Here is a 115,343-nt window from a genome sequence, read left to right as displayed (position 1 = left end):
GTCGTCCCCGCTCAGTCGGCGCCTCCGCGCGCGGAGCTCGCGCGAGGCGGCGAACGCCGCCCCGGCCGGCCCTGTCTCACCGAGCTGCGGCTGTCCGCGTACACCGTTCACCGACGGGCCGGGTTGCCGCTCGGGCCGCTGACCCTGTTCGCCGGACCCAGTGGGAGCGGCAAGACCAGCGCGCTCAGGGCGTACGAGGCACTCGCCCGGCTCGGTGGCGGCGCGAGCCTCGCCGAGGTGTTCCCCAATCCCGTCGCGTGCGTCCCCGACCGGGCCCGGCCCGACGCGCAGCGCCGCCGCGGCTTCCGCATCGGCTGTACGGCCGACGGACCCGAGGGACCGGTCCGGCTCGACATCGCCGTCCAGGCCGAGCCCGAACTGCGCGTAGTGGGGGAGCGGTTGACCTCCGGCAACCTCGTCCTGCTGGAGACCGCCCTGCGCGACCCCTCCCGCCGTGCCGTACAGGCCGCCTGGCACACGGCCGGAACGGCGCCGGTCACCCGCGCCCCGCTCCCCGACGACCAACTCGGCACCGCCCTGCTGCCGTTGCGCGTCGCGGGCAAGACGGACGGACAGCGGCGCGTCCTCGCCGCCGCCGAGCAGATGGTCGTCGCCCTGCGCTCCGTCTTCGGCTGCGACCCACGCCCCGGCCGTATGCGCCTGCCCGTCCCGACCGGCTCCGGACGACTGCTCGGCGGCTGCGACAACCTCGCCGACGTCCTGTGGCGCACTCGCGCGGAATGCGGCCGACGGCACGCCCAACTCGTCGCCACGGTGCGCGCCGGCTGCGCGGGACCCGTCGCCGACGTCCTCGCCGAACCCCTGCTCACCGGCACGGTCCGGGCACTGCTCGACCGCGGCGACGGCAGCCGTACGGAGCTGGGGCGGCTCGGCGACGGCGAGTTGAGGTACCTCGCCCTCGCGCTGGTGCTGCTCACCGGACCCGGCGTACTGGAGGTCGACCCGGCCGGCGAGGTGCCCCCGGCGATGCAGACGCTCACCGTGCTCGCCGACAACCTCGACCGCGCCCTGGACCCACGGCAGCGGTCCGAACTGCTGCGGCTGGCCGTGCGGATGTGCGAGCGCGGGCACATCCGGCTCGTCGGCGCGGTGAGCGACGCCTCGTGGGCCGCCGGGGTGGACGGCGTCACGGTGGTACACCTGGAGCCGTGACAGAACCCCTTGACGTGGCGAAACTGCAGCGCCGGCTGGCCGAGTTCGCTGCGGCCCGCGACTGGCAGCCGTACCACACCCCCAAGAACCTCGTCGCCGCGCTCAGCGTGGAGGCCTCCGAACTGGTCGAGATCTTCCAGTGGTTGACACCCGAGCAGTCGGCGCGGGTCATGGACGACCCCGACACCGCGCACCGCGTCAAGGACGAGGTCGCCGACGTGCTCGCGTATCTGCTCCAGCTGTGCGAGGTGCTCGGCATCGATCCGCTGGCGGCACTGGACGCGAAGATCGACCGGAACGAGCGAAGGTTTCCGGCGCCATAAGGAGCGGTTCAGTCCTCTTTCACTCTCCGTGATGAAAAGTCGGTCCGAAACCGATTCGTTGTCCACAGATTTCCGTCTACCTCTGGTTTTTCGTTCCGAGTGAGCTCACTCTGGGTAGTGAACAAGGGAGTTCGGGCGGACGTGCCCGCGGGTACGTCGGGACAGACGGGGGCAGCCGATGGACGCGGTGCGGCTGATCGTGACGAGCAGACGTGCCCTGGCCGGGGGCGGCGAGGCGCCTGAGGTCATGGCGGAGGTGTGGCAGGCGCAGGCCCTGGCCCAGGCCATAGGGAGCCGCCTCGCGGTCGCCGGACCCCCCGAACTCCGGGGCGAGGCGCTCGGGTTGACCGAACTCGCGGGTCGTGGCTGCGGCGTCCTGGACCGTCCCGACATCGCCGTGGCGGAGTTGCGGGCCGCACAGCTCACCGAACTCGGCGACGCCCGCCAGGCCCTGCTCTACCTCGGCGGCCTCCTCGGCGAGGTGGGCATAGCCCTGGTCGGCCTCGCCTGCGCGGCGGACGACGAGACGACGTACTGGCAGTGCATGGAGGCGATCGACGCGGCGGACGAGTCCCGGGACCGGGTGCTGCAGATGCTGCGCAGGCTGGCGGACCGGGGGGAGGGATTGACTGAACGGGAGGCGGGGTGAGTTTTTCGGCTGCGGGTGCGTCGTGGCTGGTCGCGCCCCGCGGCGGAGCCGCTGATGTCCCAGCCCCGCGCCCCTGAGGAGTTGCAGCTAGGCATGCCTGGACTGAACTCACTCAGGGGCGCGGGGAACTGCGCGACCAGCCCCCACCGGCCCGCAGCCGAAACTGTCCTCAGCCGACTTCCTGCTCAGCAGCACCCCGTTCCCCGAAGATCCGCATCCAATGCCGAAAGATCCGCGTTAAGCGCCGCCATCAACTCCTCCATCTGCTGCAGCAACCCCTTCGGCTGCCCAGCCCCCACAGACAGCGGCACGGTTTCCTCGGACATGACGGCCTCCTTGACGCACCGGCGACGACAAGCCGGCTCCGCCCGAGCCAACGATCACCAAAGGGCCCGGTCACTGGCGCGGTCACCCCTCGCGCACACCGTTGACGGATTTTCACCCGCCCGGGGACGAGTGGGGCCACGGGGACCGATGGGACCACGGTGAACCCCTGCGTGCAGGATGGAGCCATGGATCTCCGCATCTTCACCGAGCCCCAGCAGGGCGCAAGCTACGACACCCTCCTCACCGTCGCGAAGGCCACCGAAGACCTCGGGTTTGACGCATTTTTCCGTTCCGACCATTACTTGAAGATGGGTGACGGCGACGGCCTCCCCGGCCCCACCGACGCCTGGATCACCCTCGCCGGCCTGGCCCGGGAGACCAAGCGCATACGCCTCGGCACCCTGATGACCGCCGCCACCTTCCGGCTGCCCGGCGTGCTCGCCATCCAGGTCGCGCAGGTCGACCAGATGTCAGGCGGCCGCGTCGAACTCGGCCTGGGCGCGGGCTGGTTCGAGGAGGAGCACACGGCGTACGGCATCCCGTTCCCGAAGGAGAAGTTCCCGCGCCTGGAGGAGCAGCTGGAGATCGTCACCGGGCTGTGGGCCACCGAGCCCGGTGACACCTTCGACTTCCACGGTGAGCACTACGACCTCACGAAGTCGCCCGCGCTGCCCAAGCCCGCCCAGAACAAGATTCCCGTGCTGATCGGCGGCCACGGCAAGACCCGCACCCCGCGCCTCGCCGCCCGCTACGCCGACGAGTTCAACATGCCGTTCGCCTCGCCCGAGGACAGCGAGACCCAGTTCGGCCGGGTCCGCGCCGCCGCCCAGGAGGCGGGCCGCGAGGCCGACGCGATCACCTTCTCCAACGCCCTCGTCGTCTGCGTCGGCAAGGACGACCAGGAGGTCGCCCGTCGCGCCGCCGCGATCGGCCGCGAGGTCGAGGAGCTCAAGACCAACGGCCTGGCCGGCACCCCCGCCGAGGTCGTCGACAAGATCGGCCGCTACGCCGCTGTAGGTTCGCGCCGGGTCTACCTCCAGGTCCTCGACCTCGACGACCTGGACCACCTGGAGCTGATCTCGGCGCAGGTGCAGTCGCAGCTGTCGTAAATCGTAGGCGCTGGTCGGAACCCCTGTGCGAAGCTGAGGGTGTCGTCCTGCCGGGCCCCCGGGATCACTTCCTGGGGGCCTTCGCACGTCGGCAACGCCAGTCCCTTCCACCGGCCTGAGAGGCCCTGCCCATGTTCCTGACCATCACCACCACCGGCACTCCAGAGCGCCCCGCCACCGACCTCGGCTTCCTGCTGCACAAGCATCCCGAGAAGGCGCAGGCGTTCTCCACCTCGTACGGCAGGGCGCACGTCCTGTATCCCGAGGCGGACGATCAGCGGTGCACGGCGGCGCTGCTGCTGGAGCTCGACTCGGTGGCGATGGTCCGGCGCGGCAAGGGCAAGGGCCGCGGCGGCGCCCCGGACGCGGCGCTCGCGCAGTACGTCAACGACCGTCCCTACGCGGCTTCTTCGCTGCTCGCGGTGGCGCTGAGCGCGGTCTTCTCCAGCGCGATGCGCGGGGTGTGCAACGCGAAGCCCGAACTCCCGCAGCAGGCAAGGCCGTTGCATGTCGAGGTGCCCGCGCTCCCGGCCCGTGGGGGCCCGGATCTCGTACGGAGTCTCTTCGAGCCGCTCGGCTGGACCGTGACCGCCGAACCGGTCGCGCTGGACGCCGAGTTCCCGGAGTGGGGCGACTCCCGCTACGTCCGCCTCGAACTGGAGTCCACGCAGCTCACGGTGGCCGAGGCGTTGCGCCACCTCTACGTCCTCCTCCCCGTCCTGGACGACGCCAAGCACTACTGGGTGGCGCCCGACGAGGTCGACAAGCTGCTCAGGGCCGGCGAGGGCTGGCTGTCCGCCCATCCCGAGCAGAAGCTGATCACCAGCCGTTACCTGTCCCGCCGTTGGTCGCTGACGCGCGAGGCGATGGAACGCCTGGAGCTGGTGCGGCTCGCCGAGGCCGACGACAGCGAGGTCGAGGACATCGACAACGCCGTCGAGGCGGAGACCGAGACCGAGGAGAAGCCGACCCCGCTCGCCGTCCAGCGCCGGGAGGCGATCCTGGAGGCGCTGCGTGCCGCCGGTGCCGCCCGCGTCCTCGATCTCGGGTGCGGTCAGGGCCAGTTGGTGCAGGCGTTGCTCAAGGACCCGCGGTTCACCGAGATCGTCGGCGTCGACGTGTCGGTGCGGGCACTCACCATCGCGTCCCGGCGGCTGAAGCTGGACCGCATGGGGGAGCGGATGGCCTCGCGCGTCCAGCTCTTCCAGGGCTCGCTCGCCTACACCGACAAGCGGCTCAAGGGGTACGACGCCGCCGTGCTCAGCGAGGTGATCGAGCACCTCGACCTGCCGAGGCTGCCCGCCCTGGAATACGCGGTGTTCGGCGCGGCCCGCCCGCGCACGGTTCTCGTGACGACCCCGAACGTCGAGTACAACGTGCGCTGGGAGAGCCTCCCGGCCGGACACGTCCGGCACGGCGACCACCGCTTCGAGTGGACGCGGGAGGAGTTCCGGGCGTGGGCCGTGGCGGTGGCCGAACGGCACGGGTACGACGTGGAGTTCGTGCCCGTCGGACCGGATGACCCGGAGGTGGGACCACCCACTCAGATGGCCGTGTTCAGCATGAAGACCGAGAAGACCGAGAAGGAGGCGAAGGCCGCATGAGCGAGACACAGAACAAGGGACGGGTGCTCCCCGTCACCGACCTCTCCCTCGTCGTCCTGGTCGGTGCCTCCGGGTCGGGCAAATCCACCTTCGCCCGCCGCCACTTCAAGCCGACCGAGGTCATCTCCTCCGACTTCTGCCGCGGCCTGGTCTCCGACGACGAGAACGACCAGGGCGCGACGAAGGACGCCTTCGACGTCCTGCACTACATCGCGGGCAAGCGCCTGGCCGCCGGCCGCCGCACGGTCGTCGACGCGACCAGCGTGCAGTCGGACTCCCGGCGGCAGCTGATCGACCTGGCCAAGAAGTACGACGTCCTGCCGATCGCCATCGTGCTGGACGTGCCCGAGGAGGTGTGCGCCCAGCGCAACGCGGGCCGCACCGACCGGGCCGACATGCCGATCCGCGTCATCAAACGGCACATCCGCGAACTGCGGCGCTCGATCCGCCACCTGGAGCGCGAGGGCTTCCGCAAGGTGCACGTCCTGCGCGGAGTGACGGAGATAGAACACGCCACCGTCGTCATCGAGAAGCGCTTCAACGACCTGACCCACCTCACCGGCCCCTTCGACATCGTCGGCGACATCCACGGCTGTGCCTCCGAACTGGAGTCCCTGCTGGGCAAGTTGGGCTACACCGACGGCGTCCACCCCGAGGGCCGTACCGCGGTCTTCGTCGGCGACCTCGTCGACCGCGGCCCGGACAGCCCGGGCGTACTGCGCCGGGTGATGTCCATGGTCAAGTCGGGCAACGCGCTGTGCGTGCCGGGCAACCACGAGAACAAGTACGGCCGTTACCTCAAGGGCCGCAAGGTCCAGCACACGCACGGCCTGGCCGAGACCATCGAGCAGATGGAGGCCGTGTCGGACGAGTTCCGGGCCGAGGTACGGGAGTTCATCGACGGTCTCGTCAGCCACTACGTCCTCGACGGCGGCCGCCTGGTCGTCTGCCACGCCGGTCTGCCGGAGAAGTACCACGGCCGCACCTCGGGCCGGGTCCGCTCGCACGCGCTGTACGGCGACACCACCGGTGAGACCGACGAGTTCGGGCTGCCGGTCCGCTACCCGTGGGCGGAGGACTACCGGGGCCGGGCGGCCGTCGTCTACGGCCACACGCCCGTCCCGGAGGCCACCTGGCTCAACAACACCATCTGCCTGGACACCGGTGCCGTCTTCGGCGGCAAGCTCACGGCGCTGCGCTGGCCGGAGCGTGAGCTGGTCCACGTACCGGCGGAGCAGGTCTGGTACGAGCCGGCCAGGCCGCTGAAGTCGGAAGTGCCCGGCGGGCACGACGGCCGGCCGCTCGATCTGGCCGACGTGCACGGCCGCAGGGCGGTCGAGACCCGGCACCAGGGCAGGGTGGCGGTCCGCGAGGAGAACGCGGCGGCGGCCCTGGAGGTCATGAGCCGCTTCGCGGTGGACCCGAGGCTGCTGCCGTACCTTCCGCCGACCATGGCTCCTACGGCGACGAGTCACATCGAGGGCTACTTGGAGCACCCGGCGGAGGCGTTCGCGCAGTACGCCGGGGACGGAGTCGAGCGGGTCGTGTGCGAGGAGAAGCACATGGGCTCGCGGGCGGTGGCCCTGGTGTGCCGGGACGCGGAGGCGGCCCGCAAGCGCTTCGGCGTGGACGGCCCGACAGGCTCCCTCTACACCCGTACCGGCCGCCCGTTCTTCGACGACGAGTCGGTGACGGAGACGATCCTGGACCGGCTGCGGACGGCGATCGGCGAGGCGGGCCTGTGGTCCGAACTCGACACCGACTGGCTGCTGTTGGACGCAGAGCTGATGCCGTGGTCGCTCAAGGCCGCAGGTCTGCTGAGGTCGCAGTACGCGGCCGTCGGCGCCGCGTCCGGCGCGGTGTTCCCGGGTGCGCTGGCCGCGCTCCAGGGTGCCGCGGACCGGGGTGTGGACGTCTCCGAACTGCTCGCCCGTCAGCGCGAACGAGCGGACGCGGCAGGGGCGTTCACCGAGGCGTACCGGCGCTACTGCTGGACCACCGAGGGCCTGGACGGCGTCCGCCTGGCACCGTTCCAGATCCTCGCGGTCCAGGGCCGCAGCCTCGCCGGGCTTCCGCACGACGAGCAACTGGCCCTGCTGGACCGGCTGGTGGAGCACGACGGCACCGGGCTGCTCCAGACCACCCGACGTCTCTACGTCGACACCGGCGACCCGGAGTCCGTCCGGGCGGGTGTCGACTGGTGGCTGGAGATGACCGGCCGCGGTGGCGAGGGCATGGTCGTCAAGCCGCTCGGCGCGCTGGTCCGCAGCTCGGAGGGGCGTCTGGTGCAGCCCGGCATCAAGTGCCGGGGCCGGGAGTACCTGCGGATCATCTACGGCCCGGAGTACACCCGCCCGGAGAACCTCACCCGGCTGCGCAAGAGGTTCCTGAACCACAAGCGCTCCCTCGCGATCCGCGAGTACGCCCTCGGCCTGGAGGCCCTGGACCGGCTGGCGGAGGGCGAGCCGCTGTGGCGGGTGCACGAGGCGGTGTTCGGGGTGCTGGCGCTGGAGTCGGAGCCGGTGGACCCGCGGTTGTGAGCCGGTCGGCTCACGGACACGACGGGTGGGCGACAAACGGGGCGCCCACCCGTCATGTGTGACCGCTGAGACGGCCTGGATAGCCGTGAGGTGACGTGCTACGTTCGCTGGTCAGTCAGGTGTACCGGCTCGTGGGGGAAGGTCGGTGGAGACAGCGGCGGGATCGAGCGAGTCCGGACGCGCGCCGGGAGGAGAGCGGCTGCTTCGCTTGACGGAAGCGCTGTGCGAGCTGCCCTGTCTGGCGGACCCGAGCGAGCGCGGCCTCTTCGCCGAGGTGCTCTCGGACCTGATGGACATCCACATCGACCTGCGGATGGTCAAGCAGCGCCAGGACGTCATCGCGATGGTGCGAGCGGTGTCCAGAGCACCCGCGGGTGAGCGCGTGTTGGTCGACGTCGTGGGGATCTTCGAAGGGGGCCGGGCCGCGGCCGAGTTCGCGGAACTGCTCGCCCCGGACGACCTCACAGGGCCGCTGTTAGGTCCCCTGACCCAACATGATGTGAATTACGCGCGCTCCCTTCTGGACGCCGTCGAGGGGGAGTTGTCCGGAGCCCGGTTGCGGGACCGGCTCGCCACGGAACTCCACCACGACCCTCCCGCCGGGCTGGCGCCCGGCCAGCTCTTCGGCTATCTCGTGGAGTTGAACGTTCAGCCGGACGGATTGCCGCCCGCCGTACTCCTCATGGACCATGCCGCCGAGCTGATCCAGACCCGGAGCCGACAGCGAGCCGTGGCCGAGTGGGCCGAGAGCTGGGTGGAACGGGCTGGACTGCGCCCCGAATTCGAGCTGCGTCGCGCCGATCGGGCTCGGGCCACTGCCGACCCGACCATCCCCAGATGCCTGGTGGTGGCCGTCGAACCGGCCGAAGACGGCTCCGGCGAGATCGTCGTCCGTCCCTGGCTGAACACTGTGCCCGGATACTGGCACCCTCGGCCCGCCGACCCCGAGACGACCAGCCTCGATGGGCTCGCCGCAGTGGTCGAGCGCGCCTTGCGGCAGGTGCTCCGGCGCTCCGCCGCGTTCCGTGAACCGTTGTCCGAGCTCGGACCTGCGACCCCGTACATCGAGTTCGTTCTGCCGTACGACCTGCTCAACCACGATGTCGCGGGACTGACCGTCCGTTCCGGCGACGGAGAGCCGCTGCCTCTGAGTCTGAAGTACGGGGTGCATCTGCGCAGTCTGGAACGGATGCGTACCGACGACGTCCTGGTCCGGGCGCAGTGGCACGAGCGGTGGGCCGCCCTGCAGAAGCACGGGATCACGGTCCATGGCTGGCGGGCGTCCACGGCGCGCGGGGCAGGGGAGTGGCAGACCGTCCTCGCCGGCGAACCCGGACACACGGCGCTGGTGCTGGACGCCCCCGACGGTGGCACGGCCGCGGCGGCGTTCAGGGCGGCCGTCGCGGAGGGGTTCGGGCTCGCGGTCTGGGACCGCAGAGGTGAGTTCAAGGAGGAACGGAGGGAAGTGGTGACGGGCATCTTCGCCGGCGTACGGCGTCACCCGGCCCACCTGCCCCATGCCATCCACGAGCTGAGACGTGCCGCCGAACTCGATGCCGCCGCATCCGAGTTGTTGGGCAGGCACATCGCCTTCTTCTGGGACGACCCCACCCGCCCCGTCGACATCCAGCCGCGCGCCGACTACGACCTGGAGCACGGACCACGGGCCGGACGCCCTGATGAGGCGGGCACCATCGACAGTGAGGAGACCCCGGTATGACCGCGCCGGAAACAGCGGACGGGCACAACGCGCCCCTCTTCCGCGCCACTGGGGCCGCCCCGCAGGGGCCACCGCCCGAACTGCCGCCCGTACCGCCGTGGCGCAGGTTTCGCGGCAGCCCGCCACAACCCGAGCCGCCGGACGACGACGAGGCGGCGCTGCGCCGCCTGGGGATCGCCGACGCCGTGCCGCAGCTCGACCAGGAGAGCTGCGACATCGTCAACGCCGCCCTGATGCTGCGCCGACCCCTGCTCGTCACGGGTTCCCCGGGCATGGGCAAGTCCACACTCGCCTACCTGATCGCCCGTGAACTCGGCCTCGGCCGGGTACTGGAGTGGAACATCGTCAGCAGGACGGTCCTGCGCGACGGCCTGTACACGCACGATGCTCTCGGTCGCGCCCAGGCCATCGCCGCCTGGCGCGCCGATCCTGCGGCGCCGATCCGTGCCGACCAGGAACTTGCTGCGGAAAGGCAACCGCCCCCGGCCCTGGGGGACTTCATCACGCTGGGCGCCCTGGGCACCGCGCTGTTGCCCCACGCCCGCCCACGCGTCCTGCTTATCGACGAACTCGACAAGAGCGACATCGATCTGCCCAACGACCTTCTGCACGTACTGGAGAACGGCAGTTACGAGATCCCCGAGCTGGTGCGTGACGCGATGGACAGCGCGCGTGTGCACACCAGTGATCCGGAGGGGGCCGCGCGGGTGCTGAGAGGACGGGTGGAGTGCCGGGAGTTCCCAGTGGTGGTGATCACCAGCAACGGGGAGCGGGAGTTCCCCGCGGCGTTCCGCCGGCGGTGCCTCCCCCTGGAGATGCCCACCCCCACCCGGGAGCAGCTGCTCGCCATGGTGAAGAGTCACCTGGGTGTCCTTCCGGCGGATGCGGCGGACCAGGTCGACCGGTTCGTCGAGCGGGTCAATGACGGTGGTACCCACTCCCTCGACCAGCTCCTGAACGCCGTACAGCTGACGAGTTCGGGCACCTTCCGGGCCGACGCCGGCGGGCTCAAGCTGCTGGAGCTGCTGCTGCGTGACCTGTCGAAGGGCCGCTGATGGACGGGGCGCCCCGGGAGCGTGCACCGTCCCGCCCCGACCGGATGGAGCAGTTCCCCCACTGGCGGGAACTTGCCGACGCCGTCTGGCTGAGTGCCCACTGGCCCACCGCCGGGCGCTCCAAGACCGAGACCGACCGGCCGCCGGAGGGCGACGAGGAGCGGTCGGCGGAGGCGCCGACGGTCCCGCCCCTCTCCCCGCCCGACGAGCCGCCGGAGCCGAACGGCGGCGACACCACCGGCCGGGGGTGGTCCTCGTTCGTCCCCGACCCGGACGGCCCGCGCCGCGTCCGGTTGGGGCTGCCCGTGCTGCCCCGGGTGCACACCGGCATCCGCGGACCGGACGGCCGTACGGCGGCGCTGGCCCGCGCCCTGCACCGGCTCGCCCGCCGGGTGCCCTCCCGGGACGCGGTGCGGCTGGACGAGGAGGCCACGGCGGAGCGCGGTGTCTACGACGGGTTGTGGATGCCGTGGTTCCGTCCGGCGGAGGCCACGGCGTTCGACCTGGTCCTCCTGGTGGACGACGCTCCCACCATGGCGATCTGGGGAGGGGCGGTGGCCGCTCTGTCCACCGCCGCCGAACAGAGCGGCGCCTTCCGGGCCGTACGCACCGTCAGGGTCACCGTGCCGGCCGTCGGTGAGCCGACACTGCGCTGGAGCGCGGCCCGCGCCGCGGCGGGCCCGGGGGAGATCCTGGGCGGGAGAGGAGACCGCGTCTTCATGGTCGTCACCGACGGTCTGGGGCATGGCTGGGCCGCTCCCCCCGCCGACCACCTGCTCGACCGCCTCGGACGGGCCGGTCCCACTGCCGTCGTGCATCTGCTCCGGCCCCATCTGCGCCACCGCTCCTCGCTGTACCCCCACGCCGTGATGCTGGAGGCCGGGGGCTTCGGCGCGGACAACCGCCGACTGGGTCTCGCGCCACCGGCACCCGGACCCGATCCGATGCGCCCCCTGCCCGAGGTGCGGGACGGCGTGCCGGTCCCGGTACTGTCCCTGAAACCGGGCTCGCTGGCGGCCTGGGCCGATCTGGTCGTCTCCGAGCCCGGCGTGCACCGCGCGGTGCACGCCGTGGTGGCCGGCACGCTGCGGCACGGAACCCCCGCTCCGGGTCTGCACGCTCCGCGCCGTGCGCGCACCGCGGTACAGCTCTTCTCCACCCTGGCCACTCGCGCGGCCCGCCGTCTGGCAACCCAACTCGCCGCAGTACCCCTCGACTTCGAGCTCATTGAGCAGCTCCGGCTGCGCACCATGCCGGAGACCGGTCCCGAAGAGCTGGCCGAGATTCTGATGGGTGGCCTGATCGACTGGGGCGGCCCCGACACCGAGCCCCCCGAGTTCGCCGAAGGGGTGCGCGAAACGCTGCTCGCCTCGACCACAAGAACCCAACTGGCCCGCACCATCGGCATTCTGGGTGAGCTGCCCGCGGCTGGACAGCGGGGCGTCGCCCTGCGCGCCGCCCTGCGCGATCCGCTCGGTGCCGCCCTGCCGGACGAGGGCGCACCGGGATGGCGGCAGTCCGAACTCGCCGTCATGCGGGCGCTTTCGGGGCCGTACGCCGAACGTGCGCGGCTGATCGAAGAGGGCGAAGGTGATGCCGGGGGTCTCCTCGCCGATGCCCGGCGGACACCTGCCGTGTCGCTCGACCCGGCGGCACACGAGCCGACGCCCGCGGACACGATGGCCACGGGTCCTGCGGCGGTGGAGGAACCGGCGGAGCCACGGCCTGTGCCGACGAGGATTCCGTCGGGCACCCCGGCCCTGCTGGTGAACGTGCCTTTGCGGAACACCGCGTTCGTCGGTCGCCGGTATCAGCTCCGCGCCATGGAGGAGCAGTTGGGCGCTCAGGAGAAGGTGGCCGTCCTGCCGCACGCGCTGCTCGGCCTCGGTGGCGTCGGCAAGTCACAGCTGGCGTTGGAGTACGTGTACACCCATCAGCACGAGTACCAGGTGATCTGCTGGATCTCCGCCGAGCGGGAGGCCCTCATTCTTTCTGTGCTCAGTTCCCTGGCGTCCCAGCTGGGTCTGGCCCCGCCTGGAGACGGCAACGCTGTCTGGTCCGCCAACCGGGCCGTCCCCGCAGTGCTCGAGGCGTTGCGCACCGGAGTGCCGTACGGCAGCTGGCTGCTGGTCTTCGACAACGCCGAGGACGTCGACCTGGTGCGGAGCTACTTCCCGACCAGCGGACCGGGCAAGGTCATCGTCACCTCCCGCAACCGCGCCTGGGAGCGGGTCGGACACCCACTGTCAGTGAACGTGTTCGAGCGGGAGGAGTCCGTGGCACTGCTTCAGCGACGCTCGCCCGATCTTGCGACTGCGGATGCCGACCGACTGGCCGAGGCCCTGGGCGATCTGCCGCTCGCCGTCGAGCAGGCCGGTTCCTGGCGAGCCGTCACCGGTATGCAGGTCGACGAATACCTCGATCTGCTCCACCGGCGCAGTCCGGATGTCCTGGAACTCGACCCGGGTCCCGACTACCCGGTGTCCGTGGCCGCCGCCTGGGACATCTCACTTGACCGGATCCGGGCGAACAACCCCGGCGCCCGGCAACTCCTCGACATCTGCGCGTGCATGGCGCCCGAACCCATACCGCTCGCCATGCTGCGGAGCATCCGCGGCCTGAACATCACGCCCGAGATCGACCCGTTGCTGCGCGAGTCGATCAGACTGGCTCGCGCGATCCGCGATCTCTCCCAGTTCTCCCTGGTCAGACTGGACCCGCGGACGGACACGCTGCAGATGCACCGGCTGTTGCAGACCGTGCTCCTCACCAAACTGGCACCCGCGGAGCGGAAGCAGACGCAGGATGCCGCCCACCAACTGCTGGCGGCCGCCAAACCGGGCCAGCCGGGCGACTCTTCGCAGTGGCGCGGCTACCAGGCCCTGCTCCCCCACGTCCTGAGCTCCGAGGCGCCGATCAGCACCGACTCCTATGTGCGTGAACTGGTCCACGACACCGTGCTGTTCCTCTACTACTGGGGCGATCGCGAAGGCGCCGCAGACCTGGCGCGGTGGACCTACGGCGCCTGGCTCGCGACCTCCGGAGAGGAGGACATGCATGTCGTCCGCATGGCGAAGACCTTCGCGTTCGCACTGCGGCAGATCGGTCAGATTCCCGAGTCCATCCCGCTGACCGAGCGGGCGTTGGAGGTCTCCCGTCGGATCGACGTCGAGGAGGACCTCGTCGACTCCCTGTGCGAGATGGCCGACGCGCGCCGCTACCAAGGGCGGTTCCAGGAAGCCCGGGATCTGGGCGCGGAGGCCACCGGGCTGGCCCGGTCCCTGTTCGGCACCGAGGACCCCATCACACTACGGGCCGTCCACAGCTGGGGAGTCGATCTGCGGCTGTGCGGGCAGTACGCAGAGGCCCTGCCACTGGACAGAGAGAACGCCCGACTGCGCGAGATGCTGTACGGGTCCGCCAGTTTCTTCACCCTCAACAGCCTCAACGCTCTCGCCATCGACATGCGGGAGAGCGGCGACTACCCCGGTGCCCGGGCGTTCCAGGAGGACCTCTACCACCAGGCACGGCGGGAGTTCGGCGAGGAGCACCCCCTCACCCTGCGGATCGCCCTCACCCTCGCGGTCTGCCGACGCAGGGACGGGGAACTCACCCAGGCCGCCACGCTCTCCGAGGAAACCCTGCGGGGCTTTCTGATCCGCTACGGTTCCGAGCACCCCGACTCGCTCGCGGCGGCGCTCGACGTGGCCGTCGACAGGCGGCTGGCCGGGGATCTCGCGTCCGCGCGCGAACTGGGCGAGACGACCGCGCGGCGCTGGGCGGCACGTCTGGGCGACGACCACCTCTGCACCCTGGTGGCGAGGGCCAACCAGGCCGCCACGATGCGTGCGATGGGTGTCCTCGACGCGGCGGAGGAACTGGACGACGACGTCGCACGCCGCCTGGCCGGGACGGTCGGGCTCCGCCACGTCACGGTGCTCACCGTCGCCATGGGCCGGGCCAACACGGCATACGCGAGACTGGACTTCGAGCAGGCCCGGGCGATCGACGAGGCCACCTTGCCGACCCTGACCGAGGTCGCGGGAGAGCGGCACCCGCTGAGCCTGTCCTGCGCCGCCAACCTGTCCCTCGACCTGCGGGGCCTGGGGCTGGGCGCGGAGGCGAACGAACTGCAACGCACCGCGGTCGAGGCACTCCACCAGGTGGTCCGGCACGACCATCCCTGGATTCTGAGCGCCCGGCAACGTCAGCGCATCGAATGCGACATGGCCTACATTCCGCTGTAGTCCTCCGCAACCCACCCACATTGGCCGACGTCCGGTGATTCGGACCCACCTGAAACGCGGGGCACGCATGTCGACGGTTGTCTTCCTGCACGGCACAGGAGTACGTGAACCGGGCTTCTCGGCGCTCGTGGACCGGGTGACGGCCGGACTGACCGCGCTGCGTGACGGTCAGCGCATCGTGCCCTTCTACTGGGGAGGCACTCACGGGGCGAAGCTCGCCGCAGGCGGGGCGAGTCTGCCGCCGTCCCAGGGAACGGCCCGTGGTCCGGCCGGACCGGAGGCCGACGGCGCGGACACCGCAGCCTGGGCCGTCCTCTACGACGACCCCTACGCCGAGTTGGCCCTCGCCGCGGTTGGCACGGAATCCGCCGTCGAGCGGCCGCCCGGCTCGGTACCGCCCCAGCAGCGGATGCGGCACCGGCTGGCCGCCCTCGCCGCCCAAGGTGACGCGCCTGCGGCCGAGTTGGGTCCCGGTCTGGCCGGTGCGGCCACGGAACTGGCCGCCCACCCGCTGCTCGGCCCCGCCTCCGAAGCTCTCGGCGCGGAGGACCTCGCGGCTCTCGCCGCGCGCAGCCTCACCGCCAGTGTCATCGGCGGCCTCCTCGACTCCGATGCCCCGGTCGCACCGTCCGGCGACCTGCGCGACGCGGTCACCGAACGGCTCGGCGAGGCCCTCGGCGCACCGCCCCGGGGCACCGAGCGCGGCCTGGGCACCCTGCTGCTGCGGGCGGCCGGCTCAGCCGCCTCCCGGGCCGCCGTACGCCGTCGCCGCCCCCTGACCGAAGCCGCCCACCCCGTCGCCGGGGACGTCCTGCGCTATCTCAGCCGGGGTGAGCCGCTCCGCGCCGACCTGCGCACCCTGCTCGCGGGCTGCGAGCCACCCGTAACCCTCATCGGGCACAGCCTGGGCGGCATCATCGCCCTGGACACCCTCGTGACCACGCCGCTGCCGCAGGTACGGCTCCTGGTGACAGTGGGATCCCAGGGACCCTTCCTCTACGAATCGGGTTCCCTGCCCTCCCTCCTGCACCCCGAGCCACTGCCGGCACACGTGCCCCACTGGCTGAACCTCTACGACCGCCGCGACCTGCTGAGCTACCTGGGAGCCCCGTTCTTCCCCGGCCGGGTCGACGACCGGTGCGTCGACAACCGTCAACCGTTCCCCGCCGCCCACAGCGCCTACTGGACCAACCCGGACGTGTACCGATGCATCGCGAAACACCTGCCATGACCGGCCCGGACCGCCCCGCGCCCCGCCTGGACCCCACCTCCGTCCACGCCCTGATCGTGGGCATCGAGAGCTACGAAGCGGGCACTTCCTGGGATCTGCCCGGGCCCGCCCGGGACGCCGTCGCCTTCCACCGGTTGCTCACGTCCGCCGGGGTGCCGGAGACACAGCTGAGCCTCCATCTGGCGCCATTGCCGCCTTTCGTACCGGGCGTCGACCATCGGTCGGCCGACCAGGCCACGCTCCGTCGTGTTTTGGTGCGCGAGTTGCCGGCGGCCCAGGGCGACCTCCTGTGGGTGTGGTGGGGCGGGCACGGAGTCCTCGACCGGGCCGGGCACATGCGCCTGTTCTGTGCGGACGCCACCACGGCTGACAAGGTGTCGATCGACCTGGAGTCCGCCCTCACCCGCTACACCAGCGACGCCGTACCCGCGTTCGCCGAGCAGCTGTGGATCGTGGACGCATGCGAGACCTTCGAGGAGGAGCTCGCCTTCCGCGACCCACTGCCCGCCGACACCCTGCCTTCCGGCCGGCGCACCCTCGTCCACCGGCAGACACTGCTGCGCGCCGCGGGCGCCGGCCGGCAGGCCGTCAACGATCCGGTACGGGCCACCGGCCTCTTCTCGGACGTACTTCTCGCTCTCCTCGCAGACCGTGCGTCCGTCCTGCCCGCGCATCCCGATCCGGAAGAGCTGTTCTCTGGCGTACGGGAACGGATCGGGGCCCTGCGGGCCTCGGGCCGTACCTTTCAGCACCCCGAGATACAGCTCCGGATTCCCGGCCGCACCGAAGTCCTGCCCGCGGCCCGCCCCCTCGACGCGGAACGCCCGGCCTCCCCGCTGGGACGGGCTGTGGAGGCCCTGCTCGCCTACCCGTTGATGAACGATCCTGTGGAACGGCAGACCGTGATCGCCGCGTTGAGCCCCGAGACCGCCGCGATGCTGCCGCGACACCCCAGGCCCCGCACCGATGCCAGCGGCGTTCTGACCGCGCTGGTCCGGCGCTCCCCGGAAGCACTGTGGGAGCTGTACGACGCGGTGCTCTCCGTGGACGGCGATCCCGGACGACGTACCGAACTGGCTGCCGCACTGCGTGAATTGGCACGCTCACATAACGCGAGGAAAGGGACGGGACATCATGTGCGATGATCGGGCGGTCGTCGGGCCACAGTGCCGGACCGGTTCCGGTGCCCTGGGTACCGTCGAGAAGAAGGGGGAGGCATCTTGCACCGGACTCCCGAGCCGGATGTCCCGAGCTGGGAATCAGACCTGACGGACCTCACCGACATGCCTCTCGCCGCCCTCGAGTCCCTGTCACCGCTCGGCCGCACCGACCGGCTCCTGGAAGAGGTGCTGCGTCCCCGCACCAGCATGAGAGGCGGCGGCGAACCGGGGCCTGCCAGGGCCGAGTAGCGACGTCATCCTGCCCGCGCAGGGCCCGTCGTACCGCCCATCCGTCCGGATCCACCCCGGAGGCCTCCCGGATATGAGCCCCGCACAACATCGCTCCCCACTCCGTATGCCCAACCGGTATTTCGCCGAGCTGGCCGGCGGGGGTGGCTCGCCCGAGGCGCTCGCCCTTCTGGAACGCGGCGAGCGGGCACGCAGACTGCTCCTCTTGCGCACCCTCCTGGCCAAGCTGGCCGCCCTGCCCACACCGCTCTCTCCGCCTGCGGAGGCGTGGCGGACTCTCCGGGACACAGCCGCGGAAGCTCCCGACCCGGTCGAGCGGCTGCTCCTGGCCCCGCAGACCGGCAGCTGGCTCGCGCACACGCTGCGCCGACTGCACGACAGCGCGGGCGGCCCGCCCCTGTGGACGGAGACCGGCCACCTGTGCACACTCGCAGTCACGGCGGCCCTCAGGGCAGGGACCCGCGCAGACCTCCTCGTCCCCCTCACGGACGGCGCACTGCACCTCCCGGGGCTGGGCACGGCATGGCTGAGCGGAGCCGGGCCGGGGCCGACGGTCGGCAGGGCGCAGGCGGAGCGGGGCGAACTCACCCTGACATCCAGCACTGTTGACACAGCCACGCTCACCTGCCGCCCCACACTCGTCCCGGCCGCCGAGGAACTCGCTCCGGCGGTGGGCGCATCGCACTGGATCCCTCTGCGCGCACTCGTGTACACCGGCCCTTCGGGCACGGCCATCATTCCGCTCGACGATCTTGACCCGTACCGCGACCTCGACGAACCCGTGCCCGCCGCACGACTCGACGCCGACGAAGCCGCGGCGTGGCAGGAGATGTTCGAGGAGGCCGCCGCCTTCCTCTCCCGACCGGAACCGGGGCCAGGGCGACTTGACCCGGGCATGGTCCGCACCGTCGTCCCATGGGGACGGACCAGCGTCAACCCACCGCCGCCGTCCGACGTACGTGTGTCGGCGACCAGCGGTGACTCCTTCGGCGCCATGGTCATCGCCCGCCCCGGCTCCTCGCTCGCGCTCGCCGAGACGCTCGTCCACGAGTTCCAGCACAGCAAGCTGGCCGCTCTCCTGCACCTGTTCCCGCTGCTCGACGACGACCGGGCGGAGCGGTACTACGCGCCCTGGCGTGCTGACCCGCGCCACCTCACCGGCCTGCTGCACGGCGCGTATGCGTTCACGGGTGTCGCCGGCTTCTGGCGGGACCGGCTGGCTGAGGCCCGGGACAACCGGCCGGCCGAGGAGGCCGGTTACCACTTCGCGCTACGACGCCTGCAGAGCCGGCTCGTCGTCCGCACCCTCCTGACCAGCGGTCGGCTCACCGTGCAGGGCCGTGCGCTGGTGACCGGCCTCGCCCGCACCCTGGACGGCTGGCTACGTGAGCCCGTCCCGCAGGCCGCGCTTCGCCGGGCCCGTACGGCAGCCGCCCTGCACCGTACCGAATGGCGGTTGCGCAACGTCCTCCCGCGTTCTGGTTCGGAGCCGCCGAGGTTCCGGCCCGACCGAACCTCGTGGCCGGACCTGCGCACTCATGCCTTCGCCACCGGCCCGGCCGTCCCACGCACCGCCGACGAGTACCTGGCAGCTGGGCACCCGGCCGCCGCCCTGGCCCGGTACGGCGACGCCCTGGTCGGCGACCCGGCCGAACCGCACCGGCTCGCCGGATGGATCGTCGCCCGCGCCGCACTTGAGCCCGGTCGCGCCGCCCGCCGGATGCTGGCCCGTCCGGAACTGCTGCAGCCGTCGCCAAGCGACTGCTGAGGTTCACCCCACCAACCGCAACCGCTCGCCGCACACCCCCACCTCCACCGTCTGCCCCCACGTCAGCTCCAGCGCGTCGCCCTCCATCCCGTCCCCGAAGGCGATCAGCCGTTCGGACTCGACGGTGAGGCGGAGGCGGGTGGGGGCGGGGAGTTCGCCGGCGGTCAGGGAGGTGCCGGTGGCCGGGGAGGGCCAGGCCTCGCGGACGAACCAGAGCAGGCGGGTCTCCGTCGGGGCCGGCAGCCGTAGGGCACCGCCCCGCTCCTGCCACACCGAGCGGAGCCAGCCCGTGGCCCCGGTCCCCGTCCCCACCAGCACCCCGGAGGAAGCCTGGGCCTCGACGACACCCCCGTCGCCCTCCAGGCCCAGGCGGTATCGGGCGGTCTGATGACCGGCGGCGCCCAGGTAGATCTCGTTCAGCGCGACGAGCCGCTGGGTGTCGTCCGCGACGGCCTCGACCATCGTCAGCTCGTCGACGCTCGCACCGGCCACCGCCAGCAACTCCGCCGCGTCCCGCGGGCGGTGGCGTACCAACACGCCCGGGTTGCGGCCGGGTTCGGTGTCGATGCCCAACACCGGTTGCCCGGAAAGGTACTTGGCGGTGTTCGCCACCAGTCCGTCCTGTCCGACCACGACCACGACGTCCTCGGGCGCGAACAGGAAACGGTCCAGGTCGGCCCGCTCCACCCGCGCCTGACGCCAGGTCAGCGGAATCGCGGCGGTGACCTCGGCGAGCGCCCGCCGGGTGCGGTGGTGGCGTTCGGCGACCTCCTCGATGTCCCGGCCCCGGGAGGCGAGGAAGAAGGCGGCCTGGCCGTGGGTGCCGTGGTGGGCCACCAACTCCTCGTACTCCGTGGTGCGATGGACCAGGACGGCCCGTGGCGCGAGGCTCACTCCGGCTCCCGTGCGCCCAGCCTGGCCAGCAGCCCCGTCAGGACGTCCGGCGAGATCGTCACGCTGTCGATGTTCGGGATGTTCTCCGCGAGCCGGGTCCCGGTGAGGGCGTGCAGGGTGGCGACGTCGACATCCGCGTGCACCCGCAACCAGGCGGCCTGTGCCTGTGCCTTGGCGTCACCCACCGCGCGCACCCCGTCGGCCTCCGCGTGGGCGAGCCGTACCGAACGGGTCGCCTCCGCCTCCGCCCGTACCGCGTCCGCGGCCGCGTGCTCCTCCGCCTCGCGGCGGGTGTTGGTTCCGCGCTGTTCCACCAACTGCTCCTCGCGGCGGGCGAGTTCGATCTGGCTGGCCAGTTCGTTCTCGGCGATGGTCCGCTCGCGTTCGACGGCGACGGCCCGCCGTTCGTAGGTCGCCCGGTCGGCCTCCTGCTGGATCTGTTCGCGGGCCGGGGTGCGCAGCGCCCGCTCCACCTCGGGCTCGGGACGCAGGGCCATCACCCGTACGGCGACCACCTCGATGCCGGTGGCCGGGAGCCGTGGCTCCGCGTCCAGGCCCGCCGCGATCCGTTCCCGCACCGCGGTCACGCCGTCCACCAGGGCGGAGGACAAGGGCGTGCGGGCCAGTACGTCGAGCGCGTGCTGCTGGGCCGTCTCGGTGAGCAGGGTGCCCAGTTGCTCCAGGGGAGCGCCCCGCCACACCCCGGTGTCCGGGTCGATCGAGAAGTCCAGGCGGGCGGCGGCGAGGGCCGGGTCGCCGATCCGGTAGGTGACCGTCGCCTGGACCGCCACGTCCTGGAAGTCGGACGTACGGGCATGGAACGTCATGGCCAACTCACGGTCGTCGACCGGCACTTCGGAGAGCGCTGTGGTCAGTGCGCGGTACCAGAAGCTGAGTCCGGGGCCGTCGTGCAGCAGTGTGCCGCCGCGGTGGTGCCGGATGTGCGCCGTGGGTGCGCCGCGCAGATGGCGCCAGCCGAGGCGCCGGGTGATGTCGGCCATCGAGCCCCCTCTTTTCGTCCGTACGACGATAACCGCGCATGCCGTTTATCGTCAAGGGGACGAGAACAAGAAACTCCGCCGAACCGAGGGGTCAACACACCTTGCGTTGGTCAGGATGGAGGCATGGGATTCCATGTCGACTCCGAGGCCGGGCGGCTGCGCCGCGTCATCCTGCACCGGCCGGATCTCGAGCTCAAAAGGCTCACCCCCAGCAACAAGGACGCACTGCTCTTCGACGACGTGCTGTGGGTGCGCCGGGCGCGCGCCGAGCACGACGGGTTCGCCGACGTGCTGCGCGACCGCGGTGTCGCCGTCCACCTCTTCGGCGACCTGCTCACCGAGGCCCTGGAGATCCCGGCGGCCCGGTCCCTCGTCCTCGACCGCGTCTTCGACGAGAAGGAGTACGGCCCGCTGGCCACGGACCACCTCCGGGCCTCCTTCGAGACGCTGCCCGCCGGAGAGCTGGCCGAGGCCCTCGTCGGCGGCATGACCAAGCGGGAGTTCCTCGACACGCACGCGGAGCCGACCTCCGTGCGCTTCCACGTCATGGACCTCGACGACTTCCTCCTCGCCCCGCTGCCCAACCACCTCTTCACCCGCGACACCTCGGCCTGGATCTACGACGGCGTCTCCGTCAACGCCATGAAGTGGCCGGCCCGGCAGCGTGAGACGGTGCACTTCGAGGCGATCTACCGCCACCACCCGCTCTTCCGTGACGAAACGTTCCACATCTGGTCCGAGGGGCAGGCCGACTACCCCTCCACCATCGAGGGCGGGGACGTCCTCGTCATCGGCAACGGCGCCGTCCTCATCGGCATGAGCGAGCGGACCACGCCCCAGGCGGTCGAGATGCTCGCGCACAAGCTCTTCGCCGAGGGCTCCGCGCAGACGATCGTGGCCCTGGACATGCCGAAGCGGCGCGCCTTCATGCACCTCGACACCGTGATGACGATGGTCGACGGCGACACCTTCACCCAGTACGCCGGACTCGGCATGCTCCGCTCGTACACCATCGAGCCGGGCGTCGGCGACAAGGAACTCAAGGTCACCGACCACCCGTCGGAGCACATGCACCGCGCGATCGCCGCCGCCCTCGGCCTCGACGCGATCCGGGTCCTGACCGCCACCCAGGACGTGCATGCGGCCGAGCGCGAGCAGTGGGACGACGGCTGCAACGTCCTCGCGGTCGAACCGGGAGTCGTCGTCGCCTACGAGCGCAACGCCACCACCAACACCCACCTGCGTAAACAGGGCATCGAGGTCATCGAGATCCCGGGCAGCGAGCTGGGACGGGGGAGGGGCGGACCGCGCTGTATGAGCTGTCCGGTGGAGAGGGAGGCTGTATAGAAATGCTGAATATCGTATAGACTTCCAGAGTCCTGTTCTCGTCCCTCTGGAGCGCCCCCATGGCGACAGTCCCCACCGCCCTCGCCGGGCGCCACTTCCTCAAGGAGCTCGACTTCACGGCGGAGGAGTTCCTCGGCCTGGTCGAGCTGGCCGCCGAGCTGAAGGCTGCGAAGAAGGCCGGGACCGAGACGCGCCGGCTGAGCGGGAAGAACATCGCGCTGATCTTCGAGAAGACCTCGACGCGCACCCGCTGCGCGTTCGAGGTCGCCGCGGCGGACCAGGGTGCCTCCACGACGTACCTGGACCCGTCCGGCTCGCAGATCGGACACAAGGAGTCCGTACGGGACACCGCGCGTGTGCTCGGTCGTATGTACGACGGGATCGAGTACCGCGGGGACAGCCAGCAGAAGGTCGAGGAGCTGGCCGCGTACGCCGGTGTCCCGGTCTACAACGGACTCACGGACGACTGGCACCCCACCCAGATGCTCGCCGACGTGCTGACGATGACCGAGCACACCACGAAGCCGGTCCCGGAGATCGCCTTCGCCTACCTCGGCGACGCGCGGTTCAACATGGGCAATTCCTATCTGATCACCGGTGCGCTGCTCGGCATGGACGTGCGGATCGTCGCCCCGAAGACCTACTGGCCCGCGCAGGACGTCGTCGAGCGGGCGCATGCGCTCGCCGTGGACAGCGGGGCGCGCATCACCCTCACCGAGTCACTGGAGGAGGGCGTCCTGGGGGCGGACTTCGTCGCCACCGATGTCTGGGTCTCCATGGGGGAGCCCAAGGAGGTCTGGGACGAGCGGATCGCCGCGCTCGCGCCGTACGCGGTGACCATGGACGTACTGCGGGCCACGGGTAATCCCGAGGTCGGGTTCCTGCACTGTCTGCCGGCCTTCCACGACCTCGGGACGAAGGTGGGTCAGGAGATCTTCGAGACCCACGGGCTGGAGTCCCTGGAGGTCACGGACGAGGTGTTCGAGTCGGTGCACTCGGTCGTGTTCGACGAGGCCGAGAACCGGCTGCACACCATCAAGGCGGTGCTGGTGGCGACCCTCGCCTCATAGGGACGGGTGCCACTGCGGCGGTACCACCGGCAGGCGGAACCACACCGCCTTGCCCGTCTCCGTGGGCCGGTGCCCGCACGACGAGCTGAGGGCGCGGATCAGCAGCAGGCCCCTGCCGTGTTCCTGCCACGGGTCCGGGTCCCTGGTGTCCGGCTGGGTCAGATGGCCCGGGGGCGCCGGGTCCGGATCGTGCACCTCTACCTGGCAGCCCGTGGGGAGCAGCTCGACCACGAGCTCTATGGGGGTGTCACCGGCCGTGTGCTCCACGGCGTTCGCCACCAGCTCGGCCGTCAGCAGCTCCGCGGTGTCGCTGTCCGCCCCGTGCTCCAGCTCGGCCAGCGCGGTGCGGACCAGAGCGCGTGCCACGGGCACGGCCGCGGCGGAATGCGGCAGCGCGATGCGCCAGGAGGCGGAGGCTGAGGGGCGATCTTGCAAGGCGGTTCCGTTCATGAGCAGGCTGTCCTGCTTTCAACCGTATGAATGGTACGGCGCCGTCGGCAGAGGCGTCCGGCGGGAGCCGTACGGGACCTTCGGCCCCGTTGGCAGGCGGCTTACCCGTAGCAACGGCTTGCCTCGCGCGGCTGATCCCGCCGTTGCCGGTCTGTCGACGAGCCGTGACGGATGTGACGGGGCCAGGTCGGATTCACAGGGTCGTATCGCGCACTCGTGACGACAGTCAAACTTGGGTGATAGCTTCGAGGTAGAGCACAGCTCCCCCCGGTCCTCGAACCTCGCACTTCGCCCGAGCACGAGGAGGCCGCACGATCATGAGCCCGTTCACCGGCTCCGCCGCCCGCACCTCCGACTGGCAGCACCTGCGCGTCGACCTCACCGACGGCGTCGCCACCGTCACCCTCGCCCGGCCCGAGAAGCTCAACGCACTCACCTTCGGCGCCTACGCCGACCTGCGCGATCTGCTCGCCGAGCTGTCGCGGGAACGTTCCGTCCGCGCCCTGGTCCTGGCCGGCGAGGGCCGCGGCTTCTGCTCCGGCGGCGACGTCGACGAGATCATCGGCGCGACCCTCGCCATGGACACCGCCCAGCTCCTCGACTTCAACCGGATGACGGGCCAGGTGGTGCGTGCCGTACGGGAGTGTCCGTTCCCCGTGATCGCGGCCGTGCACGGGGTGGCGGCCGGGGCCGGGGCGGTGCTGGCCCTGGCCGCCGACTTCCGGGTGGCCGACCCCTCGGCCCGGTTCGCGTTCCTCTTCACCAGGGTCGGCCTGTCGGGCGGAGACATGGGCGCGGCCTATCTGCTGCCGAGGGTGGTGGGACTGGGGCACGCGACCCGCCTCCTGATGCTGGGCGAGCCGGTACGGGCACCGGAGGCCGAACGGATCGGCCTGATCAGCGAGTTGACGGACGAGGGCGGAGCCGACGGAGCTGCTCTCGCTCTCGCCCGCCGCCTGGCCGAGGGCCCGGCATTGGCGTACGCCCAGACAAAGGCGTTGCTTACGGCGGAGCTGGACATGCCGCTGGCGGCGGCTGTGGAACTGGACGCCTCGACCCAGGCCCTGCTGATGAACGGCGACGATTACGCAGAGTTCCATGCGGCGTTCAAGGAGAAGCGACCGCCGAAATGGCAGGGGCGGTGAGGATGTCCGCCCCAGGGGCGCGGGGAACTGCGCGACCAGCCACAACGAACCCGCAGCCGCCCCACAAGACCAGCCGCCCCCTACGAGTCGCGATCATCGGCGGCGGCCCCGGCGGCCTCTACGCCGCCGCCCTGCTCAAACGCCTCGACCCCCGCAGAGAAGTCACCGTCTGGGAACGCAATGCCCCCGACGACACCTTCGGCTTCGGCGTGGTCCTCTCCGACGAGACCCTCGGCGGCATAGAACACGCGGACCCCAAGGTCTACGAGGCCCTACAGCACCACTTCACCCGCTGGGACGACATAGACATCGTCCACCGAGGCATCCGCCACACCTCCGGAGGCCACGGTTTCGCGGCCCTGGGCAGGAAACGACTCCTGGAGATCCTCCACGACCGCTGCCGAGAGCTCGGCGTACACCTCCGTTTCCGCACCACGGCCCCACCCGACCTCGCCCGCACCCACGACCTGGTCGTCGCCGCCGACGGAGTCAACAGCACCACCCGTCAGGCGCACCAAGATGTGTTCCGGCCCCATGTGGCCACCCACCACTGCCGTTACATCTGGCTCGCCGCCGACTTCCCCTTCGACGCCTTCCGGTTCGAGATCGCCGAGACCGAACACGGCGTCATGCAGCTCCACGGCTACCCCTATGCCCCCGACGCCTCCACCGTGATCATCGAGATGCGCGAGGAGGTCTGGAGAGCTGCCGGGTTCGACGACGTCACCCCGCAGGAGTCGACGGAGAGCTGCGCCAAGATCTTCGCGGAGGCGCTGCAAGGCCGCCCCCTGCGCTCCAACAAGTCCGCCTGGACCACCTTCCGCACGGTGGTCAACGACCACTGGTCGCACGGCAACACCGTGCTGCTCGGCGACGCCGCCCACACCGCCCACTTCTCCATCGGCTCCGGCACCAAGCTCGCCGTCGAGGACGCCCTCGCCCTGGCGGCCTGCCTGGAGGAAAAGCCGGACCTGCGCACGGCGTTGGCGGCCTACGAGGCGGAGCGCAAACCGGTCGTCGCCTCCACGCAGCGCGCCGCCCGCGCCAGCCTGGAGTGGTTCGAGAACCTTGGCCTGTACCTCGATCAGCCGCCCCGCCAGTTCGCCTTCAACCTGCTCACCCGCAGCCGCCGCGTCACCCACGACAACCTGCGCCTGCGCGACGCCCGTTTCACCGGCGCCGTGGAGCGTGAGTTCGGCTGCGAGCCCGGTACGCCCCCGATGTTCACCCCGTTCCGGCTGCGCGGCCTGACCCTGCGCAACCGGGTCGTGGTGTCGCCGATGGACATGTACTCCGCGACCGACGGCCTCCCGGGCGACTTCCACCTGGTGCACCTGGGTGCCCGGGCGCTCGGCGGCGCCGGCTTGGTGATGACCGAGATGGTGTGCGTCTCACCCGAGGGCCGCATCACGCCCGGGTGCACCGGCCTCTACAACGGCAGACAGGCCGCGGCCTGGAAACGGATCACCGACTTCGTGCACACGCGGTCACCGGGCACCGCGATCGGCGTGCAGCTCGGCCACAGCGGGCGCAAGGGCTCGACCAAGCTGATGTGGGAGGGCATCGACGAACCGCTGCCGGACGGCAACTGGCCGGTCGTTGCCCCGTCCTCGATCCCGTACAAGCCCTTCAACCAGACCCCGCGCGAACTCGGCCGCGCCCAACTCACCGACATCCGGGAACAGTTCACGGCGGCCGCCTGGCGTGCCGCCCGCGCCGGCTTCGACCTTCTCGAACTGCACTGCGCCCACGGCTATCTGCTCTCCGGCTTCCTGTCCCCGCTGACCAACCGGCGCACGGACCGCTACGGCGGCTCGCTCACCGAGCGGCTCCGCTTCCCGCTCGAAGTCTTCGACGCCGTGAGGGGGGTGTGGCCGCAGGAACGGCCCATGACCGTCCGTATCTCCGCCACCGACTGGGCCGAGGGCGGGAACACGGCCGAGGACGCCGTCGCCATCGCCCGCGCCTTCGCCGCGCACGGCGCCGACGCGATCGACGTGTCGACCGGGCAGGTCGTGGCCGAGGAGCACCCGGAGTACGGGCGGTCGTACCAGACGCCGTACGCCGACCGGATCCGGCACGAGACCGGCGTCCCGGTGATCGCGGTGGGTGCGATCTCCTCGTGGGACGACGTCAACTCGCTGCTCCTGGCCGGTCGTACGGACCTGTGCGCACTGGCCCGCCCGCATCTCTACGACCCGCACTGGACCCTGCACGCGGCCGCCGAGCAGGGCTACGGGGGTCCCGGCGTCGTCTGGCCCGACCCCTACCGCGCGGGCAGCCGCCGCCCGCAGACCGGACGTACGGACGCCCCCAAGCCCCGGCTCACCTTGGGGACTTGAGAGCGGCCCCCCGGGATCACAGACCGACGAACGCGGCTCCCGCGTCCCGCAGCCGCTCGTGCAGCCCTCGGAACACCGCCGCCGCCCGCTCGCCCGGCCAGTTCTCCGGGAGCAGCGGGGCGGGCAGGCCGGGGTCGGCGTAGGGGAGGTGGCGCCAGGAGTCGAGGGCCAGCAGATAGTCGCGGTAGGCCTCCTCCGGTGGGGTGTCGACCCGGTCCTGCCAGGCGTGCAGCACGCGCGCGTGGCGGTCCAGGAACGCCTCGTGCTCCTTGGCGATCGCGGCCAGGTCCCACCAGCGGGCGACCGCCTCGACGGTCGCCGCGAAGCCGAGGTGCTCACCGCGGAAGAAGTCGACGTACGGGTCGAGCCGCAGCCGCTGGAGCGTGTGCCGGGCCTCCTCGTACAGCCGCGCGGGGGCGATCCACACCCCGGGAGCCGCCGTGCCGAAGCCGAGTCCGGCCAGCCGGGAGCGCAGTACGTGCCGCTTCTGCCGTTCCGACTCGGGTACCGAGAACACCGCGAGCACCCAGCCCTCGTCCTCGGGCGGCCGCACGGCGTAGATGCGTCGGTCGCCGTCGTCGAGCAGCTGACGGGCGTCCGGCGACAGCGCGTACCCGGCCGCGCCCTGGGGCGTACGGGCCGGAAGGAGCAGTCCGCGCCGCTTGAGCCGGGACACCGACGAGCGTACGGAGGGGGCGTCCACCCCGACCGCGGCCAGAAGCCGGATCAGCTCGGCGACGGGCACGGGGCCGGGTACGAAACGGCCGTAGGCGCCGTAGAGCGTGACGATGAGAGACCGTGGTGCATGCTGGTCGGACACGTTGATCATCTTAGGTCTTGTGGATCACTGCTGGTCACATCGGTGCGCAGCCTGAACCGCTGGAGTTTGCCGGTCGCCGTGCGCGGGAGCGCGTCCATGAAGACGATCTCGCGCGGGCATTTGTAGGGCGCCAGTTCGGACCTGACGAAGGCGCGCAGGGTGTCGGCGTCCCGCTCGGCGCCCTCCTTGAGGACGGCGTAGGCCACGACCACCTGTCCGCGCTCCTCGTCGGCCCGGCCCACCACGGCCGCCTCGACCACGTCCGGGTGGCGCAGGAGCGCGTCCTCGACCTCGGGGCCCGCGATGTTGTAACCGGCCGAGATGATCATGTCGTCGGCACGGGCCACATAGCGGAAGTAGCCGTCGTTCTCGCGGATGTACGTGTCGCCGGTGATGTTCCAGCCCGCCCGCACGTACTCGCGCTGCCGCGGATCGGCGAGGTAGCGGCAGCCGACGGGCCCGCGCACGGCGAGCAGCCCGGGTTCGCCGTCGGGCACCGGCTCTCCGTCGGCGTCCTGCACGCGCGCGTGCCAGCCGGGAACGGGCACCCCGGTGGTCCCGGGCCTGATGTCCTCGTCCGCCGCGGAGATGAAGATGTGCAGCAGCTCGGTGGCGCCGATGCCGTTGACGATCCGCAGCCCGGTCCGCTCCTGCCAGGCGTGCCAGGTGGCCGCGGGCAGGTTCTCGCCGGCGGAGACGCACCGGCGCAGGGACGAGACGTCGTGCGTGTCGAGTCCGTCGAGCATCGCGCGGTAGGCGGTGGGAGCGGTGAACAGGACGGAGACGCGATGCTCGGCGATCGCCGGCAGCAGCTGCCGGGGATGGGCCTGTTCTAGGAGGAGGGAGCTGGCGCCCGCGCGCATCGGGAAGATCACCAGGCCCCCGAGTCCGAAGGTGAAACCGAGCGGGGGACTCCCGGCGAACACATCGTCCACGTGTGGTCGGAGCACATGCTTCGAGAAGGTGTCGGCTGTCGCGAGCACATCCCGGTGGAAGTGCATACAGCCCTTGGGGCGCCCGGTGGTCCCCGAGGTGAAAGCGATCAGCGCCACGTCGTCGGCCGCGGTGTCGACGGCGGTGTACGGCGTCCCGGGCGCCTGCCGGTTCAGGAGGTCGTCCGGGGTGTCGCCGCCGTACGTCGTGATCCTCAGGCCCGGTATCTCGGCCTTGGCGAGGTCGTCGACGGCCCGTATGTCGCACAGGGCGTGCTCGATGCGCGCGATCTCGCACATCGTGGCCAGCTCGTGCGGCCGCTGCTGGGCCAGCACGGTGACGGCGACCGCGCCCGCCTTCAGCATCGCCAGCCAGCAGGCCGCGAGCCAGGGGGTGGTCGGGCCGCGCAGCAGGACACGGTTGCCGGGGACGACCCCGAGTTCGCCGCTGAGGAGATGGGCGAGCCGGTCGACGCGGGCGCGGAGGGTGCCGTACGTCCAGGTGTCCCCGGCGGGGGTGTGGAACGCCGGGCGGTCGTCGGGCGGGCCCGTCAGCAGCTCGACGGCACAGTTCAGCCGATCGGGGTAACGGAGCTCCGGAAGGTCGAAGCGGAGCTCCGGCCACTGGTCGGGGGGTGGGAGGTGGTCGCGCGCGAAGGTGTCGACGTGGGCCGAGACGTTCATGGCGGGTCGCCCCCTGCCTTGTGGGCCGCCTTGTGGGCGTCGATGGTGGGCTCGCACAAGGAGCGTATCGTGTTGGTGACGACAGTCAACGGCACGCGATACTGTCGTAGGGCCCTGTCGTAGGACCCCGTCGAGAGAGGGGACCGGCGATGCCCGCATTCTCGCTCGATCCATCACAGACCGCCCGTTGTGCGGAGCTGCGCACCCTCGCCGCCGAACGGCTGCGCCCGCTCGCGGAGAAGGGCGAGCCGGGCCGGGTGAATCGTCCCCTGGTAGCCGAGCTCGGCCAACTGGGCCTGCTGGGGCGGCTGTTCACCTCCGGCGCCCTCGATCTCTGTCTGATGCGGGAGTCCCTCGCCTACGCCTGCACGGAGGCGGAGACGGCTCTGGCCCTGCAAGGTCTGGGCGCCCACCCCGTCCACGCCCACGGCACCCCGGCCCAGCGTGAGCGCTGGCTGCCGGCGGTGAGCGAGGGCAGCGCGGTGGCCGCGTTCGCGCTGAGCGAGCCGGGAGCGGGGTCGGACGCGGCGGCGCTCGCCCTGGCCGCGGCACCCGACGGCCCCTCCCGCTGGCGGCTCACCGGTGCGAAGTGCTGGATCTCCAACGCTCCCGAGGCCGACTTCTGCACCGTCTTCGCCCGGACCACCCCCGGGGCCGGAGCCCGTGGCGTGACCGCGTTCCTCGTGCCCGCCGACCGTGCCGGACTCACCGGCAGTGCCCTCGACATGCTCTCCCCGCACCCCATCGGCGCCCTCGCCTTCGACGCCGTACCGGTGAGCGCCGACGACGTCCTCGGCGAGGTGGACCGCGGCTTCCGGGTGGCCATGGGCACCCTCAACCTCTTCCGGCCCAGCGTCGGCGCCTTCGCCGTCGGCATGGCGCAGGCCGCGCTGGACGCGACCCTGGCCCACACGGCTCAACGGGACGCCTTCGGCGGCAAGTTGCGGGACCTGCAGTCCGTCGCCCACACGGTCGCCGAGATGGCCCTGCGCACCGACGCGGCCCGTCTCATGGTGTACGCGGCGGCGACGGCGTACGACGAAGGCGCCCCGGACGTGCCGAAGCGGGCGGCGATGGCCAAGCTGCTCGCGACCGAGACCGCGCAGTACGTCGTCGACACAGCGGTCCAACTCCACGGCGCACGCGCCCTGGAGCGCGGCCATCTGCTGGAGCACCTGTACCGGGAGGTGCGCGCCCCCCGCATCTACGAAGGGGCGAGCGAGGTCCAACGGGGCATCATCGCCAAGGAGTTGTACGCGGACCTGGAGGTCTCTTGAGCGCCGAGCGCATCAACCCGCCCGAACTGTCCCCGCCCACCGGCTTCTCGCATGCGGTCGTCGCCACCGGGTCCCGGGTGGTCTTCCTGGCGGGGCAGACGGCCCTCGACGCCGACGGCAAGGTGGTGGGGGAGACGCTCCCCGAGCAGTTCGAGCGGGCGCTCACGAATCTGCTGACCGCCCTGAGAGCGGCCGGTGGCACGCCGGCGGACCTCGCCCGGGTCACGGTCTACGCCACCGACATCGCCGCCTACCGCGCCCATGTGGGTGAACTGGGCGGTATCTGGCGGGAGTTGGCGGGCCGTGACTACCCGGCCATGGCGGTCGTCGAGGTCGTACGACTGTGGGACGACCAGGCGGCGGTGGAGCTCGACGGCTTCGCGGTGCTGCCCTAGCGTCGGGGCATTCCTGGAAGCGCGGGTTCGGCTCGCGCCGACAGCGAGGTCAGGCGGCGACGGCCAGCTGTCCGGCCGGCACGCGGTGGGGTGCGACGATCCGGCCGTCGGGCAGCAGCTCGCCGGTGTCGTCGAAGACGATCGCGCCGTTGCAGAGCAGGTTCCAGCCCTGCTCGGGATGGGCGGCGACGACGTGCGGGGCGATGCTGTCGGACGAAGGGCACGAAGCCTGGTGAGAACACATGGCGCACCTCCACATTCGTAGGACCGTCCCTATGGGGTCCGCATCCGTATGGGTAGACCATGCCCCCGCCGCGAACTCATCGGAACGGCCCGACGTGAAGCGTGACAACACGCGGACAACTCTCGGACGGTTCCACGACGCTCGATGCGGACTCGCCACCGAAGGAGTGACGATCACGGCGGCCGGCGCGCGTACCCGGTAGCAGTGGAGGCCCCTGTTCACCTCGCCCCGGGAGGCCCCCATGCCCGTACGTCCCGCCCTCGCCGCCGCTGCCGGTGCCGTGCTGTTCCTGCTCGCCGTCCCCGCCTCGCCCGCGGGCGCCGACCCGTACGAGTCCGTCACCGTCGACCCCCTCGGCCGGATCGCCGAGGACGGCACCGTGACGCTCTCCGGCACCTACCGCTGCACCGGCGGCACCGGCCCGGTGTTCGTGAGCTCCTCCGTGGGCCAGAGCTCCCCGTCGGTCCGCCACGGCATCGGCGGCACCCGCGCGGTGTGCGACGGCGTCGAGCACGTCTGGGAGAACACGGGCAAGACCACGCCGGGGGCCCTCGAACCGGGCGCGGCCCGGGTCGAGGCCACCCTCATGGAACTCAGCCTCCAGGGCGGCCTGCCGCTGCCCCGCTTCCACGCGACCGGGCAGCAGGACATCACGCTGACGCAGGCCTGACCGCGCGAGCTGTGCCACAAGTCGAAGCTCACCGCACCAGTCTGATCTCCGGAGGCCACACCACGCCCTCGGCCAACAGCAGGGCGGGGCCCAGGTGTTGAGGGCACACGACCTGCGGCGGCCGGGCGTGGCAGGCGATCTCGAAGCGGGCGCGGGCCCCGCACTCCTCGCCGTCACGCGGCCCGGAGTGCCGGCTCGCGCAGCGCAGCGCGGGCGGGGTGTCCGCGGCCGTCACCGGACGCCCGCCGTCGCCGTGGAGGTCTGTTCAGGGGTGGCCAGGGCCATGGTGTCCTCCTTCGGTCCGGCAGCCGCCGGGCGGGGGACCGGGCAGCCGCGCCCCGCCCTCCACGCTAGGAACGGGCAGGGCGGGTGGCCCGTCCGGTAGGCCATCCGAGTGAAGGCGGACCGGCTTCCCGTGCCACGGGGGATGGTCAGACCGGGTACGCGTGCGTCTGCGCCGCCTTTACCGCCGCCCAGACCTCCGCCCCCGGATGCAGATCGAGTTCGGCCGCCGCGACCGTGGTGAGATCGGCGGCGAGGGGGAGCTCGCCGGTGAGGTCGGCGCGGATCTGGTCGCCGTGCGTCTCCAGGCCCGCCACCTCGCAGCGCCAGTGGTTGCGGGCGCTGGAGCCGGCGGGCGGTACGCGGTAGAGGGTCACCGCGCTTGGCGGGAAGGCCACGAACACGGGTCCCGAGAGGTCTTCCGTGGTGGTGAGGGCGGGCCCCGCGTCGAGCCGGACGGTGTGGCCGTCGGCCTCGCCCCGGTAGAGGTTCAGGCCGACCAGCTGGGCGATGTAGTCCGTGCGCGGGTGACGGGCGATGTGGGAGGGGGCGCCCTCCTGGACGACCTCGCCGTGTTCGACGACCACGAGACGGTCGGCGAGGACCATGGCGTCCAGCGGATCATGCGTGACGAGTACGGCGACGGCCTCGAACTCGGCCAGGTGTCGCCGGAGCTGGGCCCTCACCTCCAGACGGGTACGGGCGTCGAGGGCGGCGAGGGGCTCGTCGAGGAGCAGCAGCCGGGGGAGGGTGGCCAACGCACGGGCCAGGGCCACGCGTTGGGCCTGGCCTCCCGACAACTTGCGGGGCCTGGCGCCCGCGTGGGCCGCGAGACCCATCCGGTCGAGCCACTCGGCGGCCTGCGTACGGGCCTCCGCCTTGGACGCGCCCTGGCAGCGCGGGCCGAAGGCGACGTTGTCGAGGGCGGTGAGATGCGGGAAGAGCAGATAGTCCTGGAACACCACGCCGACGGGACGGGACTCCGGCGGCGTACGCTCCAACGCCGCGCCGTCCAGCCGTAGATGACCGCCGGTGAGCGGGGTCAGACCGGCGAGGGCGCGCAGGGCGGTGGTCTTGCCGGCCCCGTTCGGACCGAGCAGCGCGACGACCTCGCCGGGGGCGACGGAGAGCGACACGTCGAGCCGGAAGGAGCCGCGCTCGACGACGAGGTGGGCGTCGAGGCCGCACGGGGTGGGGGCGGGGCCGTCGGGGGTGGTCGCGGGGCCGTGGGGGGTGGTTGCGGGGCCGTGGGGGGTGGTCGCAGGGCTGCCCGGGGTGGTTGCGGGACCGTTCGGCGGGGTGGCGGAGTGGGTCGGCGTAGTGCTGGGGTCGTTCGGCAGGGTGCCCGGGTTCCTCGACGTGGTACCGGGGTCGCGCGGAGCGGCGTCGGAGCGGGCATCGGGGGTGGCGTCATGGGTGCCGGGCATCGCACCCTCCTCGGTGTCGCTCATCCCGCCGTCATCCAACGATCGCGCAGTCCCGCCAGCACCGCCACGGACACCGCCAGCAGCACCAGGCTGAGGGCGATAGCCGCCTCCGGATCACTCTGGAGGGCCAGATACACGGCGAGCGGCATGGTCTGGGTGCGTCCCGGGAAGTTGCCGGCGAAAGTGATCGTCGCGCCGAACTCGCCGAGCGCCCGCGCCCAGGCCAGCACCGCCCCCGCCGCGATACCCGGCGCGATCAGCGGCAGCGTGACCCGGCGGAACGCGGTGAAGCGGGAGGCGCCCAGCGTGGTCGCGGCCTCCTCGTAGCGCGGGTCGGCGGCCCGCAGGGTGCCCTCCACGCTGATGACGAGGAACGGCATCGCGACGAACGCCTCGGCTACCACGACCCCGGCGGTGGTGAAGGGGAGCGTGATCCCGAACCAGGCGTCCAGCCACTGCCCCACGACCCCGTTACGGCCCAGCGCCATCAGCAGCGCGACACCGCCGACGACCGGCGGCAGCACGAGGGGGAGGGTGACCAGGGCGCGGACCAGACCGCGGCCCGGGAACTCGACACGGGCCAGCAGCCAGGCCAGCGGTACACCGACGACCAGGCTCACCGCGGTCGCGGCCGTGGCGCAGACCAGGGACAGCTGGAGCGCCTGCCAGACGTCGGTGCTGGTCAGCTGCTCGGGCATGCTCCGCCAGGGGGCCCGTACAAGCAGGGCGACCAGCGGCACGATCAGGAACGCCAGACCGAGCAGCGCGGGCACGAGGAGCGGCAGGGGCACACCGCGGGCGACTCCGGCGGTCCGGACACGCCGACGCAGCGGCCCGCCCCGGAGGGGCTCGGTCGCGGCGGCGGACGGGTCGGTACGGCTCACGGCTTGAGGAACCCGGCCTCGGTCAGCACCTTCTGGCCCTCGGCGGACCGCACGAGCGCGATGAACGCCTTGGCGGTGGCGGTGTTCTTCGACTCGTTGAGCAGGGTGATCGGGTAGTCGTTGACGGCGTCGGCGGACTCGGGGAACTCCACGCCCTCCACCTTGTCACCCGCCGCGCGCACATCGGTCTTGTAGACGACGGCCGCGTCGGCCTCCTTCAGCTCGACCTTCGTCAGCGCGGCCTTGACGTCCTGCTCGTAGGAGACCGGCGTGAGCTTCAGCTTGCTCGCGTCCAGGGCCTTCTGTGCGGCGGCGCCACAGGGCACCTCCTTGTCGCACAGCACGACCTTCAGGTCCGAGTCGGTCAGATCCCTGAGCGACGCGACCTTGTCCGGGTTGCCGGGCAGGGTGGCGATCTCCAGTTGGTTGCGCACGAAGGTGGCGGGCGTGCCGGAGGCGTCCCCCGCGTCCGTGACGATCTTCATCGTCTTGGGGCTGGCGGAGGCGAACACGTCCGCCGGGGCGCCGCCGGTGATGCTCGCGGCCAGCGAGTCGCTGCCGCCGAAGCTGAAGGTGACCTTCGTGCCCGGGTGGGCCTGTTCGAACTCCTTGCCGAGCGCGGTGAAGCTCTCCTGGAGCGAGGCCGCGGCGAACACGGTCACCGTGCCGGAGAGCTCGCCCGAGGCGGACGCGGGGGAGTCCGACTTGGTGGACGAGTCGGATGAGCCGGACGAGCCGGACGAGCCGGACGAGCCGGACGACGAGCAGCCGCTCAGGGCCAGCAGTGCTGCGGCGCCCGCCCCGGCCACCTGCAGGGTCCGGCGGTTCCTGAGCGCGGTACGGGTCATCACGGGTCCACTTTCTCGGCGGGATGCATACGCCGATGATACTGACGCAGATGCGAGGCAAAAGCCTCCTGTCGTATCGCATGAGCCGCAACTGTGATCCATGGGGTTGGCATGTGCGTTAGTACGGGACGTTGATCCGGGTGGGAGAGAAATCCGTTGCCGGGGATGATCCAGGTCAATATGTTCGGGCCCATGGCAGATGACGAACCCACGCGCGCGGCACAGCTGTTGGACGCTCAGGCGAAGGCCGTCCGGCTCTTCGCGGAGATCGACAAGCGCGGGCTGATCGCGCCGGGTGAGGGCGAGCGGGCGGTGAGCGACCGGGTCCGGGACCTGGCGAACGAACTGTTCGGCACGACCCGGCACTGGCACAAGCGGATCGTGCGCTCGGGGCCGAACACGCTCATGCCGTACCGGGAGAACCCGCCGGACCGTGTGATCGCCGCGGACGACATCGTCTTCGCCGACTTCGGGCCGATCTTCGAGGAGTACGAGGCCGACTTCGGCCGTACCTTCGTCCTGGGCGACGACCCGGTCAAGCACCGGCTCCGCGACGACCTGCCGAGGATCTTCGCGGCCGGGCGGAGGTTCTTCGAGGCCGACCCGGACATCACCGGCGCGCGGCTGTACGCCGAGGTCGAGCGGCTGGCCGCCGAGTCCGGCTGGAAGCTGGGCGGTTGGCACGCAGGGCACCTCGTCGGGGAGTTCCCGCACGAGTGGATCGACGGCGCCGACGTCGAGTCGTACATCGCGCCCGCCAACGACACCCCGCTGCGCCGCACCGACAAGGCGGGGCTCCGGTGCCACTGGATCCTGGAGATCCATCTCATCGACGCGGAGCGGGAGTTCGGCGGCTTCTACGAGGAGCTGCTCACCCTCTGACCCCGTTCAGGTGCGGTCGATGTGCACGTTCGTCGACTTCACCCGCGCGGTGGCCTCCACCCCGACCTCCAGGCCGAGCTCCTCCACGGCCTCCCGGGTCAGCAGCGACACCAGCCGGTGCGGGCCCGCCTGGATCTCCACCTGGGCGGCGACGTCGCCGAGCTTCACGGCGGTGACGATGCCGGGGAAGGCGTTGCGGACGGAGGTGTGGGACACGCCTTCCTCACCGTCGCCCTTGGCCAGCTCCACGGAGAACGCGGCCAGGTCCTTCCCGTCGATGAGGCGCCGCCCGCCCTCGTCCCGGTGCGTGGGCACCCGCCCGGCGTCCGCCCACCGCCGCGCGGTGTCGGGGCTCACGCCGAGCAGCCGTGCCGCCTGGCCGATCGTGTAGGACTGCATACGCGCCAAGATAGGCGATCGGCGCCGTCGGAACGTTTCCGGCCGTGGGTCGTCCTGCGGCGACGGCCGTGGTCGTACGACGATGCAGGTCCTGGTCGCTCACAGCAGCGGCGAGTCCTCGACAACCGGTCGACAGGCAAGGCCACGCACCGCTGTGATGACCGCGCACCGCTGTGATGGCCGCGACCGCCCGTCGCACGGACCGGGCCGGCCATGGGAGTTGGCCTGGTCGATACTCAGTTCCCGCAGCGGGCGGGGTTGCCCCTGAAGCTGCTCCACCCCGCTGGCTCTGACCATGTGATCTGCCGGCTGGGCGAGGAACTGTCCGTCCGGCTGTCCCGCCATGCCGGAGCCGTCGGGCAGGCCATGGCGGCACAGCGCCTCCCGCCATGAGGCGTTCGCGCGGCGGCTGACGACCGGATGACGGCGGTGCGCCCCAACTCCTCATGTTGGAACTCACGGCTCTCCGCTCCAGCACTGTGGGTCGGGCGGAGGGTGCACGGGTGGTGACGATATGCTTACATGCTGGCCCGGAAATCTTCGGCGTGACGTCGTCGCTGGGTGTCGGAGGATGTGAGAGGGAGCCGGTTGAGCGGAGTGCGAGGGCCGGGGGGAGGCGATGGGATGCGGCAGGCAGGTGTGCTCGACGTCGGGTGCCACAGTGCTCTGCTGACGGTGGTGCGGCGGCGTCCTGGCACGGTGCTGGAGCCGGTGTTCTCCCGCAAGGTGCGGTTGAGGCTGCACGAGACCCTCGACCGCAAGGGGCGGCTGGAGAAGGCCGGCATGAAGAGTGTCGAGCGGGCAGTGGCCGAGACCCTTGCCGCGGACCCGCGTCTGCGTGGACCGGAGGTGTTCGCGTTCGCGACCTCCGTCATTCGGGACGCGCCCAACCGCGACGAGGTCATCGCGCGAGTGGCCCGCACCACCGGCACCCGCCTGCGCGTGCTGACCGGCGAGGAGGAGGCGCGGCTGGCCTATGTGGCCGCCCGCCAGTGGGCCGGGTCGACGGACGGGCAGTTGCTGGTCCTGGACATCGGCGGCGGAACCGTGGAGATCGCCTCCGGCACCGGAGGCCAGCCCCGCGTCGTCAACTCGTTGCCGCTGGGCGCCCGGAGGATCACCCGGGACTGGTTTCCCGGCGGCACCGCGCCGTCCCGACGGCGCCTCGCCGAGGTCCTGCAGCATCTCTGCGAGTCTCTGGAAGCTGTCCCCGGCCTGCCGCAGGCCGAGCGGGGAGGGCGGGTGCTGGCCTGCTCCAAGACCTTCGAACAACTCGCCCGGCTTGCTGCCGCCCAGAGCGGGACACCGCGCACAAGGCGACGGCTGACGCTGCCCCAACTGCGCGCGGCAGTCTCCCTGCTGGCCGATGCGGCACCGTCCCACCGTGCCAAGCTGCCGGGCATCTCCCGGCATCGCGCCGAGCAGTCTCTGGCCGGAGCCTTGATCGCGCAGGCCCTCATGGAAGCCTGCGGGGCCAAGAGCGTCGAGATCTGCCCCTGGTCCACCCGGGAAGGGCTGTTGCTCGAACATCTCGGCGTGGCTCCCACCCCCGGTCGCCCCCGCCTCGTCGGCTGAGCCCTGCGGACCTGGCCCCCCCCGAAGGCTCTCCCGAAGTCGGCATCCACCTCCTGGACGCGCCGCCTCGCACCCTCCCATCGCGGCAGCGGGCACACCGGCTGTAAACCAGCAGTGATCCCGTACCGCGTCGGACCTGGACGGTGTACGACGCGGGCGACTCCGACAGGCCACGGCGGCGAGCCACAGGGATGGCGTCGGGGAGCTCGCGGACGCCATCCCCGAATCCTTCGGTTCGTTCGCGGGCTATGCCCTCTGGCACCCAAACGATCTCCCGTTTGCCGGCAACGCCGGTGGCAGCTACTGGGTGCTCGACACCAACCCTGACGGTGCACCCCGCAGAATCGCACGGCACGACGAGCTCGGCACCACAACCTTCCGCCCGCACGAGATGTGGGCTTGACGTGGCGGATCACCCGGTGATTCATCAGCCGAATCAGCCGGGGTGCTGGAACTGGGTAGCTGCGCGGCACGGGCCGTTGCAGCACCGTCCTCGCTGATGGCCTGGGGCAACACGGGGCCGCCCCTGCTGGGGTGAGGCCGGCCGGTTTCTACCTCCGTCATGGCCGCCATCCTCACCACGCGGTCGCCCGTGCGCGGCGGGCGACGGCTCGTGAGGGGTGAAGCAGCGCCCAACCCCAAGACCGGCAAACGCGAGCGCACGGCCCTGTACGGCAAGTGCACCCCGCGTTCCTTCGACACACTCCAGGATGCCAGGACCTGGCGCGCCCAGACGGGGTGCGGCGGCATCGTCGTATCAAATGTCCCGGAACAGACCAGCGAACACGGTGACCTGCCCTGATGAGCTGCTGATGGCAGCTGACCTGCGCGTATGACCTCTCCCCGCCGGGTTGCACGGCCCTGTCGTTCACGCTGGTCGTTCAGGCTGCCGGGACTTGCACAAAGCGCCCCGTTACGTGCAGGTCGGCCTCAATGCGAGCGGCCGTGGCGCGCAGTTCCGGCAGGATGTTCTTGACGCACTCCGCAGCCGAACGGCGGCTGCAGTGCATATTGACGTTGATCGCCGCGACGAGGCAGCCGTTGCGGTCACGTACCGGAACGGCGATCGAGCGAAGGCCTGCTTCCAGTTCTTCGTCGACCAGGGCGTAGCCCTCCTCGCGCACCCGGTCGAGGATCACCGTCAGGTCGGTGGGCCGGGTGACTGTGCGGCGGGTCAGTGCCCCCATCCGCGCCTTGGACAGCCGAGCGGAACGCTCGGCTGCCGGGAGATCGGCCAGCAGGACCCGGCCCGTGGAGGTCGCGTAGGCGGGCACGCGTGAGCCCACGGCGATGTCGACGTCCATGATGCGGCCCGCGGCGACCGAGACCGCGCACTGCACGTCGCTGCCGGTGAGCACGGACAGGGACGTCGAGTCCTGCAGCCGTCGGGTGAGTTCGGCGAGGTGGGGGTGCGCGATACGGGTGAGCGTCGTCTTGGACAGCGGTGGGAAGCCCAGGGCGAGAACCCGTGGAGTGAGCCGGAAGGCCCGGCCACGCCCTCTGACATAGCCGAGATGCTCCAGGGTTATCAGGGCGCGGCGAGCCGTCGCGCGAGGCAGGCCGGTGCGTTGGGCGACCTCGGAGAGTGTCAGCTCCGCACGGCCCTCACCGAATGCGGTGACGACGGTCAGACCGCGGGCCAGGGATGCGATGAACTCCCCGCCCAGTTCTTGTTTGGAGGCGCTCGTCCATGTGGCAAGGCCCGAGGGGGCGCTCGGCGGTTCGGGAGGCGGGGCGTCGGCCAGCTCTCGCTCCATGGTGGCCGACGCGGTACGGAGTCTGGGCAGAAGGCACTCGCGCAACGAGTCCGCACTGTGCCTGCTGGTATGGCTCACGACACTCGCCACACAGGCGATCCGGCCGTCCGGGGCGCGAACCGGAACGGATGCCGCGACGAGACCCGGCTCGATCAACTGGTCGTCCAGTGCCCAGTTCTGCGCCCGCACCTCTTCCACTCTGTGTTCGAAATCCTCGGCGGCGGCGCTGTGCGTTCGAGGGGGGATCGCCGGGAAGCCGAGGAGCCCGGGGTCGGTGATCTGACGTTCTCGCCACCGTGCCCAGTCCTGCGCGCTCCATTCGGTTGCCAGCAGCGGGCCGGGGGCGGTGCGTTCGGCGGGCAGCAGGTCGCCGATGCGGAAGCTCAGTGACAGAACGCGGCGGCGGATCGCCTGATGGATGAAGCGGATGCCGTCACCGTCCGGCACTGCGAGGGACACCGACTCGTCGAGTTCGTCGGCGAGGCCCTCGGCGTGCACGCTCAGCAGGTCGGGGAGGCGCAGAGCGGCCAGGTAGGCGTTGCCCAACTCCATCAGGCGGGGGGCGAGGACGGCGTTGCTGCCGTCCAGGCGCACGTACCCCATGCGCGCGAGTGTTCCGGTGACCCGGTCGATGGTGGAGCGGGCCAGCCCGGTGACACGTCCCAGGTCGCTGAGGCCGACCGTCCCTCCGAGGTCGGTGAGCCCGTGCAGCACGGCGATACCGCGCATGAGGGGGGTCACTGCCTCCTCCGGCGGCGTGAGCGCCGAAACCGGGTCGGCGGACGGCACGGTGTGGGTCGATGTCATGGGCTCTCCGCGGCGGCTGTCTCGTCCCTTGGGTGAATGATGCCTGGCGGGTGCGGGGTTTCGGCACGCCGTTGCGGCAACGGCGAGACCCGGAACGTTGCGGGAGCTCCGGCTGCGGAGACGGGACAGTGATCACGAGGGGCCGACGGCAGGGCCGCGGGGAGCCGACGGGCGGGAGGAAGTCCCAGCGGGCGGCTCCCTGACCCGGTGCCTTCCGTGTGCTCGGTGGTGAGCGCGGCCTTGGAGGTGATGGTGCGGGACTCCGGCCTCCATACCGGGCGGTGTCTAGGACTCCGTGTGCTGCAGGACGAGGCCAGGACTGCTGTCGTCCGGCGGCGCCTCCGTATCGCCGTTGTGGTGTTTGGCCCGTTGGATCTGCTCGTAGACGTGGGCGCGCAGTTCGGCGAAGCGGGTGCTGGAGCGGGTGTGCAGCTGGTCGCGCTCGTCGGGGAGGTCGATGGTGAGGTCCTCCTGGACGATGGTCGGGGACTTGGACAGGATGAGGGTGCGCTGGCCGAGGTAGACCGCCTCGTCGATGTCGTGGGTGACGAACAGGACGGTGACGCCGAGCTCCCGCCACAACCGGCGGATGAGGTCCTCCAGTTCGGCGCGGGTCTGTGCGTCGACGGCCGCGAAGGGCTCGTCCATGAGCAGCACCTTCGGCTCGTACGCGACCGCGCGGGCGATCGCGACGCGCTGCTGCATGCCTCCCGAGAGCTGCCAGGGGTACGCCTCGTGGGCGTCGGCGAGGCCGACGACCTCCAGGGCGTGGTCCACCAACTCCCGCTCGCGCGCCTTGCCGAGCTTCTTGCGGCGCAGGGGCAGGGCGACGTTGTCGCGCACGTTCATCCAGGCGAACAGCGAGCGGCCGTACTCCTGGAAGACGACTGCCATGCCGGGCGGGGGCCCGGCGACCGGACGGCCGTCGAGGCTTACCTCGCCGGCTGTGGGGGTGAGCAGCCCGGCCATGCATTTGAGCAGTGTGGTCTTGCCGCATCCCGACGGGCCCACCATGCATACCAGTTCGCCGGCACCGATATGGAAAGTCAGGTTCCGCAGTGCTTCGACATTGCGGTTTCGTCCGGTGTAGATCTTTTGCAGGTTGCGTACGTCAAGCATCGACGTCTCCTTGTCAGGGGTTGCGCTGGGCGCGGCGCAGGCCGTGGTACCAGGCCAGGAACCGGCTCTCCGCGAATCGGAAGAGCAGCGACATGGCGAATCCGAGCAGACCGAGCAGCAGTACGCCGCTCCACATCTCGGGGATCGCGAACGAGCGCTGGAACTGCACGATGGTGAAGCCGAGCCCGTTGCTCGCGGCGAACATCTCGCTGATGACCATGAGGATGATCCCGATCGACAGGGACTGCCGCATGCCCGTGACGATCTGCGGGCTGGCCGAGCGGAGCACCAGATGCCACAGCCGGGAAGGGCCGGTGATGCCGTAGGACCGGCAGGTGTCACTCAGCACCTCGTCGACGGCGCGGACGCCCTCGACCGTGTTGAGCAGGATCGGCCACATGCAGCCGCTGACGATGACGAGCACCTTCATGGTGTCGCCGATGCCCGCGAACAGCATGATCACCGGGACGAGCACGGGCGGCGGAATGGCCCGGAAGAGTTCCAGGACCGGCTCCAGGACGTCCCGTACGACACGGCTCATACCGACCAGCAGGCCCAGCCCGACGCCGATGACGACGGCGAGGAGGTAGCCCGCGGTGAGCCGGACCAGACTGGGCAGGACGTCGGACACCAGCCGTTCGCCCGCCCAGACCTCCCCGAACTTCTGCAGGATGGTGGACAGCGGCGGGAGGTAGAAGTCGGTGCTGTCGGCGGTGGCGAACCACCACACGGCGAACAGGACCGCGGGCAGACCCGCGATCAGCGAGGCCCGGCGGGCCACGGTGAGGACCGTCGTGTGAGTCATCGGGCTATCCCTCCCTGCGCAGAGACTGGTGCCAGTGCAGCGCCCGCCGCTCGACCGCCCGCGCCACCAGGTTGACGGCGACCCCGAGCAGCCCGGTGACCAGCACCAGCGCGTAGACCCGCGGCACGGCACCGGAGGTCTGCGCGACGGCGATCTCGTGGCCCAGACCGGGCGAGCCGATGACGAGTTCCGCGGTGATCGCGAGGACCAGGGCCACGGTGGACGCCAGCCGGACACCGGTCATGACGTACGGCAGCGCGGTGGGCCACAGGACGTACCGCACCCGCCCCCACCTGCCCAGTTGGTAGCTGCGGGCGGTGTCGTCCGCGACCGGGTCGACGTCCTGCGTACCGGCCAGCACCTGGACGAGCACCTGCCAGAACGAGGCGTACACCACCAGGAGCAGCGTCGATCGCAGTTCGGTGCCGTAGAGCAGTACCGCCACCGGGATCAGGGCCACGGACGGGATCGGCCGCAGGAACTCGATGGTGGAGGCGGTGACCGCACGCAGCACGGGAACGGAGCCGATGACGATTCCGGCCGCCACCCCCGCCACGACGGCGATGGCGAGGCCCAGACTCCAACCGGTGAGGGTGTCACCGAGCGAGGTCCAGAACGTGTCCTCGGCCAGCAGGTGCCACAAGGCCCTGGCCATCTCCGAAGCGGGCGGGAGGTAGTCGGCGGAGACCAGTCCGGTGTGCGGCAGCACTTCCAGTACCACCACCAGACCGGCCAGTCCGGCCAGCCCGCGCAGCGGAGCGGTGGCGCCGCCCAGGCCGCGCGGGGCGCGGGCACCGCCGGGACCGGTGTCGGTCCCGGCGGGCGCCGTCTTCACAGAGGCGATTCCCGACGGTGTCATGAGAACAGCGCGTCCAGGTCCGGCTTCTTGTCGCCGAAGATGCCGTCCTCCTCGCCGAGCGCGGCCAGCTTCTGCAGGGAGGCCATGTCGACGGCTGCCGGCCAGCTGGGCAGCGTCAGCTTCTTCAGCACCTCACCGTCGATCTTGGTGTAGGTGGTGAGGATCTGGCGTGCCTCGTCAGGATGCTCGGAGGCGTACTTCAGCGACTCGGTCATCGCTTCGGTGAACTTGTTCACCAGGTCCGGGTTCTCCTTCGTCAGCTTCGTGGCGGCGAAGTAGGTCGCGGCGGTGAGCTTCGGGTCGGTCTCGGCGAACGGAGAGGCCACCACACGGGCGCCCTGGCCCTTGGCGATGGTCAGCGCGGGCTCACCCATCCAGGCGGCGTCCACTTGCCCGCCGTCGAGTGCGGCGGGCATCTGGTCGAAGGGCATCTCCAGGAACTTGACCTTGGAGGGATCGCCGCCGGCCTTGCGTACCGACTCACGGACCGTGGTGTCCCCGATGTTCTGCAGGGTGTTCACCGCCACCGTCTTGCCCGCGAGGTCCTTGGCCGACTTGATCGGGCTGTCCTTCTTGACGGCGACGCCGGTGACGTCGGCACCGACCTTGCCGTTGGTGGCCACCCCGTTGACCACGGACTTGATCGGCACACCCTTCGTCTCGGCGATCATCAGTGAAGTGACGTTGCTGAAGCCGAACTGGAACTGACCGCTCACGACGCCGGGGACGATCGCGGCGCCGCCCTGGGCGAGTTCCATCTTCAGATCGATTCCACGCTCGGCGAAGAATCCCTTTTTCTGCCCCAGATACAGCGGTGCCACATCGACGATGGGGATGATCCCCACCGTGACCTTCGTGGTCTTGCTCCCACCCGAGGCCGACGAACCGCCGCTCCCGGGCGAAGAGGATCCACATCCGGCAGCGGTCGCGACCGTCACCACCGCCGCAACAAGCCCAAGAATGCGCCTTCGCATAAGGGCCCCTCCTGACGAGACATGTGCGTCACGCGCACAAAATTTCATGTGCCGAACAAGCAAGCCGGACGCTATGTCTCTGTCCTTGGCGGGGTCAATAGGTGGCGCGCAGCCAGTTTCCGCAGCCGCGATCCCGTCTCTCCTCCTCGGCCGGGACCAGTGACCGTCCGCGCCGGAAGGCCTGCCGGTGTGACGAATCGTCAAGACGCGGCCTGCGCTCGGGTCGATCTCAGTGACGGTCCCGACCGGCTCGAACGATCTCGGCCGAGGGGCCGGAACCCCGGAAATCTCCGCTCACGGCCGTCTCCTCGGACGACCGCCGCCGACAATTCCGTGGTGTACGGATGCGCCGCGCCGCCGACGGCCACACCCTGCTCCCGCTCAGCGTCATCAACCGCGACCAGGGGGCCTCGTGACCAGTCCACGAACTCCCGGCCAGGTGCTGCGAGAGTCCCGCCGCAAGGCCAGCCGCGACAAACGGGCTCGGGTGCTTCACACCCTCGATGGCCTCCTCGCCCGCGGCGAGCCGGTCACCTTCACCGCGGTCGCCAAGGCCGCCGGCGTCTCGAACTGGCTCGTCTACGCCCCCGGCGTCCGCGAGCACATTGAAGCCGCCCGCACCCAACAGGCCCGCACCGCAACAAGAGGCGAGGAACCCCAGGCGGCGGGCGGCGCCATGAGTACGCGGACCGACCTGGAAGTTCTACGCGCCGACAACCAACGACTCCGCGGCCAAGTCTGCGACCTCAAGGAGGCGCTGCAACGCCGGCTCGGCCGACAACTCGACCAGCTACAAGCCACCGACCTCACAAAACGAATCGGTGAACTGACCGCCCAGAACCAGGAACTGAACAGCCAGCTCACCTGCCTCCAACACGAAAAGCAAGAACTCGAACGAAGACTCGCCGAAACCAACGACGAACTCGTCGCCGCCAGGGCAAGCCTTCGGCGCATGATCCGAACCGAAAACACCTAGGACCTGTTCGACCTCTCGGACGAGGCCCGCGCCGCCATGGCGACGTATGTCTCCGACCTCCAGAACTGGATGGCGGGCATCCTGAACAGGCACCGCGAGGTCGACCGCTACAAGGCCGACCACCTGGCCCGCCGAGCCCACGGCTTCCTGCCGGACCGGGCGCCCGCGATCCCGGTCGGCCGCTGACTCAGGGGCTGACGTCCCGCACTCGCTCGGCGGTCTCCTCGGCGAGTTCCCGGACCCACTTCGCGGGGAACTCCGAGAGCTCGCCGAGTATCGCGTCGGCGGCGGCGAGCAGGGCGCGGGCCTCCTCGGCGAGGCCCGCGTCGGTGTGGCTCGCGTCGGCGAGGGCCCGGGCCAGGGCGTAGTGCTCCTCGGCGATGAAACGGCCGAAGTTCACACGGGTCCAGTGCCGCAGGGAGTCGTCGCCCGGGTCGGCCAGGAGCCCGCGTATCGCGGCCAAGGTGCTGATCGCTTGCGGGAGTTGCCCGCACAGGCGCTCCAGTCGCGCCTGGTCCCGCCGCTCCGAGACGCGGTCCCACGCCGTTTCCTGGAGGGCGGCACACAGGCGCTGGGCCCGCAGGGCCTGGGGAAGGTCGCCCGCCCGCTCCAGCTCGCGGGCGAGCCAGCTGAGCTGTGACGTCTCCAGCTGCGACGGATCACCGGGGCGCCGCTGCGTGCTCTGGTCCAGGAAGATCTCGTCGAGCGCGCGGATCAGCGCCACCCGGGCCAGTTCGGTCATCCCCTGGTCCAGGGCGAGTTCGGTCCAGGTGGCGAGCGGCTCGTCCGCCGGATCCGTGCAGAACATCGCGTCGTCCAGCTCCTCGGCCCAGCTCACCAGCTCGGCGGCGCCGGCGCCCGGTCCGGGCATCTCGCTGAGGCCGCAATGGGTGTCGAAGTCCGTCTTCCGGACCTCCTCCAGCAGCGCGAGATCGGTGACGTCCCCGTGCCGCCCCACGAGGACGGCGGCGAGCCGGAGTTCGTCCGTCATCGACGACTCCCTCTCCCGCCGCAGCAGATGCCTCAGCAGCTCCAGGTCCCCGTCGGCACGGTCGAACTGCACGGCCCGCAGGGCGAGCCGGCGTCGTACGGGGTCGTCGGCCACCGCATCCCAGGCCGCGCGGTCATCCGCCCGCAACCGGGCGAGATCCTCGCGTCCTCGGGCGAGCACCGGCTCCCACAGCGGCGGACGCGGGTGCTCGTCCAGCAGCCGGTGGGCGAAGCCCTCCTCCTCGGTGAGCAGCAGGAAGTCGGGCTCGGTGCGCAGGAGCGCGGCGTGCAGCCGGGTGACCAACTCCACCGGGGAGCGCTCGGTAAGGCCCAGGGCGGCGCGGAGTTCGGCCCGGGCCTCGTCGAGGTCGTGGTACTCGCGGAGTTCCGCCTCCTGCTCCGCGAACCGGGCGAGAATCGCATGCTCCCCGTCGGCCGGCGAGAGATCCACGAAGTCCAACCAGCCGGGCAGACCGATCACTGTCTCCAGCGCCTCGTCGACACTCGAGCCGATGATCCCGGCCCCGCCCTCCGAGTCGGCGTACAGCATCGAGCCGTCCGCGCACACGAAGTACGTACCGCCCGCGCCGGTGCCCGCGACGGCCTCCAGCGGTCCGCCGGAGGCGAGGCGGACCGGCTCGACATGGCCGCGGGCGGCGCGGCTCACGTCGAAGTCGAAGGGGGACGCGGCCAGTTCGACCAGGGGCGGGTCTTGGCGCAGGATGCGCAGAGCGTGCTCGGTCATGTCACAGAACGTAACAGCCCCCACTGACAACGCCCCCGGACCCCTCGGCTCAGGCGGCTGACGTGCGTGTTCGACGGCGGCTCGGGCCCACGCCGTGACCATCGGGTGCGGGCGTGGGCCGTCGCCGGAGAGTTCCGGCTGGAAGAGGGAGGCCAGGAAGAAGGGGGGGCCGGGGAGTTCGGCCATGGGCACTCCGCCCTCCTCGTCGCGGCCGGAGAGGCGCAGGCCGTGCGCGGTCAGGGTGTCCAGGCGCCGGGACGGGCCGTACGCGCAGAAGTAGCGCTCGACGGTCCGCTCCGCGCCGATCACGGCGTGCGCGAGCGAGCCCGGCTCGCACGACTGAAGTCCTGGCGGATCTTCCGCAGGTCCCGGTGCAGTCCGAATCGAATGTCGTCAATCTGCGCGGCCGTGCTCACTCTGGAGCGGCAGCGCTGAAAGAGCTCCCTCACGAAATCGCACTGGAGTACTGGCACCGTGATCACGAACGTGCACAGTGTCGGCGGCCATGCCGTCGGCCTGCCGGTGTGGCGGTGGGAGTTCAGCCGACCTCGTTGCGGACGGCGGTGTCGAGGTCGGTGGCGGTCAGGCCGAAGGTCTCGGCGGTCTCCGTCGCGTCCATGTGGAACGGCGCGTACCACTGGTAGTCCATCTCGGCCATCTCGCGGGCGATCGGCACGATCAGCCCGGCCGTACGCGTCACGGAGCGCGGTATCTGGATCAGTTTGACCGGTGGCCGGCCTGCCGCGACGGCGTAGCGCCGCGCCAGCTCGCGAATGGTGACGGCCGGCGCGGACGGCACGTGCCAGGGTCGGCCCCACGCGCGTTCTTCCGAGGCCAGCGTGATGAGGGCCTGTGCCATGTCGCCGTTGAAGGTGAAGGTGTGCGGCATGTCCAGGTGGCCGGTGATCCAGGCCGCTTTTCCCTTCTGCAGGGCCGACTTGATGAGCAGGGAGTAGATGCCGTTGGCGTCCTTGCCGATGTAGTCGGAGCCGCGGACCTCGACGGTGCGGATGCTCGCGGCGAGGGCCTGTTCCCACATGCGTCTGCGCAGGCGGCCCTTGTGCCCGGTGGCGGCCATGGGGGTGTGTTCGTTCATCCGGCCGCCGGGCTGCGGACCGTAGGCGTAAAGGCTGCCGGTCAGCGCGAGGACGGCGTCGTTCGCCTTGGCGGCGGTGATGGCCGCCGTCTGCAGGGGCGGCAACAGGCGCTCCCACACCGTGTACGAGGGTGGATTGGCGCAGTGGTAGATCACTTCCGCGCCGCGGGACAGCTCGGTCAGGCGGGACGGGTCGGACGCGTCCGCGGCGACCCGGTCGACCAGCGGGTGCTCGGGGCCGGAGCCGCTGCGGGTGACGATCCGGACGCTCTCGCCGCGCTCGGCGAGCAGACGGGCGACGTTGGTACCGATGGAACCGGCACCGATGATGACGCGCTTGGCCATGACGGTTTCTCCTTCTCCGGGTATCGGTCAGTCGTCCACGCCGGAGCCGGTATAGGTGGGCACCTCGGCGAGCAGGCCGGCGATCTGCGGGTTGAGCTCGTTGCGGCGCCGGTGCAGTTCCTGGATCTTGGCGTTCAGGTCAGGGTCGTCGTCGTCACTGACGTCGAAGATCTCCAGCCGTTCGACCAGGTGCAGTCCGAGGTGGTCGGTCTGGTAGGTGGTCGGGTGCGTCAGGTAGGCGAAGAGCCCGTCGAGATGTTCGACGACGAACACCGCGCCGTACGTGTAGTCGCCGCCGTGGTCGCGGCCGACGACGAAGGACTTGATGGCGGGGCTCGACCGGCCCTGATTGCGCCAGCTCTCCAGCACCCCTTCGATCTGCTCAGGCGTCGCAGTGGCCTTCATCGTGACTCTGTTGATGTGGCAAATCATGACTTACTACCCGTTCCTAACGTCGTTAGATTTCCTAACGACGTTAACCATGGCGCGCGCCGCCGACGCCGTCAAGGCGGTGACTAGTGTTCGAGGACACCATCGAAGCGAAGTGACGGACCATGTCGACCAGCACGAGACGGGCCCGCGAACGGGCGAACACCCGGGAGCGGATCATCGAGGCCGCGCTGCACGTTCTCGAGACCGAGGGCGTCGCGGCCCTGACGATCCGGCGCATCGCCACCGACGTCGAATACTCCGCGCCCGTCGTCTACCAGCACTTCGCCAACAAGGACGCGCTCGTACTGGAGCTGGTCGCGCACGGTCACCGCCTGATGCTGAGCGAGTTCCGCCAAGCCGCGCAGGAGCCCGATACGGACCGGCGCATGACGCGCATTGCGTCGCAGTACGTCCGGTTCGCCGGCGAGCACCCCCACCTCTTCCAGGTCATGAACGACCCGATGGTCGACGCGGACGAACGCCGACGCGTCGCGGAACCGGTCATCGACGTCCTCAAGGAGCTGCTCACCTCCTGGTCGGCCGCACGCGACGTGGTCCTGGCCGATTTCGACCAGGCCTGCGAGATCCTCTGGGGCACGCTGTACGGCATCGCGTCGCTCAGTCACCTCGGCAGCGTCGGCAACGATCGCGCCCGCTACCTCGCCGAACAGGCGCTTCGCACGATCCTCCTCGGTTGGCGAACCGAGACGCCGGCGAACGGTCGACCGGCGAGCAGCTAGGTCCTCTGACCGCTGTGGTTCGCCGGGTTCAGAGGGGGGACCGGAGTGTTCGTCGAGATCGTCTTCGTGGGGCTGCCGATCGATCGTGCTATGCACGGCACGGGCACATCATCAACTGGGAAGGGTTCTGCGCTCATCTGACCGAGACCTGTACTCCCGGCGGCCCCAACGTGATCACGGATGTGGCCACCACCGCGGCCACCACCCACGACAGCCAGGTCCTGCCGAGGACGGGTGGACAAGCACGCGAAGCTCCTGGGCGGACACGGGTGATCTTGGTCGAGAACCCGTCTACCAGGAGCTTCGTCGTTGCGCAGGACAGTCCAACTCGCGGTCAGGCCGATCAGATGTCCCGGAAGATCTCGATCTGCGCCCCCACCGAGTTCAACCGCTCGGCCAGATCCTCGTAACCCCGGTTGATGACATACACGTTGCGCAGCACCGACGTCCCGTCGGCCGCCATCATCGCCAGCAGCACGACCACCGCGGGGCGCAGTGCCGGTGGGCACATCATCTCGGCGGCGCGCCAGCGGGTCGGGCCTTCGACCAACACCCGGTGCGGGTCGAGGAGTTGGAGGCGGCCGCCCAGGCGGTTCAGGTCGGTCAGATAGATCGCGCGGTTGTCGTAGACCCAGTCGTGGATGAGGGTCTTGCCCTGCGCGACCGCCGCGATCGCCGCGAAGAACGGGACGTTGTCGATGTTCAGGCCGGGGAACGGCATCGGGTGGATCTTGTCGATCGGCGCCTCCAGCTTGGAGGGGCGGACGGTGAGGTCGACCAGGCGGGTGCGGCCGTTGTCGGCGAAGTACTCCGGCGTACGGTCGTGGTCGAGGCCCATCTCCTCCAGGACCGCGAGCTCGATCTCCAGGAACTCGATCGGCACCCGGCGCACCGTCAGCTCCGACTCCGTCACCACGGCCGCGGCCAGCAGGCTCATCGCCTCGACCGGGTCCTCGGAGGGGGAGTAGTCGACGTCCACGTCGATGTGCGGCACGCCGTGCACGGTGAGGGTGGTGGTGCCGATGCCCTCGACCTTGACGCCCAGGGCCTCCAGGAAGAAACAGAGGTCCTGGACCATGTAGTTGGAGGAGGCGTTGCGGATGACCGTGACGCCGTCGTGGCGGGCGGCCGCGAGCAGCGCGTTCTCCGTCACGGTGTCGCCGCGCTCGGTCAGCACGATCGGCCGGTCGGGGCGGACCGCCCGGTCCACCCGGGCGTGGTACTGGCCCTCGGTCGCCGCCACGTCCAGACCGAAGCGGCGCAGCGCGATCATGTGCGGCTCGATGGTCCGGGTGCCGAGGTCGCAGCCGCCGGCGTACGGCAGCTTGAAACCGTCCATGCGGTGCAGCAGCGGACCGAGGAACATGATGATCGAGCGCGTGCGTACGGCGGCCTCGGCGTCGATGGCGTCCATGTCCAGCGCGGTCGGCGGGACCAGTTCCAGGTCGACGCCGTCGTTGATCCAGCGGGTGCGGACGCCGATCGAACTCAGTACCTCCAGAAGGCGGTAGACCTCCTCGATGCGGGCGACCCGGCGCAGCACCGTGCGCCCCTTGTTGAGCAGCGAGGCGCACAGCAGGGCCACGCACGCGTTCTTGCTCGTCTTGACGTCGATCGCGCCGGACAGCCGCCGACCGCCGACCACCCGCAGATGCATCGGGCCCGCGTAGCCCAGAGAGACGATTTCGCTGTCCAGCGCTTCACCGATACGGGCGATCATCTCAAGGCTGATGTTCTGGTTGCCGCGCTCGATGCGATTGACGGCGCTCTGACTGGTGCCGAGTGCCTCGGCAAGCTGCGACTGTGTCCAGCCCCGGTGCTGCCGGGCGTCACGGATGAGCTTGCCGATGCGTACGAGGTAGTCGTCTGTCATGGGGGTGAGGCTATCTCAGATATGAGATGGCGCATTCCGAGAGGTCCGTTCGGGTGAGGGGCCCGGCCGGACCTGAGGGAACGTCAGTGGCGCTTGGTGTTACGGGTTCGCCGCCATCCGAAAGGTCCGGGCAAATCTACCGAAGTCGTGCGACGTCCCGTACTGCTGTGGGTGTGCCTCGGCCCGTGGCTGCCGCCGCCGGTCGTGATGGACCAGGACCGCCGGTTGATGTTCAGCCGCACCCCCGGAAGGATCCGGAAACTCTTGCGGAACGTGAGCGGCATGGTGGCCTCCCGTCTAGGGTCGGTCAGATGCTTTCGACCCCGTTCGAATACCCCGGCACGGCGAAGTGATGGGTGCGGGCTTCGTCCGGTCCCGCCGCCGCAGGCGGATTGACGACCCGTCACCCGCTGGTGCGCGGCTTGCGCCAGAGCATGATCTGGGTCGGCGGAAGGTGCTCCGCGAAGCGGCCTTCGGGTGACGCCTGCCGCAGTACCGCACGCAGGTCCCGCTCGAACTCCGCCAGCCTGTCGCCGAAGAGGTGGGGCGCGGAGTCGGACCGGGAGAACGCCCAGGCCACGAGGTCGTCCTCGGTCCGCTCGACCACCTGCCCGGCCGGTACGACATGGTCTTCGAAGTCCGTGAACCCGGCCCGTTCCAGGACGAGGTCCTCCCGGCCCGGCGTGCCGTTGACGAGTACGCCCTGTCCCGCGCGCCGCACCGGGCCCAGGTACCGGCGCACCAACTCGCCGATCTCCGCGTACGGGGAAGCGGGCAGCGGCAGGGATGTCGTAGCGGCCGGAGCGTCCTTGTGATCGCTGATGTGGGCGAACACGCCTCCCGGCTCCAGCATCTCCAGCACGGCGGCGGCGACCCGGTCGCGGTCCGTCCAGTGGAAGGACTGGGCGAACACCACGACCCGGAACTCACCGAGACCGGCCGGCAGGTCCTCGGCGCGGCCCGCCACCCAGCGCGCGTTGGTCACGCCGCGGCGCGCGGCCTGTCGCTCGGCCTCGGCCAGCATGTCCTCGTCCGGGTCGAGGCCGACGGCCTCGGCGAAGTACCGGGCCAGGGGGAGCAGCACGATTCCGGGCCCGCAGCCGACATCGAGAAGCCGGCCCCGGCCGTCCAGGGTGAGGACTGTCGCCAGCATCTCGGCGAGGCCGGGGGCGTACGGCAGTCGGCCGCGTTCGTAGTGGGCCGCGCTTCCCTGGAAGAGGGTCCTGTCCCACTGCCATCCGTCAGGCATGTGAGTCAGGACATCACAGCGGGGCAGGGCATGACCATCCCCGCCTCATGTACTAGAGTTATCTCGACATCGAGATATCTGCCGAGGCGTACCGCAGCAGCACGCTTCCGCCGGACCTCGCAGTAAGGCATACCTAACTTAGCCTTACCTTAGCGGATCGGCCAAGACGGCGTGGCGGCAGGATGCGGTGGTAAGCGCACAGAAATGAAGGAGACTGTCGTGTCGGCGAACAGCTTCGACGCCCGCGCCACGCTGAGCGTGGGCGACGAGTCGTACGAGATCTTCCGGCTGGACAAGGTGGAGGGCTCGGCCCGCCTGCCGTACAGCCTCAAGGTTCTGCTGGAGAACCTGCTCCGTACCGAGGACGGCGCGAACATCACCGCCGACCACATCCGCGCCCTCGGCAGCTGGGACTCCCAGGCCCAGCCGTCGCAGGAGATCCAGTTCACGCCGGCCCGCGTGATCATGCAGGACTTCACCGGCGTGCCGTGTGTCGTCGACCTCGCCACCATGCGTGAGGCCGTGAAGGAGCTCGGCGGCGACCCCGCGAAGGTCAACCCGCTCTCCCCGGCCGAGCTGGTCATCGACCACTCCGTCATCGCCGACAAGTTCGGCACCAACGAGGCCTTCGCGCAGAACGTCGAGCTGGAGTACGGCCGCAACCGCGAGCGCTACCAGTTCCTGCGCTGGGGCCAGACCGCCTTCGACGACTTCAAGGTCGTCCCGCCGGGCACCGGCATCGTCCACCAGGTGAACATCGAGCACCTGGCGCGTACGGTCATGGTCCGCAACGGCCAGGCGTACCCCGACACCCTGGTCGGCACCGACTCGCACACCACCATGGTCAACGGCCTCGGCGTGCTGGGCTGGGGCGTCGGCGGCATCGAGGCCGAGGCAGCGATGCTCGGCCAGCCGGTCTCGATGCTCATCCCGCGCGTCGTCGGCTTCAAGCTGACCGGTGAGCTCAAGCCCGGCACCACCGCCACCGACCTGGTGCTCACGATCACCGAGATGCTGCGCAAGCACGGCGTCGTCGGCAAGTTCGTCGAGTTCTACGGTGAGGGCGTCGCCGCCACCTCCCTCGCGAACCGCGCCACCATCGGCAACATGTCGCCGGAGTTCGGCTCGACCGCCGCGATCTTCCCGATCGACGACGAGACCATCAAGTACCTCAAGCTCACCGGCCGCTCCGAGCAGCAGCTCGCGCTCGTCGAGGCGTACGCCAAGGAGCAGGGCCTCTGGCTGGACCCGAAGGCCGAGCCGGACTTCTCCGAGAAGCTGGAGCTCGACCTCTCCACGGTCGTCCCCTCCATCGCCGGCCCGAAGCGCCCGCAGGACCGCATCGTCCTGGCGAACGCCGCCGAGCAGTTCAAGACGGACGTACGCAACTACGTCGACTCCGTGGACGAGGCCGGCCAGGAGTCCTTCCCGGCCTCCGACTCCCCGGCCGTCGCCCCGAACGGCGCCCCGTCCAACCCGGTCACCGTGACCGCCCCCGACGGCTCGACGTACGAGATCGACCACGGCGCGGTGACGGTCGCGGCCATCACCTCCTGCACCAACACCTCGAACCCGTACGTCATGGTCGCCGCCGCGCTCGTCGCGAAGAAGGCCGTGGAGAAGGGCCTGACCCGCAAGCCCTGGGTCAAGACCACCCTCGCCCCGGGTTCCAAGGTCGTCACCGACTACTTCGACAAGGCGGGGCTCACTCCCTACCTCGACAAGGTCGGCTTCAACCTGGTCGGTTACGGCTGCACCACCTGCATCGGCAACTCCGGCCCGCTGCCGGAGGAGGTCTCCAAGGCCGTCAACGACCACGACCTCGCGGTGACTTCGGTCCTCTCCGGCAACCGGAACTTCGAGGGCCGTATCAACCCCGACGTCAAGATGAACTACCTGGCCTCCCCGCCGCTGGTCGTCGCGTACGCCCTCGCGGGCTCCATGAAGGTGGACATCACCAAGGACGCGCTCGGTGTCGACCAGGACGGCAACCCGGTCTTCCTCAAGGACATCTGGCCCTCCGAGGCAGAGGTCAACGACGTCGTGGCGAACGCCATCGGCGAGGACATGTTCAACAAGTCCTACTCCGACGTCTTCGCCGGTGACGCCCAGTGGCAGGCGCTGCCGATCCCGACCGGCAACACCTTCGAGTGGGACGCCGAGTCGACCTACGTCCGCAAGCCCCCGTACTTCGAGGGCATGACGATGGAGACCACCCCGGTCTCCGACATCACGGGCGCCCGGGTCCTCGCCAAGCTGGGCGACTCGGTGACCACGGACCACATCTCGCCCGCCGGCGCCATCAAGGCCGACACCCCGGCCGGCAAGTACCTCACCGAGCACGGTGTGGAGCGTCGTGACTTCAACTCCTACGGCTCGCGCCGAGGCAACCACGAGGTCATGATCCGCGGCACCTTCGCCAACATCCGCCTGCGCAACCAGATCGCGCCGGGCACCGAGGGCGGCTACACCCGCGACTTCACGCAGGACGGCGGTCCGGTGTCGTTCATCTACGACGCCTCCCGCAACTACATCGAGCAGGGCACCCCGCTGGCCATCCTGGCCGGCAAGGAGTACGGCTCCGGCTCGTCCCGCGACTGGGCCGCCAAGGGCACCGCGCTCCTCGGCGTCAAGGCCGTCATCGCCGAGTCGTACGAGCGCATCCACCGCTCGAACCTCATCGGCATGGGAGTCCTGCCCCTCCAGTTCCCCGAGGGCCAGTCCGCCGCGACCCTCGGTCTGACCGGCGAGGAGACCTTCTCCTTCACCGGTGTCGAGGAGCTCAACAACGGCACCACGCCGCGCACGGTCAAGGTCACCACCGACACGGGCGTCGAGTTCGACGCGGTCGTCCGCATCGACACCCCCGGTGAGGCCGACTACTACCGCAACGGCGGCATCATGCAGTACGTGCTGCGCAGCCTGATCCGCAAGTAAGGTTCCAGGCAGGCAGGTTGAGGGCCGCATCCCCGGGCACCGGGGACGCGGCCCTTCGCCGTGCGGGCTCACACCCAGCCGCGCTGGGCCGCCCGCACCCCCAGCTGGAACCTGCTGGCCGCCCCCAGCCGCTCCTGCAGCTCGCTGACCCGCCTGCGCAGGGTCCGCAGACTCACCCCCAGATGACGGGCCACCGCCTCGTCCTTCATCCCGGCCGTCAGCAGCCGGACCAACATCAGTTCCCCCTCGGACAGTTCGCTGTCCTGTACGGGCATGCCGAGCGGTGTCGCCTGCTGCCAGGCCAGGTCGAAGAGCTGCTGCAGCGCCTCGGTCACCGCGGAGTGCCGTACCACCACACAGCAGTACCCGCCCGCCGCGGACGCGGTCAGCGGAAGCAGTGCCCGGGATCCGTCGACCACCAGCAACTTGGCCGGCACCGAGGGCAACACCCGGGCCCGCTCACCGAGTTCACCCATCCGCAGCGCCTGGGCCAGCACCTTCGGATCCTCCAGTGCGGTCGCCGCGTAGATGCCCCGGGAGACGACTCCGCGGCGGAGCAGATCCGCCTGGAGATCCTGCTGCGGCGCGGGCGGGGCGAGGTACGGGGGAGTGTCGAAGAGGCACACCTCGCGCTCGGCACGCGCGTACAGCTCCTCCAGCCGGGCCGCGATGGCTCCTTCGCCGGACACCACTTCCAGCAGCCGGGCCGGCTCTTCGCGCAGGAGTCCGGCCTCGTACGCGGTCGCCATCTCCTCCGCGGTGGCGGCGAGCATTTCCGACTCCGTCTCGCGCCGGCGGATCAGCGCCCGTATCGCCACCCGTGGGTCGACCGCCCGCATTCCGCCCATGGAGTCCGGCGGTTGCAACAGCCCGAGCGCGAGTAACCGGTTGCATGCCTCGCGTACCTGGGCCGCGGAGTCGGCGCCGGTCAGCAGCGCCCAGCCGGCTGCTCCGGCATCGGGCTGATGGAGGATCGCCTGGTAGACCAGCTCCTCGAACGCGGAGACCCCCACCGCGGCCCAGGGGCCCGCGGCAGGGGTCTGACTTGCCGTGTCGTATGCCGTGTTCACCATGTTCCGGCACGGTAGAGGATCTGTGTTAAACCTGAGGATCAGTCGGCCGGGTGCCTACTTCAGGCCGAACGCCCGCAGCACGGTCTGGTCGATCCCGTTGCCGTCCTGGTCGGTGGCCCGCACGCGCAGCGACACGGACTCGGCGCCCTTGGCGGCCTTGAACCGTGCCTTGCCGTTCTTGACCTTCACCTCCTTCCAGGAGGCGCCCTCGTCATAAGAGACCCAGGCCTTCAGGCTGCTCGCCCTGATGCCTCCCGACTGGTTCGCGAGCGGCAGACCGACCTCCAACTCCCGCCCCCTCTCAGCCCGGTTGAGGAGATCGAGGCCCCTCGGAGCGATGCCGACGGTGAGTATCGGCAGCGCCGTCCCGGTGTCGGTGTGCGCCGAGGTGAAGGTCCACTCGGTGTGCGTGCTCGTGGAGTACTTCGCCCAGGCGGCCTGGCGCCGCACGTCCAGATCGAAGCGGTACGAGGCCTTGTCCGCCGCCACGTCGAAGGTGCCGTACCCGCCGAGCGTCGAGTCACCGACCAGCTCTCCGTCCGCGTAGAGCTTGCCCTGCGCGGTGGTGTCGGAGCCGTCGATGTACCCGTAGTGACCCGGTGTGGAGTCGCTCAACTCCGCTATGGAGAGGGTGAGTGTGTCGCCGGTGCGTTCGGAGAGGCCGTACTCCTCGCTGGTGCCGGGGCGGACGACCTGGCGCAGCCAGTTCTCGGTGGGCTCCGTCGCCGCCTCGGTGAAGGTGCGCAGCGGGCTCCACTGGCCCCTGAACGTGTTCCAGTTCGGATAGACGACGTGCCAGGTACGGGTGTCGGGGTCGACGTAGTAGTACTCGTCGCGTTCCGTGCCCAGCGGCAGGTGCACGCTGTTCTCGATGCCGAAGAGCTGCCAGGGCCGGAAGGTGTACAAGGCGTCCGCGCCGATCTCGCCGGCCGTGGCTCCGTGGTAACGGGCCTTCTTCTTCACCGTGTTGGAACTGTCCAGGCGGTAGGTCTGGTCCGCGGAGATGGAACCGCTCTGCGCGGCGAGCAGGTTGTAGACGTACGGGCTGACCGGCGTGCCGCTCAGCTTCAGAGTGACCTTCTTGCCGGTCTTCAGCAGGTCGGTGAGCGCGGCGCCCTCCTCGCCAGTGGCGATCATCAGCGGGACGGTGGTCGCGCGGTCCACGGCCTCGATCCAGAAGCCGGGGGTCTTGCGGTACACGATGAGGTAACCCGCCCCGGCCTTGGTCGCGTTGTCCAGAGCGCTCTGCGCACGCTCCGTCGCGCCGACCCCGACCACCGCCACCTTGCCCTTGACGTCGACCCCCGCGAAGTCGGCCTCGGTACCGCCGCCCGCGTCCACCGCCTGGACCTTGCGGTCACCGCTGATCTTCAGCGGGAAGTCCTCGTACGTCTGGGAGTAGTAGAGCGAGGACAGGGAGGTCTTCTCCGGGCTCGTGACGCTCGCCGTCAACTCCTTCGCGTAGAGCCGGAACTTGGCCGAGAACTCCAGGGTGCCCTCGGTGACCTGCTCGGTCGGGGTCACATAGACGTGCTTGGTCCAGAAGCCCTGGCTGTAGGTGAGCCCCCAGGCGTTGGTCGGCCCCTCGCGGTGCCAGTTGGTGCTGAAGCCCTTGAACTCGGAGGCCTGCTTCGTCTTCGGCTTGATCTCCACCGCCTTGCGGGCGTCGAGGACGACCTCGGTGTCCGCATCGACCTTGATCTCGGGGTTGCCGACGACCGAGGTGCCGACGGCCATACCGCCCGCGTCACGGTCCGGGATCCAGGCCGCCATGGAGTAGGTGCCGGCCGGCACCTGCCAGGTCCAGCCGGAGCCGATGAAGCCGTACGCGTCGGGGATGGCGCCGTTCAGTTCCATGAGCGTGTAGAGCGACGCCGCGGTGGACGGCTTGCCGTCGCGGCCCAGGAGGGAGATCTTGAGGTCGTACGTCTTCGGAGCCTTCTCGAAGCCGACGCCCGTGGTGATCTGGACGCCGTCGGCGGTCGCCGTGATGTGCCCCGAGTACCGGCCCTCGTCCTCCTGCGCCGGATCGACGCCGACCGGGACCGAGGCGGTGCCGCCCGCGGGCACGGTCACCGTGTCGGCGCCCAGCGTGACGTCGGCGAGCGACGAGGAGAGCTTCAACTCCACCGCTGTGTCAGTGGTGTTGGTGTACGTGATGTCCTTGGTGACGACCTGCGAGTCACCGTCCTCGAACTTGCCGAAGCTCAGCGTCGGGGTCGCGAAGACGTTCTGCTTGACGGCCCGCACGGCGTCGACCCGGCCGTCGCCCTGCTCGAACACCGAGTTGCCGGCACTCGTCTTGGCCGTGCTGGCCAGGGCTTCCTTGATCTGCTGACCCGTCCAGTCCGGATGCGCCTGCGCGACCAGCGCCGCGGCGCCCGCGACATGCGGAGTCGCCATCGACGTACCGTTCGCCGTCGTGTAGTTGTCGTCGACCGGCGTCCCCATGGTGGTGCCGGCGGCACGCGCCGCGGTGATGCTCACGCCCGGCGCGGTGATCTCCGGCTTGACCGCGAAGTCACCGGGGCGCGGGCCGCGGCTTGAGAACGAGGCCAGCTTGTCGGACTTGTCGACCGCGCCCACGGTGAGCGCGGAGTCGGCGATGCCCGGCGTGCCCACGGTCTGCTCGCCCGGGCCCGCGTTGCCCGACGCGATGACGAAGAGGCTGCCGGTGGACGCGGACAGCTCGTCGACGGTCTCACTGAGGACGTCGGAGGCGCCGTACGCCGTACCGCCCAGCGACATCGAGACGATCTTCGCCCCGGAGTTCGCGGCCCATTCCATGCCCGCGATGATCCACGACGACTGGCCGCTGCCCGCGTTGTTCAGCACCTTGCCGACCAGCAGCTCCGCGCCCGGCGCCACGCCCTTGCGGCTGCCGCCCGAGGCCGCTCCTGAGCCGACGATCGTCGACGCCACATGGGTGCCGTGACCATGCCCGTCCTGAACCGCCTGGTCCGGCACGAAGGTCTGCGTCCCGGCGATCTTCCCGGCGAGATCCGGGTGCCCGGTGTCCAGGCCCGTGTCGAGGACCGCGACCTTGACGCCGGCGCCGTCATAGCCCGACTGCCACACCTCGGGCGCCCCGATCTGCGGCACGCTCACATCCAGGGACGCCTTCACCTTGGCGTCCAGCCAGATCCTGTCGATGCCCTCGCCGAGCCGTTTCGCGGCCTTGGAGGTGGGCTCGGTGCCGAGGGCCGGGGCGATGTCCGCCCAGAAGGCCGTGGACTTCTTCGCGCTGAGCGCGGCGCCGTCGATCCCGGGCAGCGCGAGCGTCCGGCGCGCGCCCTGGGGGGTCTCGCCGCCCTTGCTGTACGTCGCGATCACCGGAGTGACGCCGGTCTTCGCGTCCGAGTAGCCCTGCTTGACCAGCGCGGTGACATTGAACAGGGCCGGGTCGAGACGGCCCGCCTGTATCAGCGGGATCGCGTCGGCCGGTACCACGCTGACCTCGCCGTCCTTCTCACTGGACAGGAAGGTGGCGGCCTCGCGGCCCTTGCCACGCCGGACGTCGACGGCGGATTTGCCGTCCGGTCCGGTGGTGAGCGACACGGTGTCGCCGGTGATGAGGGTGACGATCTGCGGTGCGGTGGAGCGCGGGCCCGCGGGCGGTGTGGTGACCGAATCTCCGAAAGCGGCTGTCGCGGACGGGATCGCCCCCGCGAGCAGTCCGGCGGCAGCGGCCACGGCCCACAGGGCGTGGAGTCTTCGCATGGGTGGACGTCCTCCCCTGAAACACGTCGAACGCCTCCGCCGATGAGCGGAAGCCGCCGATCAGCCTGGGCGCCGAGTCACAGCCCGCTCAAGGGAAACCGGTGGCCGATGCGTGCCAACGCCCCCTTCGGTCACGGTGGTTGCTCCTCCCACAGGGGTCAGGGAAGGCCCGGTCGTGCCTGGTGGACGGCCGTTTCCCACGGTCGCGGCCCAGCCCGAACACAGGGTTCCCTCAGACAACCTGGACAGAATCCGGACATGACAGCCACCACCGGACCACGCACCGGCCGCGTACGCGTCCTCATCGTCGACGACGAACCCGCGCGCACCGAAGTGCGGTTTGTGGCGGTCACGGAGACGGGCCGGCGCCCCTGGAGTGGTCGCCTCGGTGGAGTCCACCGCCACGCGCCGGGTGATCCGCGTCCGCGACGACGGCCCCGGCATCCCCCCCGACCCTCCTTCCCACCGTCTTCGAACGCTTCACCCGAGCAGACACCTCCCGATCACGGCCCGATGCGAAGTCCGGCGGCTCGGGCCTGGGCCTGGCCGTCGCGGCAGCGATCACGACCGCCCACGGTGGCCGTATCAGAGCGGAAAGCACCCAGGGCCGAACGGAGTTCGCGATCGAACTCCCGCCAGAGCCTTTTGGCCATGGAGGAGCGAGCGGTCTCAGGAAAACCAGCGTCGGTGTAACCCACTCAGGGGCGCGGGGAACTGCGCGACAAGCCACAACGGACCGGTACCTGTCCGACTGCCCCGGTCACCCGGATCCCTGGGCGCCCGACTCGCGAGCGTGTTTCCCCTGAACACGCCTGTAGCGCATGGGACATTGCGGGTCGGTGACAAGGCCTTCCGTGCCGTACCACTGCCGTACCCACGGCGGCGAGCCCTCCGAGCCACCGCCCCGGGCCAACCGCCCGAGCCGCCCCAACTCCCGCCCCCACCCCTACCCTTGCCCCGTGACCACCCCCGACCTCCTCCACCGAGCCCTCCACGACCCCGGCCCCCGCCCCCTCCCCGAAACACCCGCCCGCCTCCTCCGCGCCCTCGACGCCCCGCCCCGCCTGGCGGCCCACCTGAGACTGGTGCACGACGTGGCGTACCAGCTCACGGACTGGCTGGCACGGCAGTACCCCGCGCTCCAACTCGACCGCGAGGCAGTGCTGTTCGGCGCCGCCACACACGACATCGGCAAGACCGCGCACGTCCGCGAACTCTCCGGCCCGGGCTCCGCACACGAGAAGGCCGGCCAGGACCTCCTCCTCGCCCAGAACATCCCCCCGCACCTGGCCCGCTTCGCCGCCACCCACGCGACCTGGACCCGCCCGGACATCGGCCTCGAAGACCTGCTGGTCAGCGTCGCCGACAAGATCTGGAAGAACAAGCGGGTCCCGGAGCTGGAGGACCTCGTGGTCAGAAGGCTGGCCGAGGCGAGCGGGCGGACGGTGTGGGAGGAGTTCCTGGAGTTCGACGACGCGCTGACGGCCGTAGGGGAAGACGCGGAGGAGCGACTCGCCTTCCAGGCGGCCTACCCGGTGTGACCGCCAGCGCGCCCCGCGTTCAGAACCCGACCAGCGCGTCGAGATCGACCTCGACGGGGAACGGCAGCTCGGTGACCAGCTTGTCGTGGTGCACGGGGTGGGACGGCGCGGGGAAGTAGGCGAGGGTGTCCGCGTTCAGCCAGTACTCGTGCACCGCGAGCTTCTGGTCCCGGTCCAGCTCGACGCGCCAGTAGTACGGCACCTCGTGCGCGGCGAAGAGCGCCGGCTTGCGCACGCGGTCGTCCTGGCGGGAGGTGGGGGGAGACGATCTCCACCACCAGGACGAGCCTCTCGACCGGGACGCACTCGATCGCGAACGGGTCCAGCCCTCGGAGGTCGAAGGCGATCAGATCGGGCCGTACGATATTGCGGGCGTCGACGACGGCACTTTGACCGCTCACCACCCGGTACGGCCCGGCCTCGGCGGCTGTCAGCACGCCCCCCAACCCGCCCCGCACATGGTTGTGCCAGAGCGCGGGCCGCCCGCGAGGCGTGATCACCCCGTCCACGAGCTCCCAGTCGAAGGGCAATCGCAAACCCCTGACCTGGTCGAAGCCCCAGCCGTCGACAGGCGTGAGCATCCAGGTCTCTGTGGTGGCCACTCCCGCTCCCATGCACCCCAGTCTGGACACCGATACACGCGCGTGACCGTCTGTACGCAACATCGCCGCCCGAACAGACGACACCACAGCACGCCATTGACCTCAGCGCCCCCCGTTTACATCTGCCCCACATCCCGCTACCTTCCGCAGAAGTGGGGTGGGAGCGCTCCCATGCGGACGGACCGGAACCCGCCCGCGTGCGCGCCCCCGCCCCACCCAACCCCACACACCCGCACGGCCCGTACCTCAAGGAACGGACTGGACTGTCATGATCCTGACAAATTTATCGAGGGTGACCCGCCCCAGAGCCCTCTTCCTGGTCCTCGTCTCCCTCCTCGCCACCATCCCCGCCCTGAGCCTCGTCCTCACGGCGGGCGGCGAGGCCGAGGCCCACGGCACCCCCATGAAGCCCGCCAGCCGCACCTTCCTGTGCTGGCAGGACGGCCTGACCGACACCGGCGAGATCAAGCCGGTCAACCCGGCCTGCAGGAACGCGCAGGCCGTCAGCGGCACCACCCCGTTCTACAACTGGTTCTCCGTGCTGCGCTCCGACGGCGCCGGCCGCACCCGCGGTTTCGTCCCGGACGGCCAGCTGTGCAGCGGCGGCAACACCAACTTCACCGGCTTCAACGCTCCCCGCAACGACTGGCCGCTCACCCACCTGACCTCGGGCAAGACGGTCGACTTCTCCTACAACGCCTGGGCCGCGCACCCGGGTTGGTTCTACGTCTACGTCACCAAGGACGGCTTCGACCCGACCAAGACCCTCACCTGGGACGACATGGAGGCGCAGCCCTTCCTCTCCGTCGACCACCCGCCGCTCAACGGCAGCCCGGGCACCGTCGAGGCCAACTACTCCTGGACCGGCCAGCTTCCGGCCAACAAGTCCGGCCGCCACATCATCTACATGGTCTGGCAGCGCTCGGACAGCGCGGAGACCTTCTACTCCTGCTCCGACGTCGTCTTCGACGGCGGCAACGGCGAGGTCACCGGCATTCACGAACCGGGCAACCCCAGCGAACCGGTCCCCGGCACCTGCACCGCCACCCGTAAGACCACGGGCAGTTGGAACGGCGGCTACCAGTCCGAGGTCACCGTCACCAACTCGGGCGACGTCCCGATGCTGGGCTGGATGGTCGACTGGACCCTGCCGAGCGGACAGAAGGTCGACAGCCTCTGGAACGGCAACGCCACCTACACCGGCCAAGCCGTGATGGTCCACAACGCCAACTGGAACGGCTCTCTCAGTCCGGGGCAGAGTGCGACCTTCGGCTACGTCGTCACCGGCTCCGGAGGCGACACGGCCACGACCCTGCCCTGTCGCGTCGGCTGAGTCACCGTCAGAAGACGCTCGAACCCTCCGCTCAGGGCGGACCCGGTGGGGCTGTGCCACCGGGTCCGCGAGCCGTGCCGGCGCAGGGGGGGATGGCCGGCGCGGATGGTGCATGGCTTGTGGACGACCCGACATGCGACAACGTTGTCGAGTGGTCTATACATGACTCTATCGCTCCAACGGACAACGATGTCAAATCAGTTGGAGATCCGGCTGGACCGCGAGCGTGGAGCTGCCACGGAGCACGGACCGCACATGTCCACGATGGCTACCGGTTACCGGCTACCGGCTGACCTCCAGCACCTCGGCCAGCCAGTCGAGTTGGCGGCGGACCTGCACCGCGTCGCCGCCCTCGTGGCCGTTGTACGGGTAGGCGCGGAGCTCCTTGCGGGGGTCCGCGCCGCTCAGCTCCCCGTAGCGGTTGAAGGCCGCGTACGCTCCGCTCGGCGGGCACACCGTATCGCGCAGGCCCACCCCGAAGTGGGCCGGGGCGGCAGCCCGCCGCGCGAAGGAGACGCCCTCCATGTACGAGAGCGTGCGATACGCGGCCTCCTCGGCGCCCCGGTGCACGGACAGATACGCGGTGATCTCGCCGTACGGGCTCGCGTCGGTGAGGTCCAGGGCGCGTCGGATGCCGCACAGGAAGGGCGCGGTGACCAGGACCGCCGCCAGGTCCGGCACCAGCCCCGCGACCGCCAGCGCGAGCCCGCCGCCCTGGCTGTTGCCGACGGCCGCGACCCGTTCCCCGTTCACACCCGGTAGCGCCCGCACCGCCGTCACCGCGCGCACCGAGTCCGTGATCAGCCGCCGGTAGTGGTAGTCGCGGGGGTCGAGCAGACCGCGTGCCGCCGGGCCCGGTCCGCCCGGTGCCGAGGCGTGCGGGTCGGGGGTCGCGCCGCCGTTGCCGTACTGGTCGCCCTGGCCGCGGTTGTCCATCAGCAGATGCGCGTACCCGGCGTTGACCCAGGTCAGCCGCTCGTGGGGGAGTCCGCGACCGCGTCCGTAGCCCGCGTACTCGACGACGGCGGGGAGGAGTTCGTGGACCCCGGCCGGTCTGCTGTACCAGGCGCGCACCGGGTCGCCGGCGAAGCCGCGATAGGTGACGTCCCAGGTCTCGGTCAGTCGTAGCCCGTTCTCCGCCGGGCGTACCGACACCAGCACGTCCGTCTGTGCCGACTCCTTCAGAGTGTCACGCCAGAACTCGTCGAAATCCGGGGGTTCCTGGACATCGGGGCGGTACCGCTCCAGCTCCCTCGTCGGCAGGTCGAACGCAGGCACAGGACACCTCGCATGAGTCGGTCAAAGCAGTGAAACTTGCGGAGGGCGCCGGGACTTGGCCTCCCTGTTCTACCCCACTCACGCCCCAGGTATCTCCTGCCTGACCCATTGACAGCGCTTTCTGGGTGCCTTTAAGTTGCCGCGAAGTTACCGGTAAGAGCTCGAAAGTTTCGGTTCCGTCCCCCGCCTGAGAGGACCGAGCGTGAGCACATCCATCAAGTCGGCCTCTCCACCGTCCAGCGTCGAGGACCCACCCGCTCCGGTCATCCGCCAGGCGCCGCGCGGCGGTTGGCGCCGGGCCCTGCGGCGCGACTGGCAGCTGTACTCGCTGGCGGTCCTGCCGCTGCTGTTCTTCCTGGTCTTCCGCTATCTGCCGATGATCGGCAACGTGATCGCGTTCCGCCGCTTCGAGCCCGGCGGTTCGATGTTCGGCGAGGACTGGGTGGGCCTGCGCTATGTGCGCATGTTCCTCAGCGACCCGACCTTCTGGCAGGTGTTCCGCAACACCCTGTGGCTCGGCGGGCTCACCCTCGTGTTCTGCTTCCCGATCCCGATCGTTCTCGCCCTGCTGCTGAACGAGGTGCGCCGACGCTCCCTGAAGCGGTTCGTGCAGTCGGTGTCGTACCTGCCGCACTTCCTGTCGATCGTGATCGTCGCGGGCCTCACCCTGCAGATGCTCGCCACGGACGGCCCGGTCAACCACGCCCTCGGCTGGCTCGGCCACGACGAGATCCGCTTCATCCAGGAACCCGGCTGGTTCCGCACGATCTACGTCGGCTCGGAGATCTGGCAGACCGCCGGCTGGGGCACGATCCTCTACCTCGCCGCGCTCACCACGATCGACGAGGACCTGTACGAGGCCGCGCGCATCGACGGCGCCAACCGCTGGCAGCAGATCTGGCACGTCACCCTGCCCGGCATCCGCCCCACCATGATCACGCTGCTGATCCTCAACGTCGGCACCTTCATGGCCGTCGGCTTCGAGAAGGTCCTGCTGCTGTACAACCCGCTGACCTATCCGACCGCCGACGTGATCTCGACGTACGTCTACCGCGCGGGCGTCGAGTCCAACAGCTTCAGTTACGCCGCCGCCATCGGCCTGTTCGAGGCGATCATCGGCCTGGTCCTGATCACCTCCGCCAACACCCTCTCGCGCCGCACAGTGGGGACCAGCCTGTGGTGAAGACGAGCCGTTCCTACCGGGTCTTCCAGGGCGTCAACGGGGTGATCCTCACCCTCGTCGTGGTCGTCACCCTGTACCCCTTCGTGAACATCGTCGCCCGGTCCTTCAGCGGCGAGCGGCAGATCCGGGCCGGTGAAGTCACCCTGTGGCCCAAGGGGTTCAACCTCACCACGTACAAGATCGTGTTCCAGGACGCGATGTTCTGGCGGAACTACGGCAACACCGTGCTCTACACGGTCGTCGCCACCGCCGTCGCCATGGTCCTGACGACCTGCTATGCCTACTTCCTGTCGAAGAAGAACCTCAGGGGGCGCGGGGTGCTCGTCGGCATCGCCGTGTTCACCATGTTCTTCACCGGCGGTCTGATCCCGAACTACGTCCTGGTCACCAGCCTCGGACTGAAGAACAGCGTCTGGGCGATCGCCCTGCCCAACGCGATCAGCGTCTTCAACCTGCTGGTGATGAAGGCCTTCTTCGAGAGCCTGCCGACCGAACTGGAGGAGGCCGCGCAGATCGACGGCCTGAGCACCTACGGCATCCTGCTCAGGATCGTGCTGCCGCTGTCCAAAGCGGTCGTCGCGACCATGGTGCTCTTCTACACGGTGTCCTTCTGGAACTCCTGGTTCAGCGCCTTCCTGTACATGGACCACTCCGACCTGATGCCGGTCACCGTCTATCTCCGCAACCTCATCGCGGGCGCCACCGGCGGCGGCAACGCGGGCGCCACCACCGCGGAGCTCAGCCAGGTCGGCGCGAGCATCCAGGCCGTCACGATCGTGCTCACCGCCCTGCCGATCATCTGCGTGTACCCGTTCGTCCAGCGCTTCTTCGTCTCGGGCGTGATGCTCGGCGCGGTCAAGGGCTGATCCCAGCAACTCACCTACGGAACAAGGGAGTTCCCGTGAAGAACGCAGGAGAGCTGTCGCGGCGTCAGATCCTGGCAGCCGCGGGTTTCATCGGCCTCGCCACCCTCACAGGCTGCGGCAGCGGCGACGACGGAGGCGACTCCAAGGACCTGACCAAGAAGCAGAACGGCGCGATGAAGGACTACCAGGCCGGCCAGCAGTTCAAGGCCGCCAAGGCGCTGTCCTTCTCGATGCTGCACAACGACAACCCGGTCTACCCCCTCAAGAACAGCTGGTTGTTCTGGAAGGAGGTCACCAAGCGCACCGGGATCACCATCAAGCCCCTCGACGTCCCGCTCGCGGACTACGAGAAGAAGCGCAGCGTCCTCATCGGCTCGGGTGACGCCCCCTTCATCATCCCGAAGACCTACCACCCCGGCGAGGTCGCCTTCGTGTCCTCGGGCGCGATCCTCCCGGTCAGCGAGTACGTCGACCTGATGCCCAACTTCCGGGACAAGGTGAAGAAGTGGAGTCTGGAGCCCGAACTCGACTCCATCCGCCAGTCCGACGGCAAGTACTACCTCCTGCCCGGCCTGCACGAGAAGCCCAAGTCCGGCTACTCGCTGTCCTTCCGCACGGACATCCTCGACAAGCACGGACTGACCCTGCCCACGACCTGGGACGAGGTCTACGACGTCCTCAAGGCGCTCAAGGGGGAGTACCCCGACAAATACCCGTGGACCGACCGCTGGAGCACCAACACCCCCTTCCCGTGCGGGGCGTTGTTCGGCTACCTCGGCCAGGCCTATGGCGTGAAGGCCGGCTGGAACTACGACAACATCAGCTTCGACACCAAGGCACAGAAGTTCGTCTTCACCGCGGCGCAGGACGCCTACCGGCAGATGGTCGAGTACCTCAGAAAGATCGTCTCCGAGAAGCTCCTCGACCCGGAGAGCTTCACCCAGCAGGACGACCAGGCCATCCAGAAGCTGCTGGCCGAGAAGTCGTACGTGATCAGCGCCAACCCGCAGGAGTTGGTCCAGAACTACCGCTACAACCTGAACAAGCAGGTCAAGGGCTCGAAGATCGAGATGATCCCGGTGCCCCTCGGCCCGGCGGGACCGGTCCTGCTGAGCGGTATCCGGCTGGAGAACGGCATCATGATCTCCAGCAAGGCCCTCAAGAGCGACACGTTCGTCGCGATGATGCAGTTCGTGGACTGGCTCTGGTACTCCGACGAGGGTCAGAAGTTCTGCAAGTGGGGCGTGAAGGGCGTCACTTACACCGAGTCCGGCGGCAAGTACACGCTGGAGCCCGGCATTTCGCTGATGGGATCGGACCCGGACGCCCCGAAGGACCTCCAGAAGGACTTCGGCTTCTTCAACGGCGTCTTCACCTACGGCGGCAGCTGGGAGCTGGTCTCCTCCAACTTCAGCCCGGACGAGAAGAAGTTCCAGGACGTCATGTCCCAGCGCAAGGAACTCCCCGTCGACCCGGCCCACCCGCTCCAGTCCTTCGAGCAGGAGCAGGCGACCCTCTGGGACACCCCGCTCAAGGACACCGCCATCCAGAACACCCTCCAGTTCGTCCTCGGCAAGCGCCCGATGTCCGACTGGAACGCGTACCTCTCCGAGCTGAAGGCCAAGAACATGCAGCAGCTCGTCGACCTGCACAACAAGGCGTACGAACGGTTCAAGAAGGAGAACGCGTGATCCTCCGCGTCCCCGCCGAGCCGTCCGGCCGGCTCTCCGACGCCTGGCGCCACTGCGTCGGCACCGGCCGGATCGAACTCGCCCTGCGCCGCGACTACCAGGACTCGCTGAAGCTGCTCCAGCGCGACATCGGCTTCCGTCACATCCGGGGACACGGGCTGCTGAGCGACGGCATGGGCGTGTACCGGCCGTACGAGTGGCAGGGCGCCCGGCAGGTCCGGCACTCCTTCACGTACGTCGACCAGGTCTTCGACGCCTACCTGGAGCTCGGCATCCGGCCCTTCCTCGAACTCGGCTTCATGCCCGAGGAGTTGGCGTCGGGGGAGCGGACGGTGTTCTGGTGGCGGGGCAATGTCACCTCACCCCGTTCGCACAAGGAGTGGGCCGCTCTGGTGAAGGCGACCGTCACCCATCTCGTCGACCGGTACGGCCTCGACGAGGTGCGGGAGTGGCCCATCGAGGTGTGGAACGAGCCCAACCTGCCCGACTTCTGGGAGGGCGCGGACGAGAAGGCGTACCACCGGCTGTACGAGGTGACCGCGGCCGCGGTGAAGGAAGTGGACGCCGGTCTCCAGGTCGGCGGCCCCGCGATCTCACCCGGAGCGGACGAGTGGCTGGACCGGTTCGCCGAGTTCGCCGAACGGCGCGATGTGCCGGTCGACTTCGTGTCGAAGCACGCCTACACCTCGGGCCCCGCCCAGCACGTCCCCTTCGGCGTCCACCAGACGCTGGCGCCCGCGCAGCACCTCCTGGACCAGTTCGCCACGCCCCGGGAACGCCTGAAGGGCACGGGACTGGCCGAACTCCCGGTCCACATCACGGAGTTCAACTCCTCTTACCGCCCCGACAACCCGGTCCATGACACGGCCTTCCACGCCGCCTACCTCGCGCCGGTGGTGGCCCGCGGCGGCGATCACGCGGACTCCTTCTCGTACTGGACCTTCAGTGACATGTTCGAGGAGGCCGGGCCGCCGACCGCCCTCTTCCACGGCGGCTTCGGCCTGCTCACCCACCGACAGGTGCGGAAACCGACGTACCACCTCTACGCCTTCATGGCCCGCATGGGCCCCGACCTGCTCACCCGTGGCACCGACCACTTGATCACCCGCCACTCCGACGGCCGGGTGAGCGTCCTCGCCTGGGCGCCGGTCGACGCGAGCGGCGAGACACCGGGGCCAGAGCGGCACCGGCTGCGTCTGTCCGTGCCGGTGCGGGGTGCGCGGGAGGCGTTCGTACGACGGTCCGTGGTCGACGAGGAGCACGGCAACGCCCGCACCGCCTGGCAACGGATGGGCAGCCCGCGCTCACCCAAGCCGCACGAGATCGACGTACTCCACGAGGCAGCCGAACCAGGCCGACGGCACCTGCGCCTGCCGGTCGAGGACGAACGGACCGAACTGGACCTGACGTTGGCCCGCAACGAGGTCACCCTGGTCGAGGTGAGCCCGGTCGAGGAGGAGGCGCCGGAGTGGTGGGACGAGCGCCGGTTGTTGGGGAGGGGGCCGAGGTGAGCGGGATGCGCGCGATGGCCGGCCGTGATCGGGCGGCAGCCCATGCCGTCGGCCGCGGCCCAGCCGACCCGGTCTCGACCGACGGCCGACCTGATCCGGAAGCGGGCCCTTCGGTGGACGGGGTTCACGAGCCTTCGACGGGCCCCGCAGCTCTGGACCGCACCGGGCCGCCGCGTCAGGGGCCCGGTTCCGGCGACGGCGGACGAGGCATGGGCTCGGCTGTCGTCGGGCAGTCCGTGGCCGGTCCCGGTCGTGGTGGTCGGCTGCTGCGCGAGGGGCCCGGTTCCGGCGACGGCGGACGAGGCGTGGGTTCGGCTGTTGTTGGGCAGTCCGTGGCCGGTCCCGGTCGTGGTGGTCGGCTGCTGCGCGAGGGGGCCGACCGGCGAGGCACGGACTCCTCCGTCGCCGGGCAGCCCACGGCCCGTCCCGGCCCCGGTGGCCCCACCCCCCGACGGGCGATCCCGGACCACGATGCCGCCGCAACCCCCACCACCCCCTCCTTCGGTACCGGATCCCTCTCCCGAGCCGCCGCCCTCATCCACACCCTCGTCACCGTCGAGGCGCTGCTCCTCATCGCCGCCTCCCCCGGCCTGGCCGCGCTGCTTCTCATCGGCCCCGCCCCCTCCAACCTCCCCCTCGCCGCCGTATGCCTGCTGCCCCTCGGCCCGGCGACGGCCGCCGCCCTGTACGCCCTCCATCACCGCGACCGCGACCTCGCCGACCTCCACCCGGCGCGGGCCTACTGGCGTGGCTGGCGCCTCAACGCCGTCTCCTCCCTGAAGCTGTGGGCACCCCTGCTGGCCTGGCTCACGGTGATCGCCTTCACGCTCACCCACTTCTCCGCCACCGGCCTGCCCGGCTGGTGGGCGGTGCTGCTCGCGGTGATCGGTGCCGGCTCGCTCCTCTGGGGCGCGCACGCGCTCGTGCTCACCTCCCTGTTCGCCTTCCGGACCCGGGACACCGCCCGCCTCGCCGGCTACTTCCTCTTCCGGCACGCCCGCGCCACCCTCGGCGCCGCCTCGCTGCTCGTCCTGACCGCCGCCGGGACCGCCGTACTGACCGAGGCCCTGCCCGCCCTGCTGGCCGCCCCGCTGCTGCTGTCCCTGCTGCACAGCAGCCGTCCGGTGATCGCCGAGACCCAGGAGGACTTCACCGTATGAGCCCGTCGAGCTCCAAGATCCCGTACGGCGGCGACTACAACCCCGAGCAGTGGCCGCAGGAAGTCTGGGACGCGGACCACCGCCTGTTCACCAAGGCCGGCATCGACACCCTCACGGTCGGCGTCTTCTCCTGGTCGCTCACCCAACCCGCCGAGGACACCTACGACTTCACGGTCCTCGACCGCGTCCTCGACCGGGCGGCGGCCGAGGGCCGACAGGTCTGCCTGGCCACCGGCACGGCCGCCCTCCCGCCCTGGCTCGCGCGCAGGTACCCCGAGGTCAACCGCACCGACTTCGAGGCCCGCCGACACCGCTACGGCCAGCGTCACAACTTCTGCCCCAGCTCACCGGCGTACCGCAGACTCGCCGCCCAGCTCGCAGAGAAACTCGCCGAACGGTACGCGGACCACCCGGCGTTGCTCGCCTGGCACATCAACAACGAGTACGGCGGCGTCTGTTACTGCGAGCTGTGCGCGGAAGCCTTCCGGGACTGGCTGCGCGAGAAGTACGAAGGAGCCCTCGACGCCCTCAACGACGCCTGGTGGACGACGTTCTGGTCGCACCGCTACAGCGACTTCGCCGAGATCGAGCCGCCGAACGCCCTCACCGAGCACTGGCGGGGCCCCGACCACACCGCCTTCCAGGGCATCACGCTCGACTACTTCCGCTTCACCACCGACGCGCTGCTCGGCTGCTTCCTCGCCGAGAAGGAGGTGATCCGCGCCCATGACCCGGTCACTCCCGTGACGACCAACTTCATGGGCATGTTTCGCCCCCTCGACTACCACCGCTGGGCGCCCCACCTCGATTTCGCGTCCTGGGACAGCTACCCGCCCCTCGACGCCCCGCCGACCTGGCCCGCCCTGACCCACGACCTGATGCGCGGCCTCAAGGACGGCGCCCCCTTCTGGCTGATGGAACAGACCCCGTCCACGACGGCCTGCCGTGACGTCAACCCCCTACGCAGGCCGGGGGAGTTGCGCCTTGCCACCTTCCAGGCGATCGCCCACGGCGCCGACGCGGCCCTGTACTTCCAGCTGCGCGCCTCCCGCGGAGCCTGCGAGAAGTACCACGGAGCGGTCATCGGCCACGCGGGCCGCGACGACACCCGCGTCTTCCGTGAAGTGGCCGCACTCGGCGAGGAGTTGGCGCTGCTCGGCGGCGCCTCCCTCGGCGCCCGCACCCCCGCCCGCACCGCCCTCCTCTTCGACTGGGACAGCTGGTGGGCCCTGGAGATCTCCGACGGCCCGTCCCGACTGGTCAAGTACCAGGAGGTGGTGCACGCCTACTACCGGGCCACCCGCGAGGCCGGCGCCGACGTGGACGTCGTCCCGCACTCCGCCGACCTCACCCCGTACGACGTGGTCCTCGCCCCCGCCCTGCACATGGTCAAGGGCGACCTCGCCGCCCGCCTCGAAGCGGTGGCGGAACGCGGCGGCACGGTCCTGACCACGTTTCTCTCCGGCCGCGTCGACGAACACGACCGCGCCTTCCTCACCGACGTCCCCGGCCCCCTCGCCTCCCTCATGGGCATCCGGATCGATGAATGGGACTCCCGCACACCGGAGTTCACCCAGCCCGTCCCGGAGCTGGAGTCGGAGGGGCGGCTCGTCTTCGAGATCGTGCAGCTCCGGGGCGCCGAGACGGTTGCCACATACGGTACGGACTTCTACGCCGGAACCCCCGCCGTGACCCGCAACCAGTACGGGCGGGGGGAGGGCTGGTACGTCGCCACGGCCCTGGACCGGCCCGGCGTCGACCAGGTGGTCCGCCGCGTCCTGTCCCGCCACGACCTGGTCGGCCCCTACGCCGACTACCAGGGCCTGGAGGCCGCGACCAGGGTCGCCCCCGACGGAACCCGCCTGCTGTTCCTCCTCAACCACACTGAGGAAACAGCCCACTTGAAGGCCCACACGACCGCGAACGACCTGCTCACCGGCAAACGGACGGAGGCGGGCGCCCCACTCACCCTCGACCCCAGGGGCGTCGCCGTCCTACGCCTTCAGTAGAGGGTCCGACCGCGCTCGTCCGGCACCCCCGACTTCCGGAAGAAGTAACTGTTCACCTGGTCGCGCCACTCGCGGGCACTCCGGAGCTGCTCGACGAACCGCTCCGTCACCCGCGCGTGGCGCGCCGGCTCCACGAGGTCCACCAGCGAGGCCCACACCTCCGCGGCGGCCGCCACCTCCTCCACGCCCTCGAAGTGCGTGTCGTAGATGTGCTGGATCACCGTCTTGCCGCTCTTCAACAGGTGCCCGTACGACACGTGGTGGAAGAACAGCAGCAGCTCGTCGGGACATGAATCGGGCGACTCGTACACCTCGTCCCACGGCTTGGCGTACTGGCCCGCGTACCCGGTCCCGCTCGCCACGCTCCGGTCGACACCGACGCCGTCGCGGTCGGCGAAGTGGTAGGTGCCCCAGGGGCTGTACTCGTACCCGTCGACGCTCGGCCCGTAGTGATGGCCCGGCTGCACCATGAAGCCCACCCCCAAGGGGGCGGTGTACTTCTCGTACGTCCGCCATGATCCGGTCAGCACAGCCCGCACCCCCGCCGCCGGTCCGTCTCCGAAGGTGAGCCGGATCCATTCGTCGAGGACCCGATGCGGATCCGCACCGGGCTCCCAGGCCAGCCGCCCGAACGTGTACAAGTTCGCCTGGGCCAGCGGATGCCCGGTCCAGAACGGATCGTCACCGACATTGGACACGGCCACGAGCCCACCGCGCGCAAGGGCGCCCACCGGCGTCTCCCCGGCGATCCCGAACCGCAGCACCTCACTCCACATGGGCCCCAGCCAGCACACATGCCGCTGCTGCCCGGTGTACTCCTGCGTCACCTGCAACTCCACCGCGAGCCGCGTCCCCGGCATCGCCCCGATCAGCGGTGACACCGGCTCCCGCACCTGGAAGTCCATCGGCCCGTGCTTGACCTGGAGGACGGCGTTGTCGGCGAACTCCCCGTCCAGCGGCACGAAATGGTCGTACGCGGCCCGCGCCCGGTCCGTCGAGCGGTCCCGCCAGTCCTGCCGGTGGTTGTAGACGAAGGCCCGCCAGTGGACGGTACCGCCGTGCGGCGCGAGCGCGGCGGCGAGCATGTTCGCACCGTCCGCGTGACTGCGCCCGTACGCGAACGGCCCCGGTTGCCCCTCCGAGTCCGCCTTCACCACGAACCCGCCGAAGTCGGGGATCTCCGAGTAGACCCGCGCGACCGCCTCGGCCCACCACTCCCGCACCCCGGCGTCGAGCGGATCGGCCGTCTCCAGCCCACCCAGCACGACCGGCGCGGCGAAGGTCACCGACAGATGGGTGCGAATCCCATACGGTCGCAACGCCCCCGCGATGTCCGCCACTTCACGCAGACGGTCGGTCAGCAGCCGCGCCTCCGCCGCGTGCACGTTGACGTTGTTCACGGCCACGGCGTTGATCCCGCAGGCCGCCAGCAGCCTGCCGTACGCCCGCACCCGGTCCAGATCGCCGCGCGCCCGTCCGTCCTCCCAGAACAGTGACCCGCCCGAGTAGCCGCGCTCCACCTGGCCCATGACCGGATGCACGGCCACGTTGTCCCAGTGGTCGAGCATCCGCAGCGCCAACTCGGGCCGGTGCTCCTCACGTTCGGCCTCACCGAGGAACGCGGACTCCCCGAGTCGTACGACATGGAAGAGGCCGTACAGCAGCCCGGCACCGCCGGACGCCGTGACGGTCGTACGGCTGTCACGGCGTCCGTAGGTGAAAGCCTCGCTGCCGTCGTCGCCGGTCAGCTCCAGCACGAGATCGGGGTCGTCCTGGACGACCGCGCCCCCGAACCGCCGGCAGGCCTTCTCCACCTCCCCGCGCACGGTGTCCACCAGGGGACCCGTGCCGCGGATCAGGGTCCGTCGGGTGCCGATCGGCCGGGACGCCCCGTCCGGCAGCCAGGCCGGATCGACATCCTGCATGAGACCCCCAACTCCGTTGTTCAGGCGAGCAGTTCGACTTCCGACACGACCGCCTCGCCGTCGAGCACCAGACGGTACTTCCCGTACGTACCCGGAGACCCCACGGTGAACGCCCGTGTCTGCCGGTCCCATGCGAAGGACTGCCCGGACCGCCGGTCGAGGGTCTTCCACCTGGTTCCGTCGTCCGACCCCTGAAGCGTCCAGCCGGTCGGCGCCTTCGTGCGGTCGGCGGCCGAAGTCACCGTGTACTGAAGGCTCTTGACCGATCCGCGCACCGGCAGGTCGACCGAGGTCACGGTCGCGTCCGTCGCCGAGGTGTTGTCGAACAACGACCCGTCACCGCCGAGCACGTCCGCACGCGGCGTCGGTACCTCGTCGTCCTGGGTGATCGACACCGGGGTCGCGTTCTTTCCCGTGCCCCACTTCGACGGCCGCGGACCCATGTCGAAGTCCAGGACGGCACCCTTGGACAGCACCGAGTGGGGGAGCGAAGTAGACGTCCAGGTACGCCCGTTGACCTTCAGGCCCTGTACGTACACGTTCCGCGCGCTGTTCTTCGGCGCCCTGACCACCAGATCCCGACCGTTCTCCAGATGCACGGTCGCCTTGGTGAACAAGGGCGACCCGACCGCGTATTCGCCGCTGCCCATCACCAACGGGTAGAAGCCCAGTGCCGAGAACAGATACCAGGCCGACTGCTCGCCGTTGTCCTCGTCACCGTGGTAGCCCTGTCCGATCTCGCTGCCGACGTACAGCCGTGACAGCACCTCACGGACGTTCTTCTGCGTCTTCCAGGGCTGACCGGCCGCGTCGTACATGTAGTTGACGTGGTGGGCGACCTGGTTGGAGTGCCCGTACATGCCCATCCGGACGTCCCGCGCCTCGGTCATCTCGTGGATGACACCGCCGTAGGAGCCGACGAACTCCGGCGAGGCCGTCTCCGGTGTCGCGAAGTACTCGTCCAGCTTCTCCGCCAGGCCGCCGCGGCCGCCGTAGAGGTTGGCGAGGCCCCGGCTGTCCTGCGGGGCGGTGAAGGCGTAACCCCAGCCGTTGGTCTCGGTGTAGTCGTAGCCCCACACCCGGGGGTCGTAACTCGACGACTCCACACGCCAGTTGCCCGAAAGGTCCCTGCCCTGGAAGAACCCCGCCCCGGAGTCGAAGAGGTTCACGTAGTCGCGGGCCCGGTTGAGGAAGTACTCCGACTCGTCCTTGTAGCGCTTCTCGCCGGTCTTCCCGTACAGCGCCTGGCCCATCCGCGCGATGCCGTAGTCGTTGAGGTACCCCTCCAGTGCCCAGGACAGGCCCTCGTGGGTGTCGGTGCTCGTGTAGCCGAGGAACGGCGAGGTCTCCATGCCCTTGCGGCCCACGCCCGAGGTGGGCGGTACGACCGTGGCGTTCTTCAGGGCCGCGTCGTACGCCGACTTCGCGTCGAAGTCGACACCCTTGACGTACGCGTCCGCGAAGGCCACGTCCGAGGAGGTGCCGGTCATCAGGTCCGCGTACCCGGGGGAGGACCAGCGCGATGTCCAGCCGCCGTCCTTGTACTGCTGGACGAACCCGTCGACCATCTCACCCGCCTGAGAGGGCGTCAGAAGCGAGTACGCCGGCCAGGTGGTCCGATAGGTGTCCCAGAAGCCGTTGTTGACGTACACCTTGCCGTCCACGATCTTGGCACCGGTGTGCGTCGGGGTGTCCGGACCCGGCATCGGCGAGAACGGGGACGCGTACTGGTACTTCGAACCCACCTTCTCGAAGCCCGAGTTGGGGTACAGGTACAGCCGGTACAGGCTGGAGTACAGCGTGGTCAGCTGGTCCTGGGTGGCGCCCTCCACCTCGACCGTGCCGAGAATCCGGTCCCAGGCACGCTGGGCGCCCCGCTTGACCTCGTCGAAGGACGTGCCGTCCGGGATCTCCTGGCGCAGGTTGTCCTTGGCCTGGTCGAGGCTGATGAGTGAGGTGGCGATGCGCAGGGTGACGGTCCGGTCCTTGAACCGCAGGTACCCCTTCACCCCGCTGGACGCCCCGTCCACCACCGGCTTGTCGAACACGCCGTACACGAACAGCCGGGTCGCCCCCGTCGAAAGGCCCGACTTCACGTCCGAGTAGCCGGTGAAGGTCCCGCTCTCCTCGTCGAGGGTCAGCCCCGCCTGGTCCGTCACGTTGTCGAAGAGCACGCTCGCGTCGTCGCCCGGGTAGGTGAAGCGCAGGGTCGCCGCGTGGTCGGTGGGCGCCAGCTCCGCCTTCAGCCCGTTCTCGAACCGCACCCCGTAGTAGTACGGCCGCGCGGTCTCGTTCTCGTGCCGGAAGGCCAGTTCCCGCGCCTCACGGCCGGTGTCCGGGGTGCCGGAGGCGGCGGACGGCATCACCTGGAAGGTCTGCCGGTCGCCCATCCACGGGCTCGGCTCGTGGCTCGCGCTGAACGCCTGGATCGTCGGCAGGTTGTCGGCGTTGTTGGCGCGCGCGTAGTCGTAGAGCCAGCTCAGCGAGGACGCGTTGGTCACCGGCGTCCAGAAGTTGAAGCCGTGCGGCACGGCGGTGGCCGGGAAGTTGTTGCCGCGCGAGAAGCCACCGCTGGAGTTGGTGCCCCGGGTGGTGAGCGCGTAGTCGGACAGATGCGCCTTGGGCTTCTCCGGCGCGGCCCGCTCCAGCGTCACGTCGTCCAGCCAGCCCCGGAACTTCGCCGGCCCGCTCGGGGAGTCGTACCCGACGAGGATCCGGTCGACGGTCTTCCCGGCCGCGACCGACCCGATCCGCGAGACCACGTTGTTCCACTGGTTGACGTAGAGCGCCTTCGAAGCGCCCTGCCCTCGCGGTGAGAGCGCAAATCCGTGCTGGTCACGGGCCCCGAGGCGGCTCAGGTAGGTGCCGTCGCTGAAGGCCAGGTCCACGGACACATTGGTCGCGTCGTAATCCCGGTCGCCGTCCGCCATCGAGGGGAAGATCCGGTACGACAGCCGGGTCAGCGGATCCACCGCCACGTCCACGTCGAAGACCTTGTTGTACGAGTACGCCTGCCCGTCCGCGATGTGCCGACCGGCGTAACGCAGCGCTCTCTTTCCGGTGAATCCGGCGCCCGCCTTCGCGGTGGGCGATCCGCTCGGACCGCGGTCGACCAGCGAGAGCATGTCCTGCGGCACCGGCCCGTCGCTGCCACCTGTGGAGAACTGCACGTCGGCCAGCTGGAGGATGCCGGAGGCCCCGTTGTTCTTCGTGATGTCGAGCCGGAAGTGCTGGTATTCGGCCGGATCCGCGAGGTCGTACGACTTTGTCTGGAACCGTTCGTCGAACGACTCGCCGGAGCGGGTGTCGAGGGTCTTCCAGTCCTTGCCGTCCGTCGAGCCCTGGAGCGTCCAGTCCCGGGGGTCGCGCTCGGCGAAGTCGTTGGCCGAGGTCAGCGCGTAGGTGACCACCTTGGCCGGTCTGTCCAGGTCGAACTCGGCCCAGCCGGTGGCCTGGAAGGCCAGCCACTTGGTGCCGGGCTCACCGTCGACGAGTTTCTCCTTCACCTCGCCGCCGCCGGTGTTCTCCGCGCTCGCCCGGACGTCCGTGACGTGGTCGGTGATGTTGCCCGGAATACCGGTGCTGTAGCCGCCGTCGACGCCGGAAGCCCGGTCGCCGTCGACGCTGTTGATCCAGTCGGGGGCGGGGTCGCCCGCCTCGAAGGAGGAGGCGAATCCCCGCTCCGCCGGGTCGGGGGCCTCGGGCAGGGCGACCGCCGCGCCCTGTGAGCCCACCGTCACGCAAAAGGCGGCCGTGATCACGACCGCCGTACTCCGTCTGAGCCGAGTTCTGTACCGAGCCATCGGCGAGTACCCTCCCTGCACGAGGATGGACAACGTTGTCAGCATTTCCGTGCAAGGATCAGTAGTGGCCCAAGTGGACAGTGGTGTCAAGGGTGTTGGCTGCGGCATTCGGGGCCTATGTCGCGGATTTTTCCGGCAAGCTTCGCACAGGGCGGTCATATTTCCGCGAGGTCTCAACTCGAAAACACCCACGGCCAACATTGCGTTCGATCTTGCTCCCCCGGCCGGAAGTGGACTATACCTGTCGGCGATTCACCCCTCTTGCACGAACCTGCTTGACCTGACCGCGGTGCCGGGGAGGATCCGGTTCACCGCCTGAGTCCTGGAGAAGGCGAGGACTTGAGCATGGGATCCACTTCCGCCGAGAACAGCAACAACGGCAGCGCGGCCGTAGGCCGCCGCGATCTGATCAAGCGGTCGGCCGCGCTCGGACTGATCTCCGTCCCGACGATGAGCTTTCTGTCCGCCTGCGCCAGCAGCGGCGGCGACGACAGCGGCGACAAGGCCAAGGCCGGCAAGAAGACCGCGAAGAACCCCCTCGCGGTCAACGACACCGCGCAGATGGAGTTCGTCCTGTTCGACGGCGGTTTCGGCAAGGAGTACGCCGAGGACGCCGTGAAGATCTACGAGACGAACTTCCCCAAGGCCAAGGTGAAGTTCTCCGCCACCCAGAAGATCCAGTCCACGCTCCAGCCCCGCTTCAACCAGGGCACCCCGCCGGACCTCATCGACAACTCCGGCGCCGAGCAGATGGACATGGGCGTCCTGGTCGGCAAGAACCAGCTCGCCGACCTCACCCCGCTCCTGGACGCCCCGTCCTACGACGACCCGAACAAGAAGGTCCGCGACACCCTGCGCCCCGGCATCGTCGAGATGGGCCAGTTCGACGGCGACCCGGTGTGGATCATGTACTACGCGTACACGGTCTACGGCGTCTGGTACTCCCAGAAGGCCCTCGACTCCCTCGACGCGGAGTACCCGAAGACCTGGGACGAGATGCTCGCGGTGTGCGAGAAGGCCAAGAAGAAGGGCATGGCGGGCTGGACGTACGCGGGCAAGTACCCGTACTACCTCCCCTTCTCGCTGTACCCGATGATCGGCAAGGTCGGCGGGGTCGAGGTCCTGGACGCCATCGACAACCTGGAGCCGAACGCCTGGAAGCACCCGGCGGTCAAGGCGTGTTTCGAGGCCTACTACGAGCTCTACAAGAAGGGTTACGTCCTCAAGGGCACCCCTGGTCTGGACCACATCCAGTCGCAGACCGCCTGGGCCCAGGGCAAGGCGCTGTTCATCCCGAACGGCTCCTGGGTGGAGAACGAGTCGGCGAACGTCATCCCGGCCGACTTCAACCTCGCCGTCTCGGCGCCCACCGGCATCGACTCCTCCGACAAGATGCCCTTCGGCACCATCTGGGCCTCCGGCGGTGAGCCCTTCATCGTCCCGGCCAAGGCGAAGAACACCGCGGGCGGCATGGAGCAGCTGCGGATCATGCTCAGCGAGGCGTCCTCGAAGAACTTCACGTCCAAGGTGAAGTCCCTGACCGCCTATAACGGCGGCACCGAGGGCATCACCCTCACCCCGGGCCTCAAGTCCGGTGTGGCGGCGCTGAAGCTGGCCGGCGACAACGTGGTGAACCCGCGTCTGCAGGACTGGTACGTCCAGCTCCAGAAGGAGCAGATCGGGGTGGCGGGCCTCGGCGAGATGATGGCCGGACGGCTCACCCCGGCGGAGGCCATCAAGAAGATCCAGGGCTTCGCCGACGCGGCCGCGAAGGACTCGTCGATCAAGCACTACAAGCACCAGTAACCGGGCGGAGCGGCGATGCAGCACGGCAAGTACCGGTTCATCGTGGGGTTCCTGGCGCTGCCCCTGGGACTGTACGCGCTCTTCGTGGTCTGGCCTTTCATCCAGTCCATCTACTACTCGTTCACGGACTGGACCGGGCTGAGCCCCGAATTCAAGATGGTCGGCCTGGACAACTACCGGAGGATGCTGGACGACGAGATCTTCTGGAAGTCCTTGCAGCACAGCTTGATCTTCGCGCTCGTGCTGCCGCTGCTGACGATCAGCCTGGCGCTGTTCTTCTCCTTCATGATCAATGTCGGCGGTCGGAAGAGAAAGGGGGGCCCGGTCGTCACCGGCGTTCGGGGTTCCTCCTTCTACAAGATCGTGTATTTCTTCCCGCAGGTCCTCTCGATCGCGATCGTCGCCCTGTTGTTCGCCTTCGCGTACAACCCGGACAGCGGTGCCATCAACTCGATTCTGCGGGGGATCGGGCTCGACAGCGTCCAGCCGCTGTGGCTGGGCGACCCGGACCTCGCCCTGTGGGCCGTGATGGCGGTCCTCGTGTGGTCCACGGTCGGCTTCTTCGTGGTCCTGTTCAGCGCCGGCATGGCCTCCATCCCGGCGGACCTGTACGAGGCCGCGCTGCTCGACGGGGCGGGCCGTGCCAGCACGTTCTTCCGGATCACCCTGCCGTTGCTGTGGGACACCGTGCAGTCCGGCTGGGTCTACATGGGCATCCTGGCCCTCGGCGCCGAGTCGTTCGCGGTCGTGCAGATCATGACGACCGGGCCCGGCGGTCCCGACTACTCGACCACCGTCATGGTCCTGTACGTGTACCAGAAGGCGTTCCGTGACGGGCAGGCCGCCTATGCCACCACCATCGGCGTCGCCCTGCTCGTCGTCACGCTGGCGTTCGCCGCCCTGGTGATGCGACTGGGCCGGCGCGAGCGGCTGGAGTACTGATCAGATGAAGACGACCGAAACTCCCGTCCCGGCCGAGTCCGGTGCTCCCGTCGCCAAGGTCGACATCCCAAGCCGCCCGCCCCGCAAGGAGAAGAAAGACGGCGTCCTCAACGTCTTCTCCCACGGGGTGCTCATCCTGTGGGCGTTCATGGTGGTCATGCCGCTGCTGTGGGCGGTGATGACGTCCTTCAAGGACGACAGCTCCATCTTCAACTCGCCCTGGGCGCTGCCGGACAAGCTGCACTTCGACAACTGGTCGCGGGCCTGGACCGACGCCAACATGAGCGACTACTTCCTCAACACCATCCTGGTGGTGGCGGGTTCGCTCATCGGCACCCTGGTCCTCGGCTCGATGGCGGCGTATGTGCTGGCCCGGTTCGACTTCCCGGGCAACCGGTTCATCTACTTCCTGTTCATCGGCGGCATGAGCTTCCCGATCATGCTGGCGCTGGTCCCGCTGTTCTACGTCGTGAACAACATGGGCCTGCTGAACACGATCCACGGGCTGATCCTGGTCTACATCGCCTACTCGCTGCCGTTCACGGTGTTCTTCCTGACCGCGTTCTTCCGCACCCTGCCGACCTCGGTCGCGGAGGCGGCCTTCGTGGACGGGGCCTCGCACTCCAGGACGTTCTTCCAGATCATGCTGCCGATGGCCAAGCCGGGCCTGATCAGCGTGGGGATCTTCAACTTCCTGGGGCAGTGGAACCAGTACATGCTGCCGACGGTGCTCAACACCGACCCGGACAAGCGGGTGCTGACCCAGGGGCTTGTGCAGCTCGCGGCCAGCCAGGGCTACAAGGGCGACTGGTCGGGCCTGTTCGCGGGCCTGGTCATGGCGATGCTCCCGGTCCTCGCGGCGTACATCATCTTCCAGCGACAGGTGGTGGCCGGGCTGACGGCGGGCGCCCTCAAGTAGATCTCCGCCCGCCCGCACGGGCGCTGTCCCTTCAAGATATGGATCTTGAACGGGCGGTGCCCCTTCGACGTGGGCAAGAACGCCGATACTGTTCAACCTCTTGACGGGAGGCGACCCTAACGGCTCAGCTTAGAGTTCACTAGTTGGACATAGACGGGGCCCCATCGCTGCGGTCCCGCGCGCAGGAGGTCGTCGTGGAGACTCCGGGGTCGCAGTCGTCGCTGCACCGTGCCAACCTGGAGCGGGTCGTACGTGCCGTCCGGCTGGCCGGGTCGCTCACGCAGGCGGAGATCGCGCGGACCACGGGACTGTCCGCGGCCACCGTCTCCAACATCGTCCGCGAGCTCAAGGACGGCGGAACCGTCGAGGTCACGCCCACCTCGGCCGGTGGCCGACGGGCCCGCGCGGTCTCCCTGAGCGGAGACGCCGGCATCGTCATAGGCGTGGACTTCGGGCACACCCATTTGCGCGTCGCGGTCGGGAACCTCGCCCACCAGGTGCTCGCCGAGGAGTCCGAGCCGCTGGACGTGGACGCCTCCGCCGCGCAGGGCTTCGACCGGGCGGAACAGCTGGTCAACCGGCTGATCGAGGCGACCGGCGTGGACCGCTCCAAGATCGCCGGCGTGGGCCTCGGTGTCCCCGGCCCGATCGACCTGGAGTCCGGCTCCCTGGGCTCCTCCGCCATCCTGCCGGGCTGGATCGGCGCCAAGCCCGCCGAGGAGCTCCATGGGCGGCTCGGCGTGCCCGTGCACGTGGACAACGACGCCAACCTCGGTGCCCTCGGTGAGCTGGTCTGGGGCAGCGGCCGGGGGGTAAGGGACCTGGCGTACATCAAGGTCGCGAGTGGTGTGGGCGCCGGTCTGGTCATCCAGGGCAAGATCTACCGGGGCCCGGGTGGCACAGCGGGAGAAATCGGGCATATTACTCTTGATGAGTCCGGCCCCGTCTGCCGTTGCGGCAACCGTGGCTGCCTGGAGACCTTCACGGCCGCGCGCTATGTGCTTCCGCTGCTCCAGTCCAGTCACGGCACCGACCTGACCATGGAAGGCGTAGTACGACTCGCGCGGGACGGAGACCCTGGCTGCCGTCGGGTGATCGCCGACGTCGGCCGACACATCGGCAGTGGAGTCGCCAATCTCTGCAACTTGCTGAACCCGAGCCGAGTGGTCCTGGGCGGTGATCTCGCCGAGGCCGGTGAACTGGTGCTCGGGCCGATCAGGGAGTCCGTCGGCCGCTATGCGATCCCCAGTGCGGCACGCCAACTGAGCGTGCTTCCAGGGGCACTTGGAGGTCGCGCGGAGGTGCTCGGAGCACTCGCTCTCGCCCTCAGCGAGATGGGTGATTCGACCCTTTTGGACAGCACGCTGCATGCGGCGGCACCTGCGTTCACTTAGAGAACGCAGGAGGTCGTTGCCATCTCGTTAAGTATTTACTTCTTGACGTCGCACGTGTGGCCGAGTTGACTTCCAGCCACCTCGGCCGCAACGACGCGGCCTCGTCAGGGAGGTTTCAAAAGTGAACACGCTCATGCGTCGTGTGGCCGTATCCGTCGCGATCTCGGCGCTCGCCGTCTCCGCCGCGGCCTGTGGCAAGGCCGGCGACGACGACAACGCCGGTGACAGCAGCAGCCCCGGCACCGGCGGCAAGTCGATCGGCCTGCTCCTGCCCGACAACGTCACCGCGCGGTACGAGAAGTTCGACAAGCCGTACTTCGAGGCCAAGGTCAAGGAGCTGTGCAGCGACTGCACCGTCTCCTACGCCAACGCCGCGGCCGACCCGGCCAAGCAGGCTCAGCAGATGAGCAGCATGGTCACCAAGGGCGTCAAGGTCATCGTGGTCTCCGCCCAGGACTCCGCGGCCATCAAGTCCTCCATCGCCTCCGCGGTGAGCAAGGGCGTCAAGGTCGTCGCGTACGACCGTCTGGCCCAGGGCCCGGTCTCCGCGTACGTCTCCTTCGACAACGAGAAGGTCGGCGAGCTCCAGGGTCAGGCCCTGCTCGACGCCCTCGGCTCCAAGGCGACCCCCAAGGCGAACGTCGTCATGATCAACGGTGACGACGCCGACCCGAACGCCGCGCAGTTCAAGGCGGGCGCGCACAAGATCCTCGACGGCAAGGTGAAGATCGCCTACGAGCAGTCGGGTCTGTGGAAGGACACCGTCGCCGCGCAGAAGATGTCCGCCGCCATCACCCAGCTGGGCGCCAAGAACATCGCGGGCGTCTACGCCGCCAACGACGGCATGGCCGGTGGTATCGCCAACACCCTCAAGGGCGCGGGCATCAGCAACATCCCGCTGACCGGCCAGGACGCCGAGCTCGCGGCCATCCAGCGGATCGTCGCCGGCACCCAGTCCGCCACGGTCTACAAGGCCTACAAGCCCGAGGCCGACACCGCCGCCGAGCTCGCGGTCAACCTCCTGCAGGGCAAGGACATCAAGTCCCTGGCCGACACCGAGGTCACCAGCGGCTCCGGCGACAAGGTCCAGGCGAAGCTGCTGACCCCGGTCTCGGTGACCGTGAAGAACATCAAGGACACGGTCGTCAAGGACGGTCTCTACACCGTCGCCGACATCTGCACCGCGGACTACGCCGCCGCGTGCAAGAAGGCCGGCCTCGAGTAAGACGGCCTGAGCCCTCGGGGCGCGTCTCTCACGGGACCCGCCCCGACGGCAGGCACACAGAGCCTGTCCGGTGCCCGCACCGCCTTCATACCCCGCCGCGGGGCGGGCACCGGACGGAAGCATGGCGGACGCAGCCGTTGCCAAGAGGCATCGGCCGCGCGCATGTTCGACTTGTAAATCAGTGCTTATGGCGCAACTCGTCCGACGAGTGCTGAAAGCACAATCCTCCGCGCCTTACCCCAAGCGCGGCATCCCCGCCGGTCAGGCGGCGAAGGAGATGGTTCACGTGTCCGCTACGCCCGTGCTGGCGTTGCGCGGAGTCTCCAAGCGATTCGGTGCGGTGCAGGCCCTCACCGATGTCGAACTGGAGGTCCACGCCGGAGAAGTGGTCGCCCTGGTCGGCGACAACGGCGCCGGAAAGTCCACGCTGGTCAAGACGATCGCCGGTGTCCACCCCATCGATGAGGGCGTCATCGAGTGGGACGGCAGCCCGGTCAGCATCAACAGGCCGCACGACGCCCAGGGACTCGGCGTCGCGACGGTCTACCAGGACCTCGCCCTGTGCGACAACCTCGACGTGGTCGGCAACCTCTACCTCGGACGCGAGCTGCTGCACCGCGGCGTCATCGACGAGGTCACGATGGAGAAGAACTCACGCGAACTGCTGAACACGCTCTCCATCCGCATCCCGAGCGTCCGTATCCCGATCGCCAGCCTCTCCGGCGGTCAGCGTCAGGTCGTCGCCATCGCGCGCGCCCTGATCGGCGATCCCAAGGTCGTCATCCTCGACGAGCCCACCGCCGCTCTCGGCGTCGAGCAGACCGCACAGGTCCTCGACCTGGTCGAGCGGCTGCGCGAGCGCAACCTCGGCGTCATCCTCATCAGCCACAACATGGCCGACGTGAAGGCGGTCGCCGACACCGTCGCCGTGCTGCGGCTGGGCAGGAACAACGGCTCCTTCTCGGTGAAGGACACCAGTCAGGAAGAAATCATCTCCGCGATCACGGGTGCCACGGACAACGCCGTGACCCGTCGTGCGGGGCGTCGCAGCACGGAGGCCGCGAAGTGAGCGACACATCGAAGGTTTCCAAGGCGGAGACGGAGGGCCAGGCCGCGCAGACGACGGTCGCGCCCGCCGACGACCCCACCGCGGCCCCGGTCGACGTGGTCGACCCCCGGCTGCTGGTCCGCGAAGAGGGCTTCAAGGGCTACTGGACCGAGTTCACCCGCAAGGTCAGGGGCGGTGAGCTGGGCTCCCTGCCGGTCGTGATCGGTCTGATCGTCATCTGGACGATCTTCCAGTTCCAGAACGACCGCTTCCTGAGCGCCGACAACCTGTCGAACATCAGCTACTACCTCTCGGCCACCGGCATGCTCGCCATCGGCCTGGTGTTCGTCCTGCTGCTCGGCGAGATCGACCTGTCGGTCGGTTCGGTCAGCGGTCTGGCGTCCACCATCTTCGCCGTGTTCGTGGTGGAACACGGCATGAACGTCTGGCTGGCGCTGATCCTGGCGATCATCACCGGTCTCGCCATCGGCGCGCTGCACGGCTGGTTCTTCGCGAAGATCGGTGTTCCGGCGTTCGTCGTCACCCTGGCCGGCTTCCTCGGCTGGAACGGTCTGATGCTGTGGCTGCTGGGCTCCAGCGGCACCATCAACATCCCGTCCGACTCGGGCCCGGTCCACCTGCTCAGCCAGAGCTCCTTCTTCATGGACCAGGCCATCATCGGCGCCTACCTGCTTGCCGGTCTCGCCGTCGTGCTCACCCTCGTCGGCAACTTCGGCGAGCAGCGCCGCCGCAAGGCCGCGGGTGTTCCCTTCCGGCCGACCAGCGAGATCGTGCTGCGCGTCGGTGTGCTCGCGGTGGCGTCCTTCCTGACGGCGGCCGTGCTGAACGACGCCGCCGGTGTCACCAACTCCCTGGTGATCTTCCTCGCCGCGCTGGTGGTCGTGGACTTCGTGCTGCGTCGTACGACGTACGGCCGCAAGGTCTTCGCGGTCGGCGGCGGCATCGAGGCTGCCCGCCGTGCCGGTATCAACGTCCCGATGATCCGGATCACCGTGTTCGCCATCTCCGGCGGCTTCGCGGCCGTCGGCGGTATGTTCTTCGCCGGTCAGACCGCCAGCGCCACGCTGAGCGCGGGCGGCGGCAACACGCTGATGCTCGCCATCGCGGCGGCCGTCATCGGTGGTACGTCCCTGTTCGGTGGACGCGGCTCGGTGTGGTCGGCACTGCTCGGCATGCTGGTGATCCAGTCCATCCAGACGGGTCTGGACCTGCTGAACATGAACCAGTCGATCCAGTACATGATCACCGGTGGTGTTCTGCTGGGCGCGGTCGTCATCGACTCGGTGTCGCGCAAGTCTCAGAAGGCCGCGGGCCGCGGATAAGCGCTGCTCGCCCCAGGCAGGTCGCCCGGCACCCCGCAAGGTGCCGGGCGACTCGCATGTCGTAGAACATTAGACTCGACCCGCCCGGCAAAGCTCGATCAGCTCTACAGCAAGGAGGCACGGGTGCCGCTGCTGACCCGTATCAGGGGACCGCGTGATCTGGACCGGCTCAGCCTCGAGGAGCTGGACCAGCTGGCGGAGGAGATCCGCAGCTTCCTCGTCGGCGCCGTCTCCAAGACCGGCGGCCATCTGGGACCCAACCTCGGTGTGGTCGAGCTGACCATCGCGCTGCACCGGGTCTTCGACTCGCCCAAGGACCGGGTGCTCTTCGACACCGGTCACCAGTCCTATGTGCACAAGCTGCTCACCGGGCGCCACGACTTCTCGAGGCTGCGCTCCAAGGGCGGCCTGTCCGGCTACCCCTCGCGCGCCGAGTCCGAGCACGACGTCATCGAGAACAGCCACGCCTCCACGGTCCTCGGCTGGGCCGACGGACTGGCCAAGGCCAACCAGGTGCTCAAACGCGACGACCACGTCGTCGCCGTCATCGGTGACGGTGCCCTGACCGGCGGTATGGCCTGGGAGGCGCTGAACAACATCGCCGACGCCAAGGACCGGCCGCTCGTCATCGTCGTCAACGACAACGAGCGCTCCTACGCGCCGACCATCGGCGGCCTCGCCAACCACCTCGCGACCCTGCGCACCACCGACGGCTACGAGCGCTTCCTGGCCCGCGGCAAGGACCTCCTGGAGCGCACCCCGGTCGTCGGCCGCCCGCTCTACGAGACCCTGCACGGCGCCAAGAAGGGCCTCAAGGACTTCATCGCGCCCCAGGGCATGTTCGAGGACCTGGGCCTTAAGTACGTCGGCCCCATCGACGGCCACGACATCGAGGCGCTGGAGTCGGCGCTGGCCCGCGCCAAGCGGTTCGGCGGCCCGGTGATCGTGCACTGCCTCACCGAGAAGGGCCGCGGCTACGAGCCCGCCGAGCAGGACGAGGCCGACCGCTTCCACGGCATCGGCCCGATCCACCCCGACACCGGCCTGCCCATCAAGGCCTCCGCCGCCAGCTGGACCTCCGTCTTCGGCGACGAGATGGTCAAGCTGGGCCGGGAGCGCGCGGACATCGTCGCCATCACCGCGGCCATGCTCCAGCCGGTGGGCCTCAAGAAGTTCGCGGACACCTTCCCGGACCGGATCTACGACGTCGGCATCGCCGAGCAGCACGCCGCCGTCTCCGCGGCGGGCCTCGCGACCGGCGGGCTGCACCCCGTCTTCGCCGTCTACGCCACCTTCCTCAACCGCGCCTTCGACCAGGTGCTCATGGACGTCGCCCTGCACAAGTGCGGGGTGACCTTCGTGCTCGACCGGGCCGGCGTCACCGGCGACGACGGGGCCTCGCACAACGGCATGTGGGACATGTCGATGCTCCAGGTCGTCCCCACGCTCCGGCTCGCCGCCCCGCGCGACGCCGAGCAGCTGCGTGCCCAGCTCCGCGAGGCCGTCCAGGTCAAGGACGCGCCGACCGTGCTGCGTTACTCCAAGGGCGTCGTCGGCCCCGCCGTACCCGCCGTGGGCACCGTCGGCTCCATGGACGTCCTGCGCGAGCCGGGGACCGACACGCCCGACGTGCTCCTCGTCTCCGTCGGTGCCCTCGCCCCCATGTGCCTGGAGATCGCCTCGCTCCTCGACAAGCAGGGCATCTCCACCACCGTCGTCGACCCGCGCTGGGTCAAGCCGGTGGACGAGGCCATGGCCCCCCTCGCGGAACGGCACCGCGTGGTCGTCACCGTCGAGGACAACTCCCGTGTCGGCGGCGTCGGTTCGGCGATCGCGCAGGCCCTGCGGGACGCGGGCGTCGACCTTCCGTTGCGCGACTTCGGCATCCCGCCGCGCTTCCTCGACCACGCCTCGCGCGCCGAGATCATGGCGGAGATCGGGCTGACCGCGCCCGACATCGCCCGCCAGGTCACCGGCCTGGTCTCCAAGCTGGACGGCCGGTACGACAGCGCCCCGGCCGAGGTGGAGCCCGCCCGCGACTGACGAGGGCTCGCCCGAACGGGCCGGTCACACCACTCTTGACAGTGGTGTGACCGGCCCATTCGCGTGAATCGGCCCGCGCCGGGGCATACGACCTACGCCCCCTCTCGATCATGTCGAGGACGACACAGCGTGGGAGGTACCCGTGAGCAGCACCCTCTTCCGGACGAAGAAGGTCGAACAGTCCATCCTCGATACCGAGGAGCCAGAGCACGCGCTCAAGAAATCCTTGTCCGCGCTGGATCTGACCGTCTTCGGCGTCGGCGTCATCATCGGCACCGGCATCTTCGTCCTGACCGGCACCGTCGCCAAGAACAACGCAGGTCCTGCGGTCGCCCTGGCCTTCGTGGTCGCGGGCGTCGTCTGCGCGCTCGCCGCGCTCTGCTACGCCGAGTTCGCCTCCACCGTGCCGGTGGCGGGATCGGCGTACACCTTCTCCTACGCCTCCCTCGGCGAACTGCCCGCCTGGATCATCGGCTGGGACCTCGTCCTGGAGTTCGCGCTCGGCACCGCGGTGGTCGCCGTCGGCTGGTCCGGCTACATCGCCTCGCTGCTCGACAACGCGGGCATCCATCTGCCGGAGGCGCTCAGCGGGCGGGACGGAGCCGACGGCTTCGGCTTCGACATCCTCGCCGCCCTGCTGGTCCTGGTGCTCACCGGCATCCTGGTGCTCGGCACCAAGCTCTCCGCGCGCGTGACCTCGATCGTCGTCGCCATCAAGGTGACGGTCGTCCTGACCGTGATCGTCGCCGGTGCCTTCTTCATCAAGGGCGACAACTACGACCCGTTCATCCCGAAGGCGCAGGAGGTCCCGGCCGGGGACAGCCTCCAGTCGCCGCTGATCCAGCTGATGTTCGGCTGGGCCCCGTCCAACTTCGGTGTGATGGGCGTCTTCACGGCCGCCTCGGTCGTCTTCTTCGCCTTCATCGGCTTCGACGTGGTCGCCACGGCGGCGGAGGAGACGCGCAACCCGCAGCGGGACATGCCCCGCGGCATCCTCGGCTCGCTCCTCATCTGCACGACCCTCTACGTCGCCGTGTCGATCGTCGTGACCGGAATGCAGAAGTACACCGACCTGTCCGTCACGGCCCCGCTGGCGGACGCCTTCAAGGCCACCGGGCACCCCTGGTTCGCGGGCTTCATCAGCTTCGGCGCCGCCGTCGGCCTGACGACGGTCTGCATGATCCTGCTCCTCGGGCAGACCCGGGTCTTCTTCGCGATGAGCCGTGACGGACTGCTGCCCACGTTCTTCTCCCACGTCCACCCGAAGTTCCGGACCCCGCACCGCCCGACCATCCTGCTGGGCGTGGTCATCGCGGTCGTCGCCGGCTTCACGCCCCTCAGCGAGCTCGCCGAACTGGTCAACATCGGCACGCTGTTCGCGTTCGTGGTGGTCGCGATCGGTGTGATCATCCTGCGCAGGTCCCGCCCCGACCTGCCCCGCGCCTTCCGTACGCCGTGGGTGCCGGTCATCCCGATCCTGTCGGTCCTGGCTTCCCTCTGGCTGATGCTCAACCTGCCGGCGGAGACGTGGTTGCGGTTCGCGATCTGGATGGCGATCGGGTTCGCGGTGTACTTCCTCTACGGCCGCACCCACAGCCGCCTGAACCAGCGGACCGAGACGGAGTAACTCCCGGCTCGTATGTCGGCTGCGGTGCATTGTGGCTGGTCGCGCAGTTCCCGCCCCTGGGTGGGTGCAGTGAGGGTCTGCCTGACTGTACCCACCGCTTTCAGGGGCGCGGGGAACTGCGCGACCGGCCTCCACCGGCCCGCAGCCGAACGACGACGCTCAGGGCCGTACCGTCCGCGGCCCCGCTACCTCCGCCCCCAACTCCGAAACCCGGCGCCGGAGTTCACGATCGGCGGTGACCACCAGCACTGGCCGCCCACCCCCCACCCCCGCCACCAGCTCCACCATGTGATCGTCCCCGCTCCCCGGAGCCGACTCCACCCGAACCCCCGGCACCGACTCCACCCCCCGAGCCGCCCCCTCCACCACCAGCACGATCTCCACCGGACCGTCCCGCCCCGGCACCCCGTCCGCCGCCAGCCGGTCCCGCAGCCGCTCCGCGGCCCCCCGCCGGTCCCGCCACCACCCGTCCGGTACCGACCCGACGACATTCGCGGCATCCACGACGACCAGCAGCACGTCACTCATGCCCCCAGCGTGCCACGCCCGGCCCACCCGAACGCGGCGCAGACCGCCCGATTAGAGTGGTCCCGTGTCAATGGTCCGTACAGTGAACGGCAACTGGCTCATCCGCGCCCGCGACGGCCGACTCGGCGTCTACACCACCCGCGACGACGCGGTGTGGTGCCGGGCAGAGCGCCGCCCCGGCGGCGACACCTGGCTGCCCTGGCGCAAGGTCGGCGGAGGCCAACGCCTGCACGCCGGGCTCGCCGTGGGCCGGGGCCCCGACGGCTACGCGCACCTCGTCTCCTGGCGCCCCACCAAGGCCGAGGAGGCGAGCCTGGTGCACTCCACCCACTTCCGCGTCCACCTCGCCGCCCTCGACTGGATCCCGGTCGGCCACCCCGACAAGGCCGGTGCGCGCACCGGTGTGCCCGCTGTGGCCGTCGACGCGGAGGGCCGGGCACATGTCTTCGTCGGCAACCGGAGCAACAGCGTGCGTGCCCTCGTACAGAAGGAGCGCGGCGGCTGGAACGCCTGGTCCGACCTCAAGGGCACCGACGTCCACGAACAACTGGTCGCCGTGACTGGGGAGTCGGGCCGGATCGAGGTGTACGGCACCGGACCCGACGGCATCCTGCGGTGGCTCCAGGAGGAGGCGGGTGCCGCTCCCGTACCGGCCGACCCGCTGCCGGTGCGCGTCGAGCCGGGCACACTCGGCGCGCTGCCCACCTCCAAAGAGCACACCACGCTCTTCTTCGCGGACCCGGAGGGCATGTTCTACGCCTGGCGCCCGGACACCGAGCCCACCCCACTGCTCGCCGCGGCCGGGCCCGGCCCGCCGGCCCTGCTCCGCTGCACTCTGGAGGGCCACGACTGCACGCTGCTCGCGCAGCGCTCGGCCTCCGGGCGGGTCGCCTTCGCAGCCTGTCCCACCGAGCAGGAGTCGGCGGGCATGTGGTGGACGGAGTCGGGGCCGCAGCTCCCCGTGGACACGGCGGTGGCGCTCGCCGAGGACGCCGACGGCCGTGTCGTCGCCGCGACGGTGACCCCCGACGGGGACCTGCGGGTCGCCCGGCAGAAGGACGAGCCGGGGCTGGCGCTGGCGGCCTGGCAGGAGGTCTGAGCGGGTTTCGGCGTAGGGCAGCCACGATGGCACTGACCCCGGAACAGCTGGTCGCCGAGTTCCCGGACGCCGTCATGGAGCTGTACTCCGTCGCCCGCGAGCGCATCGCGCGCCTGGAGGCCGAGAACGCCGACCTCACGGCCCGGCCGGCCTGAATGCGAAGAGGGCCTCCGCCGCAGCGGAGGCCCTCTTCACGGTCGTACGAGAAGCGCTTACGCCGGGACCGACGCCACGCCCGGAGCCAGGAACTTCTTGCCGTTCACGCGCTCCGAGACACCCTCGCGGTCCAGGTACGGCGTGATGCCGCCCAGGTGGAAGGGCCAGCCGGCGCCCGTGATCAGGCAGAGGTCGATGTCCTGCGCCTCGGCGACGACACCCTCGTCGAGCATGAGCCCGATCTCCTGGGCGACGGCGTCGAGGACACGGTCACGGACCTGCTCCTCGGACAGGACGACATCGCCCTGCTTGAGGAGCGCGGCGACCTCGGGGTCCAGCTCCGGCTTGCCGGAGTCGTAGACGTAGAAGCCGCGCTTGCCCGCCTTGACGACCGCCGCGAGGTTCGGGGAGACCGTGAAGCGGTCCGGGAAGGCCCGGTTGAGGGTCTCCGAGACGTGCAGACCGATCGCGGGACCGACCAGCTCCAGGAGGACGAGCGGGGACATCGGCAGGCCGAGCGGCTCCACCGCCTTCTCCGCCACGGCGACCGGGGTGCCCTCGTCGATGATGTTCTGGATCTCGCCCATGAAGCGGGTGAGGATGCGGTTCACGACGAACGCCGGGGCGTCCTTGACCAGCACCGCGGTCTTCTTCAGCTTCTTGGCCACGGCGAAGGCGGTCGCCAGCGAGGCGTCGTCGGTCTGCTCGCCGCGGACGATCTCCAGGAGCGGGAGGATCGCGACCGGGTTGAAGAAGTGGAAGCCGACGACCCGCTCGGGGTTCTTGAGCTTCGACGCCATCTCCGAGACGGACAGGGAGGAGGTGTTGGTGGCGAGGATCGCGTGCGCCGGGGCGACCGCCTCGACCTCCGCGAACACCTGCTGCTTGACGCCGATCTCCTCGAACACGGCCTCGATGATGAAGTCCGCGTCGGAGAAGCCCTCCGCCTTGTCCAGCACACCGGTGACCAGGGCCTTCAGGCGGTTGGCCTTGTCCTGGTTGATACGGCCCTTGCCGAGCAGCTTCTCGATCTCGGCGTGGACGTAGCCCACACCCTTGTCGACGCGCTCCTGGTCGATGTCGGTCAGCACGACCGGCACCTCCAGGCGGCGCAGGAAGAGCAGCGCGAGCTGGGAGGCCATCAGACCGGCGCCGACGACACCGACCTTGGTGACCGGGCGGGCCAGGTTCTTGTCCGGGGCCCCCGCGGGACGCTTGCCGCGCTTCTGCACCAGGTTGAACGCGTAGATGCCGGAGCGCAGTTCGCCACCCATGATCAGGTCGGCGAGGGCCTGGTCCTCGGCGTCGTAGCCCTGCTGGAGGTCGCCGTTCTTGGCGGCCTCGATGATGTCCAGGGCGCGGTAGGCGGCCGGAGCGGCCCCGTGCACCTTGGAGTCCGCGATGAAACGGCCCTTGGCGACGGCCTGGTCCCAGGCCTCACCGCGGTCGATCACCGGGCGGTCGACGACGATCTCGCCCTTGAGGACGGACGCCGTCCACAGCAGGGACTGCTCCAGGAAGTCCGCGCCCTCGAACAGGGCGTCGGCGATGCCCAGTTCGTAGACCTGGGCACCCTTGAGCTGCTTGTTCTGGTTGAGGGAGCTCTCGATGATGACCGAGACGGCCTTCTCGGCGCCGATCAGGTTCGGCAGCAGGGTGCAGCCGCCCCAGCCGGGGACCAGACCGAGGAAGACCTCGGGGAGCGAGAAGGCGGGCAGGGCCGCGGACACCGTGCGGTAGGTGCAGTGCAGACCGACCTCGACGCCACCGCCCATGGCCGCGCCGTTGTAGTACGCGAAGGTCGGCACCGCGATGCCCGCGAGGCGCTTGAAGACCTCGTGGCCGCCCTTGCCGATGGCCAGCGCGTCCTTGTGCTCCTTGAGGAGCTCGACGCCCTTGAGGTCGGCGCCGACGGCGAAGATGAACGGCTTGCCGGTGATGCCGACACCGACGATCTCGCCGGCCGAGGCCTCCTTCTCGACCTGGTCGATGGCGGTGTTCAGGTTCGCCAGCGAGGCCGGGCCGAAGGTGGTCGGCTTGGTGTGGTCGAAGCCGTTGTCCAGCGTGATGAGCGCGAAGCGTCCGGCGTTGAACGGCAGGTCCAGGTGGCGTACGTGCGCCTGGGTGACTACCTCGTCCGGGAACAGCTCGGCCGCACCCTTCAAGAGCTCAGTGGTGCTCACTTGCTGCCTCCGGCGTCCTTGTGGTTCGGGTTCTCCCAGATGACCGTCGCGCCCATGCCGAAGCCGACGCACATGGTGGTCACGCCGTAGCGGACCTCGGGCTGCTCCTCGAACTGGCGGGCCAGCTGCGTCATCAGCCGGACGCCGGAGGAGGCCAGCGGGTGGCCGTACGCGATGGCGCCGCCGTACTGGTTGACGCGCGCGTCGTCGTCCGCGATGCCGTAGTGCTCCAGGAAGGCCAGGACCTGGACCGCGAAGGCCTCGTTGATCTCGAACAGGCCGATGTCGGAGATCGACAGACCCGCCTGCGCGAGGGCCTTCTCGGTGGCCGGGATCGGGCCGTAGCCCATGACCTCGGGCTCGACACCCGCGAAGGAGTACGAGACCAGGCGCATCTTGACCGGGAGGTCGTTCTCGCGGGCGAAGTCCTCGGAGGCGATGAGGGAGGCGGTGGCGCCGTCGTTCAGACCGGCCGCGTTACCGGCGGTGACCCGGCCGTGGACGCGGAACGGCGTCTTCAGCCCGGACAGGTTCTCCAGGGTGGTGCCCGGACGCATCGGCTCGTCGGCGGTCACGAGGCCCCAGCCGGTCTCACCGGCCTCGGGGTTGGTGCGGCGCACCGAGATCGGCACCAGGTCGGCCTGGATCTTGCCGTTGGCGTACGCCTTGGCGGCCTTCTCCTGGGAGCGCACGGCGTACTCGTCGGCGCGCTGCTTGGTGATCGTCGGGTACCGGTCGTGCAGGTTCTCGGCGGTCATGCCCATGAACAGGGCGGACTCGTCGACCAGCTTCTCGCTCACGAACCGCGGGTTCGGGTCCACGCCCTCGCCCATGGGGTGACGGCCCATGTGCTCGACACCACCGGCGATGGCGATGTCGTAGGCACCGAAGGCGACCGAACCGGCGACCGTGGTCACGGCGGTCAGCGCGCCCGCGCACATGCGGTCGATGGAGTAACCGGGTACGGACTGCGGCAGACCGGCCAGGATTCCGGCGGTACGGCCGATGGTGAGCCCCTGGTCACCGATCTGCGTGGTCGCGGCGATGGCGACCTCGTCGATCTTCTTGGGGTCGAGACCCGGGTTGCGGCGCAGCAGCTCCCGGATCGCCTTCACGACGAGGTCGTCGGCACGGGTCTCGTGGTAGATGCCCTTCGGGCCCGCCTTGCCGAACGGGGTGCGGACGCCGTCGACGAAGACGACGTCCCTGACGGTACGAGGCACGATGGCTCTCCTCCAGATGCGGGATCTGCACTGCTGCGATGCGCTGAGCGCGCGCTCAGGACCCATGCTACTTATGGGTAACGTGACTGCACACCCCTGGAGGCCGGAGCGGCGAAGGTCACATCGCGGGAGGCGCCGTGGAGCCCCTCGGCGTCAGAACCGGAGTGGGCACTGGATGCGATCCCGGCCCTTCCCCGGTGATCACTCCGAACAGCGTCCGAGCCGCGTCCGCGCCGAATCCGTGCACGTCATGGCTCATCGCGGACAGCGTGGGGTGGGTGAGCCGGCACAGCTGGGAGTCGTCCCAGGCGAGCAGTGAGACGTCACGCGGAACGTCCAGTCCCATCTCCGCGGCGACCGACAGTCCGGCGACCGCCATGATGTCGTTGTCGTAGACGATAGCGGTCGGCCGGTCCGGCGGCGTGGCGGTCAGCAGGGACCGGGTGGCCCGCGCGCCGGCCTCCCCCGAGTAGTCGGTGGTGACCTGCCAGGCCCCCGCCAGCTCCAACGCCCTCGCGGCCTCGTCGAACGCCGCCGTCCGTGTCGACGTGTGCGCCAGCGCCGCCGCACCCCCCACCCGGGCGATCCGCCGATGCCCCAGCGCCGCCAGATACCGCACGGCCTCCGTCACGGCGGTCGCGTCATCGGTCCACACGGACGTGAGGCCGCCGGTGAACGACGGATCCCCTACGGCCACCACCGGCATCCCCAGCCGCTCGGCCGCCGCGACACGCGGATCGTCCGCCCGGAAGTCGACCAGGATCGACCCCCCGACCTGCCGCCCACGCCACCACGACTCCTGAATCCCGACCTCCTCCTCCACGTTCCGCACCAGCCGCAGCAGCAGCGAGCAGTTCCGCTCGATCAGCACGCTCTCCACGCCCGACACGAACTCCATGTAGAAGGGCTCCAGGCCCAGCAGTCGCGCCGGCCGACAGATCGCGAGCCCTACGACGTCCACCCGCGACCCGGCCAGTGTCCGCGCCGTGAGGTTCGGTGCCCAGCCGAGCTCCCGCGCGGCCAGGAAGATCCGGTCCCTGGTGGCCTCCGACAGCCCCGGCTTGTGGTTGAAGGCCAGCGACACGGCCCCCTTGGACACCCCGGCACGCGCGGCGACGTCCTTGATGGTGACGCGCGAGGCCGGCTGGGCTGTCATCGGCTGGGCTCCAGGCAGTACAGGGCGGACCGGGCGGTATCCGCGTCAGGAGTCTCCCAGCCGCTCACCCCGATGGTCACCCGCTCCCCGGGCAACAGCGTGACCAGCCCCCGGTCCGCCCGCGCCGCCGGATCCAGCCGGTCGGCCTGCAACAGCAGATCCCGTACGAGGGTGCGGGCCGTCACGGTCACGGCACCTGGCGCCACGGAGACGTCGAACTCGGGGCGGGCGTAGGGGATTTCACGGTCGGGCGAGGGAAAGTACAGGGCCCGCGCACCGTCAGGCGCCGGGCTCGCCTCCGCGGCCGCGTGGACTCCGGCGCCCGCGTCGTGGCTTGCGCACGCATCCGCGCCGGCTTCTGTGTCCGGGCGCTGGTCTGCGTTTGCGCCTGCTGCCGCGTTGGTTTCCGTGCCGCCGTCGTGGCCTGCGCCCGCTTGCGCACCTGTGCCGGTTTCCGCATCCGGGCGCTGGTCTGCGCGTGCAGCCGCAGCCATACCGGCTCCCGCGCCCTGGCTCGCGCACGCGCCTGCTTGCGGGGCTCGGCCCGCCCCCGCTTCCGCGTCCGTGCCGGCTTCTGTGTCCGGGCGCTGGTCTGCGCGTGCAGCCGCAGCCATACCGACTCCCGCGCCCGCGCCCTGGCTCGCGCACGCGCCTGCTTCCGGGGCTCGGCCCGCCTCCGCTTCCGCGTCCGTGCCCCAGCTGCCGCTCGCCCCCGCAGCCGCTCCCCGGTCCGCACCGCCGCTGCCACCCGCATCCGCCACCAGAAACTCCTTCGGCCCCACCGGCACCAGCTCCGGCGGTACCGTCACATCGGCGACCGTCCTTCGGTCCGCGCGGAAGTCCACCTCGGCCTCGTCGAGCACCCCGCCGTCCACTGACATCCGCCGCAGCCGCAGCACCCCCGCCCACGGCTCGCCCGCTTGGTTGACGACCGCCAACACCAGCTCCTGCCCCCGCACCTGGACCGTCAGCAACCGATCCGCGTACAGCCGCCGCAGCTCGTGATACAGCGGCTTCTCCCGCCCGTCCCCGTCCACCGCCGCCCAACTCGTCACCGGCCAGCAGTCGTTGAGCTGCCACACCACCGTCCCCGCGCACACCGGCCAGTGCGACCGCCAGTGCTCGATACCGGCAGCCACCGCCCGCGCCTGGTTGACCTGCATCAGGTAGTGCCAGCGGTCGAAGTCCCCCTCAGGGAAGGCGAAATGCCGCTCAAGACCCCGCCGCAGCTTGCCGTTCCCGTCGTCGGCCTTCTGGTGGTGCAGCACACCGGGGGAGTCCGCCGCGAGCACCTCCCCGGGCAGCGCGCGCGCCAGCGTGGCGTGGGCGGGCGGTGCCTGCCAGCCGAACTCGGCCACGAACCGCGGCACTTCACTCCGGTACTCGGCGTAGTCGAGACGGTTCCACACCTCCCACGAGTGGTGCGTCCCGTGCGCCGGATCGTTCGGGTGGTGGTCCCACGACCCGGACCAGGGACTCCCCGCCGTGTACGGCCGCGTGGGGTCCAACTCGGCCACCACCCGCGGCAGTACACCCAGGTAGTACCCCTCCCCCCAGGAGTCCCCGGCGAGCCGCTCCTCCCAGCCCCAGTCCCTGAACCCCCACAGGTTCTCGTTGTTGCCGTTCCACAGCACGAGCGAGGGATGCGGCATCAGCCGTACGACGTTCTCCCGGGCCTCCGCCTCCACCTCGCCCCGCAGCGGCTGCTCCTCCGGATAGGCCGCGCAGGCGAACGGGAAGTCCTGCCAGACCAGCAGCCCCAGTTCGTCGCAGGCGTCGTAGAAGTCCTCGCTCTCGTAGATCCCGCCGCCCCAGACCCGCACCAGGTCCACCCCGGCGCCGGCGGCCTGCGCGAGCCGCTCCCGGTACCGCTCACGGGTGATCCGGGACGGGAACACGTCGTCCGGGATCCAGTTCACGCCGCGCGCGAACAGCCGTTCGCCGTTCAGGACGAACGTGAACCCCGTGCCGTGCTCATCGGCCGACCGGTCCAGCTCGACGGTCCGAAAACCCACCCGGCGCCGCCACCCGTCCAGCGGCCGGTCCTCGTGCAGCAGCGTCAACTCAACGTCGTACAGCGGCTGTTCACCGTAACCGCGCGGCCACCACAGCCGTACGTCCGGCACCTCCAGGCGTACGACCGCCGAGGTCCCGTCGACCGCGGCACGCGCCCGCACCCCACCCACCGAGGCCTCCACGGTCAGTGGCGCCTCGACTCTGGAGCGCTCCACGTCGACCGCCAACTCCACGACACCCAGGCCCTGTTCGACGCTCACCAGCGGCCGCACCCGGGCGATCCGGGCCGTCGACCACCGTTCCAGCCGCACCGGCCGCCAGATCCCGGCCGTCACCAGCGTGGGCCCCCAGTCCCAGCCGAACGAGCAGGCCATCTTGCGGAGGTACTGGAAGGGCTCGGCATACGTGGCGGGCCGCTCGCCCAGCTTCCCGCGCACCGCCTCGGCCTCTGCGTAGGCGGAGACGAACCGCACGCTCAGCCGTCCGGCCATACCGGTCACGTCGAAGCGGTACGAGCGGTGCATGTTCCTTGTCCGGCCCAGGAGTCGGCCGTCCAGCAGGATCTCGGCCACCGTGTCCAGACCGTCGAAGACGAGGTCGGTCTGCTCATGCCCGTTCACCGGAGGGAGGTCGGTCTCGTAGGTCCACTCCCGCCGCCCCACCCACGCCACCTCGGTCTCGCCCAGCCCGAGAAAGGGGTCCGGGATCACCCCGGCGGCCAGCAGATCGGTGTGCACACAGCCCGGCACGACAGCCGGCAGCGCCTCTCCCTCGTGCCGCAGGATCCAGCCCTCGGTGAGCGGTGTGGCCTGAAGCATGTACGCACTCCCTAAACCGGTAAAGTCCAGTGGTCCGAAAGCTTTTCGGCATCGTTGGCGAGATAGGGACTTTACCGGTTAAGAAAACGTTGTCAGAGTACCGAACCAGCCAACCCGCTCGTGCTCGTCCGTCCCGTGAACGGAGCTGATGCACATGAACCGCCGTACAGTCCTGTCCTTGGCCGTGGTCGCGAGTGCCGCCCTGCTGCTCCCCGGCTGCACCGGTACCGGAGGATCCTCAAAGGGCGCCGACGCCAAGGCACCTGACGACCCGTCGAAGGTCACCGGGACCATCAAGGTCCTCACCGTCCGCACCGACCTCGTGCAGGACGGCACGCTGAAGAAGTACGCCGCCGAGTTCAACAAGACGTACCCGAAGGTGAAGGTCGAGTTCGAAGGGCTCACGAACTACGAGACCGAGGTCAAGATCCGGATGAACACCGAGAACTACGGTGACGTCCTGCTGATCCCCGCGGTCATCAAGAAGGCCGACTACCCGCGGTTCTTCGCCTCCCTGGGCACCGAGGCCGAGCGCAGCGAGAAGTACCGCTTCACCGACTACACCACCGTCGACGGCAAGGTCTACGGCCAGAGCCCGGTCGGTGTGGCCCCCGGGTTCGTCTACAACAAGCGGATCTGGAAGGAGGCCGGGGTCACCGAATGGCCCACCACCCCGGCCGAGTTCATCGAGGACCTCAAGGCCATCAAGGCCAAGACCGACGCGATCCCGTACTACACCAACTTCGCGGCCGGCTGGACGCTCACCTCGTGGACGTACGTCGACGGCGCGGTCCACTGCGACCCGCAGGCCACCAGCAAGCTCGCCCAGGACGACCCGTGGGCCAAGGGCGCCGACCTGCGCGTCGGCGACACCCTGCTGTACGACATCGTGAAGGCCGGCCTGATCGAGAAGGACCCGACGACCAGCAACTGGGAGGAGTCCAAGCCCCGCACCGCCAAGGGCGAGATCGCCACCCAGTGGCTCGGCACCTGGGCGATCGTGCAGTTCAAGGACGCCGCCAAGAAGGCCGGTGTGAACCCGGACGACATCGGTTTCATGCCGTTCCCGTCCCAGACGGACGGCAAGTTCTGCGCGACCGTCGCCCCGGACTACAACCAGGCCGTCAACGTCCACTCCAAGTACAAGGAAGCCGCCCGCGCCTGGATCGACTGGTTCACGGACAAGTCCGGCTACGTCGAGGACAACCTGGCCATCTCCCCGCTCAAGGACGCGGCCCTGCCCGAGGTGATGAAGCCGTACGAGGAGCAGGGGGTGAAGCTCATCGAGGTCGACGACGCACAGGGCGCCCGGGTCAAGCAGCTCGACAGCGACTCGGAGGTCGGCATCTATGCCCCCGAGTACCGTCAGAACCTCGTCGACCTCGCCCGCGGAGCCCGCAAGGGCAGCCTCGACGACTTCCTCTCCGACCTCAGCAAGCGCTGGACGGACGCCCAGAAGAACCTGGGGTCCTGATGACGGACACGACTCACAAGGCGGCCGTGGAGGTGATCCCGGCCGCCCCCGTCCCGGCGCCCGCCCCGCGCCGGACCCGTGCCTGGCGGGGCGTCACCCCCTGGCTGTTCCTGATCGCCCCGCTCGCCCTGCTGATCACCTTCACCTACGCGCCGATCCTCAACATGGTCGCCTACAGCTTCACCGACTGGGACGGCGTGAGCCCCGAACTGCACTACACGGGCGCCGAGAACTACCAGGAGGTCTTCACCCGGCCGGACCTCTTCGAGGTCTTCTGGGTCAGTGGCTACTACCTCGCCGCATCCGCGGTCCAGATCGCCCTGGCCCTCTACTTCGCGACGATCCTGAGCTTCAACGTCCGCTTCCGGAACTTCTTCAAGGGCGTGCTCTTCTTCCCGTACCTGATCAACGGGGTCGCGATCGGCTTCGTGTTCCTCTACTTCTTCCAGGACGGCGGCACCCTCGACTCCGTGCTGAGCCTGTTCGGCGTGCACACCGACCACGCCTGGCTCGGCACCCCGGTCTCCGCGAACACCTCACTGGCCGGCGTCTCCGTCTGGCGTTACCTGGGCCTGAACTTCGTCCTCTTCCTGGGCGCGATCCAGTCGATCCCGGGGGAGCTCTACGAAGCCGCGGAGCTGGACGGCGCGAACCGCTGGCACCAGTCCCGCTACATCATCGCGCCGGGCATCAAGCCGGTGCTGACCCTGACGGTGATCCTCTCGATCTCCGGCTCGCTCTCGGTCTTCGAGATCCCGTACATCATGACCGGCGGCGCCACCGGCACCGAGACCTTCGTGATCCAGACGGTCAACCTGGCCTTCCGCTTCAACAAGACGGGCCTTGCCTCGGCGGCCGCCATCGTCCTCCTGCTGATCATCCTGCTGGTGACCTGGGTTCAGCGACGCCTGGTCCCCGACGACAAGGTGGACCTCGTATGACCCGCCGCAAGATCGTCCGCGCCCTGGTCTATCTCTCGCTGATCGCCGCGACCCTGGTGGTCCTGCTCCCGCTCGTCGTCGTCCTCCTGACCTCCCTCAAGTCGGAGAAGGAGATGGCCAACACCAGCGGGGCCCTCGAACTCCCGCACGACCTGCTGAACTTCCACAACTACGTGACGGCGTTCCAGGACGGCGAGATGCTCTCCGCCTTCACCAACACGGCGATCATCCTGCTGGTCTCGATCGGCGGCACGGTCCTCATCGGCTCGATGACGGCCTACGCCATCGACCGCTTCACCTTCCGCTTCAAGAAGCTGGTGGTCGTGCTCTTCCTGACGGCCGCCCTGGTTCCCGGCGTCACGACTCAGGTGGCCACGTTCCAGATCGTCAACAGCTTCGGCATGTTCGACACCCTCTGGGCGCCGATCGCCCTGTACATGGGCACGGACATCGTCTCGATCTACATCTTCCTGCAGTTCGTCCGCTCGATCCCGATCTCCCTGGACGAATCGGCCCGCCTGGACGGCGCCAACGCCTTCACGATCTACCGCAAGATCATCTTCCCGCTGCTGAAGCCGGCCATAGCGACGGTGGTCATCGTCAAGGGCATCACCGTCTACAACGACTTCTACATCCCCTTCCTCTACATGCCCTCGGAAGATCTTGGCGTGATATCGACGTCGCTGTTCCGCTTCAGAGGCCCCTACGCAGCCCACTGGGAGGTGATTTCGGCAGGAGCGGTCCTGGTGATCCTGCCGACGCTGATCGTCTTTCTGAGCCTGCAGAGGTTCATCTACAACGGTTTCATGCGAGGAGCGACGAGGTGAGGTTCTTTTAGGGGCGCGGGGAACTGCGCGACAAGCCACGACGAACCCGCAGCCGCCGTGTCTCAGAAAGAACCCACGGCGGCTAGGCGGACAAAGCAGCGACCAACACCGGCGTGACCTGCTCGACCTGCCAGGCCCGAGCCCCGTAACCAGCCAGAGCGACCCCCACCGACTCCGCGCTGACAACAGCCGGCGGCTCCCAGCAGACCCGCCGTACCGTATCCGGCGTGATCAGGTTCTCCTGAGGCATGTTCAGGGTCTCGGCCAACGCGGACACGGCCGCCCGCGCAGCAGACAGCCGAGCGGCAGCGGCAGGATCCTTGTCGGCCCACGCCCGCGGCGGCGGAGGCCCCGTCACCGGCTGCCCCGGCTGCGGCAACTGCACCTCCGCCAGGGCCCTGGCCCGGTCGACGGCCGCCTGCCACTGCTCCAGCTGCCGCCGCCCCATCCGATGCCCGAACCCGTTCAACGCGGCCAGCGCATGCACGTTGGCGGGCAGGGCGAGCGCCGCTTCGACGATCGCCGTGTCCGACAGCACCTTCCCCGGTGACACGTCCCGCCGCTGGGCGATCCGGTCCCGCGTCTGCCACAGCTCCCGCACGACGGCCAGCTGCCGCCGCCGTCGTACCTTGTGCATCCCGGAGGTCCGCCGCCAGGGGTCCTTACGAGGCTCGGCCGGGGGCGCGGAGGCGATCGCGTCGAACTCCTGGAGCGCCCACTCCAGCTTCCCCTGCCGGTCCAGCTCCTTCTCCAGTGCGTCCCGCAGATCGACGAGAAGTTCCACGTCGAGGGCGGCGTACCGCAGCCACGGCTCCGGCAGCGGGCGGGTCGACCAGTCGACGGCCGAGTGCCCCTTCTCCAGGACGAAGCCCAGCACGCTCTCGACCATCGCTCCGAGCCCGACCCGGGGGAACCCGGCGATCCGCCCGGCCAGCTCGGTGTCGAAGAGACGGGACGGAATCATGCCTATCTCGCGCAGACAGGGAAGATCCTGAGTGGCGGCGTGCAGCACCCACTCCACACCGGAGAGTGCCTCGCCGAGGCCCGACAGATCGGGACAGGCCACGGGGTCGATCAGTGCGGTCCCCGCGCCCGCGCGGCGCAGCTGCACGAGATAGGCGCGCTGCCCGTAGCGGTAACCGGACGCCCGCTCGGCGTCGACGGCGACGGGGCCGGAGCCCGCGGCGAACGCGGCGATCACCTCGGCGAGCGCGTCCTCGTCGGCGATCACGGGCGGAATGCCCTCGCGCGGCTCCAGTAGAGGGATCGGCGCCTCCGCTGCAGAAGATCCGCCGTCGTCCGGAGGGGCGCCTCCGGTGGTTCGCAGTGAAACGTCTGCTGCGGTCTCTTGGGCGTCGGTCACATGTCAAGGGTATCTGTGTATGGACAGCGCCTGCCGACGGAACGTTCCGTCGGCAGGCGCTTTGGGGTCGTAAACCAGTCAGCTCGGTGAAAGCTCTGGTTCACGTCCGTGAACAGTGAGGCTCGAAGAGAACCTCAGTGGATGATGCCGGTGCGCAGGGCGACCGCCACCATGCCTGCGCGGTCGCCCGTGCCGAGCTTGCGGGCGATACGGGCGAGGTGGCTCTTGACGGTCAGCGCGGACAGGCCCATCGAGACACCGATGGCCTTGTTCGACTGTCCTTCGGCCACCAGCCGCAGCACTTCGACCTCACGGCCGGAGAGCTCGCGGTAGCCGCCCGGGTGGCTCGGGGCACCCGGGGGGCGGCGGTGCATTCGGGCGGCTGCGGCGCCGATGGGGGCGGCGCCCGGCCGGGTGGGGAGCCCGAGGTTGGTGCGGGTGCCGGTGACGACGTAACCCTTGACGCCGCCCGCGAGGGCGTTGCGCACGGCGCCGATGTCGTCGGCCGCGGAGAGGGCGAGGCCGTTGGGCCAGCCCGCGGCGCGGGTCTCGGACAGCAGGGTCAGGCCGGAGCCGTCGGGAAGGTGGACGTCGGCGACGCAGATGTCTCTGGGGTTGCCGATGCGGGGACGGGCCTCCGCCACGGACGAGGCCTCGATGACATCGCGCACACCGAGCGCCCAGAGGTGACGGGTGACGGTGGATCGTACGCGCGGGTCGGCCACGACCACCATGGCGGTGGGCTTGTTCGGGCGGTAGGCGACCAGGCTTGCGGGCTGCTCGAGGAGAACGGACACCGGGCCTCCTGGGGTGCGGGACGGCTTGGAAGGTCACAGACGTCTTCGGCACCGAACCCGGCGTCCTTTAGAGAATGATCACGATCTAGTGAGTAACAATTAGTGCAATTCGGACGTGCGATCGATCGTTCGGTGAGCATATCGGTTCGTTCGACGGGTCACTCCTGACTGAAAGTGGCCGTATCGACAAATTGATGCGCCGAATGGTGGACGGTTCCCCGCTCTCCTGGATGGGTCAGCGCGCCTGCGGATCCCGGCGCTGTGGCAGCGTCACCACCGACGCGTCGCCCGGCCCGGCCGGCGGCAGGCCCGCGACCTGGGCCAGCAGATCGCACCAGGACGCCAGATGCGCCCCCGCGTCCGGCACTCCGCCGAGGCCCTCGCGGGGCGTCCAGGAGGCGCGGATCTCGATCTGCGAGGCCGCCGGGCGCTCGGCCAGACCGCCGAAGTAGTGCGAGCTCGCGCGCGTGACGGTGCCGCTCGGTTCGCCGTACGACAGCCCGCGCGCAGCGAGCGCCCCGGTCAGCCACGACCAGCACACCTCGGGCAGCAGCGGGTCGGCCGCCATCTCCGGCTCCAGCTCCGCGCGCACCAGCGTCACCAGCCGGAACGTGCCGCGCCAGGCGTCGTGCCCGTCGGGGTCGTGCAGCAGCACCAGACGGCCGTCGGCGAGGTCCTGGTCGCCGTCGACGACGGTGGCCTCCAGCGCGTACGCGTGGGGGGCGAGCCGCTGCGGTGCCCGCGTCGGCTCGATCTCGATCTGCGGCCGCAGCCGACTGCCGCGCAGGGCCTGAACCGCGGCCTGGAAGGCCGGCGGAGCCGCACCGCTCCCATCCCGGTCACTCCCCTTCGCGTCGTCCATTCCGCCCGTGTCGTCCGACAGTCGTCCTTGTGCCGCAGCCATGCGGGAAGGTTAAGGGGAAGGGGGGCGTGGTGCGGGCCTAGACACCCTGACTCGGCTCCATGCCCACACAGACACCGCGCACTCGGCACTCATCGCACCGTGCGAGACTTTCCGACGTGAGTGCACACGACGCGACGCAGTCAGCCACGTACGAATCCGCCTTCCTCAAGGCCTGCCGGCGCGAACCCGTGCCGCACACGCCGGTCTGGTTCATGCGCCAGGCCGGGCGCTCACTGCCCGAGTACCGGAAGGTCCGCGAGGGCATCCCGATGCTCGAGTCCTGCACGCGCCCCGAGCTGGTCGCCGAGATCACCCTCCAGCCGGTCCGCCGGCACAACGTGGACGCGGCGATCTACTACAGCGACATCGTCGTCCCGCTCAAGGCCATCGGCATCGACCTCGACATCAAGCCCGGCGTCGGCCCGGTCGTCGAGCGACCCATCCGCACCCGCGCCGACCTGGCCCAGCTGCGCGACCTCACTCCCGAGGACGTCTCCTACGTCACCGAGGCCATCGGCCTGCTGACCGCCGAGCTCGGCCCGACCCCTCTCATCGGTTTCGCCGGCGCACCTTTCACCCTCGCGAGTTACCTCGTCGAGGGCGGCCCGTCCCGCACGTACGAGAACGCCAAGTCGATGATGTACGGCGACCCCGAGCTGTGGGCCGACCTCCTCGACCGCCTCGCCGAGATCACCGCCGCCTTCCTGAAGGTCCAGATCGAAGCCGGCGCCTCCGCCGTCCAGCTCTTCGACTCGTGGGCCGGCGCCCTCGCCCCCGTCGACTACCGCCGCTCGGTGCTGCCGGCCTCCGCGAAGGTCTTCAAGGCGGTCGAGGGGTACGGCGTCCCCCGCATCCACTTCGGTGTGGGCACCGGCGAGCTGCTGCGGCTCATGGGCGAGGCCGGCGCGGACGTCGTCGGCGTCGACTGGCGCGTCCCGCTCGACGAGGCCGCCCGCCGCGTCGGCCCCGGCAAGGCGTTCCAGGGCAACCTCGACCCGACGGTCCTGTTCGCGTCCACGGAGGCCGTCGAGGCCAAGACCCGTGAGGTCCTGGAGTCGGCCGAGGGCCTGGAGGGCCACGTCTTCAACCTCGGCCACGGCGTCATGCCGACCACCGACCCGGACGCGCTGACCCGCCTCGTGGAGTACGTCCACACGCAGACGGCCCGATAAAAAGCCCTCACCACGTGTGCCGGGGCCGCGCCTTCCTGCCGAACAGCAGACCGCGCGGTTCCGGCGGCGGGGGAGTGCCGGCCTTGAGCGGCCAGGCGAGCAGCATCCCGGCGAGGAAGCCGACCACGTGCGCCGCGTATGCCACCGTGCCCGCCGCGGAGACGCCCTCGCCGGACGAGTAGAACGCCTGGAGCACGAACCAGAAGCCCAGCACCAGCCAGGCCGGCAGTCTCAGCGGCAGGAACACCAGGAACGGCACCAGGACCCACACCCTGGCCTTCGGGTACAGCACCAGATAGGCGCCCAGGACACCGGCGATGGCTCCCGAGGCGCCGATCAGCGGGTCGCCCGAGTCGTCGTTGAGCAGCGCGAAGCCGTACGACGCCGCATAGCCGCAGACGACGTAGAACAGCGCGAAGCGCACATGCCCCATGCGGTCCTCGACGTTGTTGCCGAAGATCAGCAGGAACAGCATGTTGCCCAGCAGGTGCAGCCAGCCGCCGTGCAGGAACATCGCCGTCAGGACCGACAGGGCGGGGGACTTGTCGTAGTCGGGCGGGGCCACCACACAGCCCGCCGCGCCCTGCGCGTTCGTGCCGACGTCGCCCGTCGGGACGAGGTGCGGCATCTGATGGTGGATCAACTCCTGTGGGACCGCCGCGTACTGGTCCAGGAACGCCTGGAGATGGCACAGCTGGGACAGGCTGCTGTCGCCCGCCATGGAGCCGGCCAGGCCGGGCATGAACAGGAACACGAGGACGTTCGCGGCGATGAGCGCGTACGTCACCACGGGGGTGCGGCGCACCGGGTTCACGTCATGGACGGGGATGACCACAAGGAAGTACTGCCCGCGATGGGCCCGGTGAATCGGTGTGCCCCGGTGAACACCCGCACGCACGCGTGCGTATGTCTCCTCAACCGCCCGCGGCACGGGGAAGGCGGGCCGCGGGGACTTACGTGAGGAACAGGCGATGAACGACCGTATTACTCCTCCGATGCACGCTCTTCCCGACGGTGAGGCCGAGATCTCCCTTGTGGTGCGACTGCCGTGGGAGGACGTGGCCAGGCTCGGTCAGGAGGCCGGGCGGCTGGCCTCCCAGATGCAGCGCCCGGTGACCCTCGACGAGGCGGTGAGCAACCGGCTCAGGTCCACCCGGCCGGCGGCCCACGCCAAGCCGGCGGGCGAGCAGCCGGCCGCGATGCCGACCAGCACCAGTGCCTCTGTCTCGGCGCTGCCGCCCCGGCCACCGGCCGACCAGGCCCGCCAGGCCATCGAACGCATCAACGGCACGGCATAGCGGTCAGGAGGCCCGCACCTTCGCGGCGGTCTTGCGGGCCGCCACGAGGACGGGGTCCCACACCGGGCTGAACGGTGGGGCGTAGCCCAGATCCAGGGCCGTCATCTGTTCCACCGTCATACCGGCCGTCAGGGCCACCGCGGCGATGTCGACCCGCTTGCCCGCGCCCTCCCTGCCCACGATCTGCACGCCGAGCAGCCGCCCCGTGCGGCGCTCGGCGAGCATCTTCACCGTCATGGGGGAGGCGCCCGGGTAGTAGCCGGCGCGGCTGGTCGACTCGATCGTGACCGACTCGAACTGGAGGCCCACCCGCCGGGCGTCCTTCTCGCGCAGCCCGGTGCGGGCGATCTCCAGGTCGCAGACCTTGCTCACCGCCGTACCGACGACCCCGGGAAAGGTGGCGTAGCCGCCGCCGACGCCCGTGCCGATGACCTGGCCGTGCTTGTTGGCGTGGGTGCCCAGCGCGATATGGCGCTCCTGCCCCGACACCAGGTCCAGGACCTCCACGCAGTCACCGCCCGCCCAGATGTTCTCGTGACCGCGCACCCGCATCGCGAGGTCCGTCAGCAGGCCGCCGTGACCGCCCAGCGGCAGACCGGCCGCCTTCGCGAGCGCCGTTTCCGGGCGTACGCCGATGCCGAGCACCACCACGTCCGCCGGGTACTCGGCGTCCTCCGTGGCCACCGCGCGGACCCGGCCGTCCTCACCCGTGAGGATCTTGGTCACCTCGCTGTCGTTGACCATGGTGATGCCCAGGCCCTCCATGGCCTCGTGCACCAGGCGGCCCATGTCCGGGTCGAGCGTCGACATGGGCTCGCTGCCCCGGTTGACGACCGTCACCTCGTAGCCCCGGTTGATCAGCGCCTCGGCCATCTCCACGCCGATGTACCCGGCCCCGACCACCACCGCGTTACGGCCACGCGTGTGTGCCAGCGTGTCGATGAGCGCCTGGCCGTCGTCGAGGGTCTGCACCCCGTGCACACCAGGAGCGTCGGCACCCGGCATGTCCGGGCGGATCGGGCGGGCGCCGGTCGCGATCACGAGCTTGTCGTACGACGTCCAGGACTCGGCCCCCGAGTCGAGGTCACGCGCGCGTACCCGCTGCCCGTCGACGTCGATCTCCGTGACCTCGGTGCGCATCCGCAGGTCGATGTCACGGGCCCGGTGCTCCTCGGGCGTGCGGGCGATCAGCTGGTCCGGCCCGGTGACGTCCCCGCCGACCCAGTACGGGATGCCGCACGCCGAGTAGGAGCTGAAGTGGCCCCGCTCGAACGCCACGATCTCCAGCTCGTCGGGGCCCTTCATCCGGCGTGCCTGCGACGCCGCGGACATCCCCGCGGCGTCGCCACCGATCACGACCAGACGTTCCCTCGTGTCCCGCGTACGGCTCATGCTCATGCGAACACGCTACGAGGGCGGGGCATTTCAGTCCTGCTCGCCCCGCTCCCGCGAGCGGTCCGGGTCGGGGACGGGACGTGCGGTGGGCAGCGGGCCCAGGGCGGTCGAGGCGGCCGCCGATGCGGGCCGACGGGGCAGCCGGGGCCGGACCAGCCGCAGCCAGACCAGCACGATCAGCGCGAGCCCCGCCAGGAACGGCAGTACGGCCGCCAGCGCCATCACGACCCAGCGCAGCATGGTCACGAACGCGTCCCAGCCGCCCGTGAGCGCGTCGACGACACCGGGATCGTCGTCCTCCTCCACCTTGACGACGGGCTTCTCGGACAGGGAGAGGGTGATGGTGGCCAGGCTCGTGCGGTCCTTCAGGGACGCCTGGCGGGCGAGCAGCGACTCCAGGTCGGCCTGACGGGTGCTCAGTTCGCCCTCCAGGGTCACCACGTCGCTGAGCCTGGTTGCCTTGTCCATCAGTTCGCGGATCCGCGCCACGCTCGCGCGCTGCGTCGCGATCCGGCTCTCCACGTCGACGACCTGGTCGGTGACGTCCTGCGCGTTCGCGGTGCGCTCCAGGAGCTTGCCCGCGCCCTCCAGGTCGGTGAGGACCTCGTCGTACTTCTCGACCGGCACCCGCAGCACCACCTCTGTCTGCTCCCGGCCCTCCTCGTCGCGGGAGGTCGACTCCTTGCCGACGAATCCGCCCGCGTTCTCGGTGGTGGTGCGGGCCGCGGCGAGCGCCTTCGGTACGTCCTTGACCTGCACGGTCAGCGTGGCGGTGCGGATGATGTGGCTCGCGGCGGGCTGCGGTGCGGCGGTGGCCTGCTTGCTGCCCGCGCTGTCCTCGGCACCGGCCGCGCCCCTCGCCTCGCTCTGCCCCGCCTTGCTGTCGGAAAGGGCGTTGCCGCCGTCGCTGCTGGTGTCGGCGGCTCCCCCGCTGCACCCGGTCAGCGCGAGGGCCGCGACCAGCAGGAGCCCGGCGAGGGCCTGCACGGGCCGTACCGAGCTTCGTGAACGTGAGGTGTGCATGGGCGTCCCCCCGAGGGTCGTGAACAACTGACGCTCCTTCGACGCCGGAGGGGGTACGAACGTTGGACCCCGGCGGTCCCGATGCGGTCACGGTCAGGACTCGTGAAGGACACCGGGCCGCCGGTCGACTGTCAGTGGGGTCTGAGAGGCTGGGGCCATGAGCGGATCACAGGTCGTCGTCATCGGGGCCGGCATCGCGGGGTTGGCCGCGGCCCACCGGCTGTTGCAGCGAGGTGCGCGCGTCACCGTCGTCGAGGCGTCCGACCGTGTCGGCGGCAAGCTGCTGCCCGGCGAGATCGCGGGCGCCCGCGTGGACTTCGGCGCCGAGTCGATGCTGGCCCGCAGGCCGGAGGCGATCGCCCTCGCGCGCGAGGTGGGCCTCGACGAGCGCCTCCAGCCGCCGGCCACCGCCACGGCCTCGATCTGGACCCGCGGCGCCCTGCGCCCCATGCCCAAGGGCCACGTCATGGGCGTCCCCGGCACCGCCGACGCCCTCGCGGGAGTGCTCTCCGACGAGGGCCTCGCCCGCATCGAGCGGGACGCCGAACTGCCCCGCACCGAGGTCGGCGACGACGTGGCGGTCGGCGAGTACGTGGCGACAAGGCTGGGCCGCGAGGTCGTCGACCGCCTCATCGAGCCCCTCCTGGGCGGAGTGTACGCGGGCGACGCGTACCGCATCTCGATGCGCTCGGCGGTCCCGCAGCTCTTCCAGGTGGCGAAGACCCATATCTCCCTCACGGAGGGTGTCCGCGAGATCCAGGCCAAGATGGCCGCGGGCCGGCAGACCGGGCCCGTGTTCATGGGCATCGAGGGCGGTGTGGGCACCCTCCCGCTCGCCGTCGCCGACTCGGTGCGCGCGCGGGGCGGCGAGATCGTCACCGGCGCCCCGGTGAGCGAGCTGCGCCGCGAGCAGTCCGGCGGCTGGAAGGTGGTGGCCGCAGACCGCGTCCTGCACGCCGACGCGGTGATCGTCGCCGTCCCCGCCCCGGCCGCCGCGGGCCTCCTGCGCGCCGAAGCACCCGAGGCCGCCACCGAGCTCGACACCGTCGAGTACGCCTCCATGGCCCTGGTCACCCTCGCCTACCGCCGCTCCGACACCGCCCTGCCGGCCGGCAGTGGCTTCCTCGTCCCGCCGGTCGACGGCCGCACCATCAAGGCGTCCACCTTCGCCTCCCAGAAATGGGGCTGGATCGCCGACGAGAACCCGGACGTCGTCGTCCTGCGCACCTCCGTCGGCCGCTACGGCGAGACGGAGATTCTGGAGCGCGACGACGCGGCCCTGGTGGACGTCTCCCGCCACGACCTGGAAGCGGCCACCGGGCTGGCCGCAACCCCCCTCGAAACCCGCGTCACCCGCTGGACCGACGGCCTGCCCCAGTACCCCGTCGGCCACCACACGCGCGTGGCCCGCATCCGCGAGCACGTCGCCAAGCTCCCCGGCCTCGCGGTGTGCGGCGCGCAGTACGACGGCGTCGGCATCCCGGCCTGCATCGCGAGCGCCCACGCGGCCGTGGACCAGATCCAGGGCGACCTGACCGCCGTACAGGAGCTCACGGCCAACCCGGTGCAGAGTCTGCACGGCGGAGCGGGAGAATAGGGGCCATGAGCAACGACGCCCCCACCCCCGAGTCCGGCAGGGTCCCGAACAAGGGCAAGCTGGCCAAGGACCTCAACGAGGTCATCCGTTACACGCTCTGGTCCGTCTTCAAGCTGAAGGACGTGCTCCCCGAGGACCGCACCGGCTACGCCGACGAGGTCCAGGAGCTGTTCGGCCAGCTCGCCGCCAAGGACGTCACCATCCGCGGCACCTACGACGTGTCCGGGCTGCGCGCCGACGCCGACGTCATGATCTGGTGGCACGCGGAGACCAGCGACCAGCTGCAGGAGGCGTACAACCTCTTCCGCCGCACCAAGCTGGGCCGCGCCCTGGAGCCGGTCTGGTCGAACATGGCGCTGCACCGCCCCGCCGAGTTCAACCGCTCCCACATCCCGGCGTTCCTCGCGGACGAGAACCCCCGGGACTACGTGAGCGTGTACCCGTTCGTGCGGTCGTACGACTGGTACCTCCTGCCCGACGAGGACCGCCGCCGTATGCTCGCCGACCACGGCAAGATGGCCCGCGGCTACCCGGACGTCCGCGCCAACACCGTCGCCTCGTTCTCGCTGGGCGACTACGAGTGGATCCTGGCCTTCGAGGCCGACGAGCTCTACCGCATCGTCGACCTCATGCGTCACCTGCGCGCCTCGGAGGCCCGGATGCACGTCCGCGAGGAGGTCCCGTTCTACACCGGCCGCCGCAAGGACATCGGCGACCTCGTGGCGGGTCTCGCCTGATCAGCGAGCGGGTCTGACGGTCGCCTTCCGGGAGCCGGCCTTCGGCTTCGGCTCGGGGTGCGGGGCGCACGCGGCGCGCCGCACCGGGAGGCGACCCTCCAGCAGATAGGCGTCCAGGTACCCGTTGACACACGGGTTCGGGCCGCCCGCGATGCCGTGCGTGCCCG

94 protein-coding genes and 3 pseudogenes (2 of these 97 running past the window's edge) are annotated in these 115,343 nt (G+C 69.9%); 56 read left to right on the top strand and 41 right to left on the bottom strand.

What is annotated here, in order from left to right:
- From AB0D34_RS07105 to AB0D34_RS07095, 3 genes are all read left to right on the top strand, one after another.
- Nucleotides 1–1,173 carry the 3' portion of an ATP-binding protein gene (locus tag AB0D34_RS07105; RefSeq protein ID WP_362657693.1) on the top strand. The gene continues 24 nt to the left of window position 1, outside the view, so only the last 1,173 of its 1,197 coding nucleotides appear in the window; its start codon lies beyond the left edge, outside the window; its stop codon occupies nt 1,171–1,173.
- Complete coding sequence (locus tag AB0D34_RS07100) at nt 1,170–1,496, top strand: nucleotide pyrophosphohydrolase (protein WP_362657690.1); 327 nt, start codon at nt 1,170–1,172, stop codon at nt 1,494–1,496. Before AB0D34_RS07105 ends, AB0D34_RS07100 begins: the two co-directional genes overlap by 4 nt.
- A 178-nt stretch (nt 1,497–1,674) precedes the next feature.
- Nucleotides 1,675–2,145 (top strand): DUF6099 family protein, encoded by a 471-nt coding sequence (locus AB0D34_RS07095; RefSeq protein WP_362657688.1) that lies wholly within the window; start codon nt 1,675–1,677, stop codon nt 2,143–2,145.
- Between the two features lie 185 nt (nt 2,146–2,330).
- Here the strand turns inward: AB0D34_RS07095 and AB0D34_RS07090 are convergent, their stop codons facing one another.
- The gene (locus AB0D34_RS07090) at nt 2,331–2,471 is read right to left on the bottom strand and encodes a hypothetical protein (protein ID WP_362657685.1); all 141 of its coding nucleotides are present in this window, start codon (nt 2,469–2,471) and stop codon (nt 2,331–2,333) included.
- A gap of 186 nt (nt 2,472–2,657) precedes the next feature.
- On the opposite strand from AB0D34_RS07090, the gene AB0D34_RS07085 reads away from it, so the two are divergent.
- From AB0D34_RS07085 to AB0D34_RS07040, 10 genes are all read left to right on the top strand, one after another.
- Nucleotides 2,658–3,581: an LLM class F420-dependent oxidoreductase gene (locus AB0D34_RS07085; RefSeq protein WP_362657682.1), complete on the top strand. Its 924-nt coding sequence runs from the start codon at nt 2,658–2,660 to the stop codon at nt 3,579–3,581.
- Nucleotides 3,582–3,712: 131 nt separating this feature from the next.
- Nucleotides 3,713–5,185, top strand: coding sequence for a 3' terminal RNA ribose 2'-O-methyltransferase Hen1 (locus AB0D34_RS07080; protein WP_362657679.1), 1,473 nt, complete (start codon nt 3,713–3,715; stop codon nt 5,183–5,185).
- Nucleotides 5,182–7,725 (top strand): polynucleotide kinase-phosphatase, encoded by a 2,544-nt coding sequence (locus AB0D34_RS07075; protein WP_362657677.1) that lies wholly within the window; start codon nt 5,182–5,184, stop codon nt 7,723–7,725. Before AB0D34_RS07080 ends, AB0D34_RS07075 begins: the two co-directional genes overlap by 4 nt.
- A gap of 208 nt (nt 7,726–7,933) precedes the next feature.
- The gene (locus AB0D34_RS07070) at nt 7,934–9,445 is read left to right on the top strand and encodes a hypothetical protein (RefSeq protein ID WP_362657674.1); all 1,512 of its coding nucleotides are present in this window, start codon (nt 7,934–7,936) and stop codon (nt 9,443–9,445) included.
- Entirely contained in the window at nt 9,442–10,500 is a 1,059-nt protein-coding gene (locus AB0D34_RS07065) for a MoxR family ATPase (RefSeq protein ID WP_362657671.1), read from the top strand. Before AB0D34_RS07070 ends, AB0D34_RS07065 begins: the two co-directional genes overlap by 4 nt.
- Nucleotides 10,500–14,747, top strand: coding sequence for an FxSxx-COOH system tetratricopeptide repeat protein (gene fxsT, locus AB0D34_RS07060; protein ID WP_362657668.1), 4,248 nt, complete (start codon nt 10,500–10,502; stop codon nt 14,745–14,747). The genes AB0D34_RS07065 and fxsT overlap by 1 nt, the downstream gene beginning before the upstream one ends.
- A gap of 67 nt (nt 14,748–14,814) precedes the next feature.
- Nucleotides 14,815–15,978: a hypothetical protein gene (locus AB0D34_RS07055; protein ID WP_362657665.1), complete on the top strand. Its 1,164-nt coding sequence runs from the start codon at nt 14,815–14,817 to the stop codon at nt 15,976–15,978.
- The gene (locus AB0D34_RS07050) at nt 15,975–17,123 is read left to right on the top strand and encodes a caspase family protein (RefSeq protein ID WP_362657662.1); all 1,149 of its coding nucleotides are present in this window, start codon (nt 15,975–15,977) and stop codon (nt 17,121–17,123) included. Before AB0D34_RS07055 ends, AB0D34_RS07050 begins: the two co-directional genes overlap by 4 nt.
- Nucleotides 17,124–17,198: 75 nt before the next feature.
- Nucleotides 17,199–17,387: an aldo/keto reductase gene (locus AB0D34_RS07045; RefSeq protein ID WP_362657659.1), complete on the top strand. Its 189-nt coding sequence runs from the start codon at nt 17,199–17,201 to the stop codon at nt 17,385–17,387.
- A gap of 106 nt (nt 17,388–17,493) precedes the next feature.
- The gene (locus tag AB0D34_RS07040) at nt 17,494–19,155 is read left to right on the top strand and encodes an HEXXH motif domain-containing protein (RefSeq protein WP_362657656.1); all 1,662 of its coding nucleotides are present in this window, start codon (nt 17,494–17,496) and stop codon (nt 19,153–19,155) included.
- A 3-nt stretch (nt 19,156–19,158) separates the two neighbouring features.
- On the opposite strand, the gene AB0D34_RS07035 is transcribed toward AB0D34_RS07040, so the two are convergent.
- Entirely contained in the window at nt 19,159–20,049 is an 891-nt protein-coding gene (locus AB0D34_RS07035; protein ID WP_362657654.1) for a hypothetical protein, read from the bottom strand.
- Nucleotides 20,046–21,050, bottom strand: coding sequence for an SPFH domain-containing protein (locus AB0D34_RS07030; RefSeq protein WP_362657651.1), 1,005 nt, complete (start codon nt 21,048–21,050; stop codon nt 20,046–20,048). The genes AB0D34_RS07035 and AB0D34_RS07030 overlap by 4 nt, the downstream gene beginning before the upstream one ends.
- A gap of 123 nt (nt 21,051–21,173) precedes the next feature.
- On the opposite strand from AB0D34_RS07030, the gene AB0D34_RS07025 reads away from it, so the two are divergent.
- A complete protein-coding gene (locus tag AB0D34_RS07025; RefSeq protein ID WP_362657648.1) occupies nt 21,174–22,397 on the top strand; it encodes an arginine deiminase in 1,224 nt (407 codons plus the stop codon).
- A 59-nt stretch (nt 22,398–22,456) separates the two neighbouring features.
- Nucleotides 22,457–23,467 (top strand): ornithine carbamoyltransferase, encoded by a 1,011-nt coding sequence (argF, locus tag AB0D34_RS07020; protein ID WP_362657645.1) that lies wholly within the window; start codon nt 22,457–22,459, stop codon nt 23,465–23,467.
- Here the strand turns inward: argF and AB0D34_RS07015 are convergent.
- Entirely contained in the window at nt 23,462–23,917 is a 456-nt protein-coding gene (locus AB0D34_RS07015; RefSeq protein ID WP_362657642.1) for an ATP-binding protein, read from the bottom strand. The genes argF and AB0D34_RS07015 overlap by 6 nt on opposite strands.
- 317 nt (nt 23,918–24,234) lie before the next feature.
- Between AB0D34_RS07015 and AB0D34_RS07010 the strand changes: the two genes are divergently transcribed.
- The gene (locus tag AB0D34_RS07010) at nt 24,235–25,062 is read left to right on the top strand and encodes an enoyl-CoA hydratase family protein (protein ID WP_362657639.1); all 828 of its coding nucleotides are present in this window, start codon (nt 24,235–24,237) and stop codon (nt 25,060–25,062) included.
- 2 nt (nt 25,063–25,064) lie between these two features.
- A complete protein-coding gene (locus AB0D34_RS07005) occupies nt 25,065–27,404 on the top strand; it encodes a bifunctional salicylyl-CoA 5-hydroxylase/oxidoreductase (RefSeq protein WP_362657636.1) in 2,340 nt (779 codons plus the stop codon).
- Nucleotides 27,405–27,420: 16 nt separating this feature from the next.
- Here the strand turns inward: AB0D34_RS07005 and AB0D34_RS07000 are convergent, their stop codons facing one another.
- Nucleotides 27,421–28,233 (bottom strand): PaaX family transcriptional regulator C-terminal domain-containing protein, encoded by an 813-nt coding sequence (locus tag AB0D34_RS07000; protein WP_362657633.1) that lies wholly within the window; start codon nt 28,231–28,233, stop codon nt 27,421–27,423.
- The gene (locus tag AB0D34_RS06995; RefSeq protein ID WP_362657630.1) at nt 28,230–29,840 is read right to left on the bottom strand and encodes an AMP-binding protein; all 1,611 of its coding nucleotides are present in this window, start codon (nt 29,838–29,840) and stop codon (nt 28,230–28,232) included. The genes AB0D34_RS07000 and AB0D34_RS06995 overlap by 4 nt, the downstream gene beginning before the upstream one ends.
- Nucleotides 29,841–29,989: 149 nt before the next feature.
- Here AB0D34_RS06995 and AB0D34_RS06990 point away from each other — a divergent pair, with 149 nt between their 5' ends.
- Complete coding sequence (locus AB0D34_RS06990; protein ID WP_362657627.1) at nt 29,990–31,117, top strand: acyl-CoA dehydrogenase; 1,128 nt, start codon at nt 29,990–29,992, stop codon at nt 31,115–31,117.
- Nucleotides 31,114–31,512 (top strand): RidA family protein, encoded by a 399-nt coding sequence (locus AB0D34_RS06985; protein WP_362657625.1) that lies wholly within the window; start codon nt 31,114–31,116, stop codon nt 31,510–31,512. Before AB0D34_RS06990 ends, AB0D34_RS06985 begins: the two co-directional genes overlap by 4 nt.
- A gap of 49 nt (nt 31,513–31,561) precedes the next feature.
- On the opposite strand, the gene AB0D34_RS06980 is transcribed toward AB0D34_RS06985, so the two are convergent.
- Nucleotides 31,562–31,756 (bottom strand): DUF5999 family protein, encoded by a 195-nt coding sequence (locus AB0D34_RS06980; protein ID WP_362657622.1) that lies wholly within the window; start codon nt 31,754–31,756, stop codon nt 31,562–31,564.
- Nucleotides 31,757–31,997: 241 nt separating this feature from the next.
- Here AB0D34_RS06980 and AB0D34_RS06975 point away from each other — a divergent pair, with 241 nt between their 5' ends.
- Nucleotides 31,998–32,426 carry a DUF6299 family protein gene (locus AB0D34_RS06975; protein WP_362657619.1) on the top strand — a complete coding sequence of 143 codons (429 nt, stop codon included), beginning with the start codon at nt 31,998–32,000 and terminating at the stop codon, nt 32,424–32,426.
- Nucleotides 32,427–32,454: 28 nt separating this feature from the next.
- Here AB0D34_RS06975 and AB0D34_RS06970 read toward each other — a convergent pair whose 3' ends face one another.
- From AB0D34_RS06970 to modA, 4 genes are all read right to left on the bottom strand, one after another.
- Entirely contained in the window at nt 32,455–32,661 is a 207-nt protein-coding gene (locus AB0D34_RS06970) for a hypothetical protein (protein WP_362657616.1), read from the bottom strand.
- A 196-nt stretch (nt 32,662–32,857) separates the two neighbouring features.
- A complete protein-coding gene (locus tag AB0D34_RS06965; RefSeq protein WP_362657613.1) occupies nt 32,858–34,159 on the bottom strand; it encodes an ATP-binding cassette domain-containing protein in 1,302 nt (433 codons plus the stop codon).
- Nucleotides 34,156–35,019 (bottom strand): ABC transporter permease, encoded by an 864-nt coding sequence (locus AB0D34_RS06960; RefSeq protein WP_362657610.1) that lies wholly within the window; start codon nt 35,017–35,019, stop codon nt 34,156–34,158. Before AB0D34_RS06960 ends, AB0D34_RS06965 begins: the two co-directional genes overlap by 4 nt.
- The gene (gene modA / locus AB0D34_RS06955; RefSeq protein WP_362657855.1) at nt 35,016–35,867 is read right to left on the bottom strand and encodes a molybdate ABC transporter substrate-binding protein; all 852 of its coding nucleotides are present in this window, start codon (nt 35,865–35,867) and stop codon (nt 35,016–35,018) included. Before modA ends, AB0D34_RS06960 begins: the two co-directional genes overlap by 4 nt.
- A 192-nt stretch (nt 35,868–36,059) precedes the next feature.
- Here modA and AB0D34_RS06950 point away from each other — a divergent pair, with 192 nt between their 5' ends.
- Entirely contained in the window at nt 36,060–36,749 is a 690-nt protein-coding gene (locus AB0D34_RS06950; protein ID WP_362657607.1) for a M24 family metallopeptidase, read from the top strand.
- Between the two features lie 6 nt (nt 36,750–36,755).
- On the opposite strand, the gene AB0D34_RS06945 is transcribed toward AB0D34_RS06950, so the two are convergent.
- The gene (locus tag AB0D34_RS06945) at nt 36,756–37,148 is read right to left on the bottom strand and encodes a helix-turn-helix transcriptional regulator (protein ID WP_362657605.1); all 393 of its coding nucleotides are present in this window, start codon (nt 37,146–37,148) and stop codon (nt 36,756–36,758) included.
- A gap of 213 nt (nt 37,149–37,361) precedes the next feature.
- On the opposite strand from AB0D34_RS06945, the pseudogene AB0D34_RS06940 reads away from it, so the two are divergent.
- The 4 genes and pseudogenes from AB0D34_RS06940 to AB0D34_RS06925 form a co-directional block, all read left to right on the top strand.
- Nucleotides 37,362–37,514 (top strand): annotated as a pseudogene (locus AB0D34_RS06940) (phosphotransferase); the annotation flags it as partial.
- A 258-nt stretch (nt 37,515–37,772) separates the two neighbouring features.
- The gene (locus AB0D34_RS06935) at nt 37,773–38,723 is read left to right on the top strand and encodes a hypothetical protein (protein WP_362657603.1); all 951 of its coding nucleotides are present in this window, start codon (nt 37,773–37,775) and stop codon (nt 38,721–38,723) included.
- A gap of 174 nt (nt 38,724–38,897) precedes the next feature.
- A pseudogene (locus AB0D34_RS06930) lies at nt 38,898–38,973 on the top strand (superoxide dismutase); the annotation flags it as partial.
- A 312-nt stretch (nt 38,974–39,285) separates the two neighbouring features.
- Complete coding sequence (locus AB0D34_RS06925) at nt 39,286–39,525, top strand: hypothetical protein (protein WP_362657600.1); 240 nt, start codon at nt 39,286–39,288, stop codon at nt 39,523–39,525.
- 79 nt (nt 39,526–39,604) lie between these two features.
- On the opposite strand, the gene AB0D34_RS06920 is transcribed toward AB0D34_RS06925, so the two are convergent.
- The 5 genes from AB0D34_RS06920 to AB0D34_RS06900 form a co-directional block, all read right to left on the bottom strand.
- Entirely contained in the window at nt 39,605–41,287 is a 1,683-nt protein-coding gene (locus AB0D34_RS06920; RefSeq protein WP_362657597.1) for an IclR family transcriptional regulator C-terminal domain-containing protein, read from the bottom strand.
- 285 nt (nt 41,288–41,572) lie between these two features.
- Complete coding sequence (locus AB0D34_RS06915; RefSeq protein ID WP_362657594.1) at nt 41,573–42,406, bottom strand: ABC transporter ATP-binding protein; 834 nt, start codon at nt 42,404–42,406, stop codon at nt 41,573–41,575.
- A gap of 13 nt (nt 42,407–42,419) precedes the next feature.
- Nucleotides 42,420–43,211: an ABC transporter permease gene (locus tag AB0D34_RS06910; protein WP_362657591.1), complete on the bottom strand. Its 792-nt coding sequence runs from the start codon at nt 43,209–43,211 to the stop codon at nt 42,420–42,422.
- 4 nt (nt 43,212–43,215) lie between these two features.
- The gene (locus AB0D34_RS06905; RefSeq protein ID WP_362657852.1) at nt 43,216–43,986 is read right to left on the bottom strand and encodes an ABC transporter permease; all 771 of its coding nucleotides are present in this window, start codon (nt 43,984–43,986) and stop codon (nt 43,216–43,218) included.
- Nucleotides 43,987–44,066: 80 nt separating this feature from the next.
- Nucleotides 44,067–45,044 carry an ABC transporter substrate-binding protein gene (locus AB0D34_RS06900; RefSeq protein WP_362657588.1) on the bottom strand — a complete coding sequence of 326 codons (978 nt, stop codon included), beginning with the start codon at nt 45,042–45,044 and terminating at the stop codon, nt 44,067–44,069.
- A 412-nt stretch (nt 45,045–45,456) separates the two neighbouring features.
- Between AB0D34_RS06900 and AB0D34_RS06895 the strand changes: the two genes are divergently transcribed.
- Together AB0D34_RS06895 and AB0D34_RS06890 are read left to right on the top strand one after the other, a co-directional pair.
- The gene (locus AB0D34_RS06895) at nt 45,457–46,020 is read left to right on the top strand and encodes a DUF6262 family protein (protein ID WP_362657585.1); all 564 of its coding nucleotides are present in this window, start codon (nt 45,457–45,459) and stop codon (nt 46,018–46,020) included.
- Nucleotides 46,021–46,056: 36 nt separating this feature from the next.
- Nucleotides 46,057–46,206: a hypothetical protein gene (locus AB0D34_RS06890; protein WP_362657582.1), complete on the top strand. Its 150-nt coding sequence runs from the start codon at nt 46,057–46,059 to the stop codon at nt 46,204–46,206.
- Nucleotide 46,207: 1 nt separating this feature from the next.
- Here the strand turns inward: AB0D34_RS06890 and AB0D34_RS06885 are convergent, their stop codons facing one another.
- The 3 genes from AB0D34_RS06885 to AB0D34_RS06875 all read right to left on the bottom strand — a co-directional run bounded on the left by AB0D34_RS06885 (nt 46,208) and on the right by AB0D34_RS06875 (nt 49,628).
- Complete coding sequence (locus AB0D34_RS06885; RefSeq protein ID WP_362657579.1) at nt 46,208–48,064, bottom strand: hypothetical protein; 1,857 nt, start codon at nt 48,062–48,064, stop codon at nt 46,208–46,210.
- A 229-nt stretch (nt 48,065–48,293) separates the two neighbouring features.
- Nucleotides 48,294–49,196, bottom strand: coding sequence for an SDR family oxidoreductase (locus AB0D34_RS06880; RefSeq protein ID WP_362657576.1), 903 nt, complete (start codon nt 49,194–49,196; stop codon nt 48,294–48,296).
- A 27-nt stretch (nt 49,197–49,223) separates the two neighbouring features.
- The gene (locus tag AB0D34_RS06875) at nt 49,224–49,628 is read right to left on the bottom strand and encodes a Dabb family protein (protein ID WP_362657573.1); all 405 of its coding nucleotides are present in this window, start codon (nt 49,626–49,628) and stop codon (nt 49,224–49,226) included.
- Between the two features lie 122 nt (nt 49,629–49,750).
- Between AB0D34_RS06875 and AB0D34_RS06870 the strand changes: the two genes are divergently transcribed.
- Entirely contained in the window at nt 49,751–50,368 is a 618-nt protein-coding gene (locus AB0D34_RS06870; protein ID WP_362657570.1) for a TetR/AcrR family transcriptional regulator, read from the top strand.
- A 343-nt stretch (nt 50,369–50,711) separates the two neighbouring features.
- On the opposite strand, the gene AB0D34_RS06865 is transcribed toward AB0D34_RS06870, so the two are convergent.
- The 3 genes from AB0D34_RS06865 to AB0D34_RS06855 form a co-directional block, all read right to left on the bottom strand.
- The gene (locus AB0D34_RS06865; protein ID WP_362657567.1) at nt 50,712–52,241 is read right to left on the bottom strand and encodes a UDP-N-acetylglucosamine 1-carboxyvinyltransferase; all 1,530 of its coding nucleotides are present in this window, start codon (nt 52,239–52,241) and stop codon (nt 50,712–50,714) included.
- Between the two features lie 83 nt (nt 52,242–52,324).
- Entirely contained in the window at nt 52,325–52,525 is a 201-nt protein-coding gene (locus AB0D34_RS06860; protein ID WP_362657564.1) for a DUF4236 domain-containing protein, read from the bottom strand.
- 119 nt (nt 52,526–52,644) lie between these two features.
- Entirely contained in the window at nt 52,645–53,490 is an 846-nt protein-coding gene (locus AB0D34_RS06855; protein WP_362657562.1) for a class I SAM-dependent methyltransferase, read from the bottom strand.
- A 219-nt stretch (nt 53,491–53,709) separates the two neighbouring features.
- On the opposite strand from AB0D34_RS06855, the gene acnA reads away from it, so the two are divergent.
- Entirely contained in the window at nt 53,710–56,427 is a 2,718-nt protein-coding gene (acnA, locus tag AB0D34_RS06850; RefSeq protein WP_362657559.1) for an aconitate hydratase AcnA, read from the top strand.
- A gap of 68 nt (nt 56,428–56,495) precedes the next feature.
- Here acnA and AB0D34_RS06845 read toward each other — a convergent pair whose 3' ends face one another.
- Both AB0D34_RS06845 and AB0D34_RS06840 read right to left on the bottom strand, forming a co-directional pair.
- Nucleotides 56,496–57,500, bottom strand: coding sequence for a LuxR C-terminal-related transcriptional regulator (locus tag AB0D34_RS06845; protein WP_362657556.1), 1,005 nt, complete (start codon nt 57,498–57,500; stop codon nt 56,496–56,498).
- A 54-nt stretch (nt 57,501–57,554) separates the two neighbouring features.
- Nucleotides 57,555–61,220: a S8 family serine peptidase gene (locus tag AB0D34_RS06840; protein ID WP_362657553.1), complete on the bottom strand. Its 3,666-nt coding sequence runs from the start codon at nt 61,218–61,220 to the stop codon at nt 57,555–57,557.
- 376 nt (nt 61,221–61,596) lie between these two features.
- Here AB0D34_RS06840 and AB0D34_RS06835 point away from each other — a divergent pair.
- A pseudogene (locus AB0D34_RS06835) lies at nt 61,597–62,026 on the top strand (ATP-binding protein); the annotation flags it as partial.
- Between the two features lie 153 nt (nt 62,027–62,179).
- Complete coding sequence (locus AB0D34_RS06830; protein WP_362657550.1) at nt 62,180–62,761, top strand: HD domain-containing protein; 582 nt, start codon at nt 62,180–62,182, stop codon at nt 62,759–62,761.
- A 19-nt stretch (nt 62,762–62,780) separates the two neighbouring features.
- Here the strand turns inward: AB0D34_RS06830 and AB0D34_RS06825 are convergent, their stop codons facing one another.
- Nucleotides 62,781–62,996 (bottom strand): hypothetical protein, encoded by a 216-nt coding sequence (locus AB0D34_RS06825; protein ID WP_362657547.1) that lies wholly within the window; start codon nt 62,994–62,996, stop codon nt 62,781–62,783.
- 635 nt (nt 62,997–63,631) lie between these two features.
- Between AB0D34_RS06825 and AB0D34_RS06820 the strand changes: the two genes are divergently transcribed.
- Complete coding sequence (locus tag AB0D34_RS06820) at nt 63,632–64,696, top strand: lytic polysaccharide monooxygenase (protein ID WP_362657544.1); 1,065 nt, start codon at nt 63,632–63,634, stop codon at nt 64,694–64,696.
- Nucleotides 64,697–64,978: 282 nt separating this feature from the next.
- On the opposite strand, the gene AB0D34_RS06815 is transcribed toward AB0D34_RS06820, so the two are convergent.
- Complete coding sequence (locus tag AB0D34_RS06815) at nt 64,979–65,974, bottom strand: acetylxylan esterase (protein ID WP_362657541.1); 996 nt, start codon at nt 65,972–65,974, stop codon at nt 64,979–64,981.
- Between the two features lie 202 nt (nt 65,975–66,176).
- On the opposite strand from AB0D34_RS06815, the gene AB0D34_RS06810 reads away from it, so the two are divergent.
- The 6 genes from AB0D34_RS06810 to AB0D34_RS06785 all read left to right on the top strand — a co-directional run bounded on the left by AB0D34_RS06810 (nt 66,177) and on the right by AB0D34_RS06785 (nt 74,394).
- A complete protein-coding gene (locus AB0D34_RS06810; RefSeq protein WP_362657538.1) occupies nt 66,177–67,157 on the top strand; it encodes an ABC transporter permease subunit in 981 nt (326 codons plus the stop codon).
- A complete protein-coding gene (locus AB0D34_RS06805) occupies nt 67,151–68,023 on the top strand; it encodes a carbohydrate ABC transporter permease (protein ID WP_362657535.1) in 873 nt (290 codons plus the stop codon). The genes AB0D34_RS06810 and AB0D34_RS06805 overlap by 7 nt, the downstream gene beginning before the upstream one ends.
- 35 nt (nt 68,024–68,058) lie before the next feature.
- Nucleotides 68,059–69,714 (top strand): extracellular solute-binding protein, encoded by a 1,656-nt coding sequence (locus tag AB0D34_RS06800; RefSeq protein ID WP_362657532.1) that lies wholly within the window; start codon nt 68,059–68,061, stop codon nt 69,712–69,714.
- The gene (locus AB0D34_RS06795) at nt 69,714–71,225 is read left to right on the top strand and encodes a xylan 1,4-beta-xylosidase (RefSeq protein ID WP_362657850.1); all 1,512 of its coding nucleotides are present in this window, start codon (nt 69,714–69,716) and stop codon (nt 71,223–71,225) included. Before AB0D34_RS06800 ends, AB0D34_RS06795 begins: the two co-directional genes overlap by 1 nt.
- Nucleotides 71,226–71,683: 458 nt before the next feature.
- Nucleotides 71,684–72,385, top strand: a complete 702-nt coding sequence (locus AB0D34_RS06790) for a hypothetical protein (RefSeq protein ID WP_362657848.1) — start codon at nt 71,684–71,686, stop codon at nt 72,383–72,385.
- A complete protein-coding gene (locus tag AB0D34_RS06785; RefSeq protein WP_362657530.1) occupies nt 72,382–74,394 on the top strand; it encodes a beta-galactosidase in 2,013 nt (670 codons plus the stop codon). The genes AB0D34_RS06790 and AB0D34_RS06785 overlap by 4 nt, the downstream gene beginning before the upstream one ends.
- On the opposite strand, the gene AB0D34_RS06780 is transcribed toward AB0D34_RS06785, so the two are convergent.
- Both AB0D34_RS06780 and AB0D34_RS06775 read right to left on the bottom strand, forming a co-directional pair.
- Nucleotides 74,388–76,319: an alpha-glucuronidase gene (locus AB0D34_RS06780; protein WP_362657527.1), complete on the bottom strand. Its 1,932-nt coding sequence runs from the start codon at nt 76,317–76,319 to the stop codon at nt 74,388–74,390. The two genes, AB0D34_RS06785 and AB0D34_RS06780, sit on opposite strands and share 7 nt — an antisense overlap.
- A gap of 20 nt (nt 76,320–76,339) precedes the next feature.
- A complete protein-coding gene (locus tag AB0D34_RS06775) occupies nt 76,340–80,122 on the bottom strand; it encodes a GH92 family glycosyl hydrolase (RefSeq protein WP_362657524.1) in 3,783 nt (1,260 codons plus the stop codon).
- A gap of 345 nt (nt 80,123–80,467) precedes the next feature.
- On the opposite strand from AB0D34_RS06775, the gene ngcE reads away from it, so the two are divergent.
- The 9 genes from ngcE (at nt 80,468) to AB0D34_RS06730 (ending at nt 92,469) form a co-directional block, all read left to right on the top strand.
- Nucleotides 80,468–81,928 (top strand): N-acetylglucosamine/diacetylchitobiose ABC transporter substrate-binding protein, encoded by a 1,461-nt coding sequence (gene ngcE / locus AB0D34_RS06770; protein WP_362657521.1) that lies wholly within the window; start codon nt 80,468–80,470, stop codon nt 81,926–81,928.
- A gap of 15 nt (nt 81,929–81,943) precedes the next feature.
- Nucleotides 81,944–82,870: a sugar ABC transporter permease gene (locus tag AB0D34_RS06765; RefSeq protein WP_362657519.1), complete on the top strand. Its 927-nt coding sequence runs from the start codon at nt 81,944–81,946 to the stop codon at nt 82,868–82,870.
- Nucleotides 82,871–82,874: 4 nt separating this feature from the next.
- Nucleotides 82,875–83,789, top strand: coding sequence for a carbohydrate ABC transporter permease (locus AB0D34_RS06760; protein WP_362657516.1), 915 nt, complete (start codon nt 82,875–82,877; stop codon nt 83,787–83,789).
- A 194-nt stretch (nt 83,790–83,983) separates the two neighbouring features.
- Nucleotides 83,984–85,183 (top strand): ROK family transcriptional regulator, encoded by a 1,200-nt coding sequence (locus tag AB0D34_RS06755; RefSeq protein WP_362657513.1) that lies wholly within the window; start codon nt 83,984–83,986, stop codon nt 85,181–85,183.
- A gap of 133 nt (nt 85,184–85,316) precedes the next feature.
- Nucleotides 85,317–86,408 carry a substrate-binding domain-containing protein gene (locus AB0D34_RS06750; RefSeq protein WP_362657845.1) on the top strand — a complete coding sequence of 364 codons (1,092 nt, stop codon included), beginning with the start codon at nt 85,317–85,319 and terminating at the stop codon, nt 86,406–86,408.
- A 277-nt stretch (nt 86,409–86,685) separates the two neighbouring features.
- On the top strand, nt 86,686–87,477 hold the full coding sequence (locus AB0D34_RS06745) for an ATP-binding cassette domain-containing protein (protein WP_362657510.1): 792 nt from the start codon (nt 86,686–86,688) through the stop codon (nt 87,475–87,477).
- On the top strand, nt 87,474–88,799 hold the full coding sequence (locus tag AB0D34_RS06740; RefSeq protein WP_362657508.1) for a sugar ABC transporter permease: 1,326 nt from the start codon (nt 87,474–87,476) through the stop codon (nt 88,797–88,799). The genes AB0D34_RS06745 and AB0D34_RS06740 overlap by 4 nt, the downstream gene beginning before the upstream one ends.
- A gap of 123 nt (nt 88,800–88,922) precedes the next feature.
- The gene (gene dxs, locus AB0D34_RS06735; protein WP_362657505.1) at nt 88,923–90,842 is read left to right on the top strand and encodes a 1-deoxy-D-xylulose-5-phosphate synthase; all 1,920 of its coding nucleotides are present in this window, start codon (nt 88,923–88,925) and stop codon (nt 90,840–90,842) included.
- Between the two features lie 142 nt (nt 90,843–90,984).
- Nucleotides 90,985–92,469: an amino acid permease gene (locus tag AB0D34_RS06730; protein ID WP_362657502.1), complete on the top strand. Its 1,485-nt coding sequence runs from the start codon at nt 90,985–90,987 to the stop codon at nt 92,467–92,469.
- Nucleotides 92,470–92,628: 159 nt separating this feature from the next.
- On the opposite strand, the gene AB0D34_RS06725 is transcribed toward AB0D34_RS06730, so the two are convergent.
- The gene (locus AB0D34_RS06725; protein ID WP_362657499.1) at nt 92,629–92,997 is read right to left on the bottom strand and encodes an NTP pyrophosphohydrolase; all 369 of its coding nucleotides are present in this window, start codon (nt 92,995–92,997) and stop codon (nt 92,629–92,631) included.
- A gap of 70 nt (nt 92,998–93,067) precedes the next feature.
- Here AB0D34_RS06725 and AB0D34_RS06720 point away from each other — a divergent pair, with 70 nt between their 5' ends.
- Nucleotides 93,068–94,096, top strand: a complete 1,029-nt coding sequence (locus tag AB0D34_RS06720) for a hypothetical protein (RefSeq protein WP_362657842.1) — start codon at nt 93,068–93,070, stop codon at nt 94,094–94,096.
- A 26-nt stretch (nt 94,097–94,122) separates the two neighbouring features.
- On the top strand, nt 94,123–94,251 hold the full coding sequence (locus tag AB0D34_RS06715) for a hypothetical protein (RefSeq protein ID WP_362657496.1): 129 nt from the start codon (nt 94,123–94,125) through the stop codon (nt 94,249–94,251).
- 57 nt (nt 94,252–94,308) lie between these two features.
- Here AB0D34_RS06715 and AB0D34_RS06710 read toward each other — a convergent pair whose 3' ends face one another.
- The 4 genes from AB0D34_RS06710 to AB0D34_RS06695 all read right to left on the bottom strand — a co-directional run bounded on the left by AB0D34_RS06710 (nt 94,309) and on the right by AB0D34_RS06695 (nt 101,648).
- Nucleotides 94,309–96,435 carry a 3-hydroxyacyl-CoA dehydrogenase NAD-binding domain-containing protein gene (locus AB0D34_RS06710; protein ID WP_362657493.1) on the bottom strand — a complete coding sequence of 709 codons (2,127 nt, stop codon included), beginning with the start codon at nt 96,433–96,435 and terminating at the stop codon, nt 94,309–94,311.
- Nucleotides 96,432–97,658, bottom strand: a complete 1,227-nt coding sequence (locus AB0D34_RS06705) for an acetyl-CoA C-acyltransferase (RefSeq protein WP_362657490.1) — start codon at nt 97,656–97,658, stop codon at nt 96,432–96,434. Before AB0D34_RS06705 ends, AB0D34_RS06710 begins: the two co-directional genes overlap by 4 nt.
- A 118-nt stretch (nt 97,659–97,776) precedes the next feature.
- Nucleotides 97,777–98,814 carry a LacI family DNA-binding transcriptional regulator gene (locus AB0D34_RS06700; RefSeq protein ID WP_362657487.1) on the bottom strand — a complete coding sequence of 346 codons (1,038 nt, stop codon included), beginning with the start codon at nt 98,812–98,814 and terminating at the stop codon, nt 97,777–97,779.
- On the bottom strand, nt 98,811–101,648 hold the full coding sequence (locus tag AB0D34_RS06695) for a glycoside hydrolase family 2 protein (protein ID WP_362657484.1): 2,838 nt from the start codon (nt 101,646–101,648) through the stop codon (nt 98,811–98,813). The genes AB0D34_RS06700 and AB0D34_RS06695 overlap by 4 nt, the downstream gene beginning before the upstream one ends.
- A 154-nt stretch (nt 101,649–101,802) precedes the next feature.
- On the opposite strand from AB0D34_RS06695, the gene AB0D34_RS06690 reads away from it, so the two are divergent.
- Genes AB0D34_RS06690 through AB0D34_RS06680 form a run of 3 tightly spaced genes read left to right on the top strand, consistent with a single transcriptional unit; the run spans nt 101,803 to nt 104,890 of the window.
- A complete protein-coding gene (locus AB0D34_RS06690; RefSeq protein ID WP_362657481.1) occupies nt 101,803–103,122 on the top strand; it encodes an ABC transporter substrate-binding protein in 1,320 nt (439 codons plus the stop codon).
- The gene (locus AB0D34_RS06685) at nt 103,122–104,063 is read left to right on the top strand and encodes a sugar ABC transporter permease (RefSeq protein WP_362657478.1); all 942 of its coding nucleotides are present in this window, start codon (nt 103,122–103,124) and stop codon (nt 104,061–104,063) included. Before AB0D34_RS06690 ends, AB0D34_RS06685 begins: the two co-directional genes overlap by 1 nt.
- Nucleotides 104,060–104,890: a carbohydrate ABC transporter permease gene (locus AB0D34_RS06680; RefSeq protein WP_362657475.1), complete on the top strand. Its 831-nt coding sequence runs from the start codon at nt 104,060–104,062 to the stop codon at nt 104,888–104,890. Before AB0D34_RS06685 ends, AB0D34_RS06680 begins: the two co-directional genes overlap by 4 nt.
- Before the next feature lie 82 nt (nt 104,891–104,972).
- Here the strand turns inward: AB0D34_RS06680 and AB0D34_RS06675 are convergent, their stop codons facing one another.
- From AB0D34_RS06675 to AB0D34_RS06665, 3 genes are all read right to left on the bottom strand, one after another.
- The gene (locus tag AB0D34_RS06675) at nt 104,973–106,253 is read right to left on the bottom strand and encodes a ribonuclease D (protein WP_362657469.1); all 1,281 of its coding nucleotides are present in this window, start codon (nt 106,251–106,253) and stop codon (nt 104,973–104,975) included.
- Nucleotides 106,254–106,387: 134 nt separating this feature from the next.
- Nucleotides 106,388–107,050, bottom strand: a complete 663-nt coding sequence (locus tag AB0D34_RS06670; protein WP_123992183.1) for a response regulator transcription factor — start codon at nt 107,048–107,050, stop codon at nt 106,388–106,390.
- 235 nt (nt 107,051–107,285) lie between these two features.
- The gene (locus AB0D34_RS06665; RefSeq protein ID WP_362657466.1) at nt 107,286–107,954 is read right to left on the bottom strand and encodes a DUF3000 domain-containing protein; all 669 of its coding nucleotides are present in this window, start codon (nt 107,952–107,954) and stop codon (nt 107,286–107,288) included.
- Between the two features lie 116 nt (nt 107,955–108,070).
- Between AB0D34_RS06665 and hemE the strand changes: the two genes are divergently transcribed.
- The gene (gene hemE / locus AB0D34_RS06660; RefSeq protein WP_362657465.1) at nt 108,071–109,126 is read left to right on the top strand and encodes a uroporphyrinogen decarboxylase; all 1,056 of its coding nucleotides are present in this window, start codon (nt 108,071–108,073) and stop codon (nt 109,124–109,126) included.
- Nucleotides 109,127–109,133: 7 nt separating this feature from the next.
- Here hemE and AB0D34_RS06655 read toward each other — a convergent pair whose 3' ends face one another.
- Nucleotides 109,134–109,961, bottom strand: a complete 828-nt coding sequence (locus AB0D34_RS06655) for a rhomboid family intramembrane serine protease (RefSeq protein ID WP_362657840.1) — start codon at nt 109,959–109,961, stop codon at nt 109,134–109,136.
- A 136-nt stretch (nt 109,962–110,097) separates the two neighbouring features.
- Here AB0D34_RS06655 and AB0D34_RS06650 point away from each other — a divergent pair, with 136 nt between their 5' ends.
- Nucleotides 110,098–110,424 carry a hypothetical protein gene (locus AB0D34_RS06650; protein WP_362657462.1) on the top strand — a complete coding sequence of 109 codons (327 nt, stop codon included), beginning with the start codon at nt 110,098–110,100 and terminating at the stop codon, nt 110,422–110,424.
- A gap of 3 nt (nt 110,425–110,427) precedes the next feature.
- On the opposite strand, the gene AB0D34_RS06645 is transcribed toward AB0D34_RS06650, so the two are convergent.
- Both AB0D34_RS06645 and AB0D34_RS06640 read right to left on the bottom strand, forming a co-directional pair.
- Complete coding sequence (locus AB0D34_RS06645) at nt 110,428–111,822, bottom strand: FAD-dependent oxidoreductase (RefSeq protein ID WP_362657459.1); 1,395 nt, start codon at nt 111,820–111,822, stop codon at nt 110,428–110,430.
- A gap of 27 nt (nt 111,823–111,849) precedes the next feature.
- The gene (locus tag AB0D34_RS06640) at nt 111,850–112,842 is read right to left on the bottom strand and encodes a DUF4349 domain-containing protein (RefSeq protein WP_362657456.1); all 993 of its coding nucleotides are present in this window, start codon (nt 112,840–112,842) and stop codon (nt 111,850–111,852) included.
- 157 nt (nt 112,843–112,999) lie between these two features.
- On the opposite strand from AB0D34_RS06640, the gene hemG reads away from it, so the two are divergent.
- Both hemG and hemQ read left to right on the top strand, forming a co-directional pair.
- Nucleotides 113,000–114,439: a protoporphyrinogen oxidase gene (hemG, locus tag AB0D34_RS06635; RefSeq protein ID WP_362657454.1), complete on the top strand. Its 1,440-nt coding sequence runs from the start codon at nt 113,000–113,002 to the stop codon at nt 114,437–114,439.
- Nucleotides 114,440–114,444: 5 nt separating this feature from the next.
- Nucleotides 114,445–115,176 (top strand): hydrogen peroxide-dependent heme synthase, encoded by a 732-nt coding sequence (gene hemQ / locus AB0D34_RS06630; RefSeq protein ID WP_362657451.1) that lies wholly within the window; start codon nt 114,445–114,447, stop codon nt 115,174–115,176.
- On the opposite strand, the gene AB0D34_RS06625 is transcribed toward hemQ, so the two are convergent.
- A protein-coding gene (locus tag AB0D34_RS06625) for an alpha/beta hydrolase (RefSeq protein WP_362657448.1) crosses the window boundary here: on the bottom strand, nt 115,177–115,343 show its 3' portion. Its footprint extends 1,444 nt past the window's final position; the window shows 167 of its 1,611 coding nt (coding positions 1,445–1,611); the start codon falls outside the window, past its right edge; it ends in the stop codon at nt 115,177–115,179. It lies immediately after the preceding gene.

The sequence above is a fragment of the Streptomyces sp. NPDC048420 genome, assembly GCF_040651535.1.
Lineage (GTDB): Bacteria > Actinomycetota > Actinomycetes > Streptomycetales > Streptomycetaceae > Streptomyces.
The sequence above is the reverse complement of the archived record's forward strand: the minus strand, read 5'-3'. Positions and strand labels throughout refer to the sequence as shown.

Excerpts from the sequence above, each read along its gene's own strand:
- AB0D34_RS07075 (WP_362657677.1), top strand. The coding sequence starts at position 5,182 with ATGAGCGAGACACAGAACAAGGGACGGGTGCTCCCCGTCACCGACCTC.
- AB0D34_RS07005 (WP_362657636.1), top strand. The coding sequence starts at position 25,065 with ATGTCCGCCCCAGGGGCGCGGGGAACTGCGCGACCAGCCACAACGAAC.
- AB0D34_RS06820 (WP_362657544.1), top strand. The coding sequence starts at position 63,632 with ATGATCCTGACAAATTTATCGAGGGTGACCCGCCCCAGAGCCCTCTTC.
- AB0D34_RS06925 (WP_362657600.1), top strand. The coding sequence starts at position 39,286 with ATGGCCGCCATCCTCACCACGCGGTCGCCCGTGCGCGGCGGGCGACGG.
- AB0D34_RS06725 (WP_362657499.1), bottom strand. The coding sequence starts at position 92,997 with ATGAGTGACGTGCTGCTGGTCGTCGTGGATGCCGCGAATGTCGTCGGG.
- AB0D34_RS06865 (WP_362657567.1), bottom strand. The coding sequence starts at position 52,241 with ATGACAGACGACTACCTCGTACGCATCGGCAAGCTCATCCGTGACGCC.
- AB0D34_RS07010 (WP_362657639.1), top strand. The coding sequence starts at position 24,235 with ATGAGCCCGTTCACCGGCTCCGCCGCCCGCACCTCCGACTGGCAGCAC.
- AB0D34_RS07085 (WP_362657682.1), top strand. The coding sequence starts at position 2,658 with ATGGATCTCCGCATCTTCACCGAGCCCCAGCAGGGCGCAAGCTACGAC.
- AB0D34_RS06685 (WP_362657478.1), top strand. The coding sequence starts at position 103,122 with ATGACGGACACGACTCACAAGGCGGCCGTGGAGGTGATCCCGGCCGCC.
- AB0D34_RS06690 (WP_362657481.1), top strand. The coding sequence starts at position 101,803 with ATGAACCGCCGTACAGTCCTGTCCTTGGCCGTGGTCGCGAGTGCCGCC.
- ngcE (WP_362657521.1), top strand. The coding sequence starts at position 80,468 with ATGGGATCCACTTCCGCCGAGAACAGCAACAACGGCAGCGCGGCCGTA.
- AB0D34_RS06965 (WP_362657613.1), bottom strand. The coding sequence starts at position 34,159 with ATGAGCGACACCGAGGAGGGTGCGATGCCCGGCACCCATGACGCCACC.
- AB0D34_RS06745 (WP_362657510.1), top strand. The coding sequence starts at position 86,686 with ATGGTTCACGTGTCCGCTACGCCCGTGCTGGCGTTGCGCGGAGTCTCC.
- AB0D34_RS06645 (WP_362657459.1), bottom strand. The coding sequence starts at position 111,822 with ATGAGCATGAGCCGTACGCGGGACACGAGGGAACGTCTGGTCGTGATC.
- AB0D34_RS06720 (WP_362657842.1), top strand. The coding sequence starts at position 93,068 with ATGGTCCGTACAGTGAACGGCAACTGGCTCATCCGCGCCCGCGACGGC.
- AB0D34_RS06950 (WP_362657607.1), top strand. The coding sequence starts at position 36,060 with ATGGCAGATGACGAACCCACGCGCGCGGCACAGCTGTTGGACGCTCAG.
- AB0D34_RS06680 (WP_362657475.1), top strand. The coding sequence starts at position 104,060 with ATGACCCGCCGCAAGATCGTCCGCGCCCTGGTCTATCTCTCGCTGATC.
- AB0D34_RS07000 (WP_362657633.1), bottom strand. The coding sequence starts at position 28,233 with ATGATCAACGTGTCCGACCAGCATGCACCACGGTCTCTCATCGTCACG.
- AB0D34_RS07095 (WP_362657688.1), top strand. The coding sequence starts at position 1,675 with ATGGACGCGGTGCGGCTGATCGTGACGAGCAGACGTGCCCTGGCCGGG.
- AB0D34_RS06860 (WP_362657564.1), bottom strand. The coding sequence starts at position 52,525 with ATGCCGCTCACGTTCCGCAAGAGTTTCCGGATCCTTCCGGGGGTGCGG.
- AB0D34_RS06975 (WP_362657619.1), top strand. The coding sequence starts at position 31,998 with ATGCCCGTACGTCCCGCCCTCGCCGCCGCTGCCGGTGCCGTGCTGTTC.
- AB0D34_RS07050 (WP_362657662.1), top strand. The coding sequence starts at position 15,975 with ATGACCGGCCCGGACCGCCCCGCGCCCCGCCTGGACCCCACCTCCGTC.
- AB0D34_RS06785 (WP_362657530.1), top strand. The coding sequence starts at position 72,382 with ATGAGCCCGTCGAGCTCCAAGATCCCGTACGGCGGCGACTACAACCCC.
- AB0D34_RS06750 (WP_362657845.1), top strand. The coding sequence starts at position 85,317 with ATGCGTCGTGTGGCCGTATCCGTCGCGATCTCGGCGCTCGCCGTCTCC.
- AB0D34_RS06890 (WP_362657582.1), top strand. The coding sequence starts at position 46,057 with ATGGCGACGTATGTCTCCGACCTCCAGAACTGGATGGCGGGCATCCTG.
- hemQ (WP_362657451.1), top strand. The coding sequence starts at position 114,445 with ATGAGCAACGACGCCCCCACCCCCGAGTCCGGCAGGGTCCCGAACAAG.
- AB0D34_RS07055 (WP_362657665.1), top strand. The coding sequence starts at position 14,815 with ATGTCGACGGTTGTCTTCCTGCACGGCACAGGAGTACGTGAACCGGGC.
- AB0D34_RS06990 (WP_362657627.1), top strand. The coding sequence starts at position 29,990 with ATGCCCGCATTCTCGCTCGATCCATCACAGACCGCCCGTTGTGCGGAG.
- modA (WP_362657855.1), bottom strand. The coding sequence starts at position 35,867 with ATGACCCGTACCGCGCTCAGGAACCGCCGGACCCTGCAGGTGGCCGGG.
- AB0D34_RS06945 (WP_362657605.1), bottom strand. The coding sequence starts at position 37,148 with ATGCAGTCCTACACGATCGGCCAGGCGGCACGGCTGCTCGGCGTGAGC.
- AB0D34_RS06915 (WP_362657594.1), bottom strand. The coding sequence starts at position 42,406 with ATGCTTGACGTACGCAACCTGCAAAAGATCTACACCGGACGAAACCGC.
- AB0D34_RS06775 (WP_362657524.1), bottom strand. The coding sequence starts at position 80,122 with ATGGCTCGGTACAGAACTCGGCTCAGACGGAGTACGGCGGTCGTGATC.
- AB0D34_RS06900 (WP_362657588.1), bottom strand. The coding sequence starts at position 45,044 with ATGCGAAGGCGCATTCTTGGGCTTGTTGCGGCGGTGGTGACGGTCGCG.
- AB0D34_RS07090 (WP_362657685.1), bottom strand. The coding sequence starts at position 2,471 with ATGTCCGAGGAAACCGTGCCGCTGTCTGTGGGGGCTGGGCAGCCGAAG.
- hemG (WP_362657454.1), top strand. The coding sequence starts at position 113,000 with ATGAGCGGATCACAGGTCGTCGTCATCGGGGCCGGCATCGCGGGGTTG.
- AB0D34_RS06855 (WP_362657562.1), bottom strand. The coding sequence starts at position 53,490 with ATGCCTGACGGATGGCAGTGGGACAGGACCCTCTTCCAGGGAAGCGCG.
- AB0D34_RS06840 (WP_362657553.1), bottom strand. The coding sequence starts at position 61,220 with ATGCGAAGACTCCACGCCCTGTGGGCCGTGGCCGCTGCCGCCGGACTG.
- AB0D34_RS06935 (WP_362657603.1), top strand. The coding sequence starts at position 37,773 with ATGCGGCAGGCAGGTGTGCTCGACGTCGGGTGCCACAGTGCTCTGCTG.
- AB0D34_RS06695 (WP_362657484.1), bottom strand. The coding sequence starts at position 101,648 with ATGCTTCAGGCCACACCGCTCACCGAGGGCTGGATCCTGCGGCACGAG.
- AB0D34_RS06765 (WP_362657519.1), top strand. The coding sequence starts at position 81,944 with ATGCAGCACGGCAAGTACCGGTTCATCGTGGGGTTCCTGGCGCTGCCC.
- fxsT (WP_362657668.1), top strand. The coding sequence starts at position 10,500 with ATGGACGGGGCGCCCCGGGAGCGTGCACCGTCCCGCCCCGACCGGATG.
- AB0D34_RS06650 (WP_362657462.1), top strand. The coding sequence starts at position 110,098 with ATGAACGACCGTATTACTCCTCCGATGCACGCTCTTCCCGACGGTGAG.
- AB0D34_RS07080 (WP_362657679.1), top strand. The coding sequence starts at position 3,713 with ATGTTCCTGACCATCACCACCACCGGCACTCCAGAGCGCCCCGCCACC.
- AB0D34_RS06920 (WP_362657597.1), bottom strand. The coding sequence starts at position 41,287 with ATGACATCGACCCACACCGTGCCGTCCGCCGACCCGGTTTCGGCGCTC.
- AB0D34_RS07025 (WP_362657648.1), top strand. The coding sequence starts at position 21,174 with ATGGGATTCCATGTCGACTCCGAGGCCGGGCGGCTGCGCCGCGTCATC.
- AB0D34_RS06980 (WP_362657622.1), bottom strand. The coding sequence starts at position 31,756 with ATGTGTTCTCACCAGGCTTCGTGCCCTTCGTCCGACAGCATCGCCCCG.
- AB0D34_RS07040 (WP_362657656.1), top strand. The coding sequence starts at position 17,494 with ATGCCCAACCGGTATTTCGCCGAGCTGGCCGGCGGGGGTGGCTCGCCC.
- AB0D34_RS06715 (WP_362657496.1), top strand. The coding sequence starts at position 94,123 with ATGGCACTGACCCCGGAACAGCTGGTCGCCGAGTTCCCGGACGCCGTC.
- AB0D34_RS07065 (WP_362657671.1), top strand. The coding sequence starts at position 9,442 with ATGACCGCGCCGGAAACAGCGGACGGGCACAACGCGCCCCTCTTCCGC.
- AB0D34_RS06880 (WP_362657576.1), bottom strand. The coding sequence starts at position 49,196 with ATGGCCAAGCGCGTCATCATCGGTGCCGGTTCCATCGGTACCAACGTC.
- AB0D34_RS06870 (WP_362657570.1), top strand. The coding sequence starts at position 49,751 with ATGTCGACCAGCACGAGACGGGCCCGCGAACGGGCGAACACCCGGGAG.
- AB0D34_RS06640 (WP_362657456.1), bottom strand. The coding sequence starts at position 112,842 with ATGCACACCTCACGTTCACGAAGCTCGGTACGGCCCGTGCAGGCCCTC.
- AB0D34_RS06665 (WP_362657466.1), bottom strand. The coding sequence starts at position 107,954 with ATGGCTGCGGCACAAGGACGACTGTCGGACGACACGGGCGGAATGGAC.
- AB0D34_RS06760 (WP_362657516.1), top strand. The coding sequence starts at position 82,875 with ATGAAGACGACCGAAACTCCCGTCCCGGCCGAGTCCGGTGCTCCCGTC.
- AB0D34_RS06875 (WP_362657573.1), bottom strand. The coding sequence starts at position 49,628 with ATGATTTGCCACATCAACAGAGTCACGATGAAGGCCACTGCGACGCCT.
- AB0D34_RS07030 (WP_362657651.1), bottom strand. The coding sequence starts at position 21,050 with ATGGCCGACATCACCCGGCGCCTCGGCTGGCGCCATCTGCGCGGCGCA.
- argF (WP_362657645.1), top strand. The coding sequence starts at position 22,457 with ATGGCGACAGTCCCCACCGCCCTCGCCGGGCGCCACTTCCTCAAGGAG.
- AB0D34_RS06910 (WP_362657591.1), bottom strand. The coding sequence starts at position 43,211 with ATGACTCACACGACGGTCCTCACCGTGGCCCGCCGGGCCTCGCTGATC.
- AB0D34_RS06700 (WP_362657487.1), bottom strand. The coding sequence starts at position 98,814 with ATGACAGCCCAGCCGGCCTCGCGCGTCACCATCAAGGACGTCGCCGCG.
- AB0D34_RS07015 (WP_362657642.1), bottom strand. The coding sequence starts at position 23,917 with ATGAACGGAACCGCCTTGCAAGATCGCCCCTCAGCCTCCGCCTCCTGG.
- AB0D34_RS06995 (WP_362657630.1), bottom strand. The coding sequence starts at position 29,840 with ATGAACGTCTCGGCCCACGTCGACACCTTCGCGCGCGACCACCTCCCA.
- AB0D34_RS06845 (WP_362657556.1), bottom strand. The coding sequence starts at position 57,500 with ATGGTGAACACGGCATACGACACGGCAAGTCAGACCCCTGCCGCGGGC.
- AB0D34_RS06780 (WP_362657527.1), bottom strand. The coding sequence starts at position 76,319 with ATGCAGGATGTCGATCCGGCCTGGCTGCCGGACGGGGCGTCCCGGCCG.